At 72.7% G+C, this 113,098-nt stretch carries 106 protein-coding genes, 1 tRNA gene, 1 rRNA gene and 1 pseudogene; 42 read left to right on the top strand and 67 right to left on the bottom strand.

Annotated elements, in window-relative coordinates:
• Both N912_RS0116775 and N912_RS52480 read right to left on the bottom strand, forming a co-directional pair.
• Positions 1 to 300: ribosomal RNA gene (locus N912_RS0116775) — 16S ribosomal RNA — on the bottom strand; the annotation flags it as partial.
• A gap of 354 nt (positions 301 to 654) precedes the next feature.
• Positions 655 to 2,751, bottom strand: coding sequence for a bifunctional copper resistance protein CopD/cytochrome c oxidase assembly protein (locus N912_RS52480; RefSeq protein WP_084210960.1), 2,097 nt, complete (start codon positions 2,749 to 2,751; stop codon positions 655 to 657).
• 67 nt (positions 2,752 to 2,818) lie between these two features.
• Between N912_RS52480 and N912_RS52485 the strand changes: the two genes are divergently transcribed.
• The 3 genes from N912_RS52485 (at position 2,819) to N912_RS63560 (ending at position 4,292) form a co-directional block, all read left to right on the top strand.
• Positions 2,819 to 3,505: a class I SAM-dependent methyltransferase gene (locus tag N912_RS52485; RefSeq protein ID WP_028923322.1), complete on the top strand. Its 687-nt coding sequence runs from the start codon at positions 2,819 to 2,821 to the stop codon at positions 3,503 to 3,505.
• Positions 3,506 to 3,540: 35 nt separating this feature from the next.
• Positions 3,541 to 3,614: transfer RNA gene (locus N912_RS0116790), tRNA-Arg, on the top strand.
• 156 nt (positions 3,615 to 3,770) lie between these two features.
• Entirely contained in the window at positions 3,771 to 4,292 is a 522-nt protein-coding gene (locus N912_RS63560) for an SHOCT domain-containing protein (protein ID WP_037065201.1), read from the top strand.
• Here N912_RS63560 and N912_RS0116800 read toward each other — a convergent pair.
• Together N912_RS0116800 and N912_RS60420 are read right to left on the bottom strand one after the other, a co-directional pair.
• Positions 4,266 to 5,345 (bottom strand): aldo/keto reductase, encoded by a 1,080-nt coding sequence (locus N912_RS0116800; RefSeq protein ID WP_037065202.1) that lies wholly within the window; start codon positions 5,343 to 5,345, stop codon positions 4,266 to 4,268. The genes N912_RS63560 and N912_RS0116800 overlap by 27 nt on opposite strands.
• Positions 5,342 to 5,713, bottom strand: coding sequence for an Atu4866 domain-containing protein (locus N912_RS60420; RefSeq protein WP_051580327.1), 372 nt, complete (start codon positions 5,711 to 5,713; stop codon positions 5,342 to 5,344). Before N912_RS60420 ends, N912_RS0116800 begins: the two co-directional genes overlap by 4 nt.
• Before the next feature lie 144 nt (positions 5,714 to 5,857).
• Here N912_RS60420 and N912_RS52495 point away from each other — a divergent pair, with 144 nt between their 5' ends.
• Positions 5,858 to 6,724, top strand: a complete 867-nt coding sequence (locus N912_RS52495; protein ID WP_051580328.1) for a helix-turn-helix transcriptional regulator — start codon at positions 5,858 to 5,860, stop codon at positions 6,722 to 6,724.
• 42 nt (positions 6,725 to 6,766) lie between these two features.
• Here N912_RS52495 and N912_RS60425 read toward each other — a convergent pair whose 3' ends face one another.
• From N912_RS60425 to N912_RS52505, 3 genes are all read right to left on the bottom strand, one after another.
• Positions 6,767 to 8,200, bottom strand: coding sequence for a caspase, EACC1-associated type (locus N912_RS60425; protein ID WP_051580329.1), 1,434 nt, complete (start codon positions 8,198 to 8,200; stop codon positions 6,767 to 6,769).
• Positions 8,201 to 8,202: 2 nt separating this feature from the next.
• Entirely contained in the window at positions 8,203 to 8,607 is a 405-nt protein-coding gene (locus N912_RS0116820) for an effector-associated constant component EACC1 (RefSeq protein WP_051580330.1), read from the bottom strand.
• A 136-nt stretch (positions 8,608 to 8,743) separates the two neighbouring features.
• Positions 8,744 to 9,106: a winged helix-turn-helix transcriptional regulator gene (locus N912_RS52505; RefSeq protein ID WP_211261281.1), complete on the bottom strand. Its 363-nt coding sequence runs from the start codon at positions 9,104 to 9,106 to the stop codon at positions 8,744 to 8,746.
• A gap of 124 nt (positions 9,107 to 9,230) precedes the next feature.
• On the opposite strand from N912_RS52505, the gene N912_RS0116830 reads away from it, so the two are divergent.
• The 3 genes from N912_RS0116830 (at position 9,231) to N912_RS52515 (ending at position 12,095) form a co-directional block, all read left to right on the top strand.
• Positions 9,231 to 9,968 (top strand): SDR family NAD(P)-dependent oxidoreductase, encoded by a 738-nt coding sequence (locus tag N912_RS0116830; RefSeq protein WP_028923326.1) that lies wholly within the window; start codon positions 9,231 to 9,233, stop codon positions 9,966 to 9,968.
• An 18-nt stretch (positions 9,969 to 9,986) separates the two neighbouring features.
• The gene (locus N912_RS52510; protein WP_051580332.1) at positions 9,987 to 11,366 is read left to right on the top strand and encodes an FAD-binding oxidoreductase; all 1,380 of its coding nucleotides are present in this window, start codon (positions 9,987 to 9,989) and stop codon (positions 11,364 to 11,366) included.
• 126 nt (positions 11,367 to 11,492) lie between these two features.
• Entirely contained in the window at positions 11,493 to 12,095 is a 603-nt protein-coding gene (locus N912_RS52515; protein ID WP_051580333.1) for a TetR/AcrR family transcriptional regulator, read from the top strand.
• Here the strand turns inward: N912_RS52515 and N912_RS0116845 are convergent.
• From N912_RS0116845 to N912_RS0116860, 4 genes are all read right to left on the bottom strand, one after another.
• Complete coding sequence (locus tag N912_RS0116845; protein ID WP_051580334.1) at positions 12,082 to 12,642, bottom strand: DedA family protein; 561 nt, start codon at positions 12,640 to 12,642, stop codon at positions 12,082 to 12,084. The two genes, N912_RS52515 and N912_RS0116845, sit on opposite strands and share 14 nt — an antisense overlap.
• 177 nt (positions 12,643 to 12,819) lie before the next feature.
• Positions 12,820 to 14,142, bottom strand: coding sequence for an MFS transporter (locus N912_RS0116850; protein ID WP_028923328.1), 1,323 nt, complete (start codon positions 14,140 to 14,142; stop codon positions 12,820 to 12,822).
• Positions 14,139 to 15,137, bottom strand: a complete 999-nt coding sequence (locus N912_RS0116855) for an NAD-dependent epimerase/dehydratase family protein (RefSeq protein ID WP_028923329.1) — start codon at positions 15,135 to 15,137, stop codon at positions 14,139 to 14,141. Before N912_RS0116855 ends, N912_RS0116850 begins: the two co-directional genes overlap by 4 nt.
• 32 nt (positions 15,138 to 15,169) lie before the next feature.
• Positions 15,170 to 15,997 (bottom strand): IclR family transcriptional regulator, encoded by an 828-nt coding sequence (locus N912_RS0116860; RefSeq protein ID WP_028923330.1) that lies wholly within the window; start codon positions 15,995 to 15,997, stop codon positions 15,170 to 15,172.
• 59 nt (positions 15,998 to 16,056) lie between these two features.
• Between N912_RS0116860 and N912_RS0116865 the strand changes: the two genes are divergently transcribed.
• From N912_RS0116865 to N912_RS52520, 3 genes are read left to right on the top strand one after another with little or no spacing between them, the layout of a single operon-like run.
• Entirely contained in the window at positions 16,057 to 17,217 is a 1,161-nt protein-coding gene (locus tag N912_RS0116865) for a mandelate racemase/muconate lactonizing enzyme family protein (protein ID WP_028923331.1), read from the top strand.
• Position 17,218: 1 nt separating this feature from the next.
• Positions 17,219 to 18,118, top strand: coding sequence for a dihydrodipicolinate synthase family protein (locus tag N912_RS0116870; RefSeq protein WP_028923332.1), 900 nt, complete (start codon positions 17,219 to 17,221; stop codon positions 18,116 to 18,118).
• Complete coding sequence (locus N912_RS52520; RefSeq protein WP_245645315.1) at positions 18,115 to 18,834, top strand: SDR family NAD(P)-dependent oxidoreductase; 720 nt, start codon at positions 18,115 to 18,117, stop codon at positions 18,832 to 18,834. Before N912_RS0116870 ends, N912_RS52520 begins: the two co-directional genes overlap by 4 nt.
• Positions 18,835 to 18,866: 32 nt before the next feature.
• Here N912_RS52520 and N912_RS0116880 read toward each other — a convergent pair whose 3' ends face one another.
• Positions 18,867 to 19,355 carry a cupin domain-containing protein gene (locus tag N912_RS0116880; RefSeq protein WP_028923333.1) on the bottom strand — a complete coding sequence of 163 codons (489 nt, stop codon included), beginning with the start codon at positions 19,353 to 19,355 and terminating at the stop codon, positions 18,867 to 18,869.
• 106 nt (positions 19,356 to 19,461) lie between these two features.
• Between N912_RS0116880 and N912_RS0116885 the strand changes: the two genes are divergently transcribed.
• Positions 19,462 to 21,111, top strand: coding sequence for an acyl-CoA dehydrogenase family protein (locus N912_RS0116885; protein WP_028923334.1), 1,650 nt, complete (start codon positions 19,462 to 19,464; stop codon positions 21,109 to 21,111).
• Positions 21,108 to 21,782 carry a TetR/AcrR family transcriptional regulator gene (locus tag N912_RS52525; RefSeq protein ID WP_051580336.1) on the top strand — a complete coding sequence of 225 codons (675 nt, stop codon included), beginning with the start codon at positions 21,108 to 21,110 and terminating at the stop codon, positions 21,780 to 21,782. The genes N912_RS0116885 and N912_RS52525 overlap by 4 nt, the downstream gene beginning before the upstream one ends.
• 277 nt (positions 21,783 to 22,059) lie before the next feature.
• On the opposite strand, the gene N912_RS0116900 is transcribed toward N912_RS52525, so the two are convergent.
• From N912_RS0116900 to N912_RS0116950, 11 genes are all read right to left on the bottom strand, one after another.
• Positions 22,060 to 23,193 (bottom strand): DNA sulfur modification protein DndB, encoded by a 1,134-nt coding sequence (locus N912_RS0116900; RefSeq protein WP_028923336.1) that lies wholly within the window; start codon positions 23,191 to 23,193, stop codon positions 22,060 to 22,062.
• Between the two features lie 261 nt (positions 23,194 to 23,454).
• Positions 23,455 to 23,988: an XRE family transcriptional regulator gene (locus N912_RS0116905; RefSeq protein ID WP_037065206.1), complete on the bottom strand. Its 534-nt coding sequence runs from the start codon at positions 23,986 to 23,988 to the stop codon at positions 23,455 to 23,457.
• A 51-nt stretch (positions 23,989 to 24,039) separates the two neighbouring features.
• Entirely contained in the window at positions 24,040 to 25,065 is a 1,026-nt protein-coding gene (locus tag N912_RS0116910) for an LLM class flavin-dependent oxidoreductase (RefSeq protein ID WP_028923338.1), read from the bottom strand.
• Positions 25,066 to 25,944: an ABC transporter permease gene (locus N912_RS52530; protein ID WP_037065207.1), complete on the bottom strand. Its 879-nt coding sequence runs from the start codon at positions 25,942 to 25,944 to the stop codon at positions 25,066 to 25,068.
• Positions 25,941 to 26,972, bottom strand: a complete 1,032-nt coding sequence (locus tag N912_RS0116920; RefSeq protein WP_245645316.1) for an ABC transporter permease — start codon at positions 26,970 to 26,972, stop codon at positions 25,941 to 25,943. Before N912_RS0116920 ends, N912_RS52530 begins: the two co-directional genes overlap by 4 nt.
• The gene (locus tag N912_RS0116925; protein WP_028923340.1) at positions 26,945 to 27,337 is read right to left on the bottom strand and encodes a hypothetical protein; all 393 of its coding nucleotides are present in this window, start codon (positions 27,335 to 27,337) and stop codon (positions 26,945 to 26,947) included. Before N912_RS0116925 ends, N912_RS0116920 begins: the two co-directional genes overlap by 28 nt.
• A 1-nt stretch (position 27,338) precedes the next feature.
• Positions 27,339 to 28,925, bottom strand: a complete 1,587-nt coding sequence (locus N912_RS0116930) for an ABC transporter substrate-binding protein (protein WP_028923341.1) — start codon at positions 28,923 to 28,925, stop codon at positions 27,339 to 27,341.
• Positions 28,919 to 29,878, bottom strand: a complete 960-nt coding sequence (locus tag N912_RS0116935) for an ABC transporter ATP-binding protein (protein WP_028923342.1) — start codon at positions 29,876 to 29,878, stop codon at positions 28,919 to 28,921. Before N912_RS0116935 ends, N912_RS0116930 begins: the two co-directional genes overlap by 7 nt.
• Positions 29,871 to 30,866, bottom strand: coding sequence for an ABC transporter ATP-binding protein (locus tag N912_RS0116940; protein ID WP_037065208.1), 996 nt, complete (start codon positions 30,864 to 30,866; stop codon positions 29,871 to 29,873). The genes N912_RS0116935 and N912_RS0116940 overlap by 8 nt, the downstream gene beginning before the upstream one ends.
• A 36-nt stretch (positions 30,867 to 30,902) precedes the next feature.
• A complete protein-coding gene (locus tag N912_RS52535) occupies positions 30,903 to 31,607 on the bottom strand; it encodes a cupin domain-containing protein (protein ID WP_037065209.1) in 705 nt (234 codons plus the stop codon).
• Positions 31,604 to 32,035 carry an OsmC family peroxiredoxin gene (locus N912_RS0116950; RefSeq protein WP_169747896.1) on the bottom strand — a complete coding sequence of 144 codons (432 nt, stop codon included), beginning with the start codon at positions 32,033 to 32,035 and terminating at the stop codon, positions 31,604 to 31,606. The genes N912_RS52535 and N912_RS0116950 overlap by 4 nt, the downstream gene beginning before the upstream one ends.
• Before the next feature lie 186 nt (positions 32,036 to 32,221).
• Between N912_RS0116950 and N912_RS0116955 the strand changes: the two genes are divergently transcribed.
• Positions 32,222 to 33,316 carry a PIN domain-containing protein gene (locus N912_RS0116955; RefSeq protein ID WP_028923345.1) on the top strand — a complete coding sequence of 365 codons (1,095 nt, stop codon included), beginning with the start codon at positions 32,222 to 32,224 and terminating at the stop codon, positions 33,314 to 33,316.
• Here N912_RS0116955 and aztB read toward each other — a convergent pair.
• On the bottom strand, positions 33,289 to 34,113 hold the full coding sequence (gene aztB, locus N912_RS52540; RefSeq protein WP_037065210.1) for a zinc ABC transporter permease AztB: 825 nt from the start codon (positions 34,111 to 34,113) through the stop codon (positions 33,289 to 33,291). The two genes, N912_RS0116955 and aztB, sit on opposite strands and share 28 nt — an antisense overlap.
• Before the next feature lie 59 nt (positions 34,114 to 34,172).
• On the opposite strand from aztB, the gene N912_RS0116965 reads away from it, so the two are divergent.
• The 3 genes from N912_RS0116965 to N912_RS0116975 are packed head-to-tail and all read left to right on the top strand — an operon-like array spanning position 34,173 to position 37,131.
• Positions 34,173 to 34,889, top strand: a complete 717-nt coding sequence (locus tag N912_RS0116965; protein WP_211261282.1) for a metal ABC transporter ATP-binding protein — start codon at positions 34,173 to 34,175, stop codon at positions 34,887 to 34,889.
• Between the two features lie 34 nt (positions 34,890 to 34,923).
• Positions 34,924 to 35,844, top strand: coding sequence for a metal ABC transporter substrate-binding protein (locus N912_RS0116970; RefSeq protein ID WP_028923347.1), 921 nt, complete (start codon positions 34,924 to 34,926; stop codon positions 35,842 to 35,844).
• A gap of 15 nt (positions 35,845 to 35,859) precedes the next feature.
• A complete protein-coding gene (locus N912_RS0116975) occupies positions 35,860 to 37,131 on the top strand; it encodes a hypothetical protein (protein WP_028923348.1) in 1,272 nt (423 codons plus the stop codon).
• On the opposite strand, the gene N912_RS0116980 is transcribed toward N912_RS0116975, so the two are convergent.
• The 8 genes from N912_RS0116980 to N912_RS0117015 all read right to left on the bottom strand — a co-directional run bounded on the left by N912_RS0116980 (position 37,106) and on the right by N912_RS0117015 (position 46,278).
• Positions 37,106 to 38,065 (bottom strand): endonuclease/exonuclease/phosphatase family protein, encoded by a 960-nt coding sequence (locus N912_RS0116980; protein WP_028923349.1) that lies wholly within the window; start codon positions 38,063 to 38,065, stop codon positions 37,106 to 37,108. The genes N912_RS0116975 and N912_RS0116980 overlap by 26 nt on opposite strands.
• A 36-nt stretch (positions 38,066 to 38,101) precedes the next feature.
• The gene (locus N912_RS52545) at positions 38,102 to 39,415 is read right to left on the bottom strand and encodes an MFS transporter (protein WP_051580457.1); all 1,314 of its coding nucleotides are present in this window, start codon (positions 39,413 to 39,415) and stop codon (positions 38,102 to 38,104) included.
• A 103-nt stretch (positions 39,416 to 39,518) separates the two neighbouring features.
• A complete protein-coding gene (locus tag N912_RS0116990) occupies positions 39,519 to 40,763 on the bottom strand; it encodes a M20 family metallo-hydrolase (RefSeq protein ID WP_028923350.1) in 1,245 nt (414 codons plus the stop codon).
• Positions 40,760 to 41,845: an S-methyl thiohydantoin desulfurase domain-containing protein gene (locus N912_RS0116995; RefSeq protein WP_028923351.1), complete on the bottom strand. Its 1,086-nt coding sequence runs from the start codon at positions 41,843 to 41,845 to the stop codon at positions 40,760 to 40,762. Before N912_RS0116995 ends, N912_RS0116990 begins: the two co-directional genes overlap by 4 nt.
• A complete protein-coding gene (locus N912_RS0117000; protein ID WP_028923352.1) occupies positions 41,838 to 43,478 on the bottom strand; it encodes a urocanate hydratase in 1,641 nt (546 codons plus the stop codon). The genes N912_RS0116995 and N912_RS0117000 overlap by 8 nt, the downstream gene beginning before the upstream one ends.
• Positions 43,475 to 44,287 (bottom strand): IclR family transcriptional regulator, encoded by an 813-nt coding sequence (locus N912_RS0117005; protein WP_245645317.1) that lies wholly within the window; start codon positions 44,285 to 44,287, stop codon positions 43,475 to 43,477. Before N912_RS0117005 ends, N912_RS0117000 begins: the two co-directional genes overlap by 4 nt.
• The gene (locus N912_RS0117010) at positions 44,284 to 45,651 is read right to left on the bottom strand and encodes a dihydroorotase (RefSeq protein ID WP_051580339.1); all 1,368 of its coding nucleotides are present in this window, start codon (positions 45,649 to 45,651) and stop codon (positions 44,284 to 44,286) included. Before N912_RS0117010 ends, N912_RS0117005 begins: the two co-directional genes overlap by 4 nt.
• 111 nt (positions 45,652 to 45,762) lie before the next feature.
• Positions 45,763 to 46,278, bottom strand: coding sequence for a MarR family winged helix-turn-helix transcriptional regulator (locus N912_RS0117015; protein ID WP_028923355.1), 516 nt, complete (start codon positions 46,276 to 46,278; stop codon positions 45,763 to 45,765).
• 77 nt (positions 46,279 to 46,355) lie between these two features.
• Between N912_RS0117015 and N912_RS0117020 the strand changes: the two genes are divergently transcribed.
• Positions 46,356 to 46,859: a cupin domain-containing protein gene (locus N912_RS0117020; RefSeq protein ID WP_051580340.1), complete on the top strand. Its 504-nt coding sequence runs from the start codon at positions 46,356 to 46,358 to the stop codon at positions 46,857 to 46,859.
• Between the two features lie 24 nt (positions 46,860 to 46,883).
• Here the strand turns inward: N912_RS0117020 and N912_RS0117025 are convergent, their stop codons facing one another.
• The 7 genes from N912_RS0117025 to N912_RS0117055 form a co-directional block, all read right to left on the bottom strand.
• On the bottom strand, positions 46,884 to 47,492 hold the full coding sequence (locus N912_RS0117025; protein WP_156993689.1) for an HdeD family acid-resistance protein: 609 nt from the start codon (positions 47,490 to 47,492) through the stop codon (positions 46,884 to 46,886).
• Between the two features lie 89 nt (positions 47,493 to 47,581).
• Positions 47,582 to 49,330, bottom strand: coding sequence for an HAL/PAL/TAL family ammonia-lyase (locus tag N912_RS52550; RefSeq protein ID WP_084210966.1), 1,749 nt, complete (start codon positions 49,328 to 49,330; stop codon positions 47,582 to 47,584).
• 4 nt (positions 49,331 to 49,334) lie between these two features.
• On the bottom strand, positions 49,335 to 51,188 hold the full coding sequence (locus N912_RS66475) for an APC family permease (RefSeq protein WP_064745304.1): 1,854 nt from the start codon (positions 51,186 to 51,188) through the stop codon (positions 49,335 to 49,337).
• A 52-nt stretch (positions 51,189 to 51,240) separates the two neighbouring features.
• Complete coding sequence (locus N912_RS0117040; protein ID WP_028923358.1) at positions 51,241 to 52,551, bottom strand: MFS transporter; 1,311 nt, start codon at positions 52,549 to 52,551, stop codon at positions 51,241 to 51,243.
• 99 nt (positions 52,552 to 52,650) lie between these two features.
• Positions 52,651 to 53,667, bottom strand: coding sequence for a zinc-dependent alcohol dehydrogenase (locus tag N912_RS0117045; RefSeq protein ID WP_037065220.1), 1,017 nt, complete (start codon positions 53,665 to 53,667; stop codon positions 52,651 to 52,653).
• Positions 53,668 to 53,688: 21 nt separating this feature from the next.
• On the bottom strand, positions 53,689 to 54,156 hold the full coding sequence (locus tag N912_RS0117050; protein ID WP_028923360.1) for a MarR family winged helix-turn-helix transcriptional regulator: 468 nt from the start codon (positions 54,154 to 54,156) through the stop codon (positions 53,689 to 53,691).
• An 86-nt stretch (positions 54,157 to 54,242) separates the two neighbouring features.
• The gene (locus N912_RS0117055; RefSeq protein ID WP_028923361.1) at positions 54,243 to 55,403 is read right to left on the bottom strand and encodes an MFS transporter; all 1,161 of its coding nucleotides are present in this window, start codon (positions 55,401 to 55,403) and stop codon (positions 54,243 to 54,245) included.
• Positions 55,404 to 55,568: 165 nt separating this feature from the next.
• On the opposite strand from N912_RS0117055, the gene N912_RS0117060 reads away from it, so the two are divergent.
• Positions 55,569 to 56,531: an alpha/beta fold hydrolase gene (locus tag N912_RS0117060; protein ID WP_028923362.1), complete on the top strand. Its 963-nt coding sequence runs from the start codon at positions 55,569 to 55,571 to the stop codon at positions 56,529 to 56,531.
• Positions 56,532 to 56,555: 24 nt separating this feature from the next.
• Here N912_RS0117060 and N912_RS0117065 read toward each other — a convergent pair whose 3' ends face one another.
• The 3 genes from N912_RS0117065 to N912_RS52560 are packed head-to-tail and all read right to left on the bottom strand — an operon-like array spanning position 56,556 to position 59,522.
• Complete coding sequence (locus tag N912_RS0117065; RefSeq protein ID WP_028923363.1) at positions 56,556 to 57,437, bottom strand: phosphotransferase enzyme family protein; 882 nt, start codon at positions 57,435 to 57,437, stop codon at positions 56,556 to 56,558.
• 9 nt (positions 57,438 to 57,446) lie between these two features.
• The gene (locus N912_RS0117070; RefSeq protein WP_028923364.1) at positions 57,447 to 58,271 is read right to left on the bottom strand and encodes an alpha/beta fold hydrolase; all 825 of its coding nucleotides are present in this window, start codon (positions 58,269 to 58,271) and stop codon (positions 57,447 to 57,449) included.
• A gap of 12 nt (positions 58,272 to 58,283) precedes the next feature.
• A complete protein-coding gene (locus tag N912_RS52560; protein ID WP_037065227.1) occupies positions 58,284 to 59,522 on the bottom strand; it encodes an LLM class flavin-dependent oxidoreductase in 1,239 nt (412 codons plus the stop codon).
• A 98-nt stretch (positions 59,523 to 59,620) separates the two neighbouring features.
• Here N912_RS52560 and N912_RS60430 point away from each other — a divergent pair, with 98 nt between their 5' ends.
• A complete protein-coding gene (locus N912_RS60430; protein ID WP_051580341.1) occupies positions 59,621 to 60,328 on the top strand; it encodes an enoyl-CoA hydratase/isomerase family protein in 708 nt (235 codons plus the stop codon).
• 167 nt (positions 60,329 to 60,495) lie between these two features.
• On the opposite strand, the gene N912_RS52570 is transcribed toward N912_RS60430, so the two are convergent.
• Entirely contained in the window at positions 60,496 to 61,701 is a 1,206-nt protein-coding gene (locus tag N912_RS52570; RefSeq protein WP_156993691.1) for a Cmx/CmrA family chloramphenicol efflux MFS transporter, read from the bottom strand.
• Between the two features lie 223 nt (positions 61,702 to 61,924).
• On the opposite strand from N912_RS52570, the gene N912_RS0117090 reads away from it, so the two are divergent.
• Positions 61,925 to 62,980: a permease gene (locus N912_RS0117090; RefSeq protein WP_051580343.1), complete on the top strand. Its 1,056-nt coding sequence runs from the start codon at positions 61,925 to 61,927 to the stop codon at positions 62,978 to 62,980.
• Positions 62,977 to 63,696, top strand: a complete 720-nt coding sequence (locus N912_RS0117095) for a TIGR03943 family putative permease subunit (protein ID WP_028923366.1) — start codon at positions 62,977 to 62,979, stop codon at positions 63,694 to 63,696. Before N912_RS0117090 ends, N912_RS0117095 begins: the two co-directional genes overlap by 4 nt.
• A gap of 13 nt (positions 63,697 to 63,709) precedes the next feature.
• On the opposite strand, the pseudogene N912_RS62095 reads toward N912_RS0117095, so the two are convergent.
• Both N912_RS62095 and N912_RS0117105 read right to left on the bottom strand, forming a co-directional pair.
• Positions 63,710 to 64,748: pseudogene (locus N912_RS62095) on the bottom strand (PHP domain-containing protein).
• Complete coding sequence (locus tag N912_RS0117105) at positions 64,748 to 65,083, bottom strand: ArsR/SmtB family transcription factor (RefSeq protein WP_028923368.1); 336 nt, start codon at positions 65,081 to 65,083, stop codon at positions 64,748 to 64,750. Before N912_RS0117105 ends, N912_RS62095 begins: the two are co-directional and overlap by 1 nt.
• A 94-nt stretch (positions 65,084 to 65,177) precedes the next feature.
• On the opposite strand from N912_RS0117105, the gene N912_RS52575 reads away from it, so the two are divergent.
• Both N912_RS52575 and N912_RS0117115 read left to right on the top strand, forming a co-directional pair.
• Complete coding sequence (locus tag N912_RS52575) at positions 65,178 to 66,398, top strand: MFS transporter (RefSeq protein WP_064745305.1); 1,221 nt, start codon at positions 65,178 to 65,180, stop codon at positions 66,396 to 66,398.
• A 9-nt stretch (positions 66,399 to 66,407) separates the two neighbouring features.
• Positions 66,408 to 66,965 carry a helix-turn-helix domain-containing protein gene (locus tag N912_RS0117115; RefSeq protein WP_028923369.1) on the top strand — a complete coding sequence of 186 codons (558 nt, stop codon included), beginning with the start codon at positions 66,408 to 66,410 and terminating at the stop codon, positions 66,963 to 66,965.
• On the opposite strand, the gene N912_RS52580 is transcribed toward N912_RS0117115, so the two are convergent.
• Complete coding sequence (locus N912_RS52580; protein WP_051580344.1) at positions 66,962 to 67,882, bottom strand: LysR family transcriptional regulator; 921 nt, start codon at positions 67,880 to 67,882, stop codon at positions 66,962 to 66,964. The two genes, N912_RS0117115 and N912_RS52580, sit on opposite strands and share 4 nt — an antisense overlap.
• A gap of 118 nt (positions 67,883 to 68,000) precedes the next feature.
• On the opposite strand from N912_RS52580, the gene N912_RS52585 reads away from it, so the two are divergent.
• Positions 68,001 to 69,443 carry an APC family permease gene (locus tag N912_RS52585; RefSeq protein ID WP_211261283.1) on the top strand — a complete coding sequence of 481 codons (1,443 nt, stop codon included), beginning with the start codon at positions 68,001 to 68,003 and terminating at the stop codon, positions 69,441 to 69,443.
• Positions 69,440 to 70,783 (top strand): aminotransferase family protein, encoded by a 1,344-nt coding sequence (locus N912_RS0117130; protein ID WP_028923370.1) that lies wholly within the window; start codon positions 69,440 to 69,442, stop codon positions 70,781 to 70,783. Before N912_RS52585 ends, N912_RS0117130 begins: the two co-directional genes overlap by 4 nt.
• Here N912_RS0117130 and N912_RS52590 read toward each other — a convergent pair.
• The gene (locus N912_RS52590; RefSeq protein WP_064745306.1) at positions 70,703 to 72,247 is read right to left on the bottom strand and encodes an apolipoprotein N-acyltransferase; all 1,545 of its coding nucleotides are present in this window, start codon (positions 72,245 to 72,247) and stop codon (positions 70,703 to 70,705) included. The genes N912_RS0117130 and N912_RS52590 overlap by 81 nt on opposite strands.
• 131 nt (positions 72,248 to 72,378) lie before the next feature.
• Here N912_RS52590 and N912_RS52595 point away from each other — a divergent pair, with 131 nt between their 5' ends.
• Positions 72,379 to 73,515, top strand: a complete 1,137-nt coding sequence (locus N912_RS52595; RefSeq protein ID WP_051580346.1) for an esterase/lipase family protein — start codon at positions 72,379 to 72,381, stop codon at positions 73,513 to 73,515.
• Here N912_RS52595 and N912_RS0117145 read toward each other — a convergent pair.
• Positions 73,490 to 74,878 carry an FAD-binding oxidoreductase gene (locus tag N912_RS0117145; RefSeq protein ID WP_037065231.1) on the bottom strand — a complete coding sequence of 463 codons (1,389 nt, stop codon included), beginning with the start codon at positions 74,876 to 74,878 and terminating at the stop codon, positions 73,490 to 73,492. The genes N912_RS52595 and N912_RS0117145 overlap by 26 nt on opposite strands.
• A gap of 10 nt (positions 74,879 to 74,888) precedes the next feature.
• Positions 74,889 to 75,590 (bottom strand): TetR/AcrR family transcriptional regulator, encoded by a 702-nt coding sequence (locus N912_RS0117150; RefSeq protein ID WP_037065473.1) that lies wholly within the window; start codon positions 75,588 to 75,590, stop codon positions 74,889 to 74,891.
• A 108-nt stretch (positions 75,591 to 75,698) separates the two neighbouring features.
• On the opposite strand from N912_RS0117150, the gene N912_RS0117155 reads away from it, so the two are divergent.
• Positions 75,699 to 76,553, top strand: coding sequence for an SDR family oxidoreductase (locus tag N912_RS0117155; protein WP_028923373.1), 855 nt, complete (start codon positions 75,699 to 75,701; stop codon positions 76,551 to 76,553).
• 24 nt (positions 76,554 to 76,577) lie between these two features.
• Here the strand turns inward: N912_RS0117155 and N912_RS0117160 are convergent, their stop codons facing one another.
• Positions 76,578 to 78,062, bottom strand: a complete 1,485-nt coding sequence (locus tag N912_RS0117160; RefSeq protein ID WP_051580347.1) for a flavin-containing monooxygenase — start codon at positions 78,060 to 78,062, stop codon at positions 76,578 to 76,580.
• A 77-nt stretch (positions 78,063 to 78,139) separates the two neighbouring features.
• On the opposite strand from N912_RS0117160, the gene N912_RS0117165 reads away from it, so the two are divergent.
• The gene (locus N912_RS0117165) at positions 78,140 to 78,763 is read left to right on the top strand and encodes a TetR/AcrR family transcriptional regulator (protein WP_028923375.1); all 624 of its coding nucleotides are present in this window, start codon (positions 78,140 to 78,142) and stop codon (positions 78,761 to 78,763) included.
• A 5-nt stretch (positions 78,764 to 78,768) separates the two neighbouring features.
• Positions 78,769 to 79,575 (top strand): siderophore-interacting protein, encoded by an 807-nt coding sequence (locus N912_RS0117170; RefSeq protein WP_051580348.1) that lies wholly within the window; start codon positions 78,769 to 78,771, stop codon positions 79,573 to 79,575.
• A 15-nt stretch (positions 79,576 to 79,590) separates the two neighbouring features.
• On the opposite strand, the gene N912_RS0117175 is transcribed toward N912_RS0117170, so the two are convergent.
• Entirely contained in the window at positions 79,591 to 80,538 is a 948-nt protein-coding gene (locus tag N912_RS0117175; protein ID WP_245645347.1) for an MBL fold metallo-hydrolase, read from the bottom strand.
• Positions 80,539 to 80,619: 81 nt separating this feature from the next.
• Here N912_RS0117175 and N912_RS52600 point away from each other — a divergent pair, with 81 nt between their 5' ends.
• Positions 80,620 to 81,546, top strand: a complete 927-nt coding sequence (locus N912_RS52600; RefSeq protein ID WP_084210969.1) for a LysR family transcriptional regulator — start codon at positions 80,620 to 80,622, stop codon at positions 81,544 to 81,546.
• Positions 81,547 to 81,645: 99 nt separating this feature from the next.
• On the opposite strand, the gene N912_RS0117185 is transcribed toward N912_RS52600, so the two are convergent.
• The gene (locus N912_RS0117185; protein ID WP_028923378.1) at positions 81,646 to 82,728 is read right to left on the bottom strand and encodes a YVTN family beta-propeller repeat protein; all 1,083 of its coding nucleotides are present in this window, start codon (positions 82,726 to 82,728) and stop codon (positions 81,646 to 81,648) included.
• Between the two features lie 513 nt (positions 82,729 to 83,241).
• On the opposite strand from N912_RS0117185, the gene N912_RS0117190 reads away from it, so the two are divergent.
• Positions 83,242 to 85,293: an SDR family oxidoreductase gene (locus N912_RS0117190; protein ID WP_245645319.1), complete on the top strand. Its 2,052-nt coding sequence runs from the start codon at positions 83,242 to 83,244 to the stop codon at positions 85,291 to 85,293.
• Positions 85,294 to 85,440: 147 nt separating this feature from the next.
• Entirely contained in the window at positions 85,441 to 86,790 is a 1,350-nt protein-coding gene (locus N912_RS0117195) for an MFS transporter (RefSeq protein ID WP_051580350.1), read from the top strand.
• Here N912_RS0117195 and N912_RS0117200 read toward each other — a convergent pair.
• Positions 86,787 to 88,259, bottom strand: coding sequence for an acyl-CoA synthetase (locus tag N912_RS0117200; protein ID WP_028923381.1), 1,473 nt, complete (start codon positions 88,257 to 88,259; stop codon positions 86,787 to 86,789). The genes N912_RS0117195 and N912_RS0117200 overlap by 4 nt on opposite strands.
• Complete coding sequence (locus N912_RS0117205) at positions 88,252 to 89,124, bottom strand: amidohydrolase family protein (RefSeq protein ID WP_028923382.1); 873 nt, start codon at positions 89,122 to 89,124, stop codon at positions 88,252 to 88,254. The genes N912_RS0117200 and N912_RS0117205 overlap by 8 nt, the downstream gene beginning before the upstream one ends.
• Before the next feature lie 70 nt (positions 89,125 to 89,194).
• Here N912_RS0117205 and N912_RS0117210 point away from each other — a divergent pair, with 70 nt between their 5' ends.
• Together N912_RS0117210 and N912_RS52605 are read left to right on the top strand one after the other, a co-directional pair.
• On the top strand, positions 89,195 to 90,016 hold the full coding sequence (locus N912_RS0117210; protein ID WP_028923383.1) for a PaaX family transcriptional regulator: 822 nt from the start codon (positions 89,195 to 89,197) through the stop codon (positions 90,014 to 90,016).
• A 119-nt stretch (positions 90,017 to 90,135) separates the two neighbouring features.
• On the top strand, positions 90,136 to 91,833 hold the full coding sequence (locus tag N912_RS52605; protein ID WP_245645320.1) for an AMP-binding protein: 1,698 nt from the start codon (positions 90,136 to 90,138) through the stop codon (positions 91,831 to 91,833).
• Here N912_RS52605 and N912_RS0117220 read toward each other — a convergent pair.
• The gene (locus tag N912_RS0117220; RefSeq protein WP_028923384.1) at positions 91,809 to 93,269 is read right to left on the bottom strand and encodes an Nramp family divalent metal transporter; all 1,461 of its coding nucleotides are present in this window, start codon (positions 93,267 to 93,269) and stop codon (positions 91,809 to 91,811) included. The genes N912_RS52605 and N912_RS0117220 overlap by 25 nt on opposite strands.
• Positions 93,270 to 93,437: 168 nt before the next feature.
• Positions 93,438 to 94,199, bottom strand: a complete 762-nt coding sequence (locus tag N912_RS0117225) for an SDR family oxidoreductase (protein WP_028923385.1) — start codon at positions 94,197 to 94,199, stop codon at positions 93,438 to 93,440.
• 246 nt (positions 94,200 to 94,445) lie between these two features.
• Here N912_RS0117225 and N912_RS0117230 point away from each other — a divergent pair, with 246 nt between their 5' ends.
• Positions 94,446 to 96,068 (top strand): AMP-binding protein, encoded by a 1,623-nt coding sequence (locus tag N912_RS0117230; protein WP_028923386.1) that lies wholly within the window; start codon positions 94,446 to 94,448, stop codon positions 96,066 to 96,068.
• Here N912_RS0117230 and N912_RS52610 read toward each other — a convergent pair.
• From N912_RS52610 to N912_RS0117245, 3 genes are all read right to left on the bottom strand, one after another.
• Positions 96,065 to 96,415, bottom strand: coding sequence for a hypothetical protein (locus N912_RS52610; RefSeq protein WP_037065238.1), 351 nt, complete (start codon positions 96,413 to 96,415; stop codon positions 96,065 to 96,067). The two genes, N912_RS0117230 and N912_RS52610, sit on opposite strands and share 4 nt — an antisense overlap.
• 46 nt (positions 96,416 to 96,461) lie before the next feature.
• On the bottom strand, positions 96,462 to 97,115 hold the full coding sequence (locus tag N912_RS52615) for a TetR/AcrR family transcriptional regulator (protein ID WP_051580351.1): 654 nt from the start codon (positions 97,113 to 97,115) through the stop codon (positions 96,462 to 96,464).
• Between the two features lie 109 nt (positions 97,116 to 97,224).
• Positions 97,225 to 98,742 carry an RNA polymerase sigma factor gene (locus tag N912_RS0117245; protein ID WP_169747897.1) on the bottom strand — a complete coding sequence of 506 codons (1,518 nt, stop codon included), beginning with the start codon at positions 98,740 to 98,742 and terminating at the stop codon, positions 97,225 to 97,227.
• 181 nt (positions 98,743 to 98,923) lie between these two features.
• Between N912_RS0117245 and speB the strand changes: the two genes are divergently transcribed.
• From speB to N912_RS52620, 6 genes are all read left to right on the top strand, one after another.
• Positions 98,924 to 99,940 carry an agmatinase gene (gene speB, locus N912_RS0117250; protein ID WP_028923388.1) on the top strand — a complete coding sequence of 339 codons (1,017 nt, stop codon included), beginning with the start codon at positions 98,924 to 98,926 and terminating at the stop codon, positions 99,938 to 99,940.
• Positions 99,941 to 99,967: 27 nt separating this feature from the next.
• Positions 99,968 to 100,660 carry a response regulator transcription factor gene (locus tag N912_RS0117255; RefSeq protein ID WP_028923389.1) on the top strand — a complete coding sequence of 231 codons (693 nt, stop codon included), beginning with the start codon at positions 99,968 to 99,970 and terminating at the stop codon, positions 100,658 to 100,660.
• Entirely contained in the window at positions 100,660 to 101,943 is a 1,284-nt protein-coding gene (locus N912_RS0117260) for a sensor histidine kinase (RefSeq protein ID WP_028923390.1), read from the top strand. The genes N912_RS0117255 and N912_RS0117260 overlap by 1 nt, the downstream gene beginning before the upstream one ends.
• Before the next feature lie 405 nt (positions 101,944 to 102,348).
• Positions 102,349 to 103,191 carry an IniB N-terminal domain-containing protein gene (locus N912_RS0117270; protein WP_028923391.1) on the top strand — a complete coding sequence of 281 codons (843 nt, stop codon included), beginning with the start codon at positions 102,349 to 102,351 and terminating at the stop codon, positions 103,189 to 103,191.
• Entirely contained in the window at positions 103,188 to 103,679 is a 492-nt protein-coding gene (locus tag N912_RS0117275) for a L,D-transpeptidase (RefSeq protein WP_028923392.1), read from the top strand. Before N912_RS0117270 ends, N912_RS0117275 begins: the two co-directional genes overlap by 4 nt.
• Positions 103,680 to 103,693: 14 nt before the next feature.
• Positions 103,694 to 104,602: an LLM class flavin-dependent oxidoreductase gene (locus N912_RS52620; protein WP_051580352.1), complete on the top strand. Its 909-nt coding sequence runs from the start codon at positions 103,694 to 103,696 to the stop codon at positions 104,600 to 104,602.
• Here N912_RS52620 and N912_RS0117285 read toward each other — a convergent pair.
• Genes N912_RS0117285 through N912_RS0117320 form a run of 8 tightly spaced genes read right to left on the bottom strand, consistent with a single transcriptional unit; the run spans position 104,576 to position 111,618 of the window.
• Complete coding sequence (locus N912_RS0117285) at positions 104,576 to 105,610, bottom strand: amidohydrolase family protein (RefSeq protein ID WP_028923393.1); 1,035 nt, start codon at positions 105,608 to 105,610, stop codon at positions 104,576 to 104,578. The two genes, N912_RS52620 and N912_RS0117285, sit on opposite strands and share 27 nt — an antisense overlap.
• Positions 105,607 to 106,413: an ABC transporter permease gene (locus N912_RS0117290; RefSeq protein ID WP_028923394.1), complete on the bottom strand. Its 807-nt coding sequence runs from the start codon at positions 106,411 to 106,413 to the stop codon at positions 105,607 to 105,609. The genes N912_RS0117285 and N912_RS0117290 overlap by 4 nt, the downstream gene beginning before the upstream one ends.
• Complete coding sequence (locus tag N912_RS0117295) at positions 106,410 to 107,219, bottom strand: ABC transporter ATP-binding protein (RefSeq protein ID WP_051580353.1); 810 nt, start codon at positions 107,217 to 107,219, stop codon at positions 106,410 to 106,412. The genes N912_RS0117290 and N912_RS0117295 overlap by 4 nt, the downstream gene beginning before the upstream one ends.
• Positions 107,201 to 107,998: an ABC transporter permease gene (locus tag N912_RS0117300; RefSeq protein ID WP_028923396.1), complete on the bottom strand. Its 798-nt coding sequence runs from the start codon at positions 107,996 to 107,998 to the stop codon at positions 107,201 to 107,203. The genes N912_RS0117295 and N912_RS0117300 overlap by 19 nt, the downstream gene beginning before the upstream one ends.
• The gene (locus tag N912_RS0117305; RefSeq protein WP_028923397.1) at positions 107,995 to 108,984 is read right to left on the bottom strand and encodes an ABC transporter substrate-binding protein; all 990 of its coding nucleotides are present in this window, start codon (positions 108,982 to 108,984) and stop codon (positions 107,995 to 107,997) included. The genes N912_RS0117300 and N912_RS0117305 overlap by 4 nt, the downstream gene beginning before the upstream one ends.
• Before the next feature lie 18 nt (positions 108,985 to 109,002).
• Positions 109,003 to 109,782: an ABC transporter ATP-binding protein gene (locus tag N912_RS0117310; RefSeq protein WP_211261287.1), complete on the bottom strand. Its 780-nt coding sequence runs from the start codon at positions 109,780 to 109,782 to the stop codon at positions 109,003 to 109,005.
• Positions 109,779 to 110,783: an ABC transporter substrate-binding protein gene (locus N912_RS52625; protein ID WP_037065240.1), complete on the bottom strand. Its 1,005-nt coding sequence runs from the start codon at positions 110,781 to 110,783 to the stop codon at positions 109,779 to 109,781. Before N912_RS52625 ends, N912_RS0117310 begins: the two co-directional genes overlap by 4 nt.
• Positions 110,784 to 110,805: 22 nt before the next feature.
• Positions 110,806 to 111,618, bottom strand: coding sequence for an ABC transporter permease (locus tag N912_RS0117320; RefSeq protein WP_211261288.1), 813 nt, complete (start codon positions 111,616 to 111,618; stop codon positions 110,806 to 110,808).
• A gap of 220 nt (positions 111,619 to 111,838) precedes the next feature.
• On the opposite strand from N912_RS0117320, the gene N912_RS0117325 reads away from it, so the two are divergent.
• Positions 111,839 to 112,864: a LacI family DNA-binding transcriptional regulator gene (locus tag N912_RS0117325; RefSeq protein ID WP_028923400.1), complete on the top strand. Its 1,026-nt coding sequence runs from the start codon at positions 111,839 to 111,841 to the stop codon at positions 112,862 to 112,864.
• The last annotated feature ends 234 nt before the right edge of the window (positions 112,865 to 113,098 follow it).

Below are 113,098 nucleotides of genomic sequence, written 5' to 3' on the forward strand. Positions count from 1 at the left end.
GCCCTCTCAGGCCGGCTACCCGTCGTCGCCTTGGTAGGCCATCACCCCACCAACAAGCTGATAGGCCGCGGGCCCATCCCACACCGAAAAAACTTTCCACACAACCCCATGCGAGACCATGTGTAACATCCGGTATTAGACCCAGTTTCCCAGGCTTATCCCGAAGTGCGGGGCAGGTCACCCACGTGTTACTCACCCGTTCGCCGCTCGTGTACCCCCGAAAGGGCCTTACCGCTCGACTTGCATGTGTTAAGCACGCCGCCAGCGTTCGTCCTGAGCCAGGATCAAACTCTCCACAGAAAACCCTGACAAACAAAAACAACACAAACTGGCACAAACAAACCAGAAAATAAAGCTCGACACACTGTTGAGTTCTCAAAAGACATCCACACACCATCACACACCGCTGTGACACGGGATGTTCCGGGGTTTTGCTCCACTGTACACCCTCCGGATCCCTGGTGGGATCGGCGGCTGCCTGGTGGGGCGATCCAACGGACCGGCCTCATCGGCGGGCTCCTGAGGAGCTCCGCTTGTTTTGTCCGGCGCCCCGTTGGCGAAGAGAAAGTTACGCGGTGCTGTCAGACGAAGTCAAACCGGGGTCCCCAAAACGCGCTGACCAGGGGAAACGGCGGGTTTCGGCGCCGAGGGCGGTCAGGGCTCGTCGCGGCGGTGTCGCCCGGTCGCGAGCTCGGACGGTCCGTCGCCGCCCGCCTCGGGGCGCCGCGCGTGGCCACCGGACGGGTCAGTGCCGTCCGCCATTTGGCGCAACATGGCGTTGTAAGCGGTGAGTTCGGCGTCACCGTCGAGGTCGGCCCGACGGTCGGCGCGGCGTGCGGACCGTTCGTCGATCCGCGACCACTGGGCGACCAGCGCGATCACCACGATCAGCAGCGGCACCTCCCCGGTGGCCCACGCCAGCCCGCCGCCGAGCCGCTGGTCGGCGAGCAGGTCGGGCACCCACGGCAGGGCGAGGCCGGCGTAGTACTCGTTGCCGATCACCTCCCGCGAGCTCATCAGCGCCACCCCGAAGAACGCGTGGAACGGCACCGAGGCGAACACCAGCGCGAGCCGCGCGACCGGCGGCAGCCGCCGGGGCGAGGGGTCCACCCCGATCGCCGGCCAGAAGAACAGGAACCCGCTGACCAGGAAGTGCGCCAGCATCAGCAGGTGCGCCGGGTGCGAGGGCAGCGCGGCGGCGAACAGCCCGGAGAAGTACAGGACGTAGTAGCTCCCGACGAACAGCGGCAGCACCACCAGCGGATGGGTCAGCCACCGGGCCAGCCTCGAATGCAGCGCGCTGAGCAGCCACTCCCTCGGCCCGGGCGGACCGTCGCGGCCGCCGGAGGGCAGCGTGCGCAGCGCCAGCGTGACCGGCGCCCCGAGCACCAGCAGGATCGGCACCAGCATCGAGAGCATCATGTGCTGGGCCATGTGCATGCTGAACATGGCCGGCGCGTACCGGCCGATGCCCGACGAGGTGGCCAGCAGCATCGCCAGGCACCCCGCCGACCAGGCGGCGGTCCGCCCGACCGGCCACCGGTCACCGCGCCGGGACAGCCGCCGCACGCCCGCCAGGTACAGCCCGGCGGCGACCAGCGCGGCGGTGCCGAAGATCAGCTCGTACCGCCAGTCGAGCAGCAGCCGCGCGACCGTCGGCGGCCCGTTCAGGTCGTACCCGACCACCACCTCGGTCCGCGACGGGCTGGCCTCACCCCGCGCCGGCGGCGCACCCCGGCTCAGCGCCACGGCCAGCCCGACCGTGCCCAACATCACCAGGACCTCGGCAGCTCCCAGCCGCAGCAGCGCCCCCCGCCGGCCGCTCACCGCCTCGGCCACCGCGCGCCTGCGCTGCAGGTAGCCGAACCCGCCGAGCACCAGCAGCGCGCCGGTCTTGGCCAGCAACAACGCGCCGTAGTAGCTGGTGAACACGTCCCCGAGCGGCACCCGGACCAGCGCGTTGACCACCCCGGACACCGCCATCACCAGCCAGCACACCAACGCCAGCGCGGAGAACCTGGTGATCGCGGTCGGCAGGTTCTCGGCGGCCTCGGCGCGCCGGCCCGCCAGCGAGAGCACCGCGACCAGGCCGCCCACCCACAGCGCCGCCGCGACCACGTGCACCATCAGGCTGTCGGTGGCCAGGTCGTGCGAGCCGCCGGCCGCCGAGTGCCCGGTGGCGGCCACGGGTAACAGCCCGACGACGGCAATCGCCAGCAGCACCGCCGAGCTGGCCCAGGTGAGCACCACCCGGCAGCCGGCGAACACCAGCACCGCGAACACCGAGGTGATCGTCCACGCGGTGGCCACCTCCAGCCGGGGCACGATCGCGGCCAGCCGCCCGAACCCGAGCACGTCGGTGACCGGCCGGCCCAGGCTGTCGGCCACGGTCAGCGGCACCATCAGCAGCGCCCCGACGGTCCACCCGCCCGCCGAGTACGACGCCGCCCGCAGCGCCCGGTAGCCCGACACGCTCAGGTAGCCGGTCCGCTCCGGGGCGACCAGGAACGCGGACAGCAACAGCGCCCCCGCGGTCAGCACCGCGGAGATCTCGGTCACGGTCCGCACCACCGGCAGGCCGTAGGTGGTCAGCGCCCCCGGATCGGGCAGGCCGAGCGACGCCAGCGGACGCGAGCCGGTCAGCGCGGTCAGCCCGGCGGCGACGAACGCGGCGACCAGCACCCCGAGCACCACCAGGGGCAGCTGCCCGGATCGGGTCGGCCCTCGTGGGTCGCCGGTCGTTCTCGCCACCCGACCAGCGTAGGACTCCGGCCGGCCGGGAGGGCGGGCGCTGTGAGGGACTGCCAGACTCGCCTTCGTGAGCGCTCCGACCGACCCGACGCTCGTCAGCGGCCCGCTGGCCGATGCCAGGGACCGGTCCGGACGGACCGTCGAGGAGTGGTCGGCCGCCGCGCTCGCCTCGGTGGACGGTCCGGTCGTGGAGATGCGCGGTGCGCGCGACGACCGGGCGAGATGCGTCACACTTCACCGGGGCGGCTCGGCATCGGCGGTTCGGGCTCGTGCGGACCTGCTGCCGGTGGCGGACGACGCGCTCGCCGGCGTGCGCGTCACGCTGTGTCTTCCGACACTCGAGCCGCTGGACGCGGTGTTCGACGAGCTGCGGCGGGCGCTCCGCCCGACCGGGACGCTGGCCGCGCTGGTCCCGTCCCGGCCGTCGCTGTGGGAGCTGCGTGCCTGGTCACCGTTGTATGCGGCGCTCGGCGGGCGGCCCCGGTTCCGGAGCGAGTCCGCGCGCGACCGGCTGAGCTGGCTGTTCACCGCCGCCGACTTCGCGGTCCTGGTCGACGCCCGGCGGACGTTCTGGGTGCCGGTCCCGGACGCCGGCCACGCCGCTCGGGTGGTCGCCGCCCTCTCCCCCGCCGGGCTCTGGCCGCCGGGGCTTCCCGCCGACCGCGTCCGGCTCGCGGGTGAGGCGCTGGGCCGTTCCGCCGGGGCCGGCCGCCGGCTGCCGATCCCGGTGCGGCTGGTGGTGGGACGGCGATAGCTCCCGGTCGAGCGCGCTACGCTCACCGCTGACCGGCCCTCGTAGCTCAGATGGACAGAGCACCGGACTTCTAATCCGACGGTCGCAGGTTCGAGTCCTGCCGGGGGCGCTCTCCGATCTGTCGAGTCCGCGGAAGCTTGAGCAAGGCTTGAGGTGGGCTTTCCCGGGGTCGGCGGCTGTGTGCGCCGTCATATCGGGGCGTGGTAACGGCGCCCGGGCACCCGTCGAACCGTACGCATGTACACCGACGGCAGAAAGGCCGCGAATGCTACCTCAGCTCCGCCACGGCATGATCGTCCGCGGCCAGCGCCTGCGGCAGGACATTGCCCGCGCCCGCGCCGAACAGCGTTGGCTCCGGGACGAGTACCGCCTCGCGAGGGCCGAGCGTCCACGCTGCGTGGCGCGGCTGGCGGACCTGGTGGCCCGGTTCAACGGCGTCACGCTCTACCCGAACAGCATCGAGCGCGCCGGTCACTCGCACTCGCTGGCCGGCGTGCGGGCCACCGTCGTCGACCAGCCCGCCGCCCCGGGGCACACCCGGATGGTGACGGTGCTGATCACCGGCCCCGGCTGGCAGTGGTCCGTGCCCACCGCCGCGCTCACTGCCCGCCGGGCACACCGATTCGCCGCGCTCGTCAACTCGCACGCCTCCGCCGACACCGCGACGGCCGCCAGGCCGGCCACCTCCACCGGCCAGTTCCGCGCGCTGAGGCAGCTGCACACCAGCGGCATCCTCACCGAGGAGGAGTTCACCACGGCGCTACGGCGACTCGCCCACACCACCTGAGCAGGCGGGGCCGTGGCCGGCGCCGGTGTGGGTGATCGCGGCCCGGATCTCGGCGAGGTCCTCGGGGTCGAGGCGGAGGGTGGCGGCGGGCAGCCAGCCGTCGACCTGCCCGGGGCGGCGGGCGCCGACGATGGCGCCGGTGACGCCGTGCCGGTGCAGGGTCCAGGCGACCGCGATCGCGGCGACGGTGGTGCCGTGGCGGTGCGCGACGGGACGCAGGGCGTCGGCGAGGGCGAGGTTGCGGCGCAGGTCGGTGGTGAAGTCGGGGTGGCGGCGGCGCCAGTCGTCGGGCGGCAGGGCGGCGGCGCGTGCGGCGGTGAAGGCGCCGGTGAGCAGGCCGGACTGCAGCGGTGAGTAGCCGATGACCGCGGTGTGGCGCGCCGCGCACCAGGCGATCTCGGCGGCGGCACCTCGGTTGATCAAGGAGAACGGCGGCTGGAGGGTGTCCACGTGGGCCACGGCCTCGGCCCGCTCCAGGTGGGCGACGTCGTGGTTGGACAGCCCGATGGCGCGGACCTTGCCTTCGGCCTTGAGGTCGGCCATGACCCGCCAGTACTCCTCGAGCGGGGTGCCCGGCTCGGGGCGGGCGTTGCGCACCGAGGTCTCCGCGCCGGCGTCGAGCGGGCCGTGCTGCTCGGCGGGCCAGTGCACCTGGTACAGGTCGATGTGGTCCACCTCGAGCCGGCGCAGCGACGCTTCGACCTCACGGCGCACGCTCGCGGGTGACATGTCGCGGCGGGGCGGCGCCAGCCGGTCGTCCGGGTCCCAGACCAGGCCGACCTTGGTGAACACCAGGGGGCGGTCGGACTCCGGGATGCCGGACAGCGCCTTGGCGACGAGCCGCTCGGAATGGCCCAGGCCGTAGACCGGGGCGGTGTCGATCCAGGTCACGCCCCGGTCGACCGCGTGGCGGATGGCGGCGATGGACTCGTCGTCGTCCTGCGCGCCCCACCCGTAGCGCCAGTCGGGGCCGGCGATGGCCCAGGCACCGAAGCCGACCGGGCTGATGCGCAGGCCGGTGTCGCCCAGCGGCCTGGTGGGCAGGTTGGTCATGATCCGCTCCTGGTGAGGTGGTAGCCGCTGAGCTCGAGGTGCTGCCCGCCGTGCACGACGGTCCCGGTGGCGCGGGCCCCGGAGTCGGCCGCCAGCGAGAACGTGTCGCCGGCGACCTGATAACGGCCCTGGTAGGCGGCGACGCGCTCGCCGAGGTCCTCGGTGAAGCTGCCGTCGGCGCGCAGCTCGAGCCGCAGCTCCGGACGCGGCTGCGGGCCGCTGGCCCACACCCCGACCAGGTCACTGGCCGGAGCTGACACGGCGGCCGACACGGCGGCGGGCGCGGCGGGCGGTGTGGGGTCGCCGGCGCAGGCGGTGAGCGGGAGAACGCTCGCGCCGAGGACGGCGGTGACGATGAGGCGCCTCATGGCGGTGCCCCCTTCTCTGGTCGGTTGCCGAGATCGTGGGTCGGCTCCGGAGGGGGCACCATTGCTCCGGGTGTCCGGCCGTTCGGCGAACCTGGGTCTGGCGGAACCACGTTGCGGGCGCGGCGGTGGCCGATACTCGAACCCATGGACACGCGCGGCGGGCTCACCGAGTTCCTGCGCACCCGCCGCGCCCGGGTGCGCCCCGAAGACCTGGGCCTGCGGATGCCCGGCCAGCGCCGGCGGGTCCCGGGGCTGCGCCGCGAGGAGCTCGCCCAGCTGGCCGGGATCAGCGTCGACTACTACGTGCGGCTGGAGCAGGGCCGTACCCGCAACGTCTCCGACCAGGTGCTCGACGCGGTGGCCAGGGTGCTGCGGCTGGACGGCGACGAGCGCCGGCACCTGTTCAACCTCGCCCAACCGGCCAGCTCGGCCCGCCGCCGCGCGCCGGCCCGGCCGGAACGGGTGCGGCCGGGGGCGGCGCGGCTGCTGGAGATGGCCGGCGCCGTGCCCGCCTACATCGTGGGCCGCCGCTGCGACGTGCTGGCCTGGAACCCGCTGGCCTGCGCGCTGTTCACCGACTTCGGCAGGCTGCCGGCGGCCGAACGCAACTGGGGACGGCTGATCTTCCTTCGAGAGGACATCCAGGCGCTGTTCGCGGACTGGACGGTCAAGGCCAGGGAGACGGTGAGCTACCTGCGGCTACGCGCCGGCGCCCATCCGGACGACGCCGAGCTGGCCGCCCTGGTGGGCGAGCTGTCGGTGAAGAGCGAGGACTTCCGCCGCTGGTGGGCCGACCACGACGTGAAGGAGAAGACGCACGGCCGCAAGCACCTGCTCCACCCGCTGGTCGGCGAACTCACCCTGGACTTCGAGACCGCGCGGCTGCCCGACGCCCCCGACCAGGTGCTGGTGTTCTACACCGCCGAGGCCGGATCTCCCTCGGAGCACGCGTTGCGGCTGCTCACCCAGCTCGGCGAGCGTGAGCGCGAGCGAGCCGACGCGCCGCTGTAGGGACGCGATCACGGCCGGGGCGCCTTCATCGCTGAGCCGGCGTCACGAGGGAGAGACGAATATCCAGATGTACACGAGCAACCACAGCGCGGAGAGCACCAAACCAGCGATCGCCAGTCCACGACCGGCATCACCCCTGGCCTTGATCTGGTGGAGCGCGAGCCAGCCGCAGATCGCGGCAGCCGGAAAGAGCATGAAGACCCCCAGGATCCCCAGCACCAGCGAGGCGATGGCGAGCTCGTTCGTCCGAGTCGGGCGCTCGCGTTCGCGCTGGGCCTGCTGCTCGGCCTCCCACGCGGCTCCCTGTTGGGCCTCCCACTGAGCCCGCTGGTCCCGTTCCCGGCGGGCCGCCTGTTCGTTCGCCTCGCGCCGAGCGTGCTCCTCGGCGACGCGCTGGGCGTGTTCGGCGGCCTGTTTCCTGGCTAGTTCCTCACGTTCGCGCTGGGCCTGTTCGGCCGCATTCCGCAGGAACTCCGCTTCCCGCTCCCGCCGCGCCCGCTCCTCCCGCTCCCGCTGCTCGGCTCCCCACGACGGGTCGAGGGTGTTCAGGCGGGCCTTTGCGGCCGTCGAAACCTGTCGGCTGTCGTCCTCGGTGAGCCGACGCAGTTCGGTGAGTGCGTAGCCGCGTACGGCGTCGCTCCCGATGCGACACAGGTGTTCGAGCCCGTCGAGGGCGGCGTGTCGGTCGCTGGCGATGGGGCTCTTGAGGGAGTGTCGCAGATGGTCGGGCGGGCGCCAGTTCATGTTGCGGGCGATGATCGTCCGACCTTCGACATTGTCGATCTTCTTGGGGCGCTGCTGCGGCATCTCTTCGACGACCCGGTCGTACACGTAGGCGTAGAGCTCGTCGAGGGCGATCTGGCCATCGTGGTCGAGGTCCGCATTGCCTTCGCGTAGCCCTTCGACCAGATGCCGGGTGAACACCGACCGCGCTCCGACCCCGTCGAGCCGCTCGCCCTCGAAGGAGTACTGCATCGCGTCGGACGCGGCCAGCACCGTGCGTCCCCGCGCCTGGAGGCCTTCCAGGGCGTGGACCTCGGTGTCGGACTTGGCGGTCCGGCCGGCGGGGAAGGCGCCGCTGTAGCAGCAGTCCAGGATCAGCACCACCTGGCGCGACCGGCTGGCCTGCATCGCCCGGTGCAGCTGCTCGGTGGGAAGCGCGGTGAACGCGAGGTTGTCGCGGCGGGTGTTCTCCATCGCCAGGTACAGATGGCCGTCCTCGTCCTTGAGGCCATGGCCGGTGAAGTACAGCAGGGCGAGGTCGTCGCGGCGTTGGCCTCGGTAGAAGTCGCCGATCGCCTCGCCGACGACGTGGTTGGGTTGGTTGACCAGGGTCGAGACCTGGAATCCGGAGATGTTGGGGTCGCCCAGCACGGCGGCCAGCGCCTCGACATCGGCCGCGGGAGCCTCCAGCCGGCGCAGCCCGGTGTCGCGGTACTCGTAGGTGGCGATCAGGAGCGCCAGCCGCTGCCCCATCGTCAGCTCGCGGCGTGTCTTCGGACGAATGCCCCGACGAGCGCTCGTTGCTGCTCAGAGGTGGCCCGGTCCAGCTCGATGGTGTCCCCGTCCACGGTCACGCTGACCCGATGCCGGCCGGACTGGCGCTCCAGCCAGTCCCGCAGCGTTGCGATCACGCTGGGAAACACCCCGCCGGACACGCTCAAGGCGACGAGCAATGCACCCACCGTGACCGGATCGCCTTTAGCTCCGGCCGGTGCGTCGCCGACCCGGGCCATCTCGACCGACTCCACATCGAGATCGTCGAGCTCGGCGCGCAGTCGACGGGTCAGGCGCTCGCCGTCCTCGGTGCCCAGCTCCGGATCGGCGTGCAGCACTACCCGGACGGTCGTCGTGGCGGCGCCGGCCTGTTTCTCGGGGGTCACGGGCGATCTCCTCCCTCGGTCGGCGCACGACAGGCTCTCGTCGGGTCATGAGAGCCCCGACGAGCTGGTCCTGATACATGGTCGACGCCCGGCCGGAGGGTTGGCCCCGACGCCACCGCCTCGGAGGGGGGACGGCCTAGCGCCCGGGGTCGGGCGGCGGGGCGTCGTCGCCGGCGGGGAACCAGCGGTCGGCCCACTCGCTGAGCGCGGTGATCGCGTTCTCCAGGTCCTTGCCCTTCTTGGTCAGCGCGTACTCGACCCGGACCGGGCTGGCGTCGATGACGGTCCTGGTCACGAGCCCTTCGGACTCCAGCTCGCGGAGCCGGTTGGTCAGCATCTTGTCGGTGAGCTCCGGGATCGCCGACCGGAGCTGTCCGTAGCGACTGGCGCCGAGCAGCAGCTCCCGCAGGATCACCCCGCTCCACCGCCGTCCGATCAGCTCGACGGCGTGGTGGTAGCTCGGGCAGAAGCTCTCGCCCCGGTCATACGGCTGTGACACGCATCCCAGCTTACCCGTCGACCGCTAGATGTACTTTGGTTAGTAGCATTCAAGTTGATAGCTTCAGGTACATCGGTGAGCTACGGGCACCGAGATGACGACACACGCAGGGGATGTGGGACCGATGACACTGACCGGGCAGGCCGCGTTCGTCACCGGCGGCAGCCGGGGTATCGGCCGGGCCATCGCGCGCGGGCTCGCCGAGGCCGGCGCGGACGTGGCGATCACCTACCAGAGGTCGGCCGAGCAGGCACGATCGGTGGTCGACGAGATCACGGCGATGGGCCTGCGCGGGCTGGCGCTACGGGCCGAGAACGCCGATCCGGATGCGGTGGCCGGGGCGGTGCACCGCGCGGCCGGCGAGTTCGGCCGCCTCGACGTGTTGGTCAACAACGCCGGGATCTTCCCGGTCGCGAAGATCGACGAGGTCTCCGTGGCGGAGATCGACACCACCCTGGCAGCGCACGTGCGGGCGGTGCTGGTCGCCAGCCAGGCCGCCATCCGGCACATGGGCGCCGGCGGGCGGATCATCAGCATCGGCAGCAGCCTTGCCGAGCGCGTGCCCTACCCGGGCGTGAGCCTGTACTCGGCGAGCAAGGCGGCGCTGGTCGGGCTCACCAGGGGCCTCGCGCGCGACCTCGGCGAGCGGGGAATCACCGCCGTGCTGGTCAACGCGGGGTCGACGGACACCGAGATGAACCCCGCCGACGGGCCGGACGGTGCCGCCGAGCGGGCGCTGACCGCGCTGGGCCGCTACAACGCGCCCGAGGACATCGCCGCCACCGTCGTGCACCTCGCCGGCCCGGCCGGCGCCAACATCACCGGAACCACGATCACGATCGACGCCGGCGCGTCGGCCTGACCCGGAGGTACCGACGGCATGGAGAAGGTCATCCGGCAGCTGCGCGAGGACGCCACCGGCGAGGTGCTCGAACCCGGCGGGCCGGGGTTCGAGGACGCGCTGCGGCTCTACACGCGTTCGGTGCGCGGGCGCCCGCGCGCGGTCCTGCGGGCGCGCACGGTCGAGGACGTCGCCCTCGCGGTACGGGCCACCGGGCAGGCCGGCGTCGCGCTGTCGATGCGCGGCGGCGGGCACAGCGGCGCGGGGTTCGCGGTCGCCGACCGGGGGCTGATGCTCGACCTGAGCGCGATGCGGTCGGTCCGGGTGGATCCCGGGCGCGCGACCGCGTCCAGCGGCCCGGGCGCGACCTGGGGCGACTACGACGCGGCCACCCAGCGCCACGGGCTGGCCAGCACCGGCGGGGTCGTCTCCACCACCGGCGTGGCCGGGCTGACCCTGGGCGGCGGCATCGGCGCGCTGCGCGGGCTGCGCGGCCTCGCGGTCGACCAGCTCGTCGCCGCCGACGTGGTGCTGGCCGACGGCTCGACGGTCACCGCCGACGCCGGCCACCATCCCGACCTGTTCTGGGCGCTGCGCGGCGGCGGCGGGAACTTCGGGGTGGTCGTCCGGTTCGAGTTCGCCCTGCACCCCGTCGCGCGGCTGGTGACCGGGCTGCTGGGCTGGCCGCTGGGGTCGGCGAACCGGGTCGTCCGGGAGTTCACGGGGTTCGCCGGCGCGCTGCCCGACCACATCGTCGGCGAGCTCATCTTCACCGGCGCGGTCGGCGAGCCCTCGCTGCTGATGACCCCTCGGGTGGTGGGCACCGCCGGCGACGCCGAGCCGCTGCTCGCGCCGATGCGTGCCACCGGCCCCTCGACCGACACGGTCGCCGAGCGCTCCTACGTCGACGGCCAACGCTTCCTGGACCCGCTGGCCGAGTGGGGCATGCGGCACTACTGGCACACCTGCACGCTCGGTCACCTCGACGACGAGGTCGTCGCCCTGCTGGCCCGCTTCACCGAGGGCTCGCCGTCGCCGACCAACCTCATCACCGTCGAGCACCTGCACGGGCGGATGTCCCGGATCGACCCCGACAGCACGCCGGTCGGCTTCCGGCACGCGCCGTACAACGTGTTCATCGAGGCCAAATGGGCGGATCCGGCCGACGACGAGGCCAACCGCCGCTGGGCGCGCGAGCTGATCGACGCGCTGCGCCCGCACGCCGCCGGCGGCGCCTACGTCAACTACCTGCCCTATGACGCCACCACCGCGGACATCGCCTCGGCGTACGGGCCGCGCCGCTTCGACCGGCTGCGGGCGATCAAGGCCAGGTACGACCCGGCCAACCTGTTCCGGACCAACCAGAACATCCCGCCGGGCTGGAGCGTGTCCCGTGGATCTATGCCGAGCGAGCGGTGATCCAGATTGTGGCTCGCAAGGCCGAGGAGCCGCCGATACCGGTGTTGTATCGGCGGCGACGAGAACGCCGCGAGGCGCGATCTGGGCGCCGCGCAGCTGGCTGGATGATCCACGGGGCACGCTCTAGTGCGCGAGCTCGCCGTCCTCGGGCAGCTACCGCCCGAGCGGTCCGACGCCGCGCGCAACCGCCGCAGGATCCTCGAGGCGGCCGCCAGGGTGGTCGCCGACGGGGACCTCTCGCTGGACGAGGTCGCGCGGGCCGCCCGGGTGGGGGTGGGCACGGTGTACCGCCGCTTCGGCGACCGGGCCGGGCTGGTGCACGCCCTGCTCGACGAGCACGAGCGGAGGTTCCAGGAGGCGTTCCTGCACGGCCCGCCGCCGCTGGGACCAGGCGCACCGCCGGCCGCGCGCATCCGTGCCTTCCTGCACGCGGTCGTGGATCGCGTCGCCGGGCACACGCGGCTGCTGATGCTCACCGAGGCCGACCCGGTGGGCCGCTACCACCGTGGCCACTACCCCATCTGGCACCTGCACCTGTGCACCCTGCTCGACCGGCCCGACCGCCAACTGCTCGCGCACGTCCTGCTGGCGCCGCTCAGCGCGGGCCTGATCGGCCACCTGCTCGCCGACGGGCTGGACACCGACCGCATCAAGGCCGGCATCGACCAACTGCTGCCCGGCATCACCGACGAAGGAGGCAAAACGATCGTTCAAGTCACCCAGGGGTGACGGCCGGGCGGCGGCGGAGGCGGCGGGCCAGCTCGATCACGGCGGCCGACAGCAGCGCGAGCGCGAGGCCGGCGCCGACCGCCAGCAACTGGTTGTCCCGGAACGCGACGCCGCCGATGTAGCCGGTCAGCACCATGTAGATGCTCCAGGCCATGCCGCCGATCGCGGTGAACACGATGTAGTTGCGGAAACTGTAACCGACCATTCCGGCGGTCAAGGTGGCCAGATAGCGGCCGACCGGGATGAATCGGGTGAACAGGAGCAGGTATCCGCCCCGGGTCGCCAGTTGTCGGGCCAGTAGGTCGTGGGTGGCGCGGCGTTTGGTGCCGGGTGGGAGCCGCTTCAGCAGGCGGGATTCGAGCAGCCGGCCGGCGCCGTACGGTATTTGGTCACCGAGGAAGGCGCCGACCCCCGTCGCCAGGATGACCAGGGTCAGGTTCGTGTCGCCGGCGGCGGCGTAGACGCCCGCGATGACGATGACCGGCTCGCTCGGGATCAACGGGAGAAAGGAGTCGAGCAGGGACAGCGCGAGCAGTATCGCGTACAACCACGGTGAGGTTATGAAAGATAACGCTAAAGCTTCCCAGTCGGGCATGTGGCCGCGCTCCCGGCGTCTAGTCCGCAGCGGAGAATCGACGGTGACCCGCGGGGACGCATTTTCTACGGAATCTGACACCGACGTTAAGGACACCGATGTCCGGCGTCAAATGCTTCTTTGTAAGTTCTAAAGTGACTCGGACGCAACCGCGGTCGGCGGCTCAGGTGTCGGGTGGGCGCGGCGGCCGGCGGTCTCGCGGATGGCGGTGAGCGCGGTCAACAGGCTGATCGCGGCGATGGCCATGATGTAGAAGGCCGGGGACAACGAGTATCCGGTGGTCGCGATCAGCCAGGTCGCGATGTACGGGGCGGTGCCGCCGCACAGGGACACGGCGATGTTGTACGGGATGGCGATCGCGCCGGAGCGGATGCGGGCCGGGAACAGCTCGGCCATGGTGGCGGCGATCGCGCCGTCGTAGGCGGCGATGAACAGGCCGAGGGCGACCATGCCGACGATGGCCAGCGGGGCGCTGCCCAGGGACATGAGCAGGAACGCCGGCCAGCTGAACAGGACGAAGCCGGTGGTGCCGGCGATCAGGAGCGGGCGGCGACCGATGCGGTCGGACAGGGCGCCCATGAGCGGGACGGCCACCGCCACCACGGCCAGGCAGACGGTCACCGCGGTGAACGAGGAGATCTTGCTGAAGTGCAGGGTGGTCTGCAGGTAGCTGGGCATGAACGTCTGCAGCGACCAGTGCGCGACGCCTTTGATCACGATGATGCCGGCGAGCACCAGCATGCCCCGCCAGCCGGCGCGCAGGCTCTCCCGCAGCGGCGAGTCGGTCACCGCGCCGCGCGCCTCGAGGTTGCGGAACTCGGGGGTGTCGGCGAGACGCAGCCGCAGGTAGAGGCCGGCGGCGCCGAGCGGAAGGGCGAGCAGGAACGGCAGCCGCCAGCCCCAGGCGGTCATCGCGGCGTCGCCGAGGGCGGCGGTGAGCAGCAGCGCGAGGCCGGAGCCGAACACGAACGCGGCGAAGCCGAACGTGTCGGAGTAGCTGCTGAAGTAGCCACGCCGGCGCGGCGGGCCGTACTCGTAGAGCAGGGTGACCGCGCTGGACGTCTCGCCGCCGGCGGCGAAGCCCTGCACCAGCCGGGCCAGCACCAGCAGCAGCGGCGCGAGCACGCCGATCGTCGCGTAGCCAGGCAGCACGCCGATCACGAACGTGGCGCCGGAGGTGCCGAGGACGACCAGCGAGAGCACCTTCTGCCGGCCGATCCGGTCGGCCAGCGGGCCGAGGTAGAGGCCGCCGAGCGGGCGGATCACGAACCCGGCGGCGAACACCGCGAACGTGGACAGCAGCGCGGCGGTCGGGTCGCCCGTGGCGAAGAAGTTCGCCGCGATGATCGTCGACAGCGTCCCGTAGATGCCCATGTCGAACCACTCCACGAAGTGGCCGGCACCGGCGGCGAGCAGGACCCGCCGGCGGCGGGCGGGGGTGAGCTCAGTCATGGTGACCTCGTTGTCTCCAGGCGGCGGGCGCGCGCGACGGCCGCGTCCTCGATCATCACGTCGATCGGCCGGGCCACCCGGAAGCCGAGCAGGTCGCGGGCCTTGGCGTGGGACGTCGTGTAGTGCACGGCGGGGCCGGGAAGCCTGGCGTCCACCAGGGGCAGGCCGGCGCGGGCGGCCAGCTCGGGTACGAGCTTGTCGAAGTCCACCGAGTCGTCCGGGCCCAGGCCGATCACCTGGCCGTCCAGGTCGGCGGCCCGGTCGACGGCGGCCAGCACCCCGGCGGCCAGGTCGCGGGCGTCCAGGATGCCCATCCGGTACGGGGTGCCGTCCTCGCCCCGGGAGAGCAGCAGCGTGTCCGGTTCGGCGGCCGCGGCCAGCGGTTCGAGCGCCTGTACGGCGTCACGATTGCCGAACGCGCGCTGCTGGGCGAGCTTGCGGTGCAGGAAGAAGCGCGGGCCGGAGAAGAAGCTGGTCTCGTCGAGCAGCTCGTCGGCGTGCTGGAAGTGGGAGAACCGCAGCACCACGGCGCGCAGGCCGCGAGCACGGCGGTGGAACTCGACGGTCTGTTCCCCGAGGAGCTTGGTCAGCCCGTAGGTGCTGGTCGGACGGGTGGGGTGGGCCTCGTCGAGCGGCTGGTAGGCCGGGCGGACCTCGGGGTAGACCTCGCCGCTGCTGGCGAACACCAGCGTGGCCCCGGCCTGGGCGGCGGCCGAGGCAACAGACGCCGTGCCCGACACGTTCGCCTCGAAGAGCGCCCGGTCGTCGGCCCGGTCCCAGGACATCAGCGCGGCCAGGTGCACCACCACGTCGGCGCCGTCGAACGCGCCCGCCGCGGTGTCCGACAGCGAGGCCTGGACGAACCGCGCGCCCTCGGGCAGCTCGCCGGGCGCCGGTGACCGGTCCAGGCCGGTGACCCGGTGGCCGTTCTCGGTCAGCAGGCCGAGCAGGTGCCAGCCCAGCCGCCCGGCCGCGCCCGTCACGGTGACATTCACCGGGACATTCAGCGGGACATTCACCGGGACGTTCACCGCGTACCCCGCCGGGACTCCCGACCGGACGAGTACGCGGGCGGGGTGTGCACCGGCCCCAGGTAGCCCAGGCCGACGCTCACCGAGTCGGCGGCCTCTACGATCACCTGCCCGAGCCGCTGCTCCCGCTCGTCCAGCGCGATCGCGGACAGCGCCCCGGAGATCGACAACGACGCGACCACCTCGCCGGTCTGGTCGCGCACCGGCGCGGCGATGCAGGCCCGGCCCAGCGCGAGCTCCTCCACCTCGGTGGCGTAGCCGCGTTCGGCGCAGCGGGACAGGTCGGCGTCCAGCTGGTCGCGATCGGTCAGGGTGTGCGCGGTGAAACGTTCCATCCGGTCGCCGAGCAGGTCGGCCCGCGCCGCCGGCGGGACGCCCAGCAGCAGGCACTTGCCCATCGCGGTGGCGTGCAGCGGGTTGCGCTGGCCCATCAGCGAGAACGACTTCTGGGCGAGCTGGCCCTCCACGTTGAGCAGGTAGAACAGCTCGGCGCCCCGGCGCACCGAGACGTTCGCGGCCAGCCCCAGCTCCCAGGCCAGCCGCTGCGCCACCGGCCGGGCCTGGCGGTAGATCGGGTCGTTGTTCAGCGCCACGCCGGCCATGGTCAGCACGGCGTGGCCCAGCTCGTAGAGCTGGCTCACCGGGTCGCGCCGGACCAGGCCGGCGGACTCCAGCGTGGCCAGCAGCCGCGACGTGGTGGACACCCCCAGGTCCAGCCGCGCGGCGATGTCCGAGACCCGCAGCGCCGGCTGCCCGAGCGTGAACGCGTTCAGCACGGCGGCCGCCCGCTCCACGCTCTGATTGCCACCCTGTTCGGAAACCATGGCGCTTATCATGCGCAGTAGTTGCAGTATTTGCAAGCGTCATGCATAGAATGGCCGCCGTGCGCATCGCCGAGGTCGTCAGCTATGTCCTGAAGCTTTCCGCGCCGCGTGTCTACCTGGGCGCGCTGGCCGACGGCACGACGCTGGAGCAGCGGCACGGCTACCGGGTGCGCGAGCCGTGGCGCAGCCTCTACTCCGCGCGCTACGAGACGATGCTGGTCAGGGTCACCACCGAGGACGGCGTGTCCGGGTGGGGCGAGGCGCTGGCGCCGGTGGGGCCGGAGGTCCCGGCCGCGATCGTGGACCGGCTGCTGGCCGGCTGGCTGGTCGGGCGGGATCCGCGCGGGGTGCGGCCGCTGTGGCACGGGCTGCGCGACCTGATGCGCGAGCGCGGCCACCTGGTCGGGCACCAGGCCGACGCGCTGGCCGCCGTGGACATCGCGCTGTGGGACCTGAACGGGCGGTTGGCCGGGCTTCCGGTGGCCGCGCTGCTCGGCGGGGCGTTCCGGACCCGGGTGCCGGCCTATGTCTCCGGGCTGCCGGCGCCGGGCGACGACGCCCGCGCCGCGCTCGCTCGGTCCTGGGCGTCGAAGGGCGCGACCGCCGTGAAGCTGCACCTCGGGCACGGCGTCGACGCCGACCTGGCCACCGTGGACGCGGTCCGGGAGGCGGCGCCGGGACTGGCCGTCGCCGTCGACGCGCACTGGGCGTACCGGCTGGACCAGGCGCTGCGGCTCGGGCGCGAGCTTTCGGCGCGGCACTGCCTGTTCCTGGAGGCGCCGCTGGCGCCCGAGGACCTGGCCGGGCACGCCGAGCTGGCCGGCCGGATCGAGACGCCGGTGGCCGTCGGCGAGGCGCTGCGCAACAGGTTCGAGTTCGCCGAGTGGCTGCGGGTGCGGGCGATGCGGGTGGCCCAGCCGGACGTGGCCCGCACCGGGATCACCGAGGCGCTCGCGGTCGCCGAGCTGGCCGGGGCGCACCACGTGCCGGTCGCGCCGCACCACTCGGTGGGGCTCGGGGTGTCGCTGGCCGCCGGCATCCACCTGGCCGCCGCCGTCGAGGACTGCCCGTTCCTGGAGTTCCAGCCGGACACCATCGACGTCGCCCAGCGAATCCTGCGCACCCCGCTGGACGCCGGGCCGGCCGGGTTCGGGCTGCCGGACGGCCCGGGGCTGGGCATCGAGGTGGACCGCGAACTGGTCGAAGCGGAGGCGAGCTGAGGTGGCACCCGTCGGACTGATCCCGATCCTGGCCACGCCGTTCACCGAGGCCGGCGAGCTGGACGTGGCGTCGTTGCGCCGGCTGGTGGAGTTCGAGCTGGCCGCCGGCGTGGACGGGCTGGCCGTGTTCGGCATGGCCAGCGAGGGCTTCGCGCTGACCGCCGCCGAGCGCGCACAGATCCTGCGCGAGGTCCGCGCGGTGGCCGGCGACGCGGTCCCGGTGGTCGCCGGGGTGAACGGCACCAGCACGGTCACCGCCCTGGAGCAGGCGCGCGCGGCCGCCGACGGGGGCGCCGACCAGGTCATGGTGTTGCCGCCGTTCCTGGTCAGGCCGGGGCCGGACGGGGTGCTCGCATTCTTCACCGAGGTTGCCGCCGGTTCCGGAGTGCCGGTGATGATCCAGGACGCGCCCGGGGTGACCGGCGTGAGCATCGGCGTGGAGCTGGTCGCCGAGCTGGCCGGCCGGGAGGGGATCACGTCGGTCAAGGTCGAGGCGCAGCCGACGCCGCCGAAGATCGCGTCGGTGTGCGGGGCGGCGTCTGATGGGTTCGCCGTGCTCGGCGGGCAGAACGCCCAGGCGTTGATCGAGGAGTACGACAACGGGGCCGTCGGGACGATGCCGGCCTGCGAGTTCTCCGACGTCCTGCGCGGGGTGCTGGACGATCTCGCGGCCGGCCGGCGGGGCGATGCACGCGCCGGGTTCGCGCGGCTGCTGCCGCTGATCCAGATCGGCACCCGGCCGGGGCAGGCCTGGGCGGTGCACAAGGAGGTGCTGGTCCGCCGGGGCATCCTCGACTCGGCGGCGGTGCGGTCGCCGGCCCGTCCGTTGGACCGGGTCACCGGCAAGGCGCTGCACGAGATCCTGGACGAGCTGGGGCTGCCGGCCTGGGCGTCCCGGTGAACGTGCTCATCGTCGGCGCCGGCTCGCCGATCGGGCTGGCCATCGCGGCGGCGTTCCACGAGGGCGGCGACCGGGTGGTGGGGTGCGGGCTCTCGCCGGTGCCGGACGGGGCGCCGTTCGTGGGTGCGGTGGTCGCGGATGCGGGCGAACCCGAGGGGGCACGTGCCGCCGTCTCCCACGCGCACGAGCGGCTCGGCGGGCTCGACGTGCTGGTGCTGGCGGCCGCCGCGCAACCGGTCGCGCCGGCCGCCGAGACCACCGACGAGCAGTGGCACGGCGCCGTCCGCAACACCCTGGACGCGGCGTTCTTCCCGGCTCGCGCGGCGCTGCCCGTGCTCGGCGCCGGGTCCAGCATCGTGGCCGTCACCTCGGTGAACGGCTTCCTCGCCGCGCCCGGCCTGCCCGGCTACGCGGCCGCCAAGGCCGGTGTGGACGGCCTGGTCCGCCAGCTCGCGCTGGAGTACGGCCCGCGCGGTATCCGGGTCAACGCGGTCGCGCCCGGGATGATCGGCGGCGCCGACCTGCCCGCCGTCACCGAGGGCTACCCGCTGCGCCGCACCGGCACCCCCGCCGAGGTGGCCGACGCCGTCGCCTTCCTCGCGTCACCGCGCGCGTCGTTCATCACCGGCGTGGTGCTGCCCGTCGACGGCGGCCTGTCCATCGCCTCCCCCGCCGCGTTCCTCCGCCCCGACCTGCGCGCCCGTTTCCTGCCGTAGGTCTCTGTCGTAACCGAGTGCCGGTACCGCCGTCATGGCCGCATCGGCGGCCCCAGGATCTCCGAACCGTGACGGGCCGACGCGTCGGCCACCCGCGCGACGTCCAGCTCGACAGGGGCGGGCAGCCCCGGGCCGGTCGCCGGCTCCCCGACCTCGGCGACCAGGTCCTCGAAACCGCTGGGAGCGCACAACGCCCACCCCACCACCGGCTCCCGCGACGTCACCACGAACGCGTGCGGCACCTTGTGCGGCAGGTACACGAACGACCCGGGGCCGGCGTCCCACTCGTCCTGCTCACCGCACGCCACCCTGATCCGTCCCTGGACGATGATGAATGCCTCGTCCTGCTCGGCATGCACGTGGCGGGGCGGGCCGAACCCGTGCGGCGCGGTGAACTCCGTCATGGAGAACCGCCCGCCGGTCAACGCCCCGTCGGCCTTGACGGTCATCCGCGTGCCCAGGAACCAGTAGGGCACGCCTTCATTGCTCGCGAGGTGCACGCCCTCGTTCCGATCAGCCATGACCGCGATCGTGCCGACCGCGCCTTGCAGCCGCCTTTCAAGCGGTTGCCTCGCCTCCACTGACTGAACTAGCATTCACTGAACTGAGGTTCACCAGGAGGCCGACATGCTCCAGACCCGGACGCACGAGGTTCTGAACCAGCCCCCGCCGTTGGAGGACTACGACCCGTTCGCGCTCGACGCGCCGCTGCGGGAGGCGGTGGACCGGGCCGGCGCGGGCTGGGCCACGGATCGGGTGAGCGAGCTGGGCCGCCGCGTCGGCTCGGCGGAGATGATCGAGCTGGGCCGCCGGGCCAACCGGTTCGTGCCGGAGCTGCGGACGTTCGACAGGTACGGGCACCGGATCGACGAGGTCGAGCTCGACGACTCGTTCGACCGGCTCATGACGATCGGCCGCCGCGCCGGAATCCCGTCGATCCCCTGGGTGAACCCGAGGCCGGGGGCGCATTCGGCGCACACCGCGATGACGTACCTGTTCTACCAGGCGGAGGCGGGCGTGGTGTGCTCGCTGCTGATGAGCTACGCGGCGGTTCCCACCCTGCGGCATCAGCCCGAGGTCGCGGCGGCCTGGGAGCACGCCGTGCTGGCCGACGACTACGACGGGCGGTCCGTTCCGGCCGGCGAGAAGCGGGCGGCCACCATCGCGATGGCGATGACCGAGAAGCAGGGCGGGTCGGACCTGCGCGCGAACACCACCGTCGCCGTACCGGTGGGCACGCCCGGGCCCGGGCAGCGGTACCTGCTGACCGGCCACAAGTGGTTCTGCTCGATGCCGATGTCGGACGCCATCCTGACGCTGGCCCGCGTGGAGCACGGCGTGAGCTGTTTCCTGGTGCCCCGGTTCACCCCGGACGGCGAGCGCAACCGGGTCCACCTGCAGCGGCTCAAGGACAAGCTCGGCAACCGGTCGAACCCGTCGGCCGAGATCGAGTACGACGGGACGTGGGCGCTGATGGTGGGCGAGCCCGGGCGGGGCATCGCCACGCTGATGGAGATGGTGCACCACTCCCGGCTGGACGTGGCGGCGGCGCCGGCGGCGTTCATGCGGCTGGGCCTCGTGCAGGCGGTGCACCATGCGCGGCATCGGCGGGCGTTCTCCCGGCGGCTGGTCGAGCAGCCGCTGATGGTCAACGTCCTGGCGGACCTGGCCGTCGAGTCGGAAGCCGCGACGACGCTGCTGATGCGCCTGGGGCGGTGCTTCGACGGCGCCGAGCGGGACCCGATGGAGGCCTCGCTGGCCAGGATCGGCACGTCGCTGACCAAGTACTGGCTGAACAAGCGGGTGGTGCCGCACACGCACGAGGCGCTGGAGTCCCTCGGCGGCTCCGGGTACATCGAGGAGTCGGACCTGCCGAGGCTCTACCGGGAGGGGCCGCTGAACGGCATCTGGGAGGGCAGCGGCAGCGTGATCGCGCTCGACCTGCAGCGCGCGCTGCGCCGCGACGAACGCTGCCGGCCGGCCCTGCTGGCCGAGCTGGAGCCCGCCGCCGGCTGCGACCCCGGCTACGACCGCCTATTGGCCGAGGTCACGGACCTGCTGGACGGGGCCGACGACCCGGTGGCCGCCAGGCGGCTGGCCGAGCGGACGGCGCTGTGTTGGCAGGCCGCGCTGCTGGTCCGCCACGCTCCCGGCCACGTCGCCGAGGCGTTCCTCGCCGGGCGGGTCAGGCCCCGGCCGGCGTCCGCGTTCGGGTCGCTGCCCGCGAGCACCGACCTCGAGGCGATCCTTGACCGCGCCGTGCCGGAGCGGCCGTGACCGGCCGGGTCAGGCGCAGCCCGGCCGAGCAGCGCGACGAACGCCGGCCGGCCATCGTCGACGCGGCCAGGCGGGTGCTCGCCCGGGGCGGGTTCGAGCGGGCCACCATCGCCGCGATCGCGCGCGAGGCCGGGATCTCCGCCGGCACCGTGTACCTGTACTTCACCAACCGCGAGGACCTGCTCGCCGAGGTGTACAGGTACGCCTCGTCCCACGAGGTGGCCGCGATGACCTCGGCCGCACTCGGCGACACCCCGGTCCACCAGTTCCACGCCGCCGCGGCGACCTTCGTCGAACGCGCCTTCCTCGGCCGGCGGCTGGCCTACGCGCTCATCGCCGAGCCCGCCGACCGGGTGGTCACCCGGGAACGCAACCGTGCCCGCCGCGAGTTCGGCGCCGTCTTCACCGAGATCATCGCCGCCGGCGTGGCCGACGGCAGCTTCCCGCCCCAGAACGCGCACATCCGCGGCGCCGCCGTGATCGGCGCCATCAACGAGGCGGCCGTCGAGGCCCTGGACCCGGCCACCGACGTCGAACCCTCCGACGAGCTGGTCGCCGACATCGTGGCCGCCGCCTGCGCCACCGTCGGCATCCCCGCGCCGACCCGCTCCGCTACGTGCCGCCGTCCTCGACACCCCTCACCGCCGGAGCGCGCCGCCCCTCGGAGCTAGTCGCCGGGACGAGTAGGGGCTGTCCTTGAGCGCTCGGGAGTACTCGCCGGCCGCCTTCAGAACGGCGGCCCGGTGCGCCGCCGGACAGCCCTCCAGGGCCTGCTGGGTGCGCTCGTTACTCACTCGCAGGCGCTTGAGCGAAACAACGGCCCAGGCGATCGCTCCGATGGCCGCCGGAACGGCGAGGGAGACGAGCGGCCACATCATCGATCGCCCCGCTCACCCAACCGCCGAGAAACCTTCGATCTCGGGCGCCGGCTGGCGCCGTTGCGGAGCACTATTCCTCGGGGTCGCTGCTCAGGCCCATGACTTCTTGGAGCACGCGGGTGGCGGCGCGGCGGGCGGGGAAGCTGTTGCGGGTGGTGCGGCTGCCGGAATCGCTGCCGGTGGGCGTCACGACCCCAACATGAGCCCAGGTCGGGTTGTCCCAGCCGAAGATGTCGGTGCCGTCGTCGGCGATGGCGAGGGCCTTGAACGCGGTCTCGGGGTCGACGTGCTCGGCGTACATGGTGGACATGGCGCCGATGAGGCCGTAGATGACAACCGCGGTGGAGGCTATGTTGCTCTTGCGCTGCTGCTGGCGCGCGGGCGTGGTGAGCTTGCCGAACTCGGGCCGGACCCTGGCAAGGGAGTCCCATGCGCTGATCAGCCAGCTGGACTGGGCCTCGACATCCTCCGCGGTGACCGGGCCGCCTTTCCACGATGTCTCGAGGGCACGGCTGATGGTGTTGAAGGCGGTCAACTTGTGCGAGCTGGCCGACACGGAGTTGGACAGCACCTCGACGTTGTCCTGGCCGAGGTGCCCACTGCCGTTGACCAGGCGGCGGGCGATCTCCTGCTCCTTGGTCTCGGAGTAGGCGTACTTCGCGGCCGAGTCGTTGACCTTGTCGCCGCGAGTGTTGTAGATAGTCGCGACCTTCTTTGCCTCGGTGTCGTCGACCAGCCAGATGCGCACCTGGAAGCGGGTGTCGAGCTTGAACGACCCGAGAGGGTTATCGGCGGCCTGCAGGATCGCCTTGATTCGCGACAGCGAGTCGACCGCACAGTCGAGCACGCCCTCGAAGATCGTCATGTTGGTCAGGCCGGAGTCGTCCTGCCACCGCGCGTGCCGAGACTTCGTCGGGTCGAGCCGCACCGAGATGTTGCCGATGATCGCGTTGTTCTCCAGCAGCTCGGTGGTCCACTTGTTGACCTTGGTCTTCGTCTTGCCGGTAAGCCGCCCTTGCTGGTGGGCGGGTCGGATATTCCCGGTCAGGGTGAGCAGCCCGCGTCGGTACAGGTCGACGAGGAAGCCGGCGGTCATCTGGGTCTCGATGTGCACCCCGCCGTTGTCGTCGACCTCGTTGACGTTGACGATCTCCAGCGGATGAGTCGGCTCGTCACCACTGATCGTGGTGACTTTCTTGATCATGGCGTTCAATAGTTGTGACCGTCTCTCGGCTCGCCGGCGAGACGCCGGGCGCGCCTCAGTAGGCACGGAAAGTACGCGTCTAACGTGTACTCAGTCAACTACACGTGCCTTCCACCTTGGCTACGTGCACGAACTGCGCCTTACGTGTTCCCCGCGCGGGGCAAGGTCGTCCAGCCACACTGAGCGATCCACGACCACGGCGATCCAGTGTTACCAATCCCACAATGGCCAGCACGGGCCGCCGGCCGCGAAAGCCGTGCGCTAGTACCCCGGGGGCGCGACGGAGAGCAGGAAGCGGGTGGGTTCGTCCGTCTCGTTGAGGTAGCGGTGCGGCAGCAGCGAGTCGAAGCTGGCGCTGTCGCCGCGGTCGAGGTCGTAGCGCTCGCCGTCGACCTCGAGGACGAGCTGTCCGGCGAGCACCAGGACGCACTCGTCGGAGGGGTGGCTCCAGCCGGTCTCCGACGACACGGTGCCCGCGTCGAGCAGGCCTTCCAGCACCTCGATCTTGCCGGCGCCGGCGGAGACGCGCTGGTAGGTGATCTCGCCGTGCGGCGAGCGCAGCGCCGTCCTGCGGTCGCGGCGGACCACCGCGACCCGCTCCAGGTCGGTGTCCTGGAACAGGTTGAACACGGGGGTGTCCAGCACCCGCGCGATCCTGCGCAGCGTCTCCAGGCTCGGGTCGGTGATGCCGCGCTCGACCTGGCTGATCAGGCCGGGGGTGACCGAGGCGGCCTTGGCCAGGTCGGTCGCGGTCATGGCGCGCGCGGTGCGCAGCGCTCGAATCCGTTCGCCCATCACGGTGGGTGTTCTCCCTGCGTTCTCGTGCCGGTGCCAGCGCCGCCCGGGTCAGCGCAGCGCCGGCAGCACCTCGGAACCCAGCAGCCGGATCGCCGCCGCCGGGTCGGGGCCGAGCGGGCCGCCGATGCTGAGCTGGGTCACGCCGGCCGCGAGCAGCTCGCGCAGCCGGTCGGTGACCCGCGCCGGGGTGCCGACCACGGCCAGGCGCAGCATGTCATCGGTGACCAGCTTGGCGGCCGCGTCCACGCCGTCGGCGTCGAGGGCGGCGGTGACCGGCGCGAAGTCGTCCGGGCCGAGGCCGACGAGGGCGAGGTCGTGCTCCGACAGGTACGGGCCGAAGAACGCGATGGTCGGGCGGATCAGGTCGCCGGCCACCCGGGGGTCGTCGGCGACGGAGACCCAGACGCAGCCGGCGATGTCCACCTCGGACGGGTCGCGGCCGGCCGCCTTCGCCCCGGCGTGCACCCAGCTCACCACCTCGGGGGCCGTCTGCGGCGGGAACAGGATCGGCAGCACGCCGTCGCCGTAGCCGCCGGCGGCGGTCAGGAAGTCGCGTCCGTACGCGGTGACGTACAGCGGTATCCGTGGCCGCTGCGGGGTGAAGCCGAGCGCGCAGTTCGGGTCCCAGCTGAACGCCCGCCCCGAGACAGACCGACCGTCGGTCTGTCTCCGGGAGGTGGGGATCGGCGAGCCCGCGAGCAGCGCGCGGACCAGACCGATCGCCTCCCGGGTCCGGGCCGGGATCGCGGACCCGTCGAGCCCGAGCTTCGGCACCATGGCATCGGTGTGCGACCCGATCCCGGCCACCGCCCGCCCGGACGACAGCAGGTCCAGCGTGCCCAGGTACGCGGCGATCTCGGACGGGTCGATCGTGCTCGGGTTCATGCCCAGCGCGCCGACCTCGATCCGCGAGGTGCGCTGCGCGACGGCCGTGCACAGCGCCCAGGTGTGCAGCATGAACGGGTCGCTGGCGAACCAGACCTGGTCGAACCCGGCCTCCTCCGCCGTCACCCCCAGCTCCACCAGCTCGCCGGGCCCACCCACGAACTGCGTCAGTCGAATGCTTGCGATCACCTAGGTGCGCACCTTTCCGGTCCGGTCGGGAGAAAGAGAAAGCCTGTCCTGGACGGCGTCGCCGAGGATCGTGAACGCGAGCACCACGACCGCGATGGCCAGCCCGGGGAACAGCGAGTACCACCAGGCGTCGAGCATGAAGCCAAGGCCGTCGCTGGTCATCACGCCCCACTCCGGGGTCGGCGGGCGCGCGCCGAGGCCGAGGAACCCGAGCCCGGCGCCGGCCAGGATCACGAACCCGACGTCCAGCGTGGCCAGCCCCACCACCGGCCCGGCCGCGTTGGGCAGCACGTGCCGGGCCAGGATCCGCGCGGTCGGCACGCCGAGCACGACCGCGGAGTCCACGTAGGCCATCCGCCGCACCGAGACCACCTGCCCGCGCATCAACCGCGCGTAGGACGGCCACCACACCGCGGCCAGCGCGATCGTGGTGTTCACCAGGCTGGGCTGCAACGCGACCACGACCACCATGGGCAGCAGGATGTAGGGCACCGAGAGGAACACGTCGGTGACCCGCATGATGAGCTCGTCCACCCACCCGCCGCGATATCCGGCGACCAATCCGAGCAGGCCGCCCACGACAACGGAGAAAACGACAACGGACACGCCGATCGACAACGAGATACCGGCGCCGTGAATGACGCGGCTGAGCAGGTCGCGCCCGTTGTTGTCGGTGCCGAGCGGATGCGGCAAAGACGGTGCGGAAAGGCTCACGCTCAGGTCGATCGCGTTCGGGTCATAGGGCGCCAGCGCCCCCGGAACAATGGCGGCCACTATCGTCAGGAACAACACGATGACGGCGAACACGGTGGACGCCGGCCAGGCGGCGAACGACACCCGGCGCCGCAGCCTCAGCGGCACCGCCGGCGCGGCCGTCACGAGAACCTGATCTTCGGGTCGAGCGCCGCGTACAGCACGTCCACCAGCAGGTTCACCAGGATGAACGCCACCGTCGCCACCAGCGTCACCCCCATCACCGAGTTGTAGTCCAGCACGGTGATCGACTCGTACGCGTACCGCCCGACCCCCGGCCACTTGAAGATCTTCTCCACCAGTACCGAACCGCCGAGCAGGTACCCGAACGCCAACCCGGTGATCGTCACGACCGGCAGCAGCGCATTGCGCAATGCATGCACGTACACCACCCGGAACTCGGGGACGCCCTTCGCCCGAGCGGTCGCGATGTACGGCTCGGACAACGCCTCCAGGATCGACGCCCGAGTCGTCCTGGTGACCCGAGCCAGCGTCGGCAACGCCAGCGTGACGGACGGCAGCACCAAATGCCACAGAACGTCGAGAAACTCGTAGACGTCACCACGCAGCAATGCGTCCAGTGAGGCGAACCCGGTGATCGGCGCACCGCCGCCGGACAGGCTGGTCTGGCCCTCGCTGGGCAGCCACCCGAGGTGGGCGTAGAACACCACCACGAACAGGATGCCGGCCCAGAACACCGGCACCGCCACCCCGCCCAGGCTGAGCAGCCGCCCCAGGTGGTCGACCGGCCCGCCGGGCCGGGTGGCGGCCAGCACGCCCAGCGGGACGCCCACGACCAGCGCGATCACCAGCGACGCCACCGTCAGCTCGATGGTCGCGGGCAGCGCGTCGAGCAGGTTGGACAGCACCGGCCGCTGGTTGGTCAGCGAGTCGCCCAGGTCGCCTCGGGCCAGCCGCTCCAGGTACAGCCCGAACTGCACCGGCAGCGGACGGTTCAGCCCGTACTGCTCGCGGATGCGCGCCACCGCGTCCTCGCTGGCGTTGAGCCCGGCCAGCACCCGCGCGGCGTCGCCGGGCACCAGGTGCGTGAGCAGGAACGTGAGCACGGCGACGGCGAGCACCAGCGGCACCGCCAGCGCGGCCCGCCGCGCCACGTGACGGCCCACTACCGCCTCGGCTGTCCCGGAAGCCACAGCCCGCGCTCCAGCGGCTCCAGGTAGCTCAGCGTGACGTTGTCCAGGTACGGCTCGTACGGGTCCACCTTCTTGTACTCGGCGTACGGCCCCGACCAGTCCTTGCGGCGCTCCTTGTACGCGCGGCGCTCGTCCTCGGAGTGGTACTCGAACAGCATGGTGTAGCGGCCGGTCGGGTTGCGGGTGGCGGCGTCCACCTCGTGGTAGTACGACGCCGAGCGCCACTCCGGAAACAGCTCGTCCCGCCGGTTCGCCACCCAACGGAACCAGGTCCGCATCCCCTCGTGGTACTCCGCCGGGTCCACCCCGTCGCGGATGTTCCACGACTCCACCTCGACGATGGCCGGCACGTCTTTCTCTGTCATGTCATCCCTTCTCCACGGCGAACAGGTCGGCACGGGACAGCGAGTTCTCCCGGAAGTTGCGGACGGCCTTGCGCACCGCCCGGCGGTTCACGTCCTGGTAGAGCGGCAGCCACGGGGCGTCCCGGCTGATCTGGGCGGACGCGGCGAGCCAGTCGGCGGCCTGCGCCTTCGGGTCGGACGAGGCGCGCGCGGCGTCCAGCAGCGCATCCACCCGCGGGTTGGCGTAGTGCGCGAGGTTGCCCTCCACCGACCGGGTCGCCCGGCCGTGCAGCTTGCCGTAGAGCAGCGCGTCCGGGCTGGAGTAGTCCAGCGAGGACTTCCAGGAGAAGAACGGCAGCTCGCCCTTGCCGGCCTTGTCGATGATCGTGGTCAGCGGCAGCTCGCCGATCGAGCACTCGATGCCGGCGTCCTTCAGGTTGCCCTGCATGACCTCGGCGATCTGTTTGAGCGTGCCGTAGCCGGGCACGTAGGTGCTGTCGATCTTCAGCCCGTCCGGGTGGCCGGCCTGCGCGAGCAGCGCCCTGGCCTTCGCCACGTCCCGCTTGTAGACGGCGATGTCCGCGCTGTCGTCGTACCCGTCCAGCAGGGACCCAGGGATCGGCCCGCGCAGCGCCACGCCGCCGCTCTTGACCACCCTGGCCATGATCGCGTCGTGGTCGATCGCGTAGCAGATGGCCTGGCGCACCCGCACGTCGTTCAGCGGCGGCCGCTCGGTCTGGAACACCCAGTACGTGGTGCCCAGCTGCGGGGTGTCCCGGACGGTGACGTTCGCGTCCTGCTCCAGCCGTTCGATCAGGTTGACCGGCAGGTTGCCGAGCACGTCCAGGTCGCCGCGCTGCATCTGCAGCACGGCGGTGGACGGCTCCACCGGCGAGCTCAGCACCACGCCGCCGAGCTTGGGCCGCCCGCGCCAGTGCCCGGCGGAGGCCTTCAGCTCGATCGCCTGGTTCGGGGTCCAGCGGACCAGCTCGAACGCGCCGCTGCCGGCGGCGTTGCGGGCGAACCAGCCGGCCGCGGTCGGGTCGGCCTGGGTGCGCTTGGCCGCGACCACGGCGGGGTTGACCACCGCGCCCACCGAGTCCAGCGCGAGCACCCGCAGGAACGGCGAGAACGGCGCGTCCAGCGTGATCGTCACCGTGCCCGGGTCGGTGGCCACGATGTTGGCCGGCTTGACGCGGTCGGTGAGCAGGTAGCTCGCGCCCTGGCCGACCTCCATGGTCCGGCGCAGCGACGCGACCACCGCGTTCGCGTCCAGCGCGGTGCCGTCGGAGAACCGCGCGCCCGAGCGCAGGTGCAGGGTGTAGCCGACGCCGTCCGGGCTGACCGACCAGCGCTCCGCCAGCCCCGCCACGACGTCCTTGCCGTCGTCGGTCAGCTCCAGCAGCCGGTCGTAGACGTTGCGGATCACCATGCCGGAGTTGGACTCGCCGCTGGTGGCCGGGTCGATGCCCTTGGGCTCGGCGGACAGCGCGAACGTGAGCTTGCCGTTCGAACCGCCGCCGGCCCCGGGTCTGGCGCCGCAGGCGGCCAGCGAGGCGAGGACGGCGGCTCCCCCGGCCGCGGTGAGCAGGCTCCGACGGTTCAGCACGATGATCCCTCCATTGGGAACAGGCAGGCCGCCGCGTGTCCGGGGGCCGTGTCGACCAGGTCGGGCAGCCGCGCGCCGCAGTCCGGTTGGGCGCGCGGGCAGCGCGGGCGGAAGTGGCAGCCGGCCGGCGGGTCCAGCGGGCTGGGCGCCTCGCCGTCCAGGCGGGCCAGCGGTCCGGGCGTCAGGCTCGGCACCGCCGCCAGCAGCGCCCGGGTGTACGGGTGCGCGGGCGCGCCGAAGACGTCCCGGTCGGGCCCCAGCTCGACGATGCGCCCGAGGTACATCACCGCCACCCGGTCCGCGACCTGCCTGATCACCGCCAGGTCGTGGCTGATGAACAGGTACGCGATGCCCAGCTCGGCGCGCAGCCGGCGCAGCAGCGCGATGATCTGCGCCTGCACCGAGACGTCCAGCGCGGACGTCGGCTCGTCGCAGATCAGCACCTCCGGGCGGGGCGCCAGCGCCCTGGCGATCGCGACCCGCTGCCGCTGCCCGCCGGAGAGCTGACGGGGGTGGTGCGACGCCAGCGCCGGCTCCAGCCCGACCAGCTCCAGCAGCTCGCCGACGGCGGCCCGCACCGAGCCCGAACCCGCCGGCAGTCCGTGCACCCGGAACGCCTCGCCGACCAGCTCGCCCACGCTCATCCGAGGGTTGAGCGAGCCGAACGGGTCCTGGAACACCATCTGGATGCGCCCGCGCAGCGCCCTTCGCCGGCGTTCCGGCAGCGCGGCCAGATCCGCGCCGTCCAGCAGCACCCGCCCCGACGTCGGCCGTTCCAGGCACACCAGCGTCCTGGCCAGCGTGGACTTGCCGCAGCCGGACTCGCCGACCAGCCCGAGCGTCTCCCCCCGCGCCAGCTCGAAGCTCACGTCCCGCACCGCGTGCACCACGCCCGCGCCGCGCACCGGGTAGCGCTTGACGATGCGCTCGGCTTGTAGAAGAGGCTCAGACACCGGCCACCGCCTCCGCGTGGTGGCAGGCCACCACCGAGCCCTCCGGCAGCTCCCTGGGCTCCGGTACCACCGACCGGCACAGCTCGTCGGCGAACCGGCAACGCGGCGCGAACGCGCACCCCTCGGGCAGCGCGGCGGGATCCGGCGGCGCGCCGGGGATGGAGCCGAGGTCCTCCACCCGGCGCTCCAGCACGGGCACCGACTCCAGCAGCGCGATCGTGTACGGATGCCTCGGCGCCCGGTAGAGCCGCTCCAGCGGGCCGGTCTCCACCACCTGCCCCGCGTACATCACCACCCCCCGGGACGCGACCTGCGCGGCCACCGCCAGGTCATGGGTGATCAGCAGCAGCGCGCTGTCGTTCTCGTCGAGCAGCTCACGCAGCAGGTCGAGGATCTGCGCCTGCACGGTGACGTCCAGCGCGGTGGTCGGCTCGTCGGCGAGCAGCACCTCCGGACCCAGCGCCACGGCCATCGCGATGGCCACCCGCTGGCGCATCCCGCCGGAGAGCTGGTGCGGATACTGCCGCGCCCGCCGCCGCGCGTCCGGGATGCCCACCTTCGCGATCAGCTCGACGGCCCGCTCGCGCGCCGCCTTCTTCGCCGTGCCGGTGTGCACCCGGAACATCTCGGCGATCTGGTCGCCCACCGGGAAGGACGGGTTGAGCGCGGTCTGCGCGTCCTGGAAGACCATCGCCAGCGTGCTGCCGCACAGCGCGCGCCGGCGCGCGGCCGGCAGCGCGAGCAGGTCCTCGCCCCGGTAGGAGATCCGGCCGGTGACCTCGGTGCCCGGTTCGAGCAGGTCCATCACCGCGCGGGCGGTGGCCGTCTTGCCGCAGCCGGACTCGCCCAGCACCGCGACCGTCTCGCCCGGCGCCAGCGAGAACGACACGCCCCGCACCGCCGGCACCTCGCGGGCGCCTCGGAAGGTCACGCGCAGGTCCTCGACGTCGAGCAAGACGTCGAGCAACGAGGTGTTCGGCCGCTCCATCGAGGCCTCCCGGGTTCGCGGGACTTGCGGGGAACGTCAGACCGGGATGGCCTGCGACGGGCTGCCGGCCGGCACGAACACGCCGAGCAGCCGGAGGAACTCGTCGCCCGGGTCCAGGTTCTCCACCAGGTGGTGCACGCCCGCGGGCAGGTAGAAGCACGAGCCGGGGCCGATCGGGGACACCGCGCCGGCGATCTCCACCTGCCCGGCGCCGGACAAGACGAAGATCATCTCGCTGTACGGGTGGTAGTGCATCGGCGTGCGGATCGGCGGGATGTAGCCGACGAACTGGGTGACGCCCGAACACCCGGACTCCGGGTCGAACAGCGTCTGGAACTCCCGGTTGCTCACCGCGTCCTGCTTGACCCGCTCGGCCAGGTCGATGCTCGCGCGCGCCCGCCCGCACGGCACGTCCGGCGCGTGGTCGGCGGACACGGACGCGAGCACCAGCTCGTCGTCGGCGCTCAGCTCGTACTCCTGCTCGCCGCCGACCAGCACCGCCAGCTCCGGGCGCAGCGGCTGCTCCACCCCGTCGCGGTGCAGCGTCCCCTCCCCGGACACCACGAACAGCGTCTCCAGCCGGTTGGTACCGGGCGAACGCGGCTTCGAGCGGCCACCGTGCACCCGGTACACGGCCTGCCGCAGCCCGGTGGTGTCGTCGCGGTGCGTCTCGTGGACGGAGACCGTGTCCCCGTCCGCCCGTACCCCCTCCCGCGCGCCGTAGTGCACGACCTCGCTCATTGCTTGACCTCGACGGACAGCGTCACGTCGGCGTTGTAGAGCAGCCTCACCGGGCAGGTGCGCTCGGCGCGCTCGGCCATCTCGCGCACGGTGGCCTCCGCCGCCCCCGGCACCCGCGCCACGCAGGACAGCTCCACCGTCGGAATGCGGAACCCCTCGTCGGTCTGCACCAGGTGCACCACCGCGCTGGCGTCCACCGACTCGGCGGGCGTGCCGTTCTCCTCGGCCAGGTTCGCCAGCGACATCGCGAAGCACCCGGCCAGCGCGGAGCCCAGCAGCTCCTCCGGGTTCGTCGCCGGCTCCTCGCCGACCCTGCTGTGCAGGCTGAACGGCAACGACGGCCCCCGCCGCCCGAGATCGAGCGTCCCGCTCCCACTGGACACCGGCCCGTGCCAGCTCGCCCGCGACGTCTTCCGAAGATGCACCACCCATACCCCCTTTAGTGTGACTAAAAGCATTAACCACCCCCACGGCCACGTCAAGGGGCGCCGCACACCGGTTCTGGCCGCCGCGCACAGGCCCGGACATGTGTGCGGCGCCCACACGGTGTGTGCCGCCGAATCGGTGGGCGGGGGCGACGTAGGGTTCGGGGGACCGGTGGGGGGAGCACGGCAATGGCCAATGACGACGAGCGGATCGCGCTGTTGCTCGACTACGAGAACCTCGCCATCGGGGCGCGCGACGGGCTGGGGGTCTCGCCGTTCGACTTCGGGCCGGTGGCGGACGCGCTGGCCGAGCGCGGGCGGGTGGTGGTGCGGCGGGCCTACGCGGACTGGTCGGCGTTCGGTGACGACCGGCGGCTGCTGGCCAGGGCACAGGTCGAGCTGATCGAGATCCCGCAGCGCATCGGCGGGTCGCGCAAGAACGCCGCCGACATCAAGCTCGCCGTGGACGCCATCGAGCTGGCCTACGAGCGCGGCTTCGTCACCACGTTCGCGATCGGCACCGGCGACTCCGACTTCACCCCGCTGGTGCACAAGCTGCGCGAGCTGGACAAGCGGGTGATCGGAATCGGCGTGCAGTCCTCCACCTCGGCGCTGCTCCCGCCGGCCTGCGACGAGTTCCTGTTCTACGACAGGCTGCCCGGTGTCGAGCCGACCCAGGCCCCCCGGCGCGGCAAGGGACGGTCACGCCAGCCCTCGGCCACGCCTCCCCCGGCGCCAACCCCCGAACCCGCCGAGGCCGTCGACAAGGCCGACGAACCCGTCGTCACCACCGAGGACCGCGATGTCGGCGCGCTGGTGGCGAGCACGCTCACCGGCCTGCTGCGCCACGCCGACGGCCCAGTGCTGGCGTCCCGGCTGAAACGGGCGATCCTGCGCAAGGACCCCACCTTCGACGAGGCCGACCAGGGTTTCCGCGGGTTCGGCGAGCTGCTGCGGCACCTGGAGAGCCAGCGCGTGGTGCAGCTGCGCGAGGGGTCGGCGCAGGGCGATCCGGAGGTGAGCTTCCCCGAGGACGAGTCGGCCGACCACGACGCGTTCCGACTGCTCGTCGACGTCGTCGGCGACCTGCAGGCCGCCGGCGGGCCGCCGCAGCTCAGCGGGCTGAAGAACCAGCTGCGCAAGCGCGTGCCCGGGTTCAGCGAGAAGCGGTACGGCTTCAACAGCTTCCTGTCGTTCGCCAAGGCCGCCCGCGCCCGCGACCTGCTCGCGATGGAATGGGACGACGACGCCGGCGACTACCTGCTGCGGGTGCCGGTGAGCTGACGCACGGCCAGCACCAGGAAGAACATGGCCACCGAGGCGGCCGCCATGGTGGCCCCGGCGGCGGTGCCGGCGTGGAAGCTGACCAGCAGGCCCAGCCAGACCGCCAGGCAGCCGAGCGCGGCGGCCAGCGCCATCATCGGCACCACCCGGCGCACCAGCAGCGCGGCGGTGGCCGGCGGCGCGACCAGCAGGCCGAACACCAGCAGCGTGCCCACCACCTGGTAGCTCACGGTGATCACCATGGCGATCAGCGCGAGCTGCACGCCGTGGGTGAGCCGGGGCGCGAGCCCGAGCAGCCGCGCCCGCTCCTCGTCGAACGCCAGCACCAGGAACGGCCGGTAGCCCAGCGCGACCACCGCCAGCGCGACCACCGCCGCCACCGCCGCGGCCACCAGGTCGGCGGGGCCGACGCCGAGCGGGTCGCCGAACAGGAAGTCGGTCAGGTTGACCGCGAACGAGTCCATGCCCGAGACCAGCACCACCCCGAGCGCCAGCATGCCGACCAGCAGCAGCGCGATCCCCACGTCCCGGCTGAACCGGGTGCCCCGGTGCACCGCGTCGATGCCGGCCACCATGGCCACCGCCCCCACCGCGGCGCCGAGCGCGAGCGGCACCCCGAGCAGCGCGGCCGCCGCCAGCCCGGGCAACACCCCGTGCGAGAGCGCCTCGCCCATCAGCGTCAGCCCGCGCAGCACCACCCAGGTCCCGACCAGCGCGCCCATCACCGCCGTGAGCACCCCCGCCAGCAGCGCCCGCTGCATGAACGCGATCGCGAACGGCTCGAACCACGCCTCCACGGCACCCCCCTCGATAATTGCACATGCAAATGACAACCATACTCAATAAGCTGGCCAACGTGAGCGACTCAGTGGTGGCCGAGCGGGTGTCCGTGCACTACGGGCGGCACCGGGCGCTGGCGGGGGTGTCCTGCCGGTTCCCCGAGGGCGAGGTGACGGTGCTGCTCGGGCCGAACGGTTCGGGCAAGTCCTCGCTGCTGGGCGCGATCGCCGGGCTGGTGCCGCACTCCGGGCAACTCACCGTGCTCGGCCGGCCGGCGGGGCGCGGCCCGGTGCGGGTGGCGGTGGTGCCGCAGGCGGCCAGGTTCAACGACGCGGTGGCGCTGTCCGTGCGGGCGGTGGCGCGGATGGGCCGCTACGCCGAGCGCGGGGCGTTGCGGCGGCTGCGCCCGGTGGACCACGAGATCGTTGACGAGGCGCTGGACCGGCTGGAGCTCGGACCGCTGGCCGACCAGCCGGTGCGCGAGCTGTCCGGTGGCCAGCGCCAGCGGGTGCTCATCGCCCAGGCGCTGGCCCAGCGCGCGCCCGTACTCATCCTGGACGAGGCCACCCGGGGCCTGGACCGGGAGTCCCGGCGACGGCTGGCCGAGGTGGTGGCGGCCGAGCGGGCGGACGGGCGCACGATCCTGCTGGCCAGCCACGACCGGGCCGACCTCGAGCTGGCCGACCACGCCGTGCTGCTGGACGGCCGCCTGGTCGCGCAGGGCCGGCCGGCGGATGTGACGGACGACGCGCTGCGCGCCCGGGCCTTTGTTGCACATTCTGAGCAACAGTAGTGACAATGATTGTCGTTTTCGTTAGATTGCCTGCGTGAGGATCCGTGCGCTGTGCGTGACGTTGTTGGTGCTCCTGCTGACGGCATGCGGCGGCGCCGGCGGCTCCGGCCCTACGAGCCGACCCGAGGTGGCGGTGAGCTTCCCGGTGGTGGCGGACGTGGTGGCCAACGTCGCCGGCGACCGGGTGGGCGTGTGGTCGATCGTCCCGCCCGGCGGCGACCCGCACACCTACCGGGCGTCGGCCGCGCAGATCGAGCGGATGACCCGGAGCAGGGGCCTGGTCCTGGTCGGCGGGCACCTGGAGCGGTTCGTCGAGACCGGCGGCTGGCGGCGGGCGGCCCGGGAGTCCGGCATCACGCCGCTGACCTACGCCGAGAAGATCGAGACGATCAAGATCGACAAGGTGATCGACCACGGTGACCACGTGCACGACCTGCGCGAGGGCGACCCGCACTTCTGGCTGGACCCGCACAAGGTCATCGAGGCGCTGCCGGCCACCGTGGAGTACCTCAGCTCGATCGACCCCGCCGGGGCCGCGGCGTTCGCGCGCAACGCCGCCGCCTACCGCGCCGAGCTGGAGCGGCTCGCCGCCGACTACGAGACGGGCCTGGCCGCGATCCCGCCCGCCAGGCGCAAGCTGATCGTCTTCCACGACGCGTACACCTACTTCGCCCGCCGCTACTCCTTCGAGGTGCTCGGCTACGTCGTCAAGGCGCCCGGGCAGGAGCCGTCGGCCGCCGACGTCGAGGAGCTGCGCCGGTTGATCACCGACGCCGGGGTGCGGGTGGTGTTCCGCGAGCCGCAGTTCAACGCGCGCGTGCTGGAGCTGCTGGCGGCCGAGCAGCGGGTCGGCGTCGAGGTGCTGCTCACCGACGCGTTCACCGCCGAGGCGGACACCTACCTCGAACTGATGCGCCACAACCTGGCCAGCCTCGTCCGGGGCCTGACCCGCTGATCGAAAGGAACGCGCATGCGCCCTGCCACCCCTGCCCTGCTCGCGGCCGTGCTCGCGAGCGTGCTGGCCGGTTGCGCCACCCCGACCGCCGCCCCGGCGCCGGCCCCGCCGTACACCCCGCCGACCGTGTCCGAACAGGCCCAGGAGCGCGGCGGCACCCCCGTCGAGCGCCCGGCACCCAGGCTGCTGGTCGCGGACGGCGCCGCCGGCCGCAGCACCCTGCTCGACCTGGGCAGCGGGTCCGCGCTGGCCACCTTCGAGCACGGCGCCGCGCCGACGCTGCACGCCAGCCCGAACGGCCGCTTCGGGCTGGCGGTGCAGGGCAGGGCGAACCGGGTGGAGGTGGTCGACGGCGGTGCCTGGACGACCACCGGCGGGCGGCACTTCGTCGCGCCGCCGAAGAAGCTGGACCTGGCCCTGCACGGCGCGAAGCCCTCGCACGTGGTGGACCACGACGGCCGGATCGCCGCGTTCTTCGACGACGACGGCACGGCGCAGGCGTTCGACGCGGCGGCCCTCCCGGACGGGCCGCTGCGCCCTGTCACCATCCCCAGCCCCGGCCCGCACCACGGCGTCGCGCTCCCGTTCGGGCCGAACTACCTGGTCACGCTGCCCGCGCCCAGCCGCGACGAGCTCCCGGTGGGGGTGGCCCTGCACGACCCGAACGGCACCGTGCTGGCCGAGAACCGGGAGTGCCCCGAGCTGCACGGCGAGGCCTCGCTGGGCGGCACCGCGCTGCTGGCCTGCGGGGACGGCATCATGCTGGTCACCCCGACCGGCGCCGGCGCCACCTTCGAGAAGGTCGCCTACCCCGCCGGCCCGCTCGGCCCGGACGGTGACCGCCGCACCTTCACCCTGCTCGTCGACGAGCCCCGCCACGCCGTCCTCGGCAAGCTCACCACCGGAACCGAGCTGGTGCGCCTGGACGTCGCCGCCAGGACGATGACCGCCGTCCCGCTGCCCGCCGGCAACTCCGCGCTGGAACTCGCGGGCGGCGCCGTGCTCGCCGTGACCCAGGACGGCATGATCCACAAGCTCGATCCCGCCACCGGCACGGTGACCGCCCGTACCAAGGTCGCCGAGCCGTTCACCGCCGAGGGCGAGTTCAGCGTGCCCCGCCCGAAGCTCGCGGTCGGCGGCAACCGGGTGTTCGTCAGCGACCCGGCGCGCGGCCTGGTCACCGAGCTGGCCGCCGACTCGCTGGCCGTGACCCGCACCCTGCCGGTGGGCGGCAGGCCGACGAACATGGTGGTGCTCGGCGCTACCGGGGCAGGCGCAGGCGGGTGAGGACGGCGCGGTGGTCGCTGCCGGGGATGTCCCAGACCGAGGTCGCCTCGGCGCCGATGCCCCCGCTGGCCAGCACGTGGTCGATCTGCACGCCCACCGCCCTGGGCGCGGACGCCGGCCAGGTGCCGACCAGCCCGTCGCCGGTGCGCTCGGCGGCGTCGACGCAACCGGCCGCGGCGGAACGGAACGGCGAGTGGTCGAGGGTCGCGTTGAAGTCGCCGGCCACCACGACCGGGGCCGGGCCGGCGCACCAGGCGCGCAGCCTGCCCAGGTCGGACAGCCACTGGCCGACCGCGCCCCGCACCGGCGCGATGGAGTGGAAGGTCACGAACCGCAGGCCGTCCAACCGGCCGCCGCGCAGCTCCAGCGAGGGGAAGTGGGTGGCGGCGTCCACCGTGGCGTCCAGCTCACCGAGCTCCACCCGGGCCAGCGCGGTGACGCCGGCGATGTCCGGGCGGTCCGGGCCGGTGGAGCCGTAGGCCCGGTAGCCGAGCGGGCGCACCAGCGGCTCCAGGCGTGCCCGGTACGCGGCGCCGACCTCGGTCAGCGCGACCAGGTCGGGCCGCTCCCGCGCGATCAGCTCGGCCAGCCGCTCCACCGAGCCGGACCCGTTCAGCAGGTTGGCCGTGAGCACCGTGAGCCCCCGGCCACCGCCCGGCGGGTTGGCCACCAGCCGGGGCGCCAGGGTCAGCCCACCGGCCAGCACCACGGCGAGCAGCCCGGCCACGAACGGCCACACTTTCCGGGTGCGCGCCAGCACGAGCGCGAGCAGCGCCAGCACGACCAGCGCGCCGGCGAGCGCGACCGGGCGGAACGCCACGAGCTGGGCGAACGGCGTACGGCGGTCCAGGCCGCCGAGTTGGTCGGGCAGCACGAACGCGGCGGCCACCAGCGTGAACAGCGCGGCGGCGGCGAGCCGGAGGAACGGAGCCATGTTCGTCCCGACCCCACCGGGGGCGCGGCGGTTGGGTCAGTCCCCGGCCTGCACGGCCTCGATGCGGCGGAACAGCGCGGGCACGGCGGCCAGGCAGGCGACCGAGCCGACGGCCACCCACAGCGCCGGGGCGTAGACGGTCAGCCGCACAGTGGCCCAGGTCATCAGCGCCGGGGTGAAACCGGCGAAGAAGATCGCGGCGACGTTGTAGCTCAGCGCCATGCCGGTGGAGCGCACCGCGACCGGGAACGCCATCGGCAGGGTGGCCGGGGCGACGCCGACGAACACCGACACCGTCGCGCTGAGCAGCACCTGCACCACCAGCAGCACCGGCGTGGACGGCTGGGCGTGCAGCCAGAGCAGCCCCAGCATCGGCACCACCAGCAACGCCACCGAGCCGGCCACCACGATCGGCTTGGCACCGATGTGGTCGGCGAGCCGCCCGAACGCCAGGCAGCCGATCACCAGCACCACGTTGCCGACCACGGTGGCCAGGAAGGACTGCTGCGCGGTGAACCCGAGCCCGACCGAGGGCGCCCGCAGGTACGTCGGCAGGTAGATCACGAACGCGTAGACCGACACCGTCCACAGCACCGAGAACAGAAACCCGAGCACCAGCGTGCCGGGGTGCTCGGCGAACAGCCGGCGCAGCGGTCCGGTGTCGTCGCGGCGACGGGCCCGCTCGCGCTCGAACACCTCGGGCTCGGGCAGCTTGCGCCGGGTGTACAGCCCGACCGGGATGATCAGCAGTCCCAGGACGAACGGGATGCGCCAGGCCCAGTCGGACACCGTGGCCTCGTCGAACGCCGTGGTGATGGCCAGCCCGACGATCGCGGACATCAGGTTCGAGATGCCCATCGACGCCTGCAGCCAGGCGGCGTAGCGGGCGCGGCGCTCCGGCGGCGCGTGCTCGATCATGAACGCGGCCGCGCCGCCGATCTCGCCGCCGGCCGAGAAGCCCTGCAGCAGCCGCCCGATCAGCAGCAGGATCGGCGCGCCGATGCCGATGAACACGTACGGCGGGGTGGCCGCGAGGATCAGCGTGCCGGCGCCCATCGTCGCGATGGACAGCACCAGCGCGGCCTTGCGGCCGATCCGGTCCCCGTACATGCCGATCACCACGGCGCCCAGTGGCCGGGCGATGAACCCGGCGCCGAACACCACGAACGTGCTGAGCAGCGCGGACGTGGCGTCGCCCTGCCGGAAGAAGTTCTGCGCCACGTAGCTGGCGAAGAACGCGTAGACGGAGAAGTCGTACCACTCCATCGCGTTCCCGAACGACGCCGCCGCGATCGACCGCCCCGCGATCCGCCGCCCCCCGGTCACCGTCCCGCTCACGCTCGCACTCACGACCGCCCCTCCCCCGGCCGCACACAGCTTGTTGCCGCCGCACACATGTTGTGGCGTGTGTGCGGCGCCCACACGGTGTGTGCCGAAATGGGGGTGGTCGGGGTCACGGGCTGTCCATTCTGAGCAGGGTGGCGGCCAGCAGGTGGGCGCCTCGGGCTATGTCGGCGGGGGCCGTCAGCTCCTCGGGGCAGTGGCTGCGGCCGGCCACCGAGGGGACGAAGATCATGCCCATCGGGCCGAGGGTGGCCAGGTGCGCGGCGTCGTGGCCGGCCCCGGACGGCACCGCCTTCCACGGCAGGCCCAGGTCGTCGGCGGCCTCGGTGATCCGGTCGCGGACGGCCTCGGTGGTCGGCACCGGGTCCTGGTCGGTCAGCCATTCGACGTCGATGTCGACGCCCCGCGCACGTGCTTCCGAGGCGATCTCGTCGACGATCTGGCGGCGCGCGCCGTGCAGCCAGGAGCCGTCCACGCTGCGGATCTCCGCCCACAGCCGGGCCTGGTCGGTGATCACGCCCATGGAGCCGGGGCCGGATTGGATGTGCCCGGACGTCGCCACGCCGTGCACCGGGGCACCGCAGCCGACGCGTTCCACGGTGAGCACGGCGGCGGCGGCCGAGACCAGCGCGTCGTGCCGGTCGGCCATCGGTGTGGTGCCGGCGTGCCCGGAGCGGCCGGCGAACGTCACCAGCAGCCGGTCGATGCCGGCGATCGCGGTCACCACGCCGATGTCGTGGCCCGAGCGTTCCAGCAGCGGCCCCTGCTCGATGTGCAGCTCGACGTATCCGTGCACGTCTGAAGCGCGCCACGGCCGGCCCAGGGCCGCCGACGGGTCCAGCCCGAAGCGCTCCATGGCGGTGCCCAGCGCGAGCCCGTCGCCGTCCGTGCGGTCCAGGTGCTCCGGGCGCAGCACCCCGGCGACCGCCCGCGAGCCCATGCAGGAGATGCCGAACTCGTTGGCCTCCTCGCCGAGGAAGTCCACCACCAGCAGGTCGTGCTCCAGCTCGGTGCCGGTCTCGCGCAGCCGCCGCGCCACCTCGATCCCGGCCAGCACCCCGACCACGCCGTCGAACCGCCCGCCGGACGGGACGGTGTCCGTGTGCGACCCGGTGACCAGCGCGGGCCCGGAACGCCGCCGGCCCGGCAGCCGGCCGACGATGTTGCCGGCGTCGTCGATCACCGGGTTCAGCCCGGCCTCGGCCATCGCCGCGCGCACCCACTCCCGGGACGCCCGGTACGGCTCGGAGAACACCTCCCGGCTCCAGCCCGGCCGGCCGGAGTCGTGGAACGCCGACAGCTCGTCGATCTGCCCTTGCAGCCGCCCGGCATCCGGGGCCAACGCGTCGATCATGCGGTGCCCCTTGACGGGAGGTAGCGCAGGAACTCCATGCCCATCAGCTCCTCGCACTCGCCCACCGCCACCGGGTCGACGGCGGACGAGGACAGCGGCAGCTTGGTGGCGTCGGCGGCCACGAGCACGACCGGCATGCCCGGCTCGGCGTGCTCCACCGCGAGCGGCAGCCCGTCCTCGGCGCGCAGGATGGCGATCGTGTCCGGGTAGCTGGCCACCCGCTCGCCGCCGGCGTCGACGGCCATGAACTCGTTGAGGTACGGCACGGTGTGCTCGCCGATGCGGAACGTGCCGTGGTCGAACCCGCCGTGCGTGTCCAGCCCCACCTCGTGCGCCAGCCCGCCGGTGGCCAACACCCGGGCGCCGATGGTGGCGCACACCGCCTCCACCACGGCCTCCCCGCCGTCCGGGGCCGCCGCCTCCATGGCCGCGCCGAGGTCCAGCGCGAGCGAGATCGCGCCGACCGCCGCGTGCTCGCGCACCCAGGACAGCTCGACCGGGTTGCGCGCGGCCGCGATGAACCCGCCGGTCCGCACCGAGATGTCGCGCAGCACGTCGTCGCAGGTCTGCACGCTGCCCTGGTTCACAGACGAGAAGTGCCCGTGCAGCGCGCGGTTGCCGCCGCTGACCACCTGCGTGGAGACGTACCCCTCGCGGGAGGTCAGGCCCATCGAGCCGAGCTTGCCGGTCGGGTGCGCGCGCACGTCGCCCGCCGCGTCCAGGACGCGAACGCCGAGGACGGCGGACTGCATCCAGCCGTTCAGCGAGGTGGAGTAGCCGTTCTGCGCGGTCATCACCGCCGCGATCGGGTGCTCGCACACGTCGATCAGCTTCTGCAGCGCGTGCACGTAGTCGACCGGCTGGATCTCCCAGTTCTCGGCGGCCGGGGCGCCGATGGCGGTCACCGTGGCCACCCAGGAGTCCGCCGGCAGCTCGTCCACCGACGCCAGCACCGGGCGGCCCACCGAGGTGGCCAGCGAGCCCATCAGCTCGCCGTGCCGGCGCCAGCCGCCGCCACCGCAGGCGAACACCCCGCCGCCGAGCACCGCCCGGCGGGCGTCGTCGCTGGTCAGTTCACGCATCGCGGTACTCCTCGGTGTTGATCGAGATCACGTCCGAACCGGGCGCGTCGACCGCCTCGGCCGCCTCGGGGTAGCCGGCGGTGGCATGGCGGAGCACGCCAAGCCCGGAGTCCAGGTCGAGCGCGAGCTGGAGCCGGCCGGCGGCGGCCGGGGTGCCGTCGGCCACCACCGACACCCCGGCGGACTGCATCCAGCCCGCGTACCCGCCGCCGCCGGAGTGCACGGCCACCAGGTCCGCCCCGCCGGCGGACAACAGCATCGCGTCCAGCAGCGGCCAGTCGGTGACGCCGTCGGAGCCGTCCTTCATGCCCTCGGTGCCGATCTTGGGGTGCGTCATGCCGGCGGAGTCCAGGTGGTCGCGGCTGAACAACACCGGCCCGCACCGGCCGGCGCGCACCTCGTCGTTCACCGCCACCGCCAGCCGGGACCGCTCGCCGTGCCCCAGCCAGCAGGACCGCGCGGGCAGCCCCTGCGGCGGGATCCGCTCGCGCGCCAGCTTGATCCACTCGGCAACCTCGGGCCGCTCCGGGAACAGCGTGGCGGCCAGCCCGTCCACCACCGCCAGGTCGTCCTCGTCCCCGGACACCGCGACCCACCGGAACGGCCCGATCCCCCGGCAGAACAACGGCCGCAGGTACGCCTCCATGAACCCGGGGATCTCGAAGGCCCTCGGGTGCGACGCCTGCACGCGCAGGTTGTTGCCGTTCTCGAACACCACCGAACCGGCGTCGGCGAGCGCGAGCATGGCCTCCACCTGGCGCGACATGCTCTCCCGGGCGCGCCGCTCCACCTCGGCCGGGTCACGTTCGCGCAGCTCGTGCCAGCCGGCCAGGTCCAGGCCCTCGGGCAGGTAGCCGTAGCGGGCGTCGTGGGCGGCGGTCTGGTCGGTGACCAGGTCCGGGACGTCGAACCCCGGCGCCTGGGCGCGCGCCGCGATGTCGGTGAACACGGTGGCCGCGTTGCCGCGCAGCGCCACCGCCCGGGCGGCTCCAGACCGCACCAGCGTGAGCGCCTCGTCCAGGTCGCCCGCCACCGCGTCCAGCCCGCCGGCGTCCCGCAACTTGTCGATCTTGGCGGGGTCGGCCTCCACGACCAGCGTGCTCAGCCCGAGCATCCCGGCGCTGATCGGCTGCGCCGAGCCCATCCCGCCCAGCCCGGCGGTCAGCACCCACCGCCCCTCCCCTGGCTGGCCGGCGAGTGCCGCCCTGAACAGCTCGTACGTACCGGCCAGCACGCCCTGGCGGCCGATGTACTGCCAGGCCGCCGCGGTGAGCCCGCCCCAGATGGTCTGCCCGTCGCGCATCCGCTGGTAGAAGCGTTCCTCGGTGGCCCACCGCCCGACCGTGTTGTTCACCGCCGAGACCACCATCGGCGCGTTGGCATGCGTCCGCAGCACGCCGACCGGCCGCCCGGTCTGCAGCACCAGCGTCTGGTCCTCCTCCAGCTCGCGCAGCGCGGCGACGATCGCGCGGTACGACGGCCAGTCCCTGGCGGCCTTGCCGAGCGAGGCGTAGACCACCAGGTCCTCCGGCCGCTCGCCGACCTCCAGCACGTTCTCCAACATCCGCAGCAGCGCCTCGGCCCGCCAGCTCCGGCACCGCCGCTCGCTCCCCCGCAACGCCCGCACAGTCATGTGCCCACCCCGTTCGACTCCCCCGGCTCCGGCGGCGTCCACGCGATCGACGGCGCCTTCGGCAGCCGCGCGACCAGCTCGCCGGCCGCGTGCCGCAGCAGCTCCAGGGCGCCGGCGGTGTCGGCCAGGTCGCGGTCGGTGCCGATCAGCGACAGCGCGCACAGGCACGAGCCCGCGACCATCACCGGCACCCCGACCGCCGTCATGCCGGGCGTCAGCCACCCCCGCGACACGTGATAGCCCTGCTCGCGGATGACGACCAGCTCGGCGCGCAGCGCGGCGGCGTCCGGGGTGGCGGCGGTGAACCTGTGCAGCCGCGCGCCGAGCACCTGGCGGCGCACCGGCCCCGGCGCCATGGCCAGCAGCGGCGTGGCGCTGGCGCCGGCGTAGAGCGCGAGCACCTCGCCGGGGTGGTACGCCACGCTGCCCGAGCCGCTGTGCCGGGTGTCCAGGCACAGCGCGGCGGTGTGCACCCGCACGGTCAGCGCGCACCCCAGCCCGGACCGCTCACGCAGCCGCCCGAGCACCGGCCGCGCCAGGTCGACCAGGTGCTCCGAGCCGGCCACCGACGGGTCGGCCAGCCGCCGGCTGGGCAGCAGCTGCCCGCCCACGTCGACGACGAAGCCGGCGTTCTTGAGCAGCCGGACGTACCGGTAGACGGTGGAGGACGGGATGTCCAGGCCGGCGATGATGCCGGCCGCGTCGACCTGCCCATGATCCTGGATGTACGCCAGGATCTGCAGCCCGCGATCGAGCGAGGACAGCTCGCCCGCGCGCCGGCCGTGACCCGCCTCCACCGCCACGATCACCCCCGGGACACCTGCTCGCCGTGACCGGGGGCCCCGACCAGGCCTTTCTCCGCGCTCCAGACGACGCTACCCCGGGACATGGTCATCGTGACCCGAGCGCCGGGGGCGTATCCCTCGTACGGGCTCCAGCCCGCGTTGGAGTGCAGCGCGCCGGCGTCGACCCGCCAGTCCTCGGTCGGGGCGAGCACCATCAGGTCCGCGTCGTGCCCCGGCTCCAGGCGGCCCTTGCGGTGGCCGATGCCATAGCGGTCCGCCGGGTTGGCGGTCAGCGCGTCGATGGCCCGCCCGAACGCCTCGCCCGGCCCGAACCGGCGCAGGCAGCCGCCGAGCGCGGTGGCCACCAGCGTCTCGGTGCCCGGCGTCCCGGAGTGGTTGTCCAGGATCGCGGCGTGGTCCTTGAGCTCGAGCGGCCACGGCGCGTGGTCGGACGCGATCACCGTGGCCAGCCCGGTGCCGACGGCCCGCCACATCGCCTCCCGGTCGGCCTCGCCGCGCAGCGGTGGGTTGATCTTCAACCGACCGTCCGCCATGTCCGCCTCGGTGAACAGCAGGTAGTGCGGGCAGGTCTCGAACGTCACGTCCACGCCCTGGCCGCGGTACCAGGCGACCAGGTCGGCGGACCGGCCCAGCGAGAGGTGGCACAGGTGCAGCGCGTTGCCCCGGTCGGCGGCGATCTCCATGGCGGTGAGCAGCCCGAGCGTCTCCGACACCGGCGGGCGGGTCCGCCCGTGCACGCCCGGGTCGGTGCTGGCCCGGTTCGCCGGGTCGGCCAGCAGCGCCTTGATGATCTCGTTGTTCTCCGCGTGCGCGCACAGCGTCGAGCCGGCCTCGCCGACCGCGGCCATCACGTCCAGCAGCTCGGCGTCGTCGATCCTCGGGAACCGGAACGGGTCGGTGTCGAACAGCGACACCTTGAACCCGACCACCCCGGCGTCCACCAGCTCGCCGGCCCGCCGCCAGCCGCCGCCGGGCTCGCAGGTGCCCAACACGGCGACGTCCACCACCGCCTCTGTGGCGATGCGATCCTGCTTGGCCGCCAGCCGGTCGCGGTTGTTGATCGGCCCGTCCGCGTCGAACGGCATCTCCACCACGGTGGTCACCCCGCCGGCCGCCGCCGCCGACGTCGACGCCCGCAACCCCTCCCCGCCGTGCGAGTACGAATGCACGTGCGCGTCCACCGCGCCCGGCAGCACATACGCGTCACCGACATCAATGACCTCCGCCGGCCCCGCATACGGCGAATCCCCCGCCACCACCTCGGTGACCACCCCGCCGCCGACGTGCACCCGCCCGCGCCCGAACCCCCCGTCCGGCGCCCGCAGCACGCCCGCGATCACCGTCTCCGTCCGCTCCTCGCCTCGCATAGCCGCACGCTAAGAACCGCCCCCGCCCCGGTCCCATACGATTCCCGCAGATCGGGAACTCCCAGCTCACGCCCCGTGAGTGGCTAGGGTCGCTATGGCGGCCCTAGCCACTCACGGGTTCTGACCTGCGTCAACGTCGTGCTCGGCGGTGTGCAGCAGCGTCCGCAGGGAGCGCTCCAGCGCGGCACGGTCGTCGTCGGCCAGGTCGGAGACCAGGCGGTTGAGGTTCGCGGCGTGTTCGACCAGAACGGCGTCGATCAGGCGGCGGCCCTCGTCGGTCAGCTCGACGCGGACGCTGCGCCGGTCGGCGGGGTCCAGGCGCCGGCGCACCAGGCCGGCCCCCTCCAGCCGGTCCAGCCGCTTGGTCATCCCCGAGCGGGACATCAGCAGCGAGTCGGCCAGCTCGGAGGGGATCACCGCGTACGGCGGGCCGGATCGGCGCAGCGCGGTGACCACGTCGAACTCCCCGGCGCCCAGCCCGTACCGCTCCGACCACCGCCGCGCCACCGCACCGAGCACCAGCGACAGCCGCATGATCCGCCCGACCACCCCGATCGCGCTCAGGTCCAGGTCCGGCCGCTCCCGCCGCCACTGCTCGACGATCACATCCACCGCATCCCGCTCCACCCCGCCATCCTATTCGCTGGCAGATAATTCTCTAGCGAACTATCCTCAAGCGAACCAACCCCGACGAGGAGGCCACCATGTCCCTGATCCAGCCCGACAGCCCGTCCGCCACCCTGGTCCGCGCCGACCAGGCCGAGGTGCTCGGCGGCGGCCCGAGCACGATCACGCTGCTCGCCGACGGCCGCGACACCGGCGGGGTGATCAGCGCGAACCGCTCACGCCTGGCACCCGGCACCGACGGCCCGCCGCCGCACTACCACTCCGGCTCGGCCGAGATCTTCTTCGTGCTCGAAGGCTCGCTGCAGGCGCTGGCCGGCGACCGCGTCCTCACCCTGGACGCCGGCGACTTCCTGGTCGTCCCGGCCTACCTGCCGCACGCGTTCGGCACCCCCGAGGGGGCCGGCGCCGACGTGCTCATCACGTTCGCCCCCGGCATGCGGGACCGGTTCGACTACTTCCGCCTCGGCGAGCGCGTGATGAAAGGCCAGGCCAGCCCGCGGGAGATCCTGGACAACCAGGACCGCTTCGACAACCACTTCCTGGACAGCCCCACGTGGCGGCGCGCCCGCACCAACCCGTGAGTGGTTGGCGTTGCTATGACAACGCTAACCACTCACGGGCTCTGACCTGGACAAACGGCGGAGCTGGAAGGCGGCGGCGAGCTGCATGATGCCGAAGATGAGCAGCCAGATGCCGACGACCAGGGCCAGGACCAGCGCGGAGACCTCCGGGAGGGCGAGCAGGAGCACGCCGGCGACGATGCCGAGCACGCCGCTGGCCACCACCCAGCCGCGGCCGGGCATCCCGGAATGGTCGATCGCCACGAACAGCTGGGTGATGCCGTCGATGACCCAGTAGATGCCCAGGATCAGCCCCAGCGCCAGCACCGTGATCATCAGGTGCCGCAGCGCGTACACGCCGACGATCAGCCCGAGCAGGCCGAGGATCGCCAGCAGCGCGCGGGTGCCGCCGCTGGCGTCGTCGAAGGCGATCGCGCCGACCAGCCGGAACACCCCGCCGACCACGAGCTGGGCGCCGAAGATCACCGCCAGGATGAGCAGCGTCGGCCCCGGCCAGACCAGCGCCAGGATCCCGGCCACCAGCGACACCGCCCCGAAGAAGGCGGCCCACCCCCACGAACGGCCGAGCCGGACCAGCATCTCTCGCGCGTCGGGGCCGGCGGCAGCGGCACCCTCGCCCACAACATGGCTCACGGCGACCTCCCGGGGATCGACGACCAGGCCAGCGTGCTACCGCCCGCGCAGCGCCCACAAGCCCAGGTCACGCGGCCGTGGACGAAGCGTCACTCCGACGGGGAGCGCAGCGGCCGCACCAGGTGGCCGATCCGGCCGCCCCGGACCAGGGTGGTCATCCGTTCGACGTCGTCGGTCATGTAGCGGTCGTCACCGAGCGGGTCGATCACCGAGCGGACCAGGGCGTGCACCCGCGCGGACCGCCGGCCGAGCGCGAGCCCGGACATGCGGCCGGCGATCAGGTCGACGCCCTGCGCGCTCATCAGCGTCAGCACCGCCAGCACGATGTCCAGGCGCTCGACGTTGGACACCAGGTTGCGGACCGAGGCCATGGCCATCGTGTTGTGGTCCTCCTGGCCGCCCTTGACCGGGAAGGACAGCGAGCTGACCGGGGTGGCGCGGGCGTGCATCTCCGGGATCAGCGACGCGGCCACCGCGTGCACCAGCGTCATGCCGGAGTTCAGGCCGATCTTGCCGCCGGACAGGCTGGGCGGCAGGCCGTAGCTCCACAGCTCGTTGGCCAGCCGCCCGGACAGGTCCTTGGCCAGCACCGCGAGGTCGGCGGTCTGGACGTTCAGCGAGTGCGCGGAGTGGCCGAGCACGGAGCAGTCCCAGTTCCCGCCCATCACGAACTCGTACCCGCCACGTCCGTTCAGGACCAGCGGGTTGGAGTTGGACGCGTTCGCCTCCCAGACCAGGAACCGCCGCGCCTCGTCCAGGGTGTGCAGGGCGCTGGCCACCTTGTGCGGGGTGCTGCGCACGGACGTGGAGTCCTGCACGCGCTCGCGCAGCTCGCCCAGCCGCGCCCGGCCGGCCGCGGTCATCCACTCGCTGTCGCCGACCAGGCTCAGGATCCGCTCGTTGGCCACCACCTCCTGCGGGATGCGCCGCTCGGTGTGCAGCCGGGGGTCGAACGCCTGCGGCTGCGCCCTGGTGGCCTCGCAGAACAGCGCGAACGCGCCCAGGAACGTGTCCACCTGGTACTCCACCCGGCGCACGGCGGCGGCGTAGCAGGCGGACACCACCCCGCTGCCGCTGATCAGCGCCAGCGCCTCGCCGGCGTGCAGCTCGAACCGCTCCGGCAGCCCGGCCCGGCGCAGCGCCTCGTCCGCCCAGGTCACGCCCGATCGGTCCGCGGCGGGGACCCGCTCGCCGATCAGCATCAGCCCGGCGGCGGCCATCGGCTGCAGGTCGCCGGTGCCCAGCGAGCCGATCTCCGGCATCAGCGGCACGATGCCCGAGTTGATCACCGCGAGCATCCGGTCCACGACCGCCGGGCGCACCCCGGCGGTGCCCCTGGCCAGCGCGTTCGCCCGCAGCACCAGCGCCAGCCTTGCGATCGGCGGGGACAGGTAGCCGCCCACCCCGGCGGCGTGCGAGCGCAGGATGTTGACCTGGAACTGGAGCTGGTCGCCGTCTTCGAGCGCGCGGTCCTTGAGCGGGCCGAGCGCCTGGTTCCAGCCGTACACCCGGTGGCCCTCGGCGAGCGCGGCCAGCGCCCCGGCCCTGGACTCGTTCATGAGCGAGCGGGCGCCGTCGGACAGCGTGATCGTCACCGACTCGGCCTCCAGGACGGCCACCAGGTCGGCCCAGGCCAGCGAGTCGCCGTCCAGGGTGAGCACCACGTGGCGGCGGGCGCCGGCCTGGGGCGGCGGGAACAGCGAGGGGCCGTCGGTCAGGGCCAGCGACGCCACGCCGGTGTCGGGCGGGTCGACGGTGTCCGGCGCGGGGGCGCGCAGCTTCTCCGGCAACGGCGCGCGGCGGACCCCTCGGGCACCCGGCGGATGCCTGCTGACCATGACCTCAGACTGTGCGACCCGATCCGGCCGGCACGGAAGGTCTTTCTCGCGCATCGGGAGCGGCCTCCCCCAGACCGGCCAGCGGGAAGCGCAGCCGGCAGACCACCGCGTCGGTGTGCCGCCCCACGTACCGGGCGACCACCGCGCCGCGCCGGTTGAACAGCGGCCGCTCCCACCAGCGCTCCGGGCGCACCTCGCCGACCAGCACCACCACGTGCTCCTCGTCCAGCGACCGCACATAGCGCGCGATCGGCGGCCCGAGCACCCGGTGCGCGGACTCCAGCAGCACCAGCGGCACGTCCGGGCGCCAGCACGCCCAGCGGCGCTGGAACTCCCTGGCGGCGGCCAGCTCCTCCGGCTCGGCGCCGAATACGACGTGCACCGCGACGGCCCGGTCGCCCATGGACATCGCGGCGGACAGCGTCCGCTCCGCCAGCCGGGTCAGCGCCACCACCGGGACGACCACCACCGAGTCGGCCGAGCGCGGCCGGGTCGGCTCCCGGTCCACGCCCAGCTCGGCGCCGATGCGGTGGTAGGCCCGCCGCACCGCGCCGAACAGCAGAACGAGCAGCGGAACGACCAGAACGATCAGCCAGGCGCCCTCGGTGAACTTCTCCACCGCGACCACCACCGCCGCGACCGCGGACAGCGCACAGCCCAGCGCATTGATCACCAGCCGGCCGCGCCGGCGCCAGCCCCGGCCACGGTGCCGCAGCCAGTGCCGCACCATGCCGAGCTGACACAGCGTGAACCCGACGAACACCCCCACCGCGAACAGCGGCACCAGCACGTTCACCTGCCCGCCGGAGAACACCAGCAGCCCTGCCGCCAGCACCGAGAGCACCAGCAGCCCGGCCCGGTAGACGTGCCGGTCCGCGCGCAGCCCGAACACGTGCGGCAGCGCGCCGTCGCGGGCCAGCTTGGCCAACAGCACCGGCAGCCCGCCGTACGAGGTGTTCGCCGCCACCATCAGCAGCACCACCGTGGCGAACTGCACCACCAGGTACCCCGCGCCGGTCCCGATCGAGCCCTCGGCGAGCAGCGACAGCAGCGTGCGGCCCTCGGTCGGGCGCGCGTCGAACAGCTGGACCAGCACCGCCAGCCCGATCAGCAGCGCGCCCAGGGTGACGCCCAGGCCCAGCTCCGCCTGGCGGGCCCGCCGCGCCCGGTCGGCCCGGAACGACGGGGTGGCGTTCGCGATCGCCTCGATGCCGGTCAGCGCGGAGCAGCCGTTCGCGAACGCGGCCAGTATCAGCAGCATCCCGACGCTCGCGCCGGCGGCGCCGGGACTGGGCGGCGGCAGCGGGTGCAGCGGCTGGCCCCTGACCACGCCGGCGACGATGCACGCCGCGAGGGCGGTCACGAACACGGCGGCCGGCACCGCGAACAACCGCCCGCCGGCCAGCACCCCGCGCAGGTTCACCCCGACCACCACCAGCAGCGCGAGCAGGCACAGCTCCAGCGTCCAGGGCAGCAGCGCGGGCACCGCCGAGGTGAGCGCGGCGACCCCGGCGGCCACCGAGACGGCCACGTTGAGCACGTAATCCACCACCAGCGACGCGGCGGCCACCAGCCCGGCGCGCGCGCCCAGGTTGCGCCTGGCCACCGTGTACGCGCCGCCGCCGTCCGGGTACGCGGCGATCACCTGCCGGTAGGACACCACCAGCACCGCGAGCAGCGCCACGATCAGCAGCGTCACCGGCAGCGTGAACGCGATGCCCGCCGCGCCGGCCACCGCCAGCGCGAGCACTATCGACTCCGGCCCGTACGCGCAGGACGCCAGCGCGTCCAGCCCCAGCGCCGCCACCCCGGTCAGCGCGCCCAGCCGATGCCGGTCGGACCCCGTCTTCGTGACCACGGCACGAGGATGCGGCCGGGAGACGGCGCCGGAGAACGATCCCTACGCGTTCTTAGCGTGCGCCGTCCGCCACACGCAGCGAGCGCCGGTACGGGTCGGGCGTGAACAGCGCGGTGACCACGGTGATCAATGCGAGCACCGTCATGTATACGGCGATCAGGTGGTACCCGCCGGTGAGCTGCAGCAGCGCGGTGGCCACCAGCGGCGCGAGCCCGCCGGCGAACACGCTGGCACCCTGCGCGCCGATGGACGCGCCGCTGTAGCGGACCCTCGGCTCGAACAGCTCGGAGTAGAACGCCGGCTGCGGCGCGTACACCGCGCTGTTGCCCACGTTCACGCAGATCACCGTGACCAGGCAGATCACCGGCACCGACAGGCTGTGCAGCCCCCAGAAGTACGGCCAGCTCATCGCGGCCAGCAGGATCGAGCCGAACAGCACCACGGGGCGCCGGCCGATCCGGTCCGACAGCGCGCCGTAGAACGGCAGGCTGAACAGCCCCAGCGCGGACGAGATGATCACGGCGAGGAGCAGGTCGTCGCGTTTGAGCGCGAGCACCGTGGTGCCGTAGCTGAGCACGAACGTGGTGTGGATGTAGAACGTGCCGTTCTCCGCGAACCGCAGCCCGGCCGCGCGCAGCACGTCCTTCGGCTGGGTGCGCAGCACCGCGATCACCGGTTGCCGCTCGATCCGCCCGGCCGCCTTCACCGCCGCGAACTCCGGTGACTCGCTGACCCGCAGCCGCACCGCCAGCCCGACGGCGATGAGCACGATCGAGGCCAGGAACGGCACCCGCCAGCCCCAGGACTGGAACGCCTGGTCTGACATGGTCGCCGACAGCACCAGGAAGGCCAGGTTGGACACCAGCATCCCGGCCGGCACGCCGGTCTGCGGCCAGCTTCCGTAGAACCCCTTCCGGTGCGGCGGCGCGTGCTCGACGGCCATCAGCGCGGCCGCTCCCCATTCGCCGCCGAGGCCGATGCCCTGGACGATCCGCAGCGCGACCAGCAGGATCGGCGCGGCGATGCCGATCGAGGCGTACCCGGGGAGCAGCCCGACGCAGAACGTGCCGCCGCCCATCAGCAGCAACGTCAGCACCAGCATGGACTTGCGCCCGACCCGGTCGCCGTAGTGCGCGAACACCACCCCGCCGACCGGCCGCGCCACGAACCCCACCCCATAGGTGCTGAACGCGAGCAACGTCCCCATCAGCGGCGAGACGTTCGGGAAGAACTGCTTGTTGAACACCAGCGCGGCCGCGACGCCGTAGGCGAAGAAGTCGTACCACTCGATGCTGGTGCCGATCAGCGTGGCCCAGGCCACGAACCCGATCTTGCGGTCGGGCACGGTGGGAGAAGGATGCATCGTTGGATCCTTTGCCGCTCGGAGCTTTCGGAGCTTTCGGAAGGATCCAAGCTAGCGGCTGTATACCTCATGGAGTAGACGGTTCGCCGTCGACCGTTCTCAGCCGTCGACGCGGACCAGCACCTTCACCTGGTCCGGATCGTCCCCCGCCGCGAACGCCTCGGCGGCCCGGTCCAGCGGGAACGTCGCCGTCACCAGGTCCTCGGCGGCCACCTCGCCGGTGTTCAGCAGCGAGATCGCGCGCCGCATGTCCTCCCCGGTGTACATCAGGCTGCCGATCACCGACAGCTCCCGGTCCTGCACCAGGTGCAGCGGCACGGTGGTCGGCCCGGCCGGGACCCCGACCACCGTCACCACGCCGCCCTTGTCCACCAGCTCGCAGGCCTGCGCCATCGACGCCGCCACCGCCACGCAGTCGAACACCACGTCGAACCCGTCGCCGCTCGCCGACGCCCGCGCGACCATGTCCGGGTCGGTGGCGTCCAGCACCGCGTCGGCCCCCAGCGCGGCGGCCCGTTCCCGCTTGCCGGCCAGCACGTCGCTGACCACCACCGTGTCCGCACCCGCCGCGCGCGCCGCAACCAGCACCAACAGCCCGATCGGCCCGGCGCCGAGCACCGCGACCCTGGCGCCGGCCCCCACGCCCGCCGTGCGCACCGCATGCACCGGCGTGGCCAGCGGCTCGACCAGCGCGGCCAGCTCGTCGGACATCCGCTTCGGCACCCGGTGCAACCGGTCGGCCGCGACCAGGAACGCGTCCGCCATGCCGCCGGCCGTCTGGCACCCGAACACCGCCAGCTCGCGGCAGATGTTGTACCGCCCGGCCCGGCACTGCCGGCACCGCCCGCACGTCAGGTTCGGCTCCACCACCACCCGGTCGCCCGCCGCGACCCCGTCCACCCCGGAGCCGACCGCCTCGACAACCCCGACCACCTCGTGCCCCGGCCGGTACGGCAGCTCGATGAACGGATGCGTCCCCGCCCGCGCGTGCAGGTCCGACCCGCAGATCCCCACCACCCGCGACAACACCCGCGCCTGCCCGACACCGGGCTCCCCCGGCGCCGCCACCCGCTCGACCCGGACGCTCCCGTCCGCGCCCACCACGACCTGCCGCATCCGCCCCACCCGACCCAGGACTCAGGGCTGGGGCTGGAGCGAGCGGTCGGGGTCGGGGATGGCGATCGCGGAGATGAGGTGCGCCAGTTCGGGGGTGCGGCTGGCGGCGTCGGTGAGCTCGTGGCGCAGCGTGGTGTTGTGCGTCGGGCGGGCGCGTTCGAGCAGCTCGAAGCCGGCCGGGGTGACCTCGCTGTAGATGCCCCGGCGGTCGTCGGCGCACAGGTATCGGGCGAGCAGGCCCCGGTCCTCCAGGCGGGTCACCAGCCGGGTGGTGGCGCTCTGGCTCAGCGCCATCGCGGTGGCCAGCTGGTTCATCCGCAGGTGGTGCGCGACCTGCCGGGACAGCAGCTCCAGCACGCCGTACTCGCTGACGCTCAGGTCGTGCTCGGCCTGCAGCACCCGCTCCAGCCGCGCCTCGATCCGGGCGTGCAGCACGGCGAGCAGCCGCCAGCCGTGGACCTGGGCTTCGACCTCGTCGTCGGGCAGCAACGGCTTCTCCTTCCGTACGCCGGACCCTTGACACCACCATAGCTCGACACGCCGGTAACCGGCGCCCGCAATGTTCTACACCGAGCTCACGTTCTCACCAGGTCGGCCGAGCGCCTGCGCGCCGAGGCGGCGAGCAGCACGACCAGGCCGGCCGCCGTCACCAGTGCGCCCACCCACAGCGGCGAGGTGAACCCGAGGCCGGCGCCGATGGCCAGCCCGCCCAGCCAGGCGCCGAGGGCGTTGCCGATGTTGAACGCGGCGATGTTGCTGCCCGAGGCCAGGGTCGGGGCGTCCTCGGCGTGGCGCATGATCCGCAGTTGCAGGCCGGGCACGGTGGCGAAACCGGCCGCGCCCATCAGCGCCAGCGACACCACGGTCATGACCTTGTTCTGCGCGGTCAGCGAGAAGACGACCAGCACGGCGATGAGCACCGCGAGGATGACCACCAGCGACGGCGTCAGCGCCCGGTCCGCCGCCCGGCCGCCGAGGATGTTGCCGACGAACAGCCCGGCGCCGAACAGGATGAGCAGCCACGGCACCGCGCCGGAGGCGAAGCCGCTGACCTCGGTGAGGGTGAACGCGATGTAGGTGAAGCCGCCGAACATGCCGCCGTAGCCCAGGATCGTGATCACCGCGGACGCCCACACCTGCGGCCGGCGGAACACCCCGGCCTCGGCGCGCAGCCCCACCTCCGCGCTCGCCGGCGTCACCGGGACCAGCCGCCACAGGCCGACCAGCGCGACGACGCCGATCACCGTGATCGCCCAGAACGTGGACCGCCAGCCCAGCTGCTGGCCGAGCAGCGTGCCCAGCGGGACGCCGAGCACGTTGGCGATGGTCAGCCCGCCGAACATCATCGCGATGGCGTTGGCCTTGCGGTCCGGCGCGACCAGGTTGGCCGCGACCACCGAGCCGATGCCGAAGAACGCCCCGTGGCACAGCGCGGCCACCACCCGCCCGAGCATCATCACGCCGTAGGACGTGGCCAGCGCCGACATCAGGTTGCCCGCGATGAACAGCACCATCAGCGACATCAACGCCGCCTTGCGGTCGAACCGGGTGAGCACGGCGGTCAGCGCGATGGCGCCGACGGCGACGCTCAGCGCGTAGCCGGAGATCAGGTACCCGGCCACCGGCTCGCTGACCGCGAAGTCCGCCGCCACCTCGGGCAGCAGACCCATGATCACGAACTCGGTGAGGCCGATACCGAAGCCGCCCAGTGCGAGGGCGATGAGGCCGGCAGGCATGTCTGGAGTCCTCCGATAGCAGGTCTGTGTAGGTAACAAGCGTCTGCAATCATTGCGCGCGCGGGTTATCGTCGCAACGAAGCGTGACCGAACGCACCCGGAGGCGTCATCCAGCGGTCATCTCGGCGTCCGAAACGAACGCTCGACCAGCGATAGGGTCGGGTCATGAGCGGGATCAACCACCGGGACGTCACGGTGAACGGGCTGCGGATGCGGATCGCCGAGGCCGGCGAGGGGCCGCTGGTGCTGCTGCTGCACGGCTTCCCGGAGAGCTGGTACTCCTGGCGGCATCAGCTGCGGGCGCTGGCCGAGGCGGGCTTCCACGCGGTGGCCCCGAACCAGCGCGGCTACCCCGGCACGGACGCCCCGGCGGACGTCGAGGACTACACGATCCTGCACCTGGTCGGGGACGCGATCGGCCTGGTCACCGAGCTGGGCGAGCGGACCACCACGGTGGTCGGGCACGACTGGGGCGCCCCGGTCGCCTGGCACGCGGCGCTGCTGCGGCCGGACGTGGTGCGCGGCGTGGCCGGGCTGAGCGTGCCGCACATCCCCCGCTCGCCGGTGCGCCCGTTGACGGCGCTGCGCGAGCGGTTCGGCGAGCGCTTCTACCAGCTCTACTTCCAGCGTCCCGGCGTGGAGGCGGAGTTCGAGGCCGACCTGGACCGGACGTTCCGCACCCTGCTCTACGGCATCTCCGGGGACGGCCGAGGCGGCCGGGACATGCTCGTCGACGTGGACAAGGGCTTCCTCGGCGCCTGGACGCCGCCGCCCGAGCTACCGGCCTGGCTGGCCGAGGCGGACATCGCCGCGTACACCGAGGAGTTCGCCGGCGCCAGCTTCACCGGCCCGCTGAACTGGTACCGCAACATCGACCGCAACTGGGCGCTCACCGCCGCCTGGGACGGCGCGACGATCAGCCCGCCCGCGCTCATGCTCGCCGGCGACCGCGACCCGGTGATCTCCTGGTTCGACCGCGACCGGCTGGAACAGGGCATCCGCCGAGGCGTCCCCGACCTGCGCCGGTTCGAGCTGCTGCCCGGCGCCGGGCACTGGATCCAGCAGGAGCGCCCGGACGAGGTCAACGCCGCGCTCGTCGACTTCGCCAAACAAGCCGTGAGTGGCTAGGGGCGCTATGACACCCCTGGCCACTCACGGGTGCGGCAGCGCGCCCACGAAGTAGCGGATGCCGGCGTCCCAGCCGTCGGTGTCGCCGAGCGTGTCCCGGTAGGTGATCAGGCACAGGGCCACGTGCAGGGCGCGCAGTTCGGAGCAGCGCGCCATCGTCTCCGGAACCGGACGGTGGTGGGCGGCGACCGCGTCCGGGTCCTGCTGGTGCAGCAACGCCAGGTCCCATTCGACGGGGCCGGTGCAGACGTCCTCGAAGTCGATCCACACGAAGCCGTCGGCGGTGGCCACGATGTTGCCGGGGTGCGCGTCGCCGTGCAGGGGCTGCAGCTCCCCCGGCGGCGCCTGCCAGAACGGGCGCAGCCGGTCAGCCGCCGCGCGCAGCCGGTCGGCCTCGGCGGGGGTGAGCGGGCCGGGGTCCGCGTCCAGCGCGGCCAGGCCACGAGGGATCTCGTTCGCGGCGGGCGCGAGCAGCGGCAGCTCGCCCGGGTAGCCGCGCAGCGCGGCGTGCAGGTCGGCGAGCATGGCGGCGCAGTCGGCGGTGCCGACCGTGCGGTCCGGGTCGGCGCGCAGGTGCGTCCAGAAGCTGATCGCGAAGCCGTCCCGTTCGTGCGGCCCGGCCGGCAGCTCGGCGCTGGGTGCGACCACCGGCGCGCCCTGGCCGGCCAGCCAGCCGGTGACGTCCACCTCGCGGCGCAACCAGTCCTCGGCCGGACGGCGCATCACCGGCGCCCAGGTGGCCACCCGCGCCACCACCGGGGCCGGCGCGAGGTGCACCATCAGCGAGAACAGGTCGTTCAGGACGACCGGCTCACCGACCCGCAGGCCGTGCTCCCCGGCCACCGCGACGGCGGCGGCCAGCCCGCGCCTCGAACACTCCTCGCGCCGCGCGCTCCTCGTCCCCACACGAGGACGCTACCCGGGCAGCTCCTGCGACGGCCGGTCCAGGAAGCCGAGCACGGCGCGGCGCACCGGCTCGGGCTGCTCCAGGTGCGGCAGGTGCCCGGCGTCGGGCACCAGCGTCGTCTCCGAGCGGCGCAGCAGCCCGGCGAACTCCTCCGCGTAGACCGGCGACACCAGCTTGTCCAGCTCGCCCCAGACCAGCAGGGTGGGCGCGGACACCCGGTGGATGCGCCGGCGCAGGCCCTTGTCCGGCAGCGGCCAGATGAAGTGCAGGACGCTGGCCATCCGCACGGCGGCCTCGAACAGCGCCTGCGGGTCGTCAGCCGGCGGGGTGAGCATCTCGGCCAGCGGACCCGTCGGGTCGGCCAGCACCAGCGCGGGCAGCTCACCCTTCGGGACGGCGGCGATGTCCGGGATCGGGGCGTCGTCGCGCCACAGCCCGATCGGCGCGATCAGCGCGAGCCGGGACACCCGGCGCGGGTTGTTCGCGGCCAGCTCGGTGGCCACCATGCCGCCGAACGAGTGGCCGACCACCGACACCGCGTCCAGCCCCAGCCCGTCGAGCAGCTCGTCGTAGAACAGCACCAGCTCCCAGATCCCGGGCAGGTGGGTCAGCGCGTCGGACTCGCCGGCCCCGGGGTGCTCCACGGCGTACACCGTGTGCCCGGCCGCGAGCGCCTCCAGGAACGGGTCCCACATCAGCCCGCCCGCGCCGTGCAGGAACAGCACCGGCTCGCCCGTGCCGGCGACCAGCACCCGCGCCTGGACGCGACCGCCGAGCACCGGGACCAGCCGCTCGGTGACGTTCTCGGGGAGCTTCGTCCCGGTCGTGGTCATGTAACGACCCCCTCAGGCGGCGGTGGTGGCGGCGGACCGGTCGGCGGCGCCCTGCGGCCACCACTTGTGCTCCCAGCCCTCGGCGTCCCAGACGTGCCTGATCCGGGGCATGACCTCCTCGGCGAACAGCGTGATGTTCTTCTCGGTCAGGTCGTGCGGCATCGAGCCGATCTGCAGCAGCGCGTGCAGGTTGCCCACCCGCAGCGTCTTGGCCACCTCGATCAGCTTGTCGGCCACCGTGGCCGGGCTGCCGGCGATGATGAAGCCCTCCTCGTTGAGGGTCTTCCAGTTCTTCTCCAGCGCGGCGGACGCGGCGATCACGCCCGGCTGGTTGGTCTTGATCGCGAACTCGGTGCTCTTGCGCGTCCGGTAGCCGGGGGCCTCGAAGAAGTAGGGCGGGATGTGCAGGCACTTGTTGAAGAAGTACGCGCAGTGCTCCAGGTACTCCTGCTCGGCGCGCTCGTCGGTCTCGGAGACGCAGATCTGCTGGGCGAACCCGGCCCGGAACGGGTTGCGGTCCACGCCCAGCTCGTCCATCCGGCTCCAGAACCCGTCCATCAGCTTCTTGCCGAACTTGGCGCCGAAGAAGCTCAGGTAGCTGTAGGTGTAGTCGCGGCGGGCGGCCAGGTCCCAGGTCTCCACCGAGCCGCCGCCGGCCAGCCACACCGGCGGGTGCGGCTTCTGCAGCGGCTGCGGCCACGGGTTGACGTAACGGAGCTGGTTGAACTCCCCGTTGAAGCTGAACGGGCCCGGCTCGGTCCAGGCCTTGATGATCAGCTCCTCGGCCTCCCGGAACCGGGGCCTGGTCTGCGTCGGGGTGACGCCGTAGCAGAAGTTGACGTCCATCGAGGTGCCCACCGGGAAGCCGGCGGCCAGCCGCCCGTGCGAGAGCACGTCGAGCATGGCGAACTCCTCGGCCACCCGGGTGGCCGGCGAGTACAGCGCGAGCGTGTTGCCCAGCACCATGATCGCGGAGTTGTTCGGGGTGCGGCGGGCCAGCGCGGCGGCCATCAGGTTCGGCGAGGCCATGAACCCGTAGCCGTTCTGGTGGTGCTCGTTCACGCCCACGCCGTCGAAGCCCAGCCGGTCGGCCAGCTCCAGCTCGTCGAGGTTCCACTCGTAGTACTGCGCGACCTTCTTCGGATCGCACAGCTCGGTGTTCGGCGGGGTGACCCAGATGCTCTCGTACTTCGTCTCGAAGTCCGCCGGCAGATCGCGGTACGGCATCAGATGAAAGAAGATCGACTTCATTGTCAGTCCTCCGGTCGGGGGCGACACATCACGTTACGCCGAACGCTCGTTCAGATGAACCCCTTTGGTTTGCGCAACAAACGATATGGTCGCTCACCGTGACAGCCATACGGACCGAACGCACCGGCGACACGCTGCGGATCACCCTCGCAAGGCCGGCGAAGCTGAACGCCCTGCGGCCCGAGGACATCGAGGCGCTGCGGGCGGCGATGCGCCTGGAGGACGGGGTGCGGGCGGTGGTGTTCGCCGGCGAAGGCGGGCGGGCGTTCAGCGCCGGCATGCACCTCGACACGTTCGGCTCGCTGACCAGGGAGTCGGCCCGCTCGTTCATCGCCGGCCTGCGCAACATGCTGGCCGCCGTGCGCACCGCCCCGGTGCCGACGCTGTGCGCGGTGGACGGCTACTGCCTGGGCGTCGCGTTCGAGCTGGCCCTGGCCTGCGACCTGCGCGTGGCGACCACCCGCTCGACGTTCGGCCTGCCCGAGATCAAGGTGGGCATCCCCTCCGTGGCCGACGCCGCCCTGCTCTCCCAGCACGTCGGCCTGAGCCTGGCCAAGGAGATCATCCTGACCGGCGACCTCTACCCCGTCACCCGCTTCGCCACCACCGGCCTGTGCAACGCCGTGGTCGACCCCACCGCCCTGACGGCCACCACCGAAACCCTCCTGTCCAAGCTCACCCCCCACGACCCCGCCGCCATGGCCTCCCAAAAGCGCCTCTTCGAAACCTGGCAGAACACCGCACTAGCCCCCGGCACCGACGTCTCCGTCCACGAGTTCGCCACCATGTTCCCCCCGTCCCCCTGACCCCTCCGTCCGCGAGTCGGACCGTCGTCGTCACCGCCCGCGAGTCGGGGTTTTTGTCAGGGTGAGTCGCGGATTTCGTCAGACGGAGCCAGGATCGCGAGTCACGGACCCTGTCAGCGCGAGTCCCCCTCTCAGGCGCCGTCAGTCGGCCTGACGGAATTCCCGACTCACCCTGACGAAAGTCCCGACTCGCGGGTGTGAGGTACGCCAGGGCCGGGTGTTTCCAGCGCGCGCGACACCAAGCCGAGCCCGAGCGCCGCGCCCGCCAGCACCGCGCCGAGCACGGCCGGGGCGCGTAGACCCAGGCCGGCGATCACCAGCCCGCCCAGCCACGGCCCCACCGTGTTGCCGACGTTGAACGCCGACGCGTTCGCCGCGCTGGCCAGCGTCGGCGCCGGGCCGGCGAGCGCGAACACCCGGGCGGTCAGCGCCGTACCCGCCACGAACACGGCGAGCCCGAGCACGAACGCGGCGACCATCGGCACGCCGGGCACCCTGGCCGCGGCCGCCAGCACCAGCAGCGCGCACGCGATCACTCCCAGCGCGAGGTACAGCGTGCCCCACGGCCGCGCGTCCGCCCACCGGCCGCCCAGCCGCACCCCGACCAGGCTGCCCACCCCGTACAGCGTGAGCACCACCGGCACCGCGCCGCCCGGCAGGCCCGCGACGTCCGTGACCACCGGAGCCAGGTAGCCGAACGCGCCCATCACGCCGGCCTCGAACACCGCCGAGGTGCCCAGCGCCAGCCACAGCCGGCCGCTCCGAAACGCCCGAACCTCGGCCCGCACCCCCACCGCCGGCCCGCCGCCGACACCGGACACCGGCAGCCACCCCCAGATCCCGGCCATCGCGACCACGGCCGCCACCGCGATCGCCCAGAACGTGGCCCGCCAGCCCCATTGCTGGCCGACCAGCGTGCCCAGCGGCACCCCCAGCACGTTCGCCGTGGTCAGCCCGCCGAGCAACAGCGACAACGCGCGGGCCCGCTGCCCCGGGGGGACCATGCTCACCGCGACCACCCCGGCCACCGCCCAGAACGCGCCGGTGGCCGCCGCCGTGATCACCCTGGCCACCATCAGCGTCGGGTAGTCGCCGGCCAGCGCGCCGAGCACCTGGCCGGCGGCGAACAGGCCCAGCGCGCCCAGCAGCGTGGCCCGGCGCGGCAGCCGCAGCGTGAGCACCGCCAGCACCGGCGCGCCGACCACCATCGCGACGGCGAACGCCGAGATCAACAAGCCGGCCTCGGGCAGCGAGACGCCCAGGTCGGCGGACAGCTCGGGGAGCAGGCCCGCGATCACGAACTCGGTGGTGCCGAGCACGAAGATGCTCGCGCCGAGCAGGTACACCGCACCCGGGGTGCGCGCTTCTGACACAGGTTTCCTTTCGCGACAAAGCTGCGACCGGAGAGAGGGGATTGCGCCGGAGAAAGCCCGGACTCGACACCGCCGGCGGGCCACCGGATCATCCGGCGGGCACTTCGCGACGGCCCCCTCACCCTACCCCGCGCCGGCCGGCCACTCCGATCGGCGGAATGCGCGCCGCCGACCCGGGAGCGCGCGCCCAAAACGCCGCGCCGGGCCGACCTCCGCTGGCACGATGACCGCCGTGACCGGCACCAGTGGAACCACCGACACCACCGATCTCACCAGCACCACCGACGACCCGCCGCCGCGTGCCCGCCGCCGGATCACCTCGACGCAGGTGTTCTGCGCGCTGGTCGTGGCCGCGCTGCTGCTCCAGGGGCCGATCGCCGCCACGCTGGACGCCCCGGCCGTGCGCACGGCCGCGACCGTCTTCGTCGCGGTGTGCGTGCAGGCGCTGCCGTTCCTGGTGCTCGGCGTGGTGCTCTCCGGGCTGATCGCCGCGTTCGTCTCCCCCGCCGCGCTCGGGCGGCTGCTGCCGAGGCGGTCCGCGCTGGCGGTGCCGGTGGCCGGGTTGGCCGGCGCGGTCATGCCGGGCTGCGAGTGCGCCTCGGTGCCGGTGGCGCGCCGGCTGATCGGCCAGGGACTTCCGGACGCCGCCGCGCTGACCTTCCTGCTGGCCGCGCCGGCGATCAACCCCGTGGTGCTGGTGGCCACGGCGGTGGCGTTTCCCGGCGAACCCGGCATGGTGCTGGCGCGGTTCGCCGGTTCGCTGGCCACGGCGGTGGTGATGGGCTGGCTGTGGGCGCGGCTGGGACGGGCGGAGTGGATCGCGGACCGGGTGCGGCGGCGAGTGCGGCCGGGCACGGGCGGCGGCGCGCGCTGGTGGACGTTCGTGGAGACCGCGCGGCACGACCTGGTCGGGGCCGGCGGGTTCCTGGTGCTCGGCGGGCTGACCTCGGCGGTGCTCAACGTCGCGGTCCCGGCGGCGTGGCTGGAGGGCCTGGCCGGTCAGCTCGTGCTGGGCATCGTGGTGATGGCGCTGCTCGCGGTGCTGCTGGCGCTGTGCAGCGAGGCCGACGCGTTCGTGGCCGCCTCGCTGGCCACCCTGCCGCTGCTGCCCAGGCTGGTGTTCCTGGTGGTCGGGCCGGCGGTGGACGTCAAGCTGATCGCGCTGCAGTCCGGCACGTTCGGGCGGGCGTTCGCTGCCAGGTTCGCGCCCGTCACGTTCGTGGTGGCGGTGGCCTGCGGCACGGCCGCGGGGCTGGTCGTGCTGGGCGGCGCGCGGTGAGGCGGGACACCCAGAACCTGCTGCTGGTGCTGCTCGGCGGCGCGCTGGTGAAGATCTCGGTGACGGACATCTTCCTGCGGTACGTCAAGCCCGATCACCGCTGGTACCTGCTCGCCGCCGGCGCGGCCATCCTGGTGCTGGCCTCGGCGAGCCTGGTCCGGGACGCGCGCGCCGCCCGCGCCGGCCGGTCACGGGACCACGGTCACGGTCACCGCGAGCCGCACAGCCCGTGGCTGCTGCTCCTGCCGGTGCTGGCGATCTTCCTGGTGGCGCCGCCGGCGCTGGGGGCGGACTCGGTGGAGCGGGCGGGCGCTCAGAACGCGGTGGTCGCCGCCCCGGACTCCGGGCGGTTCGCGCCGCTGCCTTCCGGTGACGCGCCCGAGCTGCGGCTGTCCGACTTCGTGGCGCGCGCGGTCTGGGACGGCTCGCACGAGCTTGCCGACCGGGACGTCACGCTGACCGGGTTCGTGGTGCGGCGCGGCGGCTCGGTCGAGCTGGCCCGGATGGTGATCACCTGCTGCGCGGCGGACGCCCGCCCGATGGTGGTCAGGCTGGCCGGGGCCGGGGCCGTGCAAGGGCTGGAGGCGGACGGCTGGCTGCGGGTGCGGGCCCGGCTGGTGGGCGGCGGCGCGGCGGTGGTCGACGGGTACGTGCCGACCGTTCGGGTGCTGGACGCGGTGCCGATCGCGGCGCCGGCGGAGGCGTACGAGTACTGACAAAAATCCCGACTCACCCTGACAAAAGTCCCGACTCGCGGGTGTTTATGACCCGGTCTGGGGGGATGGCGCAGGCGGCGGCGCGGGTGACGCCGTAGGGGAGCCAGTCGAGTTGGCCGGGGGCGTGGGCGTCGGTGTCGAGGGAGAACGTGCAGCCGGCGGCTAGGGCTTGGCGGAGGAGGCGGGTGGGGGGGGTCTTGGCGTTCGGGGCGGCAGTTGATTTCTACGGCCACGTTGTGGGCGGCGCAGGCGTCGAACACCGCGGCGGCGTCGAAGGTGGACTCGGGGCGTTTGCGGTCGCCGGTGACCATTCGGCCGGTGCAGTGGCCGAGGATGTCGACCCGGGGGTTGGCGATGGCGGTGAGCATCCGCTCGGTCATCTCGGGCGCGGGCATTCGGAGCTTGGAGTGGACGCTGGCCACCACCAGGTCGAGCTGGGCCAGTAGGTCGTCCGACTGGTCCAGCGAGCCGTCCTCCAGGATGTCCACCTCGATGCCGGTCAGGATCACGAACGGGGCCAGCCGGTCGTTCAGCTCGGCCACCACGTCGAGCTGGCGGCGCAGCCGGTCGGCGGACAGGCCGTTGGCCACGGTCAGGCGGGGTGAGTGGTCGGTCAGGACCATGTACTCGTGGCCCAGGTCGCGGGCGGTCAGGGCCATCTCCTCGATCGGCGAGCCGCCGTCGGACCAGTCGGAGTGGGTGTGGCAGTCGCCGCGCAGCGCCGCCCGCAACGCCGCCGCGTCCCCGTCCAGTGACGGGATCGGCGGGATCGAGCTGCGCTGCGCCACGCCGGTGACGGCCGAGGCCTCCAGCTCGCGCAGGTACTCCGGCTCCTCGCCGTCCAGCGACTGCCGCACGCAGCGCGCGGTGGTGTCGCCGACGCCTTTCAGCGACGTCAACCCCCGGCCACGCGCCAGCGTGTCCAGGTCGTCGCGGCCGGCCAGGACGTTGGCGGCGGTCCGGAAGGCGCGCACCCGGTAAGTCGACGAGTGCGCTCGCTCCAGCAGGAACGCGATCCGCCGCAGGTCGGCAACGGGGTCACGAGCCGGCATCAGAGCTCGCCGGTGCGCGGCGGGGCGGCGTTGATGATCGCGTCGAGCAGGCCGGGGAACCGCCGCTGCAGGTCGTCGTGGCGCAGCCGGCTGGGCCGGGCGTTGCCGTCGATGCGGCTGGACACGATCCCGCACTCGCGCAGCACGCCGAGGTGGTGCGACACCGTGGACACCTTCACCGGCACGTTCAGCGCGGTGCAGGTGGACTCGCCGACGTTGTTCAGCTCGCGCACGATCAGCAGCCGCACCGGGTCGGCCAGCGCCGCCAGCACGGTCTGGACGTCGACCTCCGCCAGATCGGGCTGGGGCAGCCAGGTCTCACCGGTGTCCCGCATCGCCACATCTTACGGTCGTCACCGTATTACGACCTCCATCGGAATTGAGTTACGATCGCCATCGTAGTTCGACAACGATCGGAAGAGGTTGTTCATGCCCGAGACGCAGATCCGATGGAAGACGCCGGCGGCGATACTGGCCGTCGGCACCTTCGCGGTGGGCACCGACGCGTTCGTGATCGCCGGCGTGCTGCCGTCCATCGCGTCCTCGCTGGGCGTCGGCCTGGCCGCGGCCGGCCAGTTGGTGACGGTGTTCTCGCTGGCCTACGCGTTGACCGCGCCGGTGCTCGGGATGCTCACCGCCGGCTGGTCGCGGCGCACCGCGCTGGTGGTGGCGCTGGCCGCGTTCACGGTCGGCAACGTGCTCACCGCGCTCGCGCCCGACTACGGGCTGGTGCTGGCCTCCCGGGTGCTCGCGGCGGCCGGCGCGGCGCTGTTCACCGCCACCGCGAGCGCCACCGCCGCCGGCCTGGCCGGGCCGACGCACCGCGGCCGGGCGATCGCGATAGTCATGTTCGGGATCACCTCGTCGCTGGTGCTCGGCGCGCCGCTGGGCACCGCGATCGGCGGGCTGGCCGACTGGCGCGCCACGCTCTGGTTCGTCACCGTGCTGGGGCTGGTCGCGGCCGTGCTGCTGCGGCTCCGCCTCCCCCGGCTGGCACCGACCAGAGCGACGGCCGAAGGCACGGACGCGGACGCGACGGCGCTGCGGCAACGGCTCGCCCCGCTGGCCGACCGCCGGGTGCTCGGGCTGCTGACCCGCACGCTGGTGGTGTTCACCGGCATCTACCTGCCGTACACCTACCTCAGCGCGGTGTACCAGCCGGCCACCGGCGACGACGGCAACAAGCTGGCGCTGGCGCTGCTGCTGTTCGGCGTGGCCGGCACCGCCGGGAACCTGGCGGCCGGCGCGCTGGCCGACCGGTTCGACCCGCGCCGGGTGATCGTCGTCGGCACCCTGGCGCCGACCGTCGCGCTGCTCGCGGTGCCGGCGCTGCGCGGTTCGATGGCCACCGCCGTGGTCGCCGTGCTGGTGACCGGCGTGCTCTCGTTCACCGTCACCACCCCGCAACAGCAGCAGCTGGTCGCCATGTCCCCCGGCGCGCAGTCGGTGGTCACCTCGCTGTACCAGTCGGTGCTCTACCTCGCGGTGTCGCTGTCCGGCGTGCTCGGCGGGCTCGGGCTGAACCTGGTCGGGGCCGCCGCGCTGGCCCCGGTCGCCGCCGGGTTCGTGCTGTTGGCCTCGGTGCTGTCGTGGGCCAGCGGCCGGGAGCGCGTTGCCAAGGCCGACTTGCAAGGCCGGCGGGCTGCCTAGGATGCCGGCATGGGCCGCGAGCCGAAGGAGATCACCGACCTGGACACCCTGAAGTCGGTGACGCACCCGTTGCGGACCCGCATCCGCGCGGTGCTGCGCCGGGGCCCGGCGAACTCCACGATGCTGGCCAGGGAGCTGGGCGTGAGCACCGGCCTGACCAGCTACCACCTGCGCGAGATGGCCAGGCACGGCCTGGTCGAGGAGGTCCCGGAGCTGGCCAGGGGTCGGGAGCGGTGGTGGCGCTCGGTCGCCAACGACCTGCGGTTCCCGCCGCGCAGCCGGCAGAGCCCGCGGATGCGCGAGGCCATGGACGAGATGAACCGGCGCACCCTGGTCGAGGACCTGGACCTGCTGGCCCGGTTCCAGGCGGCCCGCGACGAGCTGGGCGAGTGGGGCGACGCGTACCTGTTCTCCCGTGGCGAGATCCGCGTCGACCGGGCCGACCTGGAGAAGTTCCTGGACGACTACGTGGCGCTGCTGCACCGTTACCGCCGCCCGGACGACGACCCGGGCGACTGCCGGGTGCTGCGGACCCGGTTCCTGGCGTTTCCGCTGATGGAGGACTAGCCGGGAACGGCGTGCGCGTGCGGCACGGTGGCCAGGTGGTGTGCGAGCGCGTGTGCTACCGCGGTGTCGAAGGTGGTCACGTGCGGGCGGGTGTCGCGGGCCCGGGTGGCGAACGCGACGGTGCTGGCGGCGGCGTCGGGCAGGGGGACGTAGGCCACGCCGGCGTGGTGGAACAGGCGGGCGGCGGTGAGCGGGAAGGTGTCGACGGCCCCGGCGCACGCGATCGCCATCAGGCTCTCGCCCACCGAGCGGACCCGCGCGCCCACGCGGCAGGCCTGGCCGCGGCGGTCGTCGCAGGTCCAGTAGGACGACCAGTCGGCGGGCGCGCCGGTGTCGGCGGCGGCGAACGGCTCGTCGAGCAGGTCGTCCACGGACAGCGCGCCGGCCTCGGCGTAGCGGTGCCGTCGGGGTAGTACCGCGACCCTGGGCTCGGAGAACATCGGGCGCAGCGTGATCCTCGGGTCGTCCAGCGGGACGCGCACGATGGCGATGTCGACCTCGCCTGCGACCAGCCGCTCGACCTGGTCGACCATGGTCAGCTCGACGAACTCCAGCCGCACCTCGGGGCGCAGCTCGCGGTAGATCGAGAAGATCATCGGCGTCAGCTCGCCGGCGGCCTCGGCGAAGCTGCCCACCCGCAGGGTCTGCTGGTGGCGGGGGTCGTGCCGCTTGGCCTCGGCGGCGGCGTCGGTGAGCTGGGCCAGGATCTGGTGGGCGCGCTCGACGAAGGCGGCGCCCGCGGGGGTCAGCCGGACGCGGTGGTGGCGGCGGTCGAACAGCGCGACGCCCAGCTCGCGCTCCAGCCGGGCGATGTGCCCGCTGAACGCGGACTGGGCGATGTGCTCGCGCTCGGCGGCCCGGCCGAAGTGCAGCGTGTCGGCCAACCGGACCGCGTAGCGTAGCTGCCGGACTTCCATGTCTACTCCCTGCGCGGCGGACCCACACGCCGTTGACCAGGCCCAATCGCGTCCGGCGATCCTACGATCGCGGATTCGGCATTGTCCATGCCGGCGCGGCGCTGCCAGAGTCCGGCGCATGGCAGGGCGGCTGAAGACGGCGGCGATGGGCACGTCCGGGATCGTCTTCTTCGTGGTGGCCGCGGCGGCGCCACTGGCCGCCACCCTCGGCGCGGGGCCGGTGGTGTTCGGGGCGGCGGGGCCGGGCGCGCCGGGCATGTACCTGCTGGCCGGGGTGGTGCTGCTGCTGTTCGCGAGCGGTTACGCGGCGATGAGCCGGCACGTCACCAATGCCGGTGGCTTCACCGCGTACGTCTCGTCGGGGCTCGGGCGGCGGGCCGGGCACGCCTCGGCGGGGGTCGCGCTGTTGGCGTACAACTGCATGCTGGTGGGGCTGTTCGGCCAGTTCGGGGTGTTCGCCCAGGACCTGCTGGGCCGTTGGGGGCTGTCCGTGCCCTGGCAGCTGACCGCGGTGGTCGCGCTGGTGGTGGTCGCGGTGCTCGGCTACCTCGAGGTGAACCTGTCGGCGCGGGTGCTGGGCGTGTTGATGGTGGCCGAAGTGCTGGTGCTGCTGGTGTTCGACGCGGCGGTGCTGGTCAGGGGCGGGCCGGACGGGGTGAACCTGCACGCGTTCGCGCCGTCGAACGTCTTCGCCGGGGCGCCGGGGGTGGCGCTGCTGTTCGCGTTCTCCTGCTTCGTGGGGTTCGAGGCGACCACCGTCTACGGCGAGGAGGCCAGGGAGCCCCGGCGGACCGTCCCTCGGGCCACGTACGTCGCGATCGTGCTGATCGGGCTGTTCTACACGGTGACCATGTGGGCGATCGGGCTGGCGTACGGCTCGGCCGAGGTGGCCGCGAAGGCGAGCGCGGACCCGGTGAACTTCGTGTCCGCCGTGAACACCGCGTTCGTCGGTTCGCTGTCCACCGATGTCATGGCAGTGCTGGTGGTGACCAGCGTGTTCGCCGTGCTGCTGGCGTTGCAGAACACGCTGACCCGGTACCTGTTCTCGCTCGGGCGGGCCGGGCTGCTGCCCGAGCCGCTGGGCCGCACCCATCCCCGGTTCCAGAGCCCGCACGTCGCCAGCGTGGCCCAGTCGGTGGTGACCGCGGTGGTGCTCGGGCTGTTCATGGTCGCGGGCGCGGACCCGCTCACGCAGCTCTACGCCTGGCTGGTCGGGCTGGGCACGCTGGCGGTGCTGGTGCTGCAGGCCGGCGCGGCGGTCGCCGTGGTCGGGTTCTTCCGCCGCCGGGGTGCACGCCCGGGGTGGGCCGCGCTGGTGGCGCCGGCGCTCGGGGCGCTGGGGCTGGCGGTGGGGATCGTGCTGGCGGTGCTGAACTTCGACGTCCTGACCGGGATCACCGGCGGGCCGGCCGCCCTGCTGCCCTGGCTGATCCCGCTCGCGGCGGCGCTCACGGTGGCCATCGCCGTCGCCGCCGCCCGGCGCGGACGGCCCGTCGACCTGACCGCGACCGACGCCGTACACCCCACCGACGCCGCCGAACCCAGCAAGGAGCGCACGTGACCGAGCACGAGCTGGTGGAGCGCGACGCCCGCCACGTGATCCACCCGCACCTGCCACGGGGCAGGAAGGAGCGGACGATCTTCGTGCGCGGTCGCGGGTGCACGCTGTGGGACGCGGGCGGGCGGGAGTACCTGGACGCCACCGGCGGGCTGTGGCTGGCGCAGATCGGCCACGGGCGCGCCGAGATGGCCGAGGCGGCCGCCGCGCAGATGCGCCGGTTGGAGTACTTCACCAGCTTCTGGGACTTCGGCAACGACCGGGCCATCGAGCTGGCCGAGCGGCTGGCCGGGCTCGCCCCCGCCGGCCTGGAGCACACCTACTTCACCAGCGGCGGCTCGGAGGGCAACGACGCCGCGATCAAGACCGCCCGCTACTACCACTCCCAGCGGGGTGAGCCGTCGCGGACCTGGATCCTGTCCCGCACCACCGCGTACCACGGGCTGGCCTACGGCGGCGGCACCGCGACGGGCTTCGACGACATGAAGGCCGGCATCGGGCCGCTGATGCCGCACGTGGAGCACCTGACCCCGCCGCACCCGTACCGGTCCTGGCTGTTCGACGGGCAGGATCCGACGGAGTTCTGCGTCGCCGAGCTGGAGGCCACCATCGCCCGGCTCGGGCCGGGGAACATCGCCGCCATGATCGCCGAGCCGATCATGGGCGTGGCCGGGATGGTGGTGCCGCCGGAGGACTACTGGCCTCGGGTCACCGCCGTGCTGCGCCGGTACGGCATCCTGCTGATCCTGGACGAGGTGGTGACCGGGTTCGGGCGGGTCGGCGAGTGGTTCGCCGCCGACCGGTACCGGATCAGCCCGGACATCCTCGTCATCGCCAAGGGCCTGACCAGCGGGTACGCGCCACTGGGGGCGGTCATGACGACGTCCGAGATCGTCGACGTGGTGACCGAGGGGCACGGCTATCCGGTCGGCTACACCTACAGCGGGCATCCGGTGTCGTGCGCGGTGGCGTCGGCGAACCTGGACATCCTGGAGCGCGAGGACCTCGTCGCGGGCGCCCGCCGCCTCGGGGACCATCTGGCCGCCGCGTTGGCGCCGCTGTGCGGGCTTGCGGTGGTCGGCGAGGTCCGGCACGCCGGGCTGGGGGTGGCGGTGGAGCTGGTCGAGGACAAGGACACCCGGCGGCCACTGCCCGAGGGCGAGCGGGACCTGGCCGACGTCATCCGCGACGAGACCGGCGTCATCGCGCGGGTCAGCAGCAGCCACAACCTGGTGCTGTCCCCGCCGCTGGTGATGACCGAGTCAGAGGCGGACAGGGCTGCCGAGGCGGTCGGCACCGTGCTGCGCCGGGTCCGCCCGGACGGGAGCGTCGCGGCCGCCTGAGCGCCGGATCGCGACGATCGCGAGGCCCGCGAGCCCGGCCAGGCACAGCCAGGCGAACACGTCACCGATGGTGGCGTACACCGTCCGGGAGCCCCGGAGCGGAACGTCGGCGACCATGGCCTGGCGGTCGGACGCGAAGTAGTCGGCGGAGGAGAGCACCCGGCCCCACGGGTCGATCGCCATGGCCACGCCCCGGCTGTCCTGGCGGACCAGCGAATAGCCGTTGGACACCGCCTTGAGGACCGCGCGCTCGGTGTGTGTGCGCCCGAACTCGATCCAGTCGTTGGACGGCACCAGCATGACGTCCACCCCGGGTTGCTGGCGCATGAGCGCCGGGAAGTCGGCGTCGAAACAGATCACGTTCGCGAGCCGCCCGTACGGGGTGTCGGCGGTGGGGACGCGGCCGTCGCCGGGGGCGAAGTTGTCCATGTACGGCACCGGGTGGGCCTTGCGGTACTGCCACGCCCGGTGGCCGGCCGGGTCGATCATGACGGCCTCGTTGTGGATCTCGCCGCTCGTGTCCTGCCTGGTCACGAAGGCGGCGTCGACGTAGGTGCCGGTGCGTGCGGCGACGTCGGCGACGCGGGCGAGCAGCTGGTCGCGCTCGGAGGCCAGCGTGGAGGTACCGCCCTCCGGCCAGACCACGATCTTCGCGCCGGCCCGCGCCTCGCGTTCGGTGGAGGCGAGCAGGTCGTCGGTGGTGATCGCGGACGCGCGCCTCACCTCGGCCGGGGCCGCGCGCCGCAGCGAACCGCCGCCCGGCGCCAGCACCGCCTTGGCCGCCGCCTCCGCCGAGCGCGCCGCGCTGACCCCGGCCACCCGCACGGTGCCCTCCGCCGGGACCGACGCCGCCAGCCGCACGCTCCCGGCCACCAGCACCAACCCCAGCGTCACCGCGAACGCCAGCACCGCCGCCCGCACCCGCGCCAGCTCCGGCCACCGCTGCCACACCTCCGTGGCCACAGACGCCGCCCAGGCCATCAGGAAGCTCACGCCATAACTCCCGGTCACCGACGTGACCTGCAGCAACGCCAGGTTCGCGTGCTGGCCGCCGGCCATCGTGCCGATCACGTCGCCCATCGGCGTCACGGTGGCCAGCGCGAACTCCGCACCCACCACCGCCGCCGGAAACACCACCGTCCGCGCCACCGCCGAGCCCAGCCTCGGCGTGACCAGCCGATCGACCAGGAACGCCAGCGCCATGACCAGCCCGATCGCCACGCACAGCAGCGTCATCGGGGTGAACGCCGGCAGCCCGATCTCGTAGAGGTAGAGCGGCCACACCACCGCCATCGCCACCGCGAGCGCGACCGTCCCGCCGAGGACCCGGCCGCCCCGGGCGAACCGCAGCAGGAACACCGCGTACACCCATCCCGCCGCCGGCACGTACCACGGCCCGTGCTGCGCGAAGACGAACAGGATCGTCCCGACGACCAGCATCGACCAGCGCGCTGAGGTTGCCATGCGCCGACCGTAAGCTCGTACCAAACACACTTGCAAGGTTAATTTGCATCCTGTTGCCGTGGCACGAACACGGCCGGATGCGTCACCCTGGGCGCATCGAAGGCGACCGAGCACGAGACGAGATCGGCGGCGTGGCACGCCTGGTGGGCCAGGCCGTGGGCCTGGTCGCGCGCCCCGGCGAGCGCACCCACCGGGCGGTGTCCGACCGCGTCTTCGCCGCCCTGGGGCCGCTCGGCCGTCCGGTACGAACAGGGCACGACGCCGTCACCACGATCACCTACCGCGCCGTCCGAGGCACCGCGCTGCTGGCCGGCGAGGCGGTGGCCGCCGCGTCGGCGCTGTACGGGCCGCGCCGACCGCTGCTGGACCGCTCGGCGCTCGGCTCGGGGGTGGTCGCGGCGGTGAACGGCCTGCTCGGCGACCGGCTGGCCGCGCAGGGCAACGACCTGGACCTCGGCATGGCGTTGCGGCATGCCGGCCGCGACCTACCGGTCCGCACCGCCGACCTGCGCGCGGCGTACCCGGCGGCCGGTGGGCACCTGGTGCTGCTGGTCCCCGGCCTCGGCGAGACCGAGCACGCCTGGCGCTTCCGCCGGTCCCGCCGCGAACCGGAGCGCCCGGACTACGGCACCCGGCTGGCCGCCGACCTCGCGGCCACGCCGCTCTACCTCCGGTACAACACCGGCCGCCCGCTGGCCGTGAGCGCCGAGGCGCTGAGCGAGCTGCTGGCCGCGCTGGTCGAACGGTGGCCGGTCCCGGTGCGCCGGATCGACCTGATCGGCCACTCGATGGGCGGCCTGGTGTGCCGGCTGGCCTGCGGGCACGGCGTGGCGGCCGGCGCCCGCTGGCCCGAGCTGGTCCGGCACGTGGTCTACCTGGGCAGCCCGCACGCCGGCGCCGCCCTGGCCAGGGGCGCGGCCGCGGTGGCCGGCCTGCTGTCCGCGCGCCCGGCGAGCAGGGCCTGGGGCGAGTTCCTCGACCTGCGCTCGGCCGGGATCCAGAACCTGAGCGGCGGCCTGGCCGGGCTCGACTGCCCCCCGCTGGCCTCGGCCGAGCACCACACGGTCGTCGCCGAGCTGACCGGCTCCGAGCTGCTCGGCGACCTGCTGGTGCGCTCGACCAGCGCGGACATCGGCGTGGGCGACCGGCTGCGGATCGCCCCGGCACACCACCTCGACCTGCTCAACCACCCGCTGGTCCACCGCGCGCTGCGCGACTGGCTGGGCGAGCGCGACCGGCCGGTCAGCCCAGCACCTTGCCGGGGTTGAGGATGTCCGCCGGGTCCCAGGCCGCCTTCACCGCGCGGTGCAGCCGGATCGCGCCGGGCCCGAGCTCGCGGCGCATCCCCCGGCGCTTGAGCAGGCCCACACCGTGCTCCCCGGTCACCGTCCCGCCCAGGTCGATCGCGGCGTCCACGATCTCCTCGAACGCCGCCTGCGAGCGGCGACGGGCGTCCTCGTCACCCGTCGGCGTGATCATCAGCGGGTGCAGGTTGCCGTCGCCGGCGTGCGCCACGTTCGCGATCAGCACCCGGTGCCGGGCGCCGATCTCCTCCACCCGCGCGAGCATGGTGGCCAGCTTCCCCCTCGGCAAACAGACGTCCTCGGTGAGGATGGCGTCGCCGCGCTGCTCCAGCGCCGGGTAGGCCAGCCGGCGGGCGTCGAACAGCGCCTCGGCCTCGACCTCGTCGGTGGAGGCCACCGCGTCCCGTGCCCCGGCTTTGGTGAACTCCGCCAGGATGGCCGCCGCCTCGGCCTCCCCCGCCGGGCCGGGCAGGTCCGACTGGGCCAGCAGCAGCGCCGCCGCGTCGTCCGGCAGCGACATGTGCTTCCACTCCTCGACCGCGCGCAGGCAGTGCCTGTCGATCAGCTCGAAGATGGCCGGCTGCAGCCCGGCGGCGGTGACGTTCGCGACGGCCTCCCCCACGCGAGCGAGCGTGTCGAAGAACCCGACGACGGTACGGGTGGGCGCGGTGCGCAGCGGGCGCAGCCGCACGGTCACCTCGGTGATCACCGCGAGGGTGCCCTCGGAGCCGACGAGCAGCCCGACCAGGTCGTACCCGGCCACCCCCTTGGCGGTTCGCCGGCCCAGCCGGACCACCTCGCCGTCCGCCGTGACGACCTCGAGCGCGAGCACGTAGTCCCTGGTCACGCCGTACTTCACGCAGCAAAGCCCGCCGGCGTTGGTGGCCACGTTGCCGCCGATGGTCGACCACGGCGCGCTGGCCGGGTCCGGCGGGTACCACAGCCCGTGCCCGGCGGCCGCCGCCCGCAGCTCGTCGTTGACCACCCCCGGCTGGACCACCGCCAGCCGCTCGGCGGGGTCGATGCGCACGATCGCGCGCATCGCCTCCAGGCTGAGCAGCACGCACCCGTCCACCGCGTTCGCCCCGCCGGACAGCCCCGTCCCGGCGCCGCGCGGCACCACCGGCACGCGCAGCTCGGCGGCGGCTTTGACGGCGGCGGCCACCTCGGCGGTGTCCCTGGGCCTGACCACCACCGACGGCGTGCCGTGCGGCGCCCACTCCGCCTCGTCGTGTGCGTAGCCGGCGGTCAGCGCCGGGTCGGTGAGCACCCGGTCGGCGGGCAGCGCGGACCGCAGCGCGGCCACGATCGGAGGGAGTGCGGGCATCCGTCCATCCTCACCCGCCGCGGCCGCCGCTGTCGACGATGCCGGTGAGGACGGTCTCGACGAACCAGCGCGCGCGTTGGTCCCCGGAGCCGGTGGTCATGGCGGCCCGCATCCGGTAGGTGTTCGGGTATTGCTCGGCGGGCAGCGCGGCGTAGGTGGCCCGCAGGGACGCGACCTCCGTCGGCTCCCGCGCGCCGCGCCGCCGGTAGGTGGAGTCCTCCAGCGCGGCGGCGTTGACGTAGAGCATGAGCTGGTCGACGGCCCACGCGGCGGCCTGCTCCTCGACCTCGCCGCGCGCCAGCAGCCCGAGGACGACCTCGGTCAGCGCCAACGCGTTCGGGCCGGTCGGGATCGCGCCGAGCGCCACCCGCGCGATGCCGCCGTGCCGGCCGATCACGGTGATCGCGTCGAGCAGCAGGTCGGTCAGCTCGGCGCGCCAGTCTCCGGCGGTTTCGGGATCGGGGTCGGGCAGCGCCAGCTCGCCGAGGACGCGGTCGTACGCGGCGGCGAGCAGCTCGTCGCGGTTGTCGAAGTAGACGTACAGCGAGCCGGCGGCGGTGTCCAGTGCGCGCGCGAGCCGGCGCATCGTGACCCCGTCCAGGCCCTCGGAGTCGAGCACCTCGATCGCGGCGGCCACGATGCCGGCCCTGGTCAGCGGCGGTTTGGCCGGCCGGGCGCGCCGGCTGACCGGTTCGGGCGCTGAGGTGACCACGGGCACGAGCTTAACGGGGTGCCCGAACGGTGTCCGTAACGTACGCTGTTCGTCGATGAACATCGTTCGTTACAAACACCGTTCAAACCGGGGACGGAGCCCGTACTCATGACCATCCTGATCACCGGCGCCCGGGGAACCGTCGGCGCCGGGCTGCTGCACCGGCTGCACGACCTCGGCCACGACGTCCGCGCCGCCAGCCGAGCCCCACAGTGGCTGGACACCCCGCCCGGCGTCGCCGTGACCACGCTCGACCTCGCCGACCCCGCCACGTTCGCCCCCGCGCTGGCCGGCGTGACCGGCGTGTTCCTCTACGCCGAGCCCGCCGGCATCCACGACCTGCTCACCGCCGCCTCCGCCGCCGGGGTCGAACGGATCGTGCTGCTGTCCTCCGACTCCACCACCGAGCCGAACGCCGAGTCCGCGCCGCTGGCCCGCCACCACCTCACCGTCGAGCGCGCGGTCCAGGCCTCGCCCATCCCGGCCACCGTGCTGCGCCCCGGCGCGTTCGCCACCAACGCCCTGTCCTGGAGCGGCGCCATCCGCACCGGCCAGCCCGTCGAACAGGCCTACCCCGACGCCCGCACCAGCCCGATCCACCCCGACGACATCGTCGATGTGGCCACCCTCGCCCTGACCACCGACACCCTGCTCGGCCAGGCGATCACGCTCAGCGGCCCCGAGCCCCTGAGCTTCCGCGACCAACTGGCCATCCTCTCCGACCTCACCGCCCGCCCCATCGAGCTCCACGAACTGACCCGCACCCAAGCCCACCAGCGCATGACCGCGCACATGCCCACCCCGATCGTCGAGTCCCTGCTCGACTACTGGGCGGCGGCCCAAGCCCGGCCGGTCTCCGCCGAGCATGCCGCCGACCGCATCACCGGCCGCCCCGCCCGCAGCTTCCGCACCTGGGCCACCGAACACCTCGACGCCTTCTGTGGACAACCCGTGAGTGGTTAGCGTTGCTATGACAACGCTAACCACTCACGGGGTCAGGACGAGGTCGGCGGGGTCGGCGTGGCGGGTGCGGCCACGGAAGCGGAAGGTGAAGTCCGGCCACAGCGTGCGGTTGACGCCGTTCTCGTCCAGGTACCAGCTCCGGCAGCCGCCGCGCTGCCACACCCCGCCGGCCAGCTTCTCGCGCAGCTCGGCGTTGTAGGCGGCCTGCCGTTCCGGGCGGGTGTCCAGGGCGCGCGCCCCGCGCCTGTCCAGCAGGTCCAGGCAGTCCAGCACGTACGCCACCTGGGACTCGATCATGTACACCATCGAGCTGTGGCTCAGCCCGGTGTTCGGGCCGACCAGCACGAACAGGTTGGGGAAGCCGGCCACCGTGGTCCCGAGGTGCGCCTCCGCGCCGTCCCGCCAGGCGTCGGTCAGCTTGACCCCGTCGCGGCCGACGATGGCCAGTTGGGCGAACGCGTCGGCCACCTTGAAGCCGGTGCCGAAGATGATCGTGTCCACCTCGTGCTCGGCGCCGTCGGCGGTGACCACGCCGCGCTCGGTGACGCGCACGATGCCGTCCGTGACCACGTTGACGTTGTCCCTGGTCAGGGCCGGGTAGTAGTCGTTGGAGATGAGCACGCGCTTGCAGCCGAGCGTGTAGTCGGGGGTCAGGGCGCGGCGCAGCTCGGGGTCCGCGACGGCGCGGCGGATGTGCAGCTTGGCCAGCAGCTCCAGGCCGGCCATCAGCGCGGGGTTGCGGAAGCCGACCACGCGCGCCTCCAGCCGGGCGTAGATAGCCGCCCGGTAGAGCCGCTGCAGCGCCGGGAACGCGCGGAACGCCCACCGCTCGGCGGCGCTGATCGGGCGGTCCACCTTGGGCAGGATCCACGGCGGCGTCCGCTGGAACAGCGTCAGCTCGGCGGCCCGCTCGGCCACCGGCGGCACGAACTGGATGGCGCTCGCACCGGTGCCGATCACCGCCACCTTCTCACCGGTCAGGTCGTGGCCGTGGTCCCAGTGCGCGGAGTGGAACACGGTGCCGTCGAAACGTTCCAACCCGTCGATCTCGGGCACGGACGGCTCGTGCAGCGCGCCGGTGCCCCAGACCACGAACCGGCAGTCGATCGTCTCGCCGCCCGCGGTGTCGATGCTCGTTCCGCTTGCGCTCCTCTCGGTGTGGACGGTCCAGCCACCGGACTCGGCGTCGTACTCCGCGCCGGTCACCGTGACCCCGTAGCGGATCCGGTCGCGCAGCCGGTAGCGGTCCGCGAGGTCCTCCAGGTACGCCCGGATCTCCTCCTGGCGGGCGAACATCCGCGTCCAGTTCGGGTTCGGCGCGAAGGAGAACGAGTACAGGTGCGACTGCACGTCACAGGCACACCCCGGGTACGTGTTGTCCCGCCAGGTGCCGCCCAGGGTGTCCGCCTTCTCCAGCACGACGAAGTCGTCGCGCCCCTGCTCGGCCAGCCGGATGGCCATGCACAGCCCGGCGAACCCGCTTCCCACGATGACCACGGACCTGCGCATCTTCGTCTCCAACCTACCGGGAGTAACCTACTCTCGGTAACCTACCACGAGTAACTTACCTGCGGTAGGCTGATGTGATGGACGACAAGAGGCCGGCCCGTCGGCGCTACAGCCGGGCCGAGCGGGAGCGGCAGATCCTGGACGCGGCCGCCGAGGTGTTCGCCGAGCGCGGCTACCACGCCGCGTCGATGGACGCCGTCGCCGAGCGGGTCGGAGTCACCAAGCCGGTGCTCTACGACCACTTCGGCTCCAAGGAGGGCCTGCTGCTGGCCTGCATCGCCCGGGCCCGCCAGGAGCTGCTGACCGTCACGTCCAAGGCGGTGGCCGCCGCCAGCAGCCAGGAGGACATGGTCCGCCGGGGATTCCGCGCGTTCTTCGACTTCCTGGACTCCCAGGGCGGCTCCTGGACGCTGCTCTACGAGGGCGCGACGACGCCGGTGGGCGCCGCCCTGGAGGCCCTGGAGGACATCCGCCGCCAGCAGACCGAGTTCGTGGTCGGCCTGCTCGGCCTGCAGGCGCCGGGCGCCGACCCGCGCCGCCTGGAGGGCTACGCGCAGGTCATCGTCGGCGCCAGCGAGCGGCTCGCGCTCTGGCGGGGCCGGCGCGGCGACATCAGCGCGGACGAGGCCACCGAGTACCTGATGGACATGGTCTGGACGGGCATGGCCGGAAAGATGGACCGGGGCGGCGCGCGACAATAGCGGCGATGACCAGTATCGAACCCACCGTCACCGAGGGCACCAGGCACGCCGCGCACCGCACGCTGCGGGTGCTGCGCACCGAGCGGGTCACGCCCAGGATGGCCCGCGTCACCCTCGGCGGTGAGGAGCTGGCCGGCTACCCCCCGTTCGCCCCCGACCAGCGGATCAAGCTGTTCTTCCCGGTCGCCGGCCAGAGCCGCCCCGCCATGCCCCGGGCATCCTCGGGTGGCCCGGTCTGGCCGCCGGGCGAGCCGCGCCCGATCATCCGCAGCTACACCGTGCGGCGGTTCGACCCCGACGCCGGCGAGCTGGACGTGGACTTCGTGCTGCACGGCGAGCACGGCCCGGCGGCGGAGTGGGCCGCGCGCGCCGAGCCCGGCGACTGGGTGGGGGTGTCCGACCCCGGCGGCCGCTACCGCCCCGACGCCTCCGCCGGTGCGCACCTGATCATCGGCGACGAGTCCGCGCTGCCCGCGATCGCCACCGTCCTGGACGCGCTGCGCGACTTCGACGGCCCGATCGAGGCGTACATCGAGGTCGCCGACCCCGCCGAGGAACAGCCCCTGCCCACCACCGCGGCCACCCGCCCGCACTGGCTGCACCGGGGCGACGCCCCACCCGGCCGCCCGCTGCTCGACGCGGTCCGGGCCGCCGAGCTCCCTACCGGCGTCCCACCGAGCCGCTGCCAGGCCTGGCTGTCCGCCGAGGCGACCGCCGTGCGGGACATCCGCGCGCACCTCCTGGACGACCGCGCCCTCCCCCGCCGGATGATCTACGCCACCGGCTACTGGCGCGCCACCCGCCCTCGCTGACGTCTCCGCGCCCGGTCAGGGCCGGCACGCGGCGGGCACCGGCGCGGACGACTCGGCCAGCAGCTCGCCGACCACCGCCTGGATGTTGCGCTGCCGCAGGTCGGGCAGGGACGCGACGCTGGGGTGGTCGGCATAGCGCCTGTCCAGCTCGGCGATGATCGAGCGTTGCTCGTCCGGCGTGACCTCGCGCCCGCCCGGTGAGGCGTCCGTTGTCGAGGGCCTGACCAGCGCCCGGACCGTACGCAGGTAGTCGCGCTGCGCGTCGATGAGCGCGGCCGGTTCGCCGGGTGCGCCGTGCCCGGGGTAGAGCCGCTTCGCCGCCGGGAACCTGGCGCGCAGCTGGTCCAGGCCGGTCAGCCAGCCGCAGGTGTGCCCTTCCAACAGCGCGGGGGTGACGCGGTTGCCGACCAGGTCGCCGGCGAACAGCGCCCCGGTGTCCGGACGGTAGTAGGCCACCGCCGTGACGTCCTCGCCCGCGCCGAACTCCGCGGTCTCCAACCGAAGCCCGCCGGCGTCGACGGTCGCGCCGGGGGCGAGCAGGTGGTCCGGCACGACCGGCCTGGCCGGGTGGTCGTCGCCGAGCTGCTGGTGGGTGAGGGCGTAGAAGCCGAGCGGGTCGTCGCGGACGGTCTGGGTGGTCACGGCGTCGGCGTAGATCGGCGCCGTCGGATAGGCATGGTGGAACACGGCGAGCCCGCCCACGTGGTCCGGGTGCGGATGGGTGACCACGATGGCCACCACCGGCCGCCCGGTGGCCTGGATCCCGGCCAGCGCGCGGCGCCCGTCGGACAGCGTGCGCAGCCCGTCGACCAGCACCAACCCCTCCGGCGCGGTCATCCAGTAGACGTTCACCGAACCAGGGTTGTCCGAGGAGAACACCCCCACGGCGGCGTCGGCGGGCTGCCCCGCGCACCCGGCAAGGACCGCCGAGGCGACCACCGCGAGCAGCGCTCTCATGTTCATCGACACCCGGGGAGTGTGTGGGCATCGCGTTGCGGAGATCAATAGCCGTTCGTGCATCGCAGCGAGTAGCATCGCTCATCGATGTGGGAAACGGTGGAGCTGCGCGAGATCCGGGTGTTCCTGGCGCTTGCCGAAGAGCTCCATTTCGGACGAACCGCCGAGCGGCTCGGCCTCACGCAGTCGCGGGTGAGCCAATCCCTGCGCGGGCTGGAGCACAAGCTCGGCGGACAATTGGTGCATCGAAACAGCCGGCGCGTCTCGCTCACGCCATTCGGCGAGCGTTTCCGCGCCGAGGCCGGCGATGCCTATGGCCGGCTGACCGACGTGCTCCGGCGCTCGTCCCCGGTGAACGGCCGCATGTCCGGAACCCTGCGGTTGGGCACCTTCGAACCGTGCTCGGCGGGGCCGCACCTGCTGGCGATCGTGGAGGCCTTCGAGGCGCGCCACACCGAGTGCGATGTCCTGGTCACCGAGATCTCGCACGGCACCGACCCGCTCGCCGCCCTGCGCCGGGGCGACGTCGACCTGCTGGCGATCCGGCTCCCGCTCGGTGACGCGGACGTCGTCATCGGCCCGGCGTTGACCCGCGAGCCCAGGGTGCTCGCGGTCGCCACCGACCATCCGCTGGCCGCGCGGGAGTCCGTCCACATCGACGACATTGCCGACAACGCCGTGACCGAATGCGCCGGCGTGCCGAAATCGATAATGGAAGCGTTCATCCCGACCCACACGCCGAGCGGGCGGCCCATCCCCCGAATACCGCGCAGCCCGGTCAAGCCTTTCGAACTGGCCGCCCTGGTGGCGAGGGGAAAGGTCGTCCACCCCACGGTTCCGTCCTTCGCCACCCACTTCGGACAGCCCGGAATCGGCTACGTGCCGATCACCGGAATGCCGCCGCTGGAATCCGCGCTGGTGTGGCCACGCGGCCGCGCCGACCGCCGCCGGGACGAGTTCGTCGACATCGCGCGCCGAACCCTGGCCGACCACCGCGAAGAACGGCTCCGGTGACCAACGTTTCCCCAGCTCACGACCCGTGAGTGGTAAGCGGTGCTATGGCACCGCTTACCACTCACGGCATCTGACCAGCGGAAACGTGGTGGAGGTCGCCTACCGGGTAATGCCGGTGTGCCCGAGCGAGTAGCGGCCGGTCTGCGGCCACACGCACAGCCCGTGCGGCCCCCTGCCCACCGGGATCCGCCTGATCAGGTGGCCGTCGTCGGTGGAGAGCACGTACACCGCGTTGTCGTACCGCCCGGACAGCCACAGCTGCTTGCCGTCCGCGCTCAGCCCGCCCATGTCCGGGCTCGGCCGCCCCCCGCCCATGTGCGCGCCGCCGCCGCTGTGCACCATCTCCGCGCCGGCCCGCCCGCCCGGGATCTGCCATGTGGTCAGCGGCGCGCCGGTGTAGGCGTCGAGCACGCTCACCGAGCCCTCGTGCCGGTTGGTCACGAACAGCCGCTTGGCCTCGCGGTCGAGGTAGAGCCCGTGCGCCCCACCGCCGGTGGGGATGTGCCGGATCACCCTGGTGGCGGCGCCGTCGACCACCCACACGCCGTTGGAGTCCGAGTCGGCGATGTAGAACACCGAGCCGTCGGGGGCGAGCTTGACGTCCTGCGGGCCCATGCGGCGGTTGCGGTGCGGCATGTCGATGACCCGCAGCAGCCTGCGGCCTGGGACGTCGACCACGGCGGCCCTGCCGTCGAACTCGCAGCTGAACAGGGCGGTGCGGCCGTCCGGGGTGAAGTCGGCGTGGTCGATCCCGGCGCAGTTCGGGGTGAGCGTCTCGGCCTGGATCTTCCAGGTCCTGGGGTCGTACCAGATCAGCCGCCGCCGCGCCTCGGCGACCACGATGGCCGAGGAGCCGTCCGGCGCGAAGTACATGTTGTACGGGTCGATGACCGGGATGCGCGGGCCGGGCAGGCCGGTGTTCGGGTCGAACGGGGTGACGGTGTTGCCGAGGTCGTCGGTGGCGTACAGCGTCCGCATGTCGTGCGAGGGCACCACGTGCTGGACCTCGATCCCGGCCGGGTACCTGCCGATTACCTCGAAGCTGGCCTGGTCGATCACCCAGACGTCGCCCGACTTGGTGTGCGGCACGTAGACCAGCGGCTTGGCGGTCTTGACCGCGTCGTTGAGCTTGCCGGCGGCGGCGTCGGAGTACACGTTGCGCGGATCGGACACCGGCGGCATCCCGGGCAGCGGACCGGTGGCCGGTTCCGTTGGCGCCGGCGCGGGCGGAGCTGGGGCGGGGGCCACGGGCGGGGCCGGAGGGGCGGGAGGTACCTGAGAAACAGGAGGAGCAGGCGCGGCACCGGGGACCGGAGCGGGAACGGGGCCAGGCGCGGGAGCGGGAGCGGGCGCAGCACCAGGAACCGCTGCGGCGCCGGGAGCGGAAGCCGGCGGGGACCCCGGAGCGGCCGGCGGCGTCTCAGGCTTCGGACCCGAGTCCGCGCATCCGGCCAGCACCAGCGCGAGCAATACGGCGCCGCCGCGCCTTGTCCAGCGGGTTCGGGGGCGAATCGCTCGCACGGGCGGTGCGGACTTCCGGAGCACGGCGGGCAGCGTAGCGTCCACTCTCTGAGAAACCGCACCAAATTGACCAAGGCCACGCCGGACGAGGGCCACCGGCTCCGCCCGATCGAGCCGGACCAACCGGTGATCTCCGTGGCACACTGACCCCTGGCCACGGGGCTCACCGCCCCGATGCGCCCGACCTACCTCGGAGTGACGATCATGCGCTACCTGGTCACCGGCGGCACCGGGTTCCTGGGTCGGCACCTGCTGGCACGGCTGCTCGCCCGCCCCGGGAACGAGACGGCCGAGATCACCTGCCTGGTCCGCTCGCCCGAGCGCCTGTCCGCCCGCACCGCCGACCTCCCCGGCCACGAACGCCTACACGCCCTTCGCGGCGACCTCACCGTGGACGGCCTCGGCCTGACCGACGACGACCTGGCCGCGCTGAACAACGTCGACCACGTCGTCCACCTGGCCGCCGTCTACGACATGACGGCCAGCGACGCGGCGAACCGAGCGGCCAACGTCGAAGGCACCCGCCGGGTGGTCGAACTGGCCGAACGCATCGGCGCCGGCGTCCTGCACCACGTGTCCTCGGTCGCGGTCGCCGGCGACCACCGCGGCCGGTTCACCGAGTCCGACTTCGACGCCGGCCAGCACCTGCACTCCCCGTACCACGCCACCAAGTTCGCCGCCGAGGCCCTGGTGCGTGCCCAGACCGGCGTGCCGTGGCGCGTCTACCGCCCGGCCATCGTGGTCGGCGACTCCCGCACCGGCGAGATGGACAAGGTCGACGGCCCGTACTACCTGCTGCCCGCCATCGACACCGTGGCCCGGATGATCAAACCGGCCGGTGCGGCCGGCCGCGCCGCGCCGATCCCGGTCCCCGACCTGGGCGCCACCACCGTCGTCCCGGTGGACTACGTGGCCGACGCCATGGTCGCCCTGATGCACCGCGACGGCCTCGACGGCCGCGCGTTCCACCTGGTCTCCCCCGGCCCGCAGCCGGTCGCCGAGGTCTACAACTCCCTGGCCGAGGCCGCCGGCGCACCCAAGCTGGCCACCGTGATCCCGAACGCCGTGGCCGCGCCGGCCCGCTCGCTGGCCAACCTGGTTGGCGACCTGCTCGCGCGCGTACCCGAGGTGACCGAGCTGCGCGACGCGGTGCTCACCGAGATCGGCATCCCGCCCGAGGTGTTGCCGCACCTGAGCTTCCCGACCGTGTTCGACGACACCCAGACCCGCGCCGCCCTGGCCGGGACCGACATCCACTGCCCCGACTTCGCCGACTACGCCCACACGCTCTACACCTACTGGCGCGAGCACCTGGACCCCAACCGCGCCCGCCGCCCCGGCCCGCGCGGCCCGCTGGACGGCCGCACCGTGATGATCACCGGCGCGTCCTCGGGCATCGGCAGGGAGACGGCGCTGCGCGTGGCCAAAGAGGGCGGCATCCCGCTCCTGGTGGCCCGCCGCGGCGACGAGCTGGAGAAGGTTCGCGGCGAGATCGAGGAGGCCGGCGGCCGCGCCGGCGCGTACACCTGCGACATCACCGACGCCGACTCGGTGGCCGAGCTGGTCAGCGCGGTGCTGGCCGACCACGGCGGGGTGGACATGCTGGTGAACAACGCCGGCCGGTCCATCCGCCGCTCGGTGCGCCTGTCCTACGACAGGTTCCACGACTACGAGCGCACCATGGCGATCAACTACTTCGGCGCGGTCCGCCTGACCCTCGCGCTGCTGCCGCACATGTCGAGGCGCCGCTTCGGGCACATCGTGAACGTCTCCTCGATCGGCGTGCAGACCAACCCGCCGCGCTTCTCCGCCTACCTCGGCTCCAAGGCCGCCCTGGACGCGTTCGCCCGCGTGGTGGCCAGCGAGACCTACGGCGACGGCATCACGTTCACCACCATCCACATGCCGCTGGTCCGCACCCCGATGATCGCCCCGACCAACATCTACCGCGCGTTCCCCACCCGCTCGCCCGACGAGGCCGCCGACATGGTCCTGGACGCCCTCAAGCGCCGCCCCAAGCACATCGGCACCGCCCTGGGCACCATGGGTTCGCTGGCCTACACGCTCGCCCCCCGAGCCACCGACGCCCTCCTGCACGTCGCCTTCCGCGTCTTCCCCGACTCCGCCGCCGCGCGCGGCGACGAGGCCAGCGCCGCCACCGAGATGTCCGCCCTGTCCCGCGGCGCCCGCGCCATGGCCCGCGTCCTCCCCGGCATCCACTGGTAACCACTCACGGCCCACGTCGCGGGGATCGTTTTCCTTGTGCTGCACGGCTGTTCAGGTGAAGGGTGCACTGATCAGGTGACGTGGCGTGTGATCCGGGCTACATTCCCGGCCATTACGCGCCCGCCTCTGGAGATCGGAGACGACGTGATGAGCACGCCGCACAGCAGCGAGCCCGGGCGGCTGGACGAGCGGTCGATCCGCAAGATCGCCATGCTCAGCCTGGTCGGGGCCAGCGTCGAGTGGTTCGACTTCTTCCTCTACGGCACGGCGGCCGCCCTGGTCTTCCCCAAGCTGTTCTTTCCCAACGCCGACCCGGCGGTCGGGGTGTTGCTCGCGTTCGCCACCTTCGGGGTGGGGTTCGTCGCCCGGCCGGTCGGCGGCGTCATCTGGGGCCACTTCGGTGATCGGTACGGACGCAAGCAGGCGTTCCTGACCGCGCTGCTGACGATGGCGGTGGGCAGCGTGCTGATCGGCCTGATGCCGACCTACGCCGCCATCGGGGTGGCCGCGCCGATCCTGCTCACCGTGCTGCGGTTCGTGCAGGGCCTCGCGGTCGGCGGGCAGTGGGGCGGCGGCGTGCTGCTGGCCACCGAGTACGCCCCGGCCGGCAAGCGCGGCTACTACGGCAGCTTCGCCCACATCGGGGTGCCGATCGGCGTGCTGCTCGGGGTGGTGGCGTTCTTCTTCCTGAACCAGAGCATGAGCCCGGAGGCGTTCCTCGGCTACGGCTGGCGGATCCCGTTCGTGGCCAGCATCGTGCTGGTCGCCGTCGCGCTCTACGCCAAGGCGCGTCTGGAGGACACCCCGGCGTTCCAGCACCTGCAGCGGCTGGCCGCCGAGGACGCCGAGCAGGACGTCGTCAGCCGCTCCCCGATCGTCGAGGTGATGCGGACCTCGTGGGCGCGGGTGCTGTTGGCCGGCGGCGCGTTCACGGTGGTCAACACCACGTTCTACCTGTACATCACGTTCAGCGTGGACTACGGCACCCGGATCCTGAGCATGTCAAGGGCCAGCGTGCTGCTGGCGCTGGCCATCGTCTCGGTGCTCCAGATCCCGCTGCTCGCCATCTTCGCCGCGATCTCCGACCGGATCGGGCGGCGCCCGATGTACCTGGCCGGCGCGATCGGCACGGCGGTCTGGGCGTTCCCGCTGTTCTGGCTGATGGACACCCGCACCGGCTGGGGCATGACGCTGGCCCTGCTCGGCGGCCAGACCGTGCTGAGCATGATGTACGGCCCGCTGGCCGCGTTCTTCTCCGAGCTGTTCAACGCCCGGCTGCGCTACAGTGGCGCGTCGCTGGGCTACCAGCTCGGCGCGCTGCTCGGCGGGGCGGTGTCCTCGATCATCGCCGTCGAGCTGTACCGCGTGTTCGGCAGCAGCGTGCCGATCTCGCTCTACATCATCCTGGTGTCCGTGATCGCGGTGGCCTGCACGCTGGCGCTGACCGAGACCTACCAGCACGACCTGGACGACGCCGAGGAGGCACTCGCGCGTTAGCCGTACCGCTCCCGCAGCCGGTTCTTGAGCACCTTGCCGGCGCCGCTGCGCGGCAGCTCGTCGACGAACACGACGGACTTCGGGATCTTGTACCCGGCCAGCGCGCCGCGCAGCGACCCGAGCAGGTCCGCGCCGTCCGGGGTGGCACCGGGACGGGCGACCACGACCGCCCGCCCGACCTCGCCCCACCGCTCGTCCGGAACCCCGATGACCGCGCAGTCGGCCACATCGGGATGCTCGCGCAGCGCCGCCTCCACCTCCGCCGGATAGACGTTCTCCCCACCGGAGATGATCATGTCCTTGAGCCGGCCGGCGATGCTGACGTAGCCGCCCTCGTCGACGGTGGCGATGTCGCCGGAATGGAACACCCCGCCGGCCATGGCCGCCGCGGTGTCATCCGGACGGCCCCAGTAGCCGAGCATGACGTTCGGGCCGGAGACGACCACCTCGCCCTTCTCCCCCGGCTTCACCGCGCGCCCGTCCGGGTCCACCACCGCGACGTCGGTGAAGAAATGCGGGACGCCCGCCGTGCCCGCCTTCGCCTCGCTGGCCTCCCGGACCAGGTACAGCGCGCCCGGCGACGCCTCGGTCATGCCGTAGCCCTGGCTGAACGACAGCCCTCGCCGCTGGTAGGCGCGGATGGTCGCCGGCGGCACCGGCGCCCCGCCGCAGGCGAGCTGGCGCAGGCTGGACAGGTCGGCGTCCGCCCACCCCGGGCATGCCGCGATGGCGTCGTACATGGTGGGCACGCCGAACATGAACGTCACCCGGTGCCGGCCGATCAACTCCAGCACCGCCGAGGGGTCGAACGCGCTCGCCAGCACCACGGCGCCGCCTTTGAGCAGGGTCGGCAGGCAGGTGACGTTCAGGCCGGCGGTGTGGAACAGCGGCGCCACCACCAGGGTGACCTCGTCGGCGGCCAGGTCCACGTCGACCAGGAAGTTCAGCGCGTTCCAGGTGATGTTGCCGTGGGAGAGCACCGCGCCCTTGGGCCGCCCGGTGGTCCCGGAGGTGTACATGATCATGCACGGGTCGTCCAACGTGACCGGCTCGTCGACGGGCTCGGTGGAGGCGGCCGCCAGCAGCGGCTCGTACTCCCCGTCCAGAGAAACCCGGCGCCCGGTCAGCTCGGCGGCGTGCCCGGGCGCGGACACCAGCACGCTCGCGCCCGAGTCGGCCAGGCAGTAGGACAGCTCCGCCCCGGTCAGGCGCATGTTCAGCGGCACGAACACCATGCCGTTCATGCCGGCGGCGAACAGCGTCTCCAGGAACGACGGGTGGTTCGGGCCGAGGTAGGCCACCCGGTCGCCGCGCCGCAGGCCCAGCCCGCGAAGCCCGTGCGCCAGCCGGACCGCGCGCTCGTGCAGCTCCCGGTAGCTCAGCCGGGCCTCGCCGTGGATGACCGCCGTCTTGTCCGGGGTCTTGCGCGCCCGGCGGGCCGTCCACGAGCCGATGCCCTGGTCACGCATGTCCGAGCCCGAGCAGCGCGGCGGCGTTGTCCTTGAGGATCAGCGGCCGGACCTCGGGCTTGATGTCCAGCTTGTCGAAGTCGGCCAGCCACCGGTCCGGCGTGATCAGCGGGTAGTCCGAGCCGAACAGCACCTTGTGCTTGAGCAGCGAGTTGGCGTAGCGCACCAGTTGCGGTGGGAAGTACTTCGGCGCCCAGCCGGACAGGTCGATGTAGACGTACGGCTTGTGGGTGGCCACCGCCAGCGCCTCGTCCTGCCAGGGGAAGGACGGGTGCGCCAGGATGATCCGCAGCTCGGGGAAGTCCACCGCCACGTCGTCGAGGAACATCGGGTTGGCGTACTTGAGCCTGATCCCGGCACCGCCGGGCACGCCGGCACCGATGCCGGTCTGCCCGGTGTGGAACAGCGCCGGCACGCCGAGCTCCTCGATCGCCTCGTACAGCGGGTACGCCATCCGGTCGTTCGGGTAGTAGCCCTGCAGGCACGGGTGGAACTTGAACCCGCGCACGCCGTGCTCGGCCACCAGCCGGCGGGCGGCGCCGACGGCGGCCCTGCCCCGCCACGGGTCGAGGCTGGCGAACGGGATCAGCGTGTCCGGGTACCGGGCGCAGGCCTCGGCGACCTCCTCGTTGCGGATCGGCGGATGGCCGGTGGCGTGCTCGGCGTCCACCGTGAACACCACGGCGGCCATGTTGCGCTCGCGGTAGTGGGCGGCCAGCTCGTCGATGGTTGGTTGGCGGTGGCCCTTCGACCCGAAGTGCTTCTCGGAGGCGGCCATCAGCTCGGGCGAGAGCGACGGGTGGCCGTCGGCGGACACCTCGGCGTGGGTGTGCACATCGATCGCGACCAGCTCGTCCGTGTTCATGCCCCTACGTTAAGCATCATCGTGACCGTCAGCAATGAACTGCCGAACTTTAGACGGTACGCTGGCCACCGTGAACGCGAGGGAGGGCGGCGACCAGCGGCCCCAGTCGCTGCTGCTCAGCTTCCTCGGGATCTACGTGCTGGACCGGCACCTGGCGGTGTACTCGGGCAGCGTCATCGAGGTCTTCGCCAAGGTCGGCGTGTCCGAGGAGGCGGTTCGCTCGACGCTGGCCCGGATGGTCAAGCGCGGGCTGCTGGCCCGGCACCGGCGCGGCCGCAAGATGTACTTCGGGCTCACCGCCAGGTCCGCCGCGGTGCTCACCGAGGGCGACCACCGGGTGTGGCGCACCGGCGCGGTCAACCGCGACTGGGACGGCACCTGGACGATGGTCGGGTTCTCGCTGCCCGACTCCTGGCGCGCCCGCCGGCACACGCTGCGCGCCCGGCTGGTCTGGAACGGGTTCGGCCCGCTGCAGAACGGCCTGTGGATAGCCCCCGGCGAGGTGGACGTCCCCGCTCTGCTCGACGACCTCGACCTCACCGACCACCTGCGAGTCCTCACCGCCCGCCCGGCCAAACCGACCGACGACGCGAACCTGATCGCCACGGCGTTCGACGTGGACGCCATCGCCGCCGCCTACCACGCGTTCCTGGCCCGCTGGGACGTCGCCCACCCGCGCCCCGAGGCCCCCGACGACCTGGCCCGCCAACTGCTCCTGCACACCGACTGGCTCCAACTGGTCCGCTCCGACCCCCGCCTACCCGCCGCCCACCTCCCCGCCGACTGGCCCGCCATCCGCGCCGAACACGTCTTCCAAACGCTCGCCCGCGCATACCAGGCCACCGCCACCCCCCTAGCCACCACCACCCTGGACACCCTCCCCCTGCACTAACGCGGCGGGGGCGGTCGCACACCTACTTCGTGCCTCGCACACCCGTTCCAGCGCGTGTGCGAGTGACACAGTGGGTGTGTGAGCGCCCGGTGCGCTGGCCACGGCGGTCGGGTTGGGGCATGCTCGGGGCTGTGGTGCGGATGATCACGCCGGAGGCGGTGGGGGGCGCGGTGCGGCAGGCCGCCGAGCTGACGTGGGGGCTGGGGCTGCTCGCGCAGGCGGGCGTGGTGGCGCCGATGCGGCCGGACCGGTTCCTCGGGATCGCGTCGGGCGTGCTGCGGTGGGGGCTGTCGATGGCCGCGGGGTACGCCGCGGGGGCCGCGCGCCACCCTGACCGCCCCGCTGTGGTGGATGAGCGCGGCGTGCTCACCTACGCCGAGATGCACCGGCGCAGCGACCGGCTGGCCCGCGCCCTGGCCGATCTGGGCGTGGAGGCCGACGCCAAGATCGCCGTGCTGTGCCGCAACCACCGAGGCCCGCTGGAGCTGGCCGCCGCGGCCGCCAAGCTGGGCGCCCACGTGGTGCTGCTGAACACCTCGCTGTCGCGCACCGCCACCGAGGACGTGCTGCGCGAACAGGCGGCCACCGTGCTCGTCGCCGACCAGGAGTTCGCGCTCGACCCGCCCGAGCTGCCCCCCGGCGGCCGGCTCATCACCGCCTGGCTGGACCCGGGCACCGCGCGCCCCGGCGAGCTGACCCTGGACCGGCTGATCGAGGCGGACGGGATCTCGCTGCTGCCGGTCCGCCCGCCGGTCGCCAAGCTGATCGTCCTCACCTCCGGCACCACCGGAACCCCGAAGGGCGCCGCCCGCCCCACCCCGCGCAACTGGGCACCGGCCGGCGCGATCCTCTCCCGCATCCCGTTCCGCGCCGGCGAGCCGGTGTTCATCGCCCCGCCGGTGTTCCACACCTGGGGTTTCGCCGCGCTGCAGCTGGCACTGATGTGCGGCTCGCCGGTGGTGCTGCGCCGCCGGTTCGACCCGGCGGAGACGCTGCGGGCGATCGCCGAGCACCGCTGCGAGACGGTGTGCGCGGTGCCGGTGATGCTGGCGCGCATCCTGGAGCTGCCGGACGCCGAGCTGGACCGCTACGACGTGCGGCTGCGGGTGGTGGCGACCAGCGGCTCGGCCCTGCCCGGCGAGCTGGCCACCAGGTTCATGGACCGCTTCGGCGACGTGCTGTACAACCTCTACGGCTCCACCGAGGTCTCCTGGGTGAGCATCGCCGACCCGGCCGACCTGCGCGCCGACCCGCACACCGCCGGCCGCGCCCCCTACGGCACCCGCCTGGCCATCCTGGACGACAACGGCGACCCGGTGTCTCCCGGCGAGGTCGGCCGGGTGTTCGTCGGCAACGACATGCTGTTCCTCGGCTACACCCGCGGCGGCGCCTCGATCGATGAGGTCGACGTGCACGACGGCATGATGGCCACCGGCGACCTGGGCCGGCTCGACGACGACGGCCGCCTGCGCCTCACCGGCCGGAGCGACTCCATGATCGTCTCCGGCGGCGAGAACGTGTATCCCGGACCGGTCGAGGACGTCCTGGCCGCCCACCCCGACGTCCGCGAGGCCGCCGTGATCGGCGTGGACGACCCCGACTTCGGCCAGCGGCTCGCGGCCTACGTCGTGCTCGCCGACGGCGCCACCCTGGACGCCGACGGCGTGCGCACCCTGGTCCGGGAGCGGCTGTCCCGCTTCTCCGTACCCCGAGACGTAGTCTTCCTGGACGAGCTGCCCCGCAACCCCACCGGCAAGGTCGTCCCCCGCAACCTGCCTCGGCCGAACAACCCTCAGCCGAACAACATGGCACCGTAGGAGATGGCCAACCGCACCGAGAAGTACCCGTAGAACAGCACCGCGACGATCATCAGCCCGAGCCGGACCCCGCGCACCTTGAGCGTGGCCGGCAGCGCGCGCCGGTTGAGCTGGATCAACAGCACCGAGTACACGAACATGATCACGCCGCTGAGCGCCGAGGACACCACCAGCAGGGCCAGCGGCTGGCTGAACCCGGCGAGCAGGATCACGATGCCGATCACCACCATGGCCCACACGAAGGCGAAGTAGAGCCGGCTCTCGGTCCACCGGGTGCTCTCGGCCAGGTGCAGCGTCTTGAGCACGTCCGCGATGACCCGGCTGACGTAGTCCACGTTCGCGAACGCGGTCAGCAGCAGCCCCAGCCCGCCGATCACCAGGAACAGCGTCCCGAACCACCCGCCGACGGTCTCGGACACCGCCGTGCTCATGCCCCGGATGAACGTCAGGTTGCCCTCGCCCGGCAGCCGCCGCTCGAACACCGTGGAGTACGCCAGCATCGAGAACACGAAGATCGACAGCGCGGTCACCAGCCAGAACGTGACGGCCTGCTCGATGTTCGCGACCCGCCACCAGCCCCAGAACCGGCGCAGGTTCTTCTCGTCCTGCCGCACCATGCTCCCGGTCGCGGCGACGGCCACGTCCTCACCGGTGACCGGCGAGACGATGTGCGGGATGTGCGCGCCCATCCCGAAGCCCTTGTCCCGGATCCAGTTGCTCTGCGCCAGGTTGCCCACCCCGCCCGCGCCGGCGAACGCGATCGCGCCGAGCACCAGCGCCGCGTCCAGCCCGCCCGGGATCTTGCCGAGCCCGGTGCCGAACCCGGTCACCACCGTGCCCACGTCACCCCACGCCCTGGCGCTGATCCCGACCGCCAGCACGATGACGAGGAAGATCACGACCGCGACGACCTTGACCGACTCGATCTTCTCGACGGCGTTGTAGACCACCGGTGAGATGGTGAGCGTGAGCCCGATCGCGACCAGCACGCCGATCGCCACCCAGGTCGCCCCCGAGCTGCTCAGCCCGAAGATGAACCCGAGCACCGTCGCCCCGCTGGTCGCCCAGCCCGGCCAGACGATCGACACGAACGCCGACACCGCCATCACCGCGCCCCACGGCTTCCACAACCGGGCGAACCCCGCGATCGCCGTCTCGCCCGTCGCGAGCGTCCACCGCTCGATCTCCATGTTCATGAAGAACTGCAGGCTGACGCCCACCAGCGCCGCCCACAACATCACCAGCCCCACCTGCGTGGTGATGTACGGCCAGAGCAGGAACTCCCCCGAACCGATGGCCAAGGCGGCCATGATCACGCTCGGCCCGAGCACCCGCCGCAACGACTGGGGCTCCGGGATCTCCTTGTAGGGCATTGCCGGAAGGTTCTTGCTGGGGACCTCCGCGGACCACTCCGTTGGGGCCACGTTCTCCGCCATCGTCCTTCTCCCGTCGATTCTGGCGACTCTTCCGCCGATCACCCGGCCGCCATGGCCGGCTCGCGCGCATTGACCTCCGATTCCGCCTTACGGAAAACGATTTCCAACTCGAATACGGAGACGGTAAGGCCGCGCCCGGGCCGGCACAAGACCCAACTGTGATTGGGTTCACACGTGGTCGGTTGTGGCCAGCCACCGCTCGAACGTCGGGCCGGCCAGGAAGGCGTCCGGGCCGGGCAGCAGCGCCCCGGACTCCTGCAGGGCGGCGTCCGGATCGTCGGGGTCGCTCACGCCCTCGACCCTCAGGTTCGAGGCCCGTTTCGCGATGAGCAACCTGGCCATGTCCACCAGGTCCTCCGCCCTCGGCCCGGCGATCTCCACCCGCGCCGGCTCCTCGCCGCCGTCGGGCGCCACGGCCTGCTCGACCAGCACCTCGGCCACGCTCCGGGGGTCGACCAGCTGCGTCTGCATCCTCGGCACGTACACCACGTCGCCCCGCGTCCCCCATTCCACGAACTGCCCCACGAGCTCATGGAACTGCGCCGCGCGCACAATCCGAACCGGAATCGTCCCGGCCAGCATTGCCCGCTCGTGGGCGACCTTCGCGGCGTTGTAACCGCCGGTGAACCGGTCGATCCCGATGATCGAGACCACCACGATCCGCCGCACCCCCGCCCGGGCACCCGCCGCCTGGAGGTTGCCCGCCGCCACCGTGAAGAACTCCGTCGCCGGCCCCAGCTCCGGGGACGGCCCGGTGGCGGTGTCGACGATGCACTCGACGCCGGCCAGCGCCGCATCGAGCCCTTCCCCGGTGATCACGTCCACGCCCTGCGCCCGCGACATCGGAACGACCTGGTGCCCCCCGTTCTCCAGCAACTCCACGACATGGCGCCCGACCCGACCGGTCGCGCCCGCTACCGCGATCCTCATCCCGTCCACCTTCTCCCCGCGTACGTCCGTCGGTCAGAACCCTGACGTGGCGCGCGCCGGCAATGTGACATCCCTTATCCGAACCCGCGCAAATCCCGTCCGGGATTCTCGAACAAACAAACAACGGCACGCACGATCCGACCGTCACGACACCGTCACTTATCGCTCGGAACCGGCATCCTTGCCCACCACCACCGTGTTCGCGAAACTGACGCCAATGACCGACATCACCGCACGGCGGGAAAAGTGATCAGTCCCGACGAGTACGTCGACGGGCTGCTCGACGCCTACGACCACCGCCGAGCCCGCCCCGCCGACCTCCTCTGCGACCGCCACCCCGCCGACGACATCGCATTCACGATCATCGAACCCGACCTGTCCGCCCAGGACCTGACCTACGGCGAGCTGACCGAACTCTCCGCGAGGTTCGCGGCCGGACTGGCGGCCCTCGGGGTGGGCGAGAACGACCGAGTGGCCACCTTGATGGGCAAGTCGGCCGAGCTGGTGATTGCGCTGCTCGGCATCTGGCGGCTCGGCGCGGTGCACGTGCCGCTTTTCACCGCCTTCGCCCCGCCGGCAATAGCCCTGCGGACCACCGGCAGCGGAACGAAGGTGATCATCGCGGACGCCGACCAGCGGGCCAAGCTGACCGAGGCCACGGACTGCCGGGTGGTGACGGTCGGGGGTACGGGCGCGAGCGGTGACGTGGCGTTCGGCGCGCTGCTGGAGCATCCGCCGCTCGACACGGCGGCCACGACCGGCGGCGACGGCACGCTCATCGAGCTGTTCACCTCGGGCACCACCGGGCGGCCCAAGGCGGTACCCGTGCCGGTGCGCGCGCTGGCCGCGTTCCGGATGTACGCCGAGCGCGGCCTCGACCAGCGCGCGGACGACGTGTTCTGGAACGCCGCCGACCCCGGCTGGGCGTACGGGCTGTTCTACGCGGTGCTCGCGCCGCTCGCGATCGGCCGGCGCAGCCTGCTGCTGCACGCCGGGTTCGACGCGGCGCTCACCTGGCGGGTGCTCGACACGTTCGGCGTCACCAACTTCACCGCCGGTCCCACGGTGTACCGGGCGCTGCGCAACTCCGGGATCGCCCCGCCGGACGGGCTGCGGCTGCGGTGCTGCTCGTCGGCCGGCGAGCCGCTGCCGCCGGACGTGATCACCTGGGCCCAGCGCGAGCTGGGGCTGCCGATCCACGACCACTACGGCCAGACCGAGATGGGCATGGCGGTGGGCAACGCCTGGCACCCGTCGATCCGCGCCGCGCTGCGCCCGGGCTCGATGGGGCGGCAGCTGCCCGGGTTCACGGTTGCGGTACTGCGCGCGGACGCCGACGAGGTCGCCGACCCCGGCGAGCGCGGCCGGGTCGCGGTGGACTGCACCGCCAGCCCGCTGATGTGGTTCACCGGCTACCGCGACGCGCCGGAGCGGACCAGGGAGCGGTTCAGCCCGGACCGCCGCTGGTACTACACCGGCGACGTGGCGGCCAAGGACGCCGACGGCTACCTCACGTTCGCGTCCCGCGACGACGACGTGATCCTCATGGCCGGCTACCGGATCGGCCCGTTCGACGTGGAGAGCGCGCTGCTCGCGCACGAGGCGGTGGCCGAGGCGGCGGTGATCGGCGCGCCCGACGAGCTGCGCGGCGAGGTGGTGGTGGCCTACGTGGTCCCCCGGCCGGGCGAGGCCGCGACCCCGGAGGCCCGCGACCAACTGGCCGCCGAGCTGCAACACCTGGTCAAGACGCGGTTCGCCGCGCACGCCTACCCGCGCGCGGTCTACTTCGTGGACGAGCTCCCCAAAACGCCGAGCGGGAAGATCCAGCGCTTCGTGCTGCGCCAGCAGGCCGCCGCCGACCGCGTCTAGCCGCCGGGAGTGGTCGCCTCCGGGTCAACCCCCTGCAACCGCAGCGACTTGTCGTTGTAGAAGTCGCAGCCGTTCCTGATCACCTGGCGCTCGCACTTGTCCTTCTGCTGGCGCTCCCAGGTTGTCATGGGCCGCAGCCCAGGGGCCGGAGCCCTCGGCGCCGGGCTCGCCACGGATGGCGGGATCACCAGGTTGACGCTGGTCGGCGGGGTGCTCGGCGCCGGCGCCGGCGGTGGCTGCTCCGGCTCCGCCCCGGACGACCCGGCACCGCAGCCGGCCATCAGCGGCGTCACCACCAGCGCGGCCACGGCCGGCACCACCACGCCGCGCCTGACGAACCGAAGCATCCCCCGATTGTCGACCATCGCGGCCCGCCGCTTCCGCCGGGGCAAGCTAGGCATCCGGCTCCGCGCGCACCAACGGCAGCACGACCTCGTCGACGATCTCCAACAGCACCTCGTCCTCGATCGGCGGGCCGTAGAGCAGGATGTGCTGGCGCAGCAGGGTCGGGCCGACGCGGGCGATCGTGGGGGTCAGCGCGCCGGGCCGCACGTCGCCGCGCACCACGCCGCGCCGCAGCACCTCCATCATGGGCGCGAGCACCGGGTCGATCAGGTGCTTCTGGAACGCCTCGCGCAGCTCCGGGTTGCGCATCAGCTCGACGATCATGCCCCGGGACGCCTCGCCGGCCGGGCCGTTCACGTGGTCGGCGAACTGGTGGAGCTGGGAGATCAGCTCGGCGCGCAGGTCCCCGGTGTCCGGTGCGGGGACGAACTTGGGCACGGCGTGACGGATCGCGTCGACCACCAGCTCCACCCGGCTGGGCCACCGCCGGTACAGCGAGCCCTTGCTGGCCTTGGCCCGCGCCGCCACCCGGTCCATGGTCAGCTCGGCGTAGCCGACCTCGGTCAGCTCGTCCAGAGTTGCCTGGTAGATCGCCTCGTGCAGCACCCGGCCCCGGCGGCGCGGCCGGCGCCGGAAGTCGGCCTCCGCATCCTCCGCCGAGGGAACGCACGGCGGCGCGGCGGAGTTCTTGTGGTCGAGCATCACCCGAAAGAGTCTAGACGACCGAGGGGAACCAGCGGCTACGGAGCGCCACTTTGAGAACAAATAGGCTCTTACTACGGACTATCCGTGCCTTATAACACCGCACCGATCACCGGCCGCCGCGACCACCATCACCGGGGCCACCGCCACCGCCAGGACCGCCACCACCATTGCCGCGTCCCGGGGAGCGGTCGCCCTCGGGGCCGCCTCCCCAGTGTCCGCCGCCGGGCCAGGGCTGCGACCAGCCGCCCTCGACCCGGGTGTGCTTCTGGCCGCCCCGGCCGTCCGGCCAGCTCTGGTCCCAACCGCCGCCGACGCTGGAGCGCGGCCGCTGGTCGCGACCGTCCCCCCAGGTCTGCTCGAAACCGCCGTCGATGCCCGTGCGCGGCTTGTCGCCCTCGGGTTCCTTCGTCGGCTCCGAGGGACGCGGCTGCTCGCTCGTCGTGGGACGGGGCGGATCGGTCGTCGTTGTCGGGCGCGGCGGATCGGTCGTCGTTGTCGGGCGCGGCGGATCGGTCGTCGTTGTCGGGCGGGGAGGATCGGTTGTCGTCGTCGGGCGCGGCGGCTCGCTCGTGGGCGGCCGAGGCCGGTCCGACGTCGGGCGCGGCCGGTTCGACGGCAGGTCGGAGACGCCCAGGTCCGGAGAGTCACGGCGAGGGCTCGCCCCGCTCGACCGGTCGCCCGGGTCGGTACGCCCGCTGGCCTCGTCCCTGGGCGACGCGCCCGGGGCCGACGACGTGGACGGCACTGCCGGCTGGGGCGCGGCGGCGACCGGCGGCGGCGCCGAGGGCGTCATCGAGGGCGTCGGCGGCAACGCCGGGATCGGCACCGGCGACGCGGGTTCGCTGCCCGGCCCCGGCGGCGCCGCGGTCCCGGAACCGCTCAGCGGAGGCCCGCCCAGCCCCGACGCCGCCGGCAGGTACGTGGCCACCGCGTACACCGCGCCGACGCCCGCGAGCGCCACCACCGCCGCCGTGGTCGCCATGACCTTGGCCCGCAACCGCACCGCCCGCCCGAACACCTGCTCGACCGCGCCCCGGTCGGTCCGGTACGACAGCGCGTGCGCCAGGTCGGCCAGCTCGCGCGCCACCCGGGGGTCGATCGACTCCGGGTCCCGGCTCATGTCCTCGGGCAGCGTCCGCCCCATCCGCAACGCCAGGGCGTGACCCGCGTACGCCACCCGCGCGGCCACCTCGCTCGGCGGCATGCCCTCCTCGTCGCCGATCCGCTCGTAGCTGAGCCCGCCGATGTAGTGCAGCGCCAGCACGGTGCGCAGCTCCTCGGACAGCTCGCTGAGCGCGTCGAAGATCGGCTGGACGGGCGGCGCGATCCACTCGGGTTCGTGCGCGGCGGCGGGTGTCCGCGCGGCGCGACGGCGCGGCGGGCGTATCTGCCGCGCCCGCTGGCGGGTCCAGCTCGACGGGTCGGGCAGCGAACGGACCCGCTCCCAGCGCATCCAGGTGTCGGCGAAGGCCCGCTGGGCGGCCCGGTGCGCGTGACCCCGGTCGCCGCGCAAGGCGTGCAGCAGGGCGACCAGCCCCGGGTAGTTGGCGTCGTGGAACCGGGCGAACTCGGCCTTCCTGGCCGCCCGTGGCCGCAGCGCCCGGACGGCGCTGAATGGGTCCATCATCCAACCCTTCGCCTCGAGATCGGCCGGCCCACGACATGGGAGTGCTCGCCTTCACTGGTTCCAACGGCGCAACATCACATCGGGTGACGCCCTCAAGACGCTTTGTGTTTATTTTTCGAACCGACCGTGCAACGCGTGAGACGATCGTGAAACTCGCCCCCACTCGAATGGAGAACGCGTGGCTCGCTACGGCGCCCAGTACGGGCCGGACATCACGTTCCTCGGCGTGGACCGCTGCGACTGGTCCGACCCGTCGACGTTCGCGGACGCCGACGTCGTGATCCTCGGCGCGCCGTTCGACGGCGGCACCTCGCACCGGCCCGGCACCCGCTTCGGCCCGCAGTACATCCGGCAGAGCTGCTACCTGCCGCACGACGGCTCGCGCCCGTCGCTGGCGCTGCGAGTCGACGGCCTGGGCACTGACCTGCGGGTCTACGACGCCGGTGACGTGGAGATGTACTCCGGCGACGCCGAGCGCTCGGTCCGCGACCTGCAGGCCGCCGTGTACGCGGTGGCCCGCACCGGCGCGATCCCGCTGATCCTGGGCGGCGACCACACCATCGCCTGGCCGGACGCCGCCGGCGTGGCCCAGCACCTCGGCCAGGGCCGCGTCTCGATGATCCACTTCGACGCGCACGCGGACACCGGGAACATCAGCTTCGGCTCGCTGGTCGGGCACGGCCAGCCGATGCGCCGGCTGATCGAGTCCGGCGCGCTGCGCGGGGACCGGTTCCTGCAGATCGGGCTGCGCGGCTACTGGCCGGAGCCGGACACGCTGGCCTGGATGGCCGAGCAGCGGATGCGCTCCTACGAGATGACCGAGATCGTGGCGCGCGGCCTCGAGGAGTGCCTGACCGAGGCGTTCGGCATCGCCACCGACGACTGCGACGGCGTGTTCCTCTCCGTGGACATCGACGTCTGCGACCCCGGCCACGCCCCCGGCACCGGCACCCCCGAACCCGGCGGCCTGACCGGACGCCAACTGCTCGACTCCGTCCGCCGGATCGCCTACGAGCTGCCGGTGGTCGGCGTCGACGTCGTGGAGGTCTCACCGCCGCACGACATGGCCGAGATCACCTCCTTCCTGGCCAACCGCGTCGTCCTGGAGACCCTCTCCGGCATCGCCCGCCGCCGCCGCGACGCCGCCGACGGCACCACCTGGGACCCCCGCCAGCCGCTCCTGGATAACCGCTGATCAGAACCCGTGACTAGGCTCGACGGCGTGTCTCGGCTGCTCGTGGTGGAGGACGACGAGACGATCGGTGACGTTCTCGCGTCGAGCCTGCGCGCGCACGGGCACGAGGTCACCTGGCAGCGCACCGGGCACGGCGCGCTGGACTCGGCGGACGCGACGGACTTCGGGCTGGTACTGCTCGACCTCGGCCTGCCCGACCTGGACGGCATCGAGGTGTGCCGGCGGCTGCGCACCCGGCTGCCGGCGTCCGTGCTGGTCATCCTCACCGCACGAACCGACGAGATGGACGTCGTGGTGGGCCTGGAGGCGGGCGCGGACGACTACCTGACCAAGCCGGTGCGCCTGGGCGAGCTGCTGGCCAGGATCCGGGCGCACCTGCGCAGGGCGGGCCCGGCCGCGCCCGGCACCCGCCCGGCCCGGATCGGCGACCTGCTGGTGGACACCGAGGGGCGGCGGGTCACGGTGGCCGGGCATGAGCTGGCGCTGCGGGCCAAGGAGTTCGACCTGCTCGCCCGGCTGGCCGCGAGCCCCGGCGTCGCGGTGAGCCGGCAGACGCTGATGACCGAGGTCTGGGACGAGCACTGGTACGGCCCGACCAAGACGCTGGACGTGCACGTCGCCGCGCTGCGCAGGCGGCTGGCCAGCGTGGCCGACAAGGGCACGGTGCCGAGGATCGTCACGCTGCGCGGGCACGGCTACCGACTGGAGCCGTCCGGCTGATGCGCACCCGGATCGTCGGGCTCGCGGTGCTCACCTCGGTGCTGGCCATCGGGCTGTTCGGGCTGCCGCTGGCGCTCGGCATCGCCCAGTACGCGATGCTGGACGAGCAGTCCAAGCTGGTCAGGGTGGCCGACGCGACGGCGATCGCGGTCTCCCCCGAGCTGCACGACCACGACGTGCCCTCCGAGATCCCGGCGGCCAGGGACAACACCGCGCTCGCGGTGTACGACCGCGACGGCACCCGGGTCACCGGGGACGGGCCGGCCCGCGACGAGCTGGTCCGCCAGGCGCTCTCCGGCGACACCGCGACCGGCATGGACGGGGCCAACCTGGTGGTCGCGGTGGCCGTCACGCACGAGTCGGACGTGATCGGCGCGGTCCGCGCGGCCAGCCCGAGGGCCGTGGTCTACGACCAGGTGCGGATGGCCTGGCTGGCGATGGGCGGGCTGGGGCTGCTCGCGGTCGGGCTGGTCTGGCTGCTGGCCCGCCGGCAGGCGCGGCGGCTGGCCGGCCCGCTCGAAGAGCTGTCCGGGACCGCGCGCCGGCTCGGCGACGGCGACTTCAGCGTCCGCAACGACCCGGTGGCCATCCCGGAGATCGACGCCGTCGGCCGCTCGCTCAACCGCACCGCCAGCCGGCTCGACGACATGCTCGCCCGCGAGCGGTCCTTCTCCGCCGACGCCTCGCACCAGCTGCGCACCCCGCTCACCGGCCTGCGGCTGCGCCTGGAGGCCGCCCTGGACCGCCCCGAGCACGAGGCGCACCGGGCGATAGCCCAGGCGATCGCGGACGTGGACCGCCTGGAGCGGACCATCGCCGAGCTGCTCGCGCTGGCCCGCGACGCCCCGCACGCCAACTCCGCGCCGCTGGACCTGGCCGCCCTGCTCGCCGAGATCGAGACTGGCTGGCGCGACCGGCTGGCCGCCGAGCACCGCGAGCTCCGAATCACCGTGGACCCGTGCGCGCCCGAGTCCACCGCGTCCACCGCCGCCGTGCGCCAGGTCCTCACCGTGCTCCTCGACAACGCCGCCACGCACGGCTCCGGCACCGTCACGGTCACCGTCCGCGACGCCACCGAAGCCCTGGCCATCGACATCACCGACGAGGGCCCCGGCATCACCACCCCCGAACCCGCCCTGTTCACCCGCCGCTCCACCCGAGCCACCGGCCACGGCATAGGCCTACCCCTCGCCCGCTCCCTGGCCGAAGCCGAGGGCGGCCGCCTCACCCTCACCCACCCCTCCCCACCCACCTTCACCCTCCTCACCCCCGTACCCCGCTAACGCCCCCACAACCCCTCCGCGAGTCGGGCGTCCTGGCACACCGAGTCGGGCGTCCTGGCACATGTCCGTCGCCGTCCCACAACGCGAGCGCCCGTGTCCGTCCGCGATCCAGGTGTGCTGGAACGCGCGACTCACTGTGCTGAGAGCCCCGACTCGCGGACGGGTGGGGGCGGGCGGGGGTGCGGCGGGTGGGAGGCCGGCGGGGCGAGGTTTTGCCGTCCCCTTACCCGCGGGAGGGCGGCGCCTAATCCGGGGCTCCGTAGCGTCGGGCCGACGAACCCCCGAGACCTTTTGGAGCACACCTTGATCACGGTTGTAGTCGTGGTGGCCGCCGCGTTCGCGGCACCGAAGGCGCTGAGTCTGCTCGGCGACAAGATGCTCGAGCTGGCCTGCGAGTAGGCGATCATGGCTGACTCGACGCTGCTCGACTGGATCATGTCCCTGCTGCGCGACCCGGAGGCGCGGGCCGACTTCCAGGCCGACCCCCAGGGCTACGCCGCCGACAACGGCCTGGCGAACCTGAGCGCCGCGGACGTGCACGACGCGCTGACCCTGATCGCGGACAACCAGTCCGCGGGCTATGACCACCGGCACGGCGGCGACAACGGCGTGCACTACCCGCCGCCGAGGCACCCGGACCACAACGACGGTGACGGCGCCAGCTACCTGAACAACTACGTCACCAACAACTACACGACGATCGAGGACCACTCGACGAACATCGACAACTCGGTCCACCAGAACATCGACACCGACGGCGGCGACTTCGACCAGGTCATCGACAACGACCCGGTGGTGGCCTCCGGCGACGGCTCGGTGGCGTCCGGCGGCGACATCCGCGACAGCGACATCACCACCGGCGACGGCAACGTGGTCGGCGACGGCAACCAGGTGGTGAGCGGCCACGGCAACACCACCGCGTTCGGCTCCGGCGACGCCACCGACGCCAGCTTCGAGGGCGCGCGGTTCGGCGACGGCAGCGCGGTGTCGGTGGGCGGGAACGCGTACGGCAACAGCGAGGACAACGACACCAGCACCTCGGTGTCGAACTCCGGCTCCGGCGACACCTCGGTCAACGCCGCCGGTGACCACGGCTACGCCGACCAGGCCGCCGACCAGAGCGCCACCGACAACAGCAGCTTCAGCAACTACGAGGACAACTCCAGCAGCTACAGCGATAACGAAATCAACTCGAACAACGACAGCCGAAGCATGGATAGTCACGACACTGTTGTCGACCACGCGTGAGCGGCCGAACCGTCCGCCGAGCGCTCCCCCTCGCCTCGGCGGTCGTCATCGTGGCCTTACCGCTGGCCGGGACCGCGTACGCCGCCGAACCTGCCCAGTCGCCAGGGCTCATCCCGGGCACGCCGTGCGCGGTCGGGGTGAAGGCCTGCGTGAGCCTGGGCGCCCAGCGCGCCTGGCTCACCGACGGCACCAAGGTCGTGAACGGCCCGATCGACGTGATCAGCGGCGGGCTCGGCCAGGAGACCCCGGCCGGTGACTTCGCCGTGGACTGGAAGGACCGCGACCACAAGAGCGGCGAGCACAAGACGCCGGAGGGGCTGCCGTCCCCGATGCCGTTCTCGGTGTTCTTCGCCCCCGGCGGCATCGCGTTCCACGAAGGCACGTTCGACAGGCCCTCGGCGGGCTGCGTCCGGCTCGCCAGGGCCGACGCCGAGCTGTACTTCACCACCCTGCAGGTCGGCGACAAGGTGCAGGTCAAGGGCGGCTGACGATAATCGGTCGCATGACGACACGGATCGGCCTGCTGCTGCCGTCGCGCGAGGTGACGATGTGGGCGGACGGCGACGTCGGCCGCCTGGTCGACGCGGCGGTGGCGGCGGAGGCGGACAGGTTCGACTCGGTGTGGGTCGGCGACTCGCTGCTGGCGCGGCCCCGGCCGGAGCCGGTGGTCACGCAGTCGGCCATCGCGGCCCGCACCTCGCGGATCCAGCTCGGCACGGCGGTGCTGCTGCCGCTGCTTCGCCATCCGCTCACGCTCGCGCACTCGCTGGCCACCCTGGACCGGCTGGCGAACGGGCGGCTGGTGGTCGGCCTGGCGCCGGGCTCGGACGTCCCCGGCACGCACGCCGAGCTGGCGGCGGTCGGCAGGCGCGGCGACCGCCGGGTCGGCGACCTGCTCGACACCGTGGCCGAGTGGCGCCGGCTGTGGGCCGGTGACAACGGGCCGCGGCCGAGGCCGAGCGCCCCGGCCGGCCCGCCGCTGTGGCTGGGCGCGCAGGGGCCTCGGCTGCTGCGGCTGACCGGCTCCCGGTTCGACGGCTGGATGCCGTTCAGCCCCACCCCCGCCGACTACGCCCGGGGGCTGGAGGCCGTCCGGCACTCCGCGAAACAGGCCGGCCGCGATCCCGGCGAGGTCAGCCCCGCCGCGTACCTGACGGTGGCCATCGCCGACGACAAGGCGGACGCCGACCGTGCCCTGGACGCGTACATGACCGAGTACTACGGCCAGCCCGCCGAGGTCATGGCCCGCATCCAGGGCTGCTACACCGGCGACCTGGACGGCGCGGTCGACTGGGCTCGCGGGTACGTCGAGGCGGGCGCCGCGCACCTGATCATCCGGTTCGCCGAGCCCGGCCTGACCGGCTACCACCCGCTCGCCGGCGAGCTACGCGCCCGGCTGAGCCTCGCTTAGGCGCATCAGGTTGCGGATGTTGCGGACGTAGATGCGCTCGCGTTCGTCGTCGGTGATGTCCAGGCCGTCCAGGACGCGGATCGTCTCGCGGATGTACATCGGGCCGCCCTCGGGGTCGAACGGGCAGTCCGAGGCGAACAGGACGTGGTCGGCGCCGAAGAACTCCAGGCCGCAGCGGATGCCGATGGCGGAGCCGGACAGCGCGGTGTCGGCGTAGAAGCGGCGGAAGTAGTCCAGCAGCGGGCGGGGCAGCAGCTCGCGCCGCATCCGCTGGTAGTCCTCGCCGGCGGTGCGGCTGCCGAGCTGGTCGCTCCAGCCGAGGCCGATGCGGCCCTCCAGGTACGGGATCATGGCGCCCAGGTGGTGGGTGATGATCTTGATGTTGGGGTGCCGCTCCAGCAGGCCGGAGAAGACCAGCCGGGACATCGCGACGCTGGTCTCGTACGGCCAGCCCAGCGCCCACCAGATCTCGTAGCGGGAGGCGTCCTCGGTGGCGTAGTCGGCGACGCCGGCGCCCCGGGCCGGGTGCATCCAGACGGGCAGGTCGCGGCGGGCCATCTCCTCGAAGACGGCCAGGAACGCGGGCTCGTCCAGGGGACGGCCGCCGACGTTGGTGAACACCTGCACGCCCCGGGCGCCGAGGTCGTCGATCCCCCTGGCCAGCTCGACCAGCGCGGCGTCCGGGTCGTTCATCGGCAGCGAGGCGACGAACGCGGGGAACCGGTCGGGGTACTTGTCGCACAGCGCGCGCATCGAGTCGTTGGCCAGCCGGGCCAGCGCCGGCGACTCCGACGGGCCGGCGAGCAGCTCGATCGGCGGCGAGGACAGCGTGAGCACCTGCTGGTAGCCGTCGCCGAACTCGTCCATCATCCGCAGCCGGGCGTCCACGTCGTGCAGCGTGGTCAGCTCGAACCAGCGCTTGAGGGCGCCCCGGTCCACGGCGAGCTCGCCCATCCGCTCGAAGTACGGGGCGGGCAGGATGTGGCTGTAGGCGTCCAGCTTGGTCATCTGTCTCCTCGGGATGTCTCGGGGACCCACCGGGTGAGCCGGCGGTCGACGGCCTGGACCAGCGCCACCGCGCCGAGCGCGACGGCGATGATGACCAGGAGCACGGCCAGCACGCCGGCGCCGTCGAAGCGCCCGCCGGCCTGGGTGACGATGTGGCCCAGCCCGACCACGGCGATGAACATCTCGCCGTTGATCATGCCGGTCACCGCGCGGCCGACGCCCAGCCGCACCCCGGCCATGATCATCGGCGTGGCGGCGGGCAGGAGGACGCGCAGCAGGATCTGGGGCTCGCTCGCGCCGTAGGAGCGCGCCATCTCGACCAGGTGCGCGGGCACCGACCGGATCGCCGACGCGGTGTTGATGATGATCACGAACACGGCGTACATAACGACCACCGCGACGATCGAGCCCCGGCCCGCGCCGAGCAGCGAGAAGAAGATCGGCGCGAAGACCAGCGACGGGGCGGTGAGCAGCGCGTAGACGTACACCCCGAGCGCCGCCTCGACCTTGCGGTAGCGGCCCATCGCAACGCCGGCGACCAGGCCGACGACCAGCGAGATGACGAACCCGAGCACCAGGTTGACCAGGCTGTCGGCCAGGTTCGCGACGATCTGCCCGCCGGAGGCCATCGCGGCCAGCCGGGCCAGCACGGCGCTCAGCGGCGGGAAGAACGGCACGGCCGCGAGGTGCCCGACGACCTCCCAGGCCACCGCGCCGGCGGCCAGGCTGATCGCGGCCGGCGGCAGGCCGCGCCAGGACAGCTGCCCGCGTGGCCTCGGCGCGCCCTCTGCCAGCGCGTTCATCCGGAAACCCGAGACGCGGAGTGTTCCTCGTGCATGTCCCGCAGCCGGTCCCACAGATAGGCGGTGACCTCCACGTAGTGACCAGAGCGTTCCAGCGCGCCCAGGTCGCGCGAGCGCGGTCGGTCCAGCGGCACCGGAACGATCTCGGCGATCCGCCCGGGCCGCGCGCTCATCAGCACCACCCGGTCGCCGAGCAGCACCGCCTCCTCCATGCTGTGGGTGATGAACACGACCGTCAGCCGGTGTTCCTCCCAGATGGAGAGCAGCTCCTCCTGCAGCAGCCGGCGGGTCTGCTCGTCCAACGCCCCGAACGGCTCGTCCATCAGCAGCACCTGAGGCCGTACGGCCAGCGCGCGGGCGATGCCGACCCGCTGCTGCATGCCCCCAGACAGCTCGCCGGGCCGCTTGGTTTCGAACCCGGACAGGCCCACCATGTTGATCAGTGCGCGGGCCCGCTCGTCCCGCTCGGCCTTCGCGACGCCGCGCATCCGCAGCCCGAACGCAACGTTGTCCAGCACGGTCGCCCAGGGCAACAGCGCGAAGTTCTGGAACACCATGCTCCGGTCCGGCCCCGGCCCGCGCACCGGCCGGCCACCGATGTGGATGTCGCCCTCGTTCCATCCGATGAGGCCGGCGATGGCCTTGAGCAGGGTCGTCTTGCCGCAGCCGCTGGGGCCGAGCACCGTCAGGAACTCGTTGTCGCCCACGTCCAGGTCGACCTCGCGCAGCGCCTCGACGGTGCCGCCGTCCTGGCCGACGAACCTCTTGCCCAACCCACGGATCTCGATCACGGTGTCCCAGCCCATCTGGTCAGCTTGCGTTCACACCACCGCGCCGCGGAGATCAGCAGGACCGCCTCCGCCAGGATGATCACGATGGTTCCGTAGAGCAGCGGCGCCTTGAACAGGCCGCGATATTGCAAGATCAGGCCGCCGAGCGCGGTGGACACCATCAGCAGCTCGACGATGACCATCCCGGTGACCGCCCGCCCGACGCCCAGACGGATGCCCGTCATGATCGCCGGCAGCGCGCCCGGCAGCAGGATCCGCGTCCAGACCTGCCGCTCGGTGGCCCCGAACGAGCGGGCCATCTCGATCAGCGACGGGTCCACCTGGCGCACCCCGGCGCGCGCATTCACCACCACCATCACGATCGAGAAGATCGCCACCAGGATGACCCGCGAGGCCAGCCCGAACCCGACCGACATCACCAGCAGCGGGATGATCGCCGCCATCGGCGTGACCAGCAGGATGTTGAGATAGACGTCGGCGAGCCGCTCCAGCCGCCGGAACCGCCCCAGCACGATGCCCAGCGGGATGCCGACCACCACGGCGATGCCGAACCCCAGCACCAGCGCCTGGTTGCTGACGTACAGCGCGCGCCACAGCTCCCCGCTGCCCAGCAGTTGGACGGTGGCCCTGACCGTCTTGGTGAAGGTCGGCAGCAGCAGCCCGCCGCGCTGGCGGGCGTAGATCTCCCAGCCGGCCGCGAACACGATGAACGTCAGCAGTTGGTACGGCAGGCTCGCCGCCGCGATCCGCCGGAATACGCCCGGCGGACGCGCGGACTGAGGGCCGGCGGTCATCGGGCGGCCCTGACGAAGCTGAGGTCGGCCGCGTCGGCGGCCTTCATCCCGGGCTGGATCACACCGGTCCTGGCGAAGAAGTCGATCGTGCCCTGGACATTGCGTTCGGTCAGCGCCGCGGCGTCGAACAGCTTGGCGTCGACGTACCGGTTGGCGATCGCGGCCACGTCGGCCTTGTCCTCGTCCGGCAGGTACTTCGTCACCAGTTCGACCAGGTGCCGGGGGTCGGCGTTGATCCGTTCGTGCTCGCGGACCAGCGCGGTCACGAACGCCTGCGCCACGGGGCGGTGCTCGGTGAGGAACCTGGCGTTGGCGTAGACGGTCTGCGGGTGCAGGTCGGGCAGGCTGGCCGCGAAGTCGACGACCCGGCCGAACCCGGCCTTGCCGGAGGACTCCAGGGCGACCACGTCGGAGATCTCCAGCGGGGTGGCGTCGATCTGGCCGGTGAGCAGCGCCTGCGCGCGTACGTCGGAGCCGCCGATGGTCAGGTAGTTCGGGCGGTTGCCGGCGGCGCAGCTGCGGCCCACCCAGTCCTTGGTGATCGCGGTGGCCACCGCGCCCTCGCTGAAGATCCCGAACGGGCGCCCGCTCAGGTCGTCGCAGGAGCCGATGCCCGGCTTGCCGTAGACCGCCCACTGGTTGCCGATGACGTCCGCGATGATCTTGATGGGCGCCTCCTGCTCGATGGCGATCAGCGCCGGGCTGGTGGCCTCCGCCGAGATCGCGTAGTCGCCCTTGGCCAGCCCCTCGATGGCCAGCTCGGGCTCGGCCAGCTCTACGACGTTGACCTGGTGACCGGCGGCGCGGACCGCGTCTATGGCGGCCAGGATCGGCACCGTGGTGATGTCCGGCTCGATGACGGCCACTGTGAACTCGGGCCTGCCGTCGCCGTCGGTGTCGGTCGCCCCGCCGCCGCCACAGGCGCTCACGCTCACGGCGAACAGGGCCACTATCGGGATCGCGGTGAGACGTTTCAGGCGAGGCATGAGGCCTCCTTCACGGGCTCAGTCATGGTTACCGGCATGGCTGCTGCCCAGCAGGGCGCGCAGGGTCGTCGTCTTCTTGCCGAACTCGTCGGAGCGCATGGTGTCGGAGTAGTCCCGGTGCACGGGCAGGTCGATGTCGAGGACCTCGGCCACCCTGCCGGGCCGCGCGGTCAGCACGACCACCCGGTCGGACAGGTACACCGCCTCCGCCACCGAGTGCGTGACCAGCACGATCGTGGTGCCGGTCTGTCGCCAGACGTGGCGCAGCTCGACGTTCATCGCCTCCCTGGTCAGGGCGTCGAGCGCGCCGAACGGCTCGTCCATGAGCAGCACCGACGGCTTGTGCAGCAGCGCGCGGCAGACCGCCACCCGCTGCTGCATGCCGCCGGAGAGCTCGTGCGGCATGGCGTCGGCGAAGTCGGTCAGGCCGGTCAGCTCCATCAGCTCGTCGGCGGCCGTGGCCACCTCCCGCTTGGGCAGGTCGCGCATCTCGCCCTGGATGGTGATGTTGCGGCGCACCGTCCGCCACTCCAGCAGCGCGGCCTTCTGGAAGACGAACCCGATCTCCCGGTGCGTCGAGGTGACCGGCGTACCGCGCAGCCGCAGCTCGCCGGCGCTGGGTCGCAGCAGCCCGGCGATGAGCTTGAGCAGCGTCGACTTGCCGCAGCCGGACGGGCCGACGATCGACACGAACCCCTTCGGCGCCACCTCGAAGGTGACGTCGCGCAGCGCGGAGGTGGTGGCGTGCTTCGAGGAGAACCGGACGCTGACGTTGTCGACCTCGATCTCCGGGGTCACGGCGCGACGCTCCGCCAGTAGGTTGCCGCCGGTTGGGCGGTGGTGAGCACGCGCAGGTCGTGGAACGTCTTGATGGTGGTGGTCCAGTCGGACTCGGCGTTGGTTCCGGGCGGGCGGCCGGCGGTGGCCGGGGTGCTCATCACGCTCGCGGCGCGTTTCCACTGCTCGGTGAGGACCTCGTGCGGCGGCAGCGCGGGGCTGGCGCCCTTCATGGCCGCGACGGCCTCGGCGGGTTGGGCGACGGCGGCCTCGAAGGACTCGCTGGTGGCCTTCCACATCGCGGCGGACAGCGCCGGGTCGGCGGCCAGGTTGCGGTCGCTGACCACCAGGCCGGTGCCGAGGTAGGGCATGCCGTGGTCGGCGAACTTGAGGTAGCCGACCTTCTTGCCGGTCTTGGCCTCGATCGTCGGCCCCTGGTCGCTGATGAACCCGCACAGCGCGTCGGCCCGGCCGCTGATCACGGTGGCGATCTTGTCGGCGGCCTGGACGTTGACCGTCTTCACGTCGTCGACCGACATGCCGTTGGCGCGCAGGAAGCCGGGGAACGCGTCGGAGTACGGGTCGCCTGGGGTCAGGGCGATGGTGCGGCCGCGCAGGTCTTGGGGTCGGGTGATGCCGGAGTCCGCGAGGAACTGCACGGCGGACGGGGTGGTCTGTTCGAACACGCCGATGCTCTTGATCGCGACGCCGCTCTGCACGCTGGACAGCAGCGCCGGGGTGTCCACCCAGCCGAAGTCGGCGTTGCCGGCCGCGACGGCCTGCCCGGTGGCCACCGAGCCCTTGCCGGGCACGATCTTCAGGTCGATGCCGTGGTTGGCGAAGATGCCGTGCTTCAGGCCGTAGTAGAGCGGCGCGTGGTCGCCGTACGGGTAGAAGTTGAGCATCAGCGTGACCGGCTTGCCTTTGCCTGGGCCGGACGGGCCGCTCGCACAGCCGGCCAGGGTGAGGACCAGCGCAAGGACGACGGCCGCCAGTGCGGACGCAGGGGCGCTGCGTGTCATGGTTCCGCCCTCTCGGGGGTGATCAGTACGCGGTGACGCTCGCGGCGCGGCGCGAGCTGTGCCAGGGCATGAGCAGTCGCTCGGCGAGGTCCACGAGCAGGAACAACACGACGCCGATCAGCGAGAGCATGATCAGGGCGGCGTAGAGCATCGCGGTGTCGATGTTGCCGTTGGCCTCGAGGATGACGTAGCCGAGGCCGCTGTCGGCGCCGACGAACTCGCCGACCACCGCGCCGGTCACGGCCAGCGTCACGGCCACCTTGAGGCCGGACATGATGAACGGCAGCGCCGACGGGAAGCGGAACCTGGTGAACACCCGCAGCCGGCTGGCGGTCATGGTCGCGGCGAGGTCGATCAGGTCGTGGTCGATCGACTTCAGCCCGGTGAAGCCGGCCACCACGACGGGGAAGAACGCGATCAGCGCGGCCATCAGCACCTTCGGCGAGAACCCGAAACCGAGCCAGACCACGAACAGCGGCGCCACCGCGATCTTGGGTACGACCTGGGCGAACACGATGATCGGGTAGACCGAGCCCTCCAGCCGGGGCGAGAACGCCATCACCAGCGCGGCGGCCAGGCCGAGCACCACCGCGACGACGAAACCGGCCAGCGTCTCGGCGGTGGTGATCACCGACGCGGACCACAGGTACGGCGCGTTCTCGACCAGCTTGTGCCAGGTGGCGGCCGGCGTCGGCAGCAGGTAGCCGGCGACCAGCCCGAGCCCGCTCACCACCGCCCACGCGGCCAGCACCGCCGCCACCGTCAGCAGCGGGCGCCAGGCCGCCCGCGCCCAGCGGGTCGCGCGAGGGATGTCTCGGGTGGATCGTGTCAACACCGGCACGCCTCCGAACACTCCGACGAACACTCCGACGAACACTCCGACGAACACTCCGAACGGTCCGAACACCTCGAACAGTAAGCGCTTTCAGATTGCTGGCGGCGTCAATGTACGAGGTGGCGACACTCCCGTCAAGACGCCGAGTTGAAAGCGCTTCCAGAATTGGCAATCATGTACCCCGGACGGTGACGGCAGCCGTCCGGTGGGAGAGTCAGTCATGGTCGAACGGTCCCCGGTGCGGCTGCAGGACGTCGCCGAGCACGCCGGGGTGTCGCTGGCGACCGCCTCCCGGATGCTCAGCGACCCCGGGTACGGCGGGCGCGCCGGCCTGCGCGAACGCGTCCTGGCCTCGGCCGCCGCGCTGGGCTACCGGCCCAACCCGCACGCCCGCGCGCTGGCCACCGCCACCTCGATGAACGTCGGCCTGGTGATCCACGACGTGCGCGACGCCTACTTCGCCACGCTCAGCGGGGGCGTCATCACCGTCGCGGAACGCCACGACCTGCTGGTCACCATGGTGTGCACCTACCGCAACGCGCCGCGCGAGCTGGAGTACGTCCAACGGCTGGCCGCGCAACGGGTGCGCGCCATCATCCTGGCCGGCAGCTCGCTGCGCGACACCGCCCACACCGAGGCGATGCACGCCGAGCTGGAGGCCTACCAGGACTCCGGCGGGTCCGTGGTGTCGGTGACCCGAGGCCGCACGGTCGGCCACGTCGTCGACATCGACAACGCCGGCGGCATGCGCAAGCTCGTCCACGACCTGGTGGCGCTCGGGCACACCTCGTTCGGCGTGATCGCCGGTCCGCTGAAGCTGCTCGCCGTCCGCGACCGCCTGCAGGGCATCCGCCAGGGCCTCAAGGACCACGGCCTGTCCCTCGGCCGCGACGACATCGTCTACGTCGACCTGTCCCGCGAAGGCGGCCTGGCCGGCGCCGAGCAGCTCATGACCCGCCCGGACCCGCCCCGCTGCCTGCTGGCCGTCGCCGACGTGATCGCCTTCGGCGCGCTGTCCTGGCTGCGCGCGCGGGGCATAGCCGTGCCCGCCGACGTGTCCGTCACCGGCTTCGGCGGCATCCCGGCCACCCTGGACGCCGTACCCTCCCTGACCACCGTCGAACTGCCGCTGGAAGAGGTCGGCGAGACCGCCATGGAGCTCGCCCTCAAGCCCGCATCCCCCCGCCACGTCGTGGAGGTCGAGGGCACCCTGGCCCGCCGCGACAGCACCGCACCGCCCCACTGACCGGCTAAACCCGCTGCTCAGAGCCCGTGAGTGGCTAGGGCCGCTATGGCGACCCTAGCCACTCACGGGTGTTGACCTGCACGTTTGGTGGGCATCCGGGCACTCGGCCGAGGACGGAGCGCTTGAAGCTCGCGGCGACGCGGGCGAGGACCTCGTCGGGGATCCTGGTCCGCCGCGAAACCACCCCGCTCGCCGGGCAAACCCGCTGGTCAGAGGCCGTGAGTGGTTAGCGTT

Origin of the sequence: Actinospineispora acaciae DSM 45401 (assembly GCF_000620785.1) — a bacterium.
GTDB lineage: Bacteria > Actinomycetota > Actinomycetes > Mycobacteriales > Pseudonocardiaceae > Pseudonocardia > Pseudonocardia acaciae.

Coding starts and splice junctions, on each gene's coding strand:
- N912_RS0116990 (WP_028923350.1), bottom strand. CDS start 40,763: ATGATCGACGCGTTGGCCCCGGATGCCGGGCGGCTGCAAGGGCAGATC.
- N912_RS0116860 (WP_028923330.1), bottom strand. CDS start 15,997: ATGGTTTCCGAACAGGGTGGCAATCAGAGCGTGGAGCGGGCGGCCGCC.
- N912_RS0117155 (WP_028923373.1), top strand. CDS start 75,699: ATGACCATCCTGATCACCGGCGCCCGGGGAACCGTCGGCGCCGGGCTG.
- N912_RS0116975 (WP_028923348.1), top strand. CDS start 35,860: ATGCGCCCTGCCACCCCTGCCCTGCTCGCGGCCGTGCTCGCGAGCGTG.
- N912_RS0117185 (WP_028923378.1), bottom strand. CDS start 82,728: ATGCCGCCGGTGTCCGATCCGCGCAACGTGTACTCCGACGCCGCCGCC.
- N912_RS0117090 (WP_051580343.1), top strand. CDS start 61,925: ATGACCGCCGTGACCGGCACCAGTGGAACCACCGACACCACCGATCTC.
- N912_RS0116980 (WP_028923349.1), bottom strand. CDS start 38,065: ATGGCTCCGTTCCTCCGGCTCGCCGCCGCCGCGCTGTTCACGCTGGTG.
- N912_RS0117170 (WP_051580348.1), top strand. CDS start 78,769: ATGACCAGTATCGAACCCACCGTCACCGAGGGCACCAGGCACGCCGCG.
- N912_RS52590 (WP_064745306.1), bottom strand. CDS start 72,247: ATGGCAACCTCAGCGCGCTGGTCGATGCTGGTCGTCGGGACGATCCTG.
- N912_RS0117260 (WP_028923390.1), top strand. CDS start 100,660: ATGCGCACCCGGATCGTCGGGCTCGCGGTGCTCACCTCGGTGCTGGCC.
- N912_RS0117200 (WP_028923381.1), bottom strand. CDS start 88,259: ATGCGTGACCAGGGCATCGGCTCGTGGACGGCCCGCCGGGCGCGCAAG.
- N912_RS0117020 (WP_051580340.1), top strand. CDS start 46,356: ATGTCCCTGATCCAGCCCGACAGCCCGTCCGCCACCCTGGTCCGCGCC.
- N912_RS0116925 (WP_028923340.1), bottom strand. CDS start 27,337: ATGACAGAGAAAGACGTGCCGGCCATCGTCGAGGTGGAGTCGTGGAAC.
- N912_RS0117205 (WP_028923382.1), bottom strand. CDS start 89,124: ATGAACACGGACGAGCTGGTCGCGATCGATGTGCACACCCACGCCGAG.
- N912_RS0117060 (WP_028923362.1), top strand. CDS start 55,569: ATGAGCGGGATCAACCACCGGGACGTCACGGTGAACGGGCTGCGGATG.
- N912_RS0117325 (WP_028923400.1), top strand. CDS start 111,839: ATGGTCGAACGGTCCCCGGTGCGGCTGCAGGACGTCGCCGAGCACGCC.
- N912_RS52585 (WP_211261283.1), top strand. CDS start 68,001: ATGGCAGGGCGGCTGAAGACGGCGGCGATGGGCACGTCCGGGATCGTC.
- N912_RS52535 (WP_037065209.1), bottom strand. CDS start 31,607: ATGAGCGAGGTCGTGCACTACGGCGCGCGGGAGGGGGTACGGGCGGAC.
- N912_RS0117245 (WP_169747897.1), bottom strand. CDS start 98,742: ATGGACCCATTCAGCGCCGTCCGGGCGCTGCGGCCACGGGCGGCCAGG.
- N912_RS0117055 (WP_028923361.1), bottom strand. CDS start 55,403: ATGCCTGCCGGCCTCATCGCCCTCGCACTGGGCGGCTTCGGTATCGGC.
- N912_RS52495 (WP_051580328.1), top strand. CDS start 5,858: ATGGACACGCGCGGCGGGCTCACCGAGTTCCTGCGCACCCGCCGCGCC.
- N912_RS0117115 (WP_028923369.1), top strand. CDS start 66,408: ATGGGCCGCGAGCCGAAGGAGATCACCGACCTGGACACCCTGAAGTCG.
- N912_RS0117040 (WP_028923358.1), bottom strand. CDS start 52,551: ATGCATCCTTCTCCCACCGTGCCCGACCGCAAGATCGGGTTCGTGGCC.
- N912_RS0116900 (WP_028923336.1), bottom strand. CDS start 23,193: ATGATCAAGAAAGTCACCACGATCAGTGGTGACGAGCCGACTCATCCG.
- N912_RS0117295 (WP_051580353.1), bottom strand. CDS start 107,219: ATGGGCTGGGACACCGTGATCGAGATCCGTGGGTTGGGCAAGAGGTTC.
- N912_RS63560 (WP_037065201.1), top strand. CDS start 3,771: ATGCTACCTCAGCTCCGCCACGGCATGATCGTCCGCGGCCAGCGCCTG.
- N912_RS0117045 (WP_037065220.1), bottom strand. CDS start 53,667: ATGCGGCAGGTCGTGGTGGGCGCGGACGGGAGCGTCCGGGTCGAGCGG.
- N912_RS0116905 (WP_037065206.1), bottom strand. CDS start 23,988: ATGGGCGAACGGATTCGAGCGCTGCGCACCGCGCGCGCCATGACCGCG.
- N912_RS0116955 (WP_028923345.1), top strand. CDS start 32,222: ATGGCCAATGACGACGAGCGGATCGCGCTGTTGCTCGACTACGAGAAC.
- N912_RS52615 (WP_051580351.1), bottom strand. CDS start 97,115: ATGCTCGACCACAAGAACTCCGCCGCGCCGCCGTGCGTTCCCTCGGCG.
- N912_RS0116880 (WP_028923333.1), bottom strand. CDS start 19,355: ATGGCTGATCGGAACGAGGGCGTGCACCTCGCGAGCAATGAAGGCGTG.
- N912_RS52550 (WP_084210966.1), bottom strand. CDS start 49,330: ATGGTCAGCAGGCATCCGCCGGGTGCCCGAGGGGTCCGCCGCGCGCCG.
- N912_RS0117160 (WP_051580347.1), bottom strand. CDS start 78,062: ATGCGCAGGTCCGTGGTCATCGTGGGAAGCGGGTTCGCCGGGCTGTGC.
- N912_RS60425 (WP_051580329.1), bottom strand. CDS start 8,200: ATGGGGCAGCGGCTGGCGCTCCTGATCGCCACCTACGAGTACCGCGAC.
- N912_RS0117145 (WP_037065231.1), bottom strand. CDS start 74,878: ATGCCCGCACTCCCTCCGATCGTGGCCGCGCTGCGGTCCGCGCTGCCC.
- N912_RS0117000 (WP_028923352.1), bottom strand. CDS start 43,478: ATGACTGTGCGGGCGTTGCGGGGGAGCGAGCGGCGGTGCCGGAGCTGG.
- N912_RS52605 (WP_245645320.1), top strand. CDS start 90,136: ATGCTCGGGGCTGTGGTGCGGATGATCACGCCGGAGGCGGTGGGGGGC.
- N912_RS0116940 (WP_037065208.1), bottom strand. CDS start 30,866: ATGGAGCGGCCGAACACCTCGTTGCTCGACGTCTTGCTCGACGTCGAG.
- N912_RS0117105 (WP_028923368.1), bottom strand. CDS start 65,083: ATGCGGGACACCGGTGAGACCTGGCTGCCCCAGCCCGATCTGGCGGAG.
- N912_RS52575 (WP_064745305.1), top strand. CDS start 65,178: ATGCCCGAGACGCAGATCCGATGGAAGACGCCGGCGGCGATACTGGCC.
- N912_RS52510 (WP_051580332.1), top strand. CDS start 9,987: ATGGAGAAGGTCATCCGGCAGCTGCGCGAGGACGCCACCGGCGAGGTG.
- N912_RS0117270 (WP_028923391.1), top strand. CDS start 102,349: ATGGCTGACTCGACGCTGCTCGACTGGATCATGTCCCTGCTGCGCGAC.
- N912_RS0117290 (WP_028923394.1), bottom strand. CDS start 106,413: ATGAACGCGCTGGCAGAGGGCGCGCCGAGGCCACGCGGGCAGCTGTCC.
- N912_RS52620 (WP_051580352.1), top strand. CDS start 103,694: ATGACGACACGGATCGGCCTGCTGCTGCCGTCGCGCGAGGTGACGATG.
- N912_RS52600 (WP_084210969.1), top strand. CDS start 80,620: ATGTGGGAAACGGTGGAGCTGCGCGAGATCCGGGTGTTCCTGGCGCTT.
- N912_RS0116995 (WP_028923351.1), bottom strand. CDS start 41,845: ATGCGTGAACTGACCAGCGACGACGCCCGCCGGGCGGTGCTCGGCGGC.
- N912_RS0116830 (WP_028923326.1), top strand. CDS start 9,231: ATGACACTGACCGGGCAGGCCGCGTTCGTCACCGGCGGCAGCCGGGGT.
- N912_RS52560 (WP_037065227.1), bottom strand. CDS start 59,522: ATGAAGTCGATCTTCTTTCATCTGATGCCGTACCGCGATCTGCCGGCG.
- N912_RS0116885 (WP_028923334.1), top strand. CDS start 19,462: ATGCTCCAGACCCGGACGCACGAGGTTCTGAACCAGCCCCCGCCGTTG.
- N912_RS0117305 (WP_028923397.1), bottom strand. CDS start 108,984: ATGCCTCGCCTGAAACGTCTCACCGCGATCCCGATAGTGGCCCTGTTC.
- N912_RS0116800 (WP_037065202.1), bottom strand. CDS start 5,345: ATGACCAACCTGCCCACCAGGCCGCTGGGCGACACCGGCCTGCGCATC.
- N912_RS60420 (WP_051580327.1), bottom strand. CDS start 5,713: ATGAGGCGCCTCATCGTCACCGCCGTCCTCGGCGCGAGCGTTCTCCCG.
- N912_RS0117070 (WP_028923364.1), bottom strand. CDS start 58,271: ATGACCACGACCGGGACGAAGCTCCCCGAGAACGTCACCGAGCGGCTG.
- N912_RS0117220 (WP_028923384.1), bottom strand. CDS start 93,269: ATGGCGGAGAACGTGGCCCCAACGGAGTGGTCCGCGGAGGTCCCCAGC.
- N912_RS0117190 (WP_245645319.1), top strand. CDS start 83,242: ATGCGCCCGACCTACCTCGGAGTGACGATCATGCGCTACCTGGTCACC.
- N912_RS0117165 (WP_028923375.1), top strand. CDS start 78,140: ATGGACGACAAGAGGCCGGCCCGTCGGCGCTACAGCCGGGCCGAGCGG.
- N912_RS52580 (WP_051580344.1), bottom strand. CDS start 67,882: ATGGAAGTCCGGCAGCTACGCTACGCGGTCCGGTTGGCCGACACGCTG.
- N912_RS0117195 (WP_051580350.1), top strand. CDS start 85,441: ATGAGCACGCCGCACAGCAGCGAGCCCGGGCGGCTGGACGAGCGGTCG.
- N912_RS0117300 (WP_028923396.1), bottom strand. CDS start 107,998: ATGACCGCCGGCCCTCAGTCCGCGCGTCCGCCGGGCGTATTCCGGCGG.
- N912_RS0117175 (WP_245645347.1), bottom strand. CDS start 80,538: ATGAACATGAGAGCGCTGCTCGCGGTGGTCGCCTCGGCGGTCCTTGCC.
- N912_RS0117225 (WP_028923385.1), bottom strand. CDS start 94,199: ATGAGGATCGCGGTAGCGGGCGCGACCGGTCGGGTCGGGCGCCATGTC.
- N912_RS0117010 (WP_051580339.1), bottom strand. CDS start 45,651: ATGCGAGGCGAGGAGCGGACGGAGACGGTGATCGCGGGCGTGCTGCGG.
- N912_RS52625 (WP_037065240.1), bottom strand. CDS start 110,783: ATGACACGCAGCGCCCCTGCGTCCGCACTGGCGGCCGTCGTCCTTGCG.
- N912_RS0116850 (WP_028923328.1), bottom strand. CDS start 14,142: ATGACTGAGCTCACCCCCGCCCGCCGCCGGCGGGTCCTGCTCGCCGCC.
- N912_RS0117285 (WP_028923393.1), bottom strand. CDS start 105,610: ATGACCAAGCTGGACGCCTACAGCCACATCCTGCCCGCCCCGTACTTC.
- N912_RS52610 (WP_037065238.1), bottom strand. CDS start 96,415: ATGCTTCGGTTCGTCAGGCGCGGCGTGGTGGTGCCGGCCGTGGCCGCG.